Source organism: Candidatus Ponderosibacter sp. Uisw_141_02 (genome assembly GCF_048087665.1).
Classification (GTDB): Bacteria; Pseudomonadota; Alphaproteobacteria; order Puniceispirillales; family Puniceispirillaceae; genus UBA3439.
This window is the reverse complement of sequence record NZ_CP159807.1, coordinates 2,125,001-2,239,572: the sequence shown is the minus strand read 5'-3', so window position 1 is coordinate 2,239,572 and position 114,572 is coordinate 2,125,001. Positions and strand designations below refer to the sequence as shown.

Below are 114,572 nucleotides of genomic sequence, written 5' to 3'. Positions count from 1 at the left end.
CTGCAAACATTGGCCGAGCGGAATTTTCCGGCGGACACAATTCATGCGCTTGCCTCAACAAAATCAGTTGGCAAAGAAGTCTCTTATGGTGATGACCAGATTTTAAAAATCGAGGCGCTTGATAAATTCGATTTTTCAACCGCCGATATCGCGCTATTTTCGGCTGGCGGCGACACGGCCAAAGCCTTTGCGCCAAAAGCCGCTGCGGCTGGATGCGTGGTCATTGATAATTCATCAGCATTTCGCATGGATGACGATGTGCCGTTGATTGTGCCTGAGGTCAATCCAGAGACCATTGATGGCTGCCTGATCAAAAATAACGGCCGCAATATCATTGCCAATCCAAATTGTTCGACAGCCCAGCTTGTTGTCGCCCTCAAGCCGCTTCATGACGCGTTTTCGGTCAAGCGTGTTGTGGTTTCAACCTATCAGGCGGTGTCGGGTGCAGGGCGGCCAGCGATGGACGAGCTGTTTAATCAGACAAAAGGCATTTTTGTAAATGATTCGGTGCAGCCAGAAATCTTTACCAAGCAGATTGCCTTTAATGCGATCCCGCATATCGATGTGTTCCTTGATGATGGCTTTACCAAGGAAGAATGGAAGATGAGCGCCGAAACCAAGAAAATTCTTGATCCGGCAATCGAGCTTGTTGCGCATTGTGTGCGGATACCGGTTTTTGTTGGCCATAGCGAAGCGGTTTTCATCGAGACAAATAAGCCAATGACCGAAAAGGCTGTCCGGTCGTTGCTGGAAAATGCCCCTGGCGCGATTGTTGTCGATCACCGTGCCAATGAAGGCTATGTGACGCCGCATGAGGCGGCTGGCGAAGATGCGGTTTATATCAGCCGTATTCGCCAAGATCCAACGGTTCCAAATGGTATGGTGTTTTGGTGTGTGTCGGACAATTTGCGTAAAGGCGCGGCCTTGAATTCGGTTCAGATTGCCGAATTATTTGCCGAGCGCAAGCTTAGCGGCCGCTAGGCCAAGCCATCTAATTTCACGGTTGACGCGGTTTTGGTGATTGGCGTCAACCGGTGAAGATTTTCCAGAAGCGCAATTTCCAGATGGCCGGTGCTTTGATCGATAATGTCATGCGCCTGCCCACTGGCAGCGATAAAGCTGTTCTTGAACGACATGCCAGCGGCAAGCCAGCTTGTCAAAATGACGGTTAGCAAATCGCCGCCACCGGCAATGCCGGCTGCGCGTTTGGCATAGGCAAGATCGACAAGATCATACCGGCTGATCAGACGGTCATGAACGCGGCCTTGCGGCGTGCTGATTCCAGTTGCAACAACACCATTCAAATGCGGGTTTTGATCAAGCAGATGCAGCGCGGCGGTATCGGCACTGGCGATATCATGCACATCTAGCCCTGATAGTAATTGCAGCTCAAACTGGTTTGGTGTGACAAAGCTGGCAAGCGGCAATAGCTGGTCACGCATGGCGCTAACAAGGTCTTTATCAACATAGATTCGGCCGTTATCGCCAAGCACTGGGTCAAGCACATAATGCCCTTTTGGCCGTTCGGCCTGCCATGTGGTGATGAGCTTGGTGATCGGGTCAATCTGCGATGGTGCGCCAAGATAGCCAGTGATTACCGCGCCAATATGAGGCAGCGCGCCCAAAGACGGCAAGGCGTCTAAAATACTGCTGAAAATGTCATCGGGTATTTTGTCACCAGCCACCAACCCATAACCCGGATGGGCGGCAAGCGTGACGCTATCAACCAAAAGTGGGTGATGCCCAAGATGCGTGATGACCGGTCCGGCAACGCTGTTTCCGACAAAGCCAAGCGTTACCGCCGATTGAATTGATAAAATCTGTTCCATGAATTCTGTTTTGACCTGCTTTTCGGCAAAAGGCAATTGCAATCAAATCATATCAATGCGCTGAAAAATGCCAATTTGCATTGGCTCATAAAATGGGCGGGAAAGCTGATCAATTTGACCATCTGTTTTTTTGCTTACACATTGACTATTGCCAATCAATACCACATATAAATCATAGTCCACGCGCATTGTTGCGCCTGCTCTTTCGTTTTGACGACCCGTGTCGAGGATTCCAATGGCAAAGCCGCGTCCATTATCACCGCATTTGCAGGTTTATCGCCCGCAATTGACATCCATCATGTCGATCATGCATCGGGCAAGTGGCGCGGTATTGGCAACAGGAAGCCTGCTTGTGGCGCTATGGCTTGTGGCCCTGGCCGCCGGGGCGGCGGTTTTTAACCCGGTTGCCGATGCCATGCAGCATCCGCTTGGGCAGTTGGTTGTGTTTGGCTATTCGCTGGCGCTTGTCTATCACGGGCTGAATGGCATTCGCCATTTAATGTGGGATTTGCGCATCGGGCTTGAAATCAAACAGGTCTATCAAAGCGGCTATCTTGTGCTTGGCCTGACCTTTCTGGTCACGGCGGCGCTATGGCTGGCAGTGTAGCTAAGGGGCGTATTATGGCACAAATTTCGGCAAAACATCCCCGCGAACCCGGCTTTGGTCATTGGCGCTGGCAGCGTATCAGCGCGGTCGCGACGTTTGGTCTTATGCTGTATTTCACCTATCTTGTGGCGTCGATGGGGCCGCTTGATTATAGCGCGGCGATGGCCTTTGTTGCCGCACCGCAGCATGCGGTGGCATTGGCAATTCTGGTGATTGCCGGATTGTTTCATGCAGCGCTTGGCGTGCAGATGATTATTGAAGATTATATTCCGCTTGCCACTGGCCGTTTGGCGCTGGTGACAATTGCGCGTGGTGTGTTTGCCATTGCCGCAATGGCCAGCCTTGTGTCGGTTGGTATGATCGTGGGATTGATATAGGGGGCAGTGAAGTGTTCGGCATCGGACAAGCTTGCGAAACTGTCGCAAAGAAAAGGGTGTAGGTTATGAGTGCGTATGAAATCACTGACCATCAATATGACGTTGTCGTTGTTGGCGCTGGCGGCGCAGGTTTGCGCGCTACGCTAGGCATGGCTGCTGGCGGGTTGAAGACGGCCTGTATTACCAAGGTTTTCCCAACGCGCTCTCACACTGTTGCCGCGCAAGGCGGCATTGGCGCGGCGCTCAACAACATGGGCGAAGGCGATAATTGGCAATTTCATATGTATGATACGGTCAAAGGGTCAGACTGGCTTGGTGATCAAGATGCAATCGAATATATGTGCCGTAATGCCATTCCATCAGTGATTGAGCTGGAAAATTATGGCGTTCCGTTTTCGCGTACCGAAGACGGCAAAATCTATCAGCGCCCCTTTGGTGGCCATACGCTTGATCATGGTAAATCAATGGCACGGCGTGCATGTGCGGCGGCTGACCGGACCGGCCATGCCATCCTTCACACATTGTATCAGCAATGTCTGAAATATAAGGCGCATTTCCATATTGAATATTTCGTTCTTGATCTTTTGATGACGGATGATGGCGAATGCGCTGGGGTAATTGCGCTTTGCATGGAAGATGGCAGTCTTCACCGTTTCTGGGGACAGCAAACAGTGCTGGCAACCGGCGGCTATGGACGGGTCTATTTCTCTTGCACATCGGCGCATACCTGCACGGGTGATGGCAATGCGATGGCGCTTCGCGCTGGCTTGCCGCTGCAAGATATGGAATTTGTCCAGTTTCACCCAACCGGCGTTTATGGCGCTGGCGTGCTAATCACCGAAGGCGCACGCGGCGAAGGTGGCTATCTAACCAATTCCGAAGGCGAGCGTTTCATGGAACGGTTTGCGCCAACGGCCAAAGATTTGGCAAGCCGCGATGTGGTAAGCCGCGCCATGACCATTGAAATTAACGAAGGTCGCGGTGTTGGCCCGAACAAAGATCATATCATGCTTCATCTCGAACATATCGATCCAGATACGCTTCATACGCGGCTGCCGGGCATTACCGAAACCGCCAAGATTTTCTGCGGCGTTGACGTCACGCGTGAGCCGATTCCGGTTTTGCCAACTGTGCATTATAATATGGGCGGTATTCCGACCAATTATCATGGCGAGGTTTTGGCGCCAACCAAAGATGATCAGAACGCGGTTGTGCCGGGTCTGATGGCGATTGGCGAGGCGGCGTGTGTTTCGGTTCATGGTGCCAATCGTCTTGGCACAAATTCGCTTCTTGATATCGTTGTGTTTGGCCGTGCTGCGGCGCACCGGGCAAATGAAACCGTTAAACCGGGTGCCACATCAAAACGCGCACCACAATCGGCTACCGATAAGGCGCTTGCTCGATTTGACCGTATGCGGCATGCCGATGGTGACTTAAGTGCTGCATCAATCCGGTTGGAAATGCAGCATGCGATGCAACGTCATGCGGCGGTTTTCCGGTCCAGCGAATCACTCGAATCAGGTGTTGCGACGATGGATCAGATTGCTGCCAAGATGGGAAAAATCGGTGTCGCCGATAAATCGCTAATCTGGAATACTGATCTGATCGAGGCGCTTGAGCTAGAAAATCTGATGGGTCAGGCCTTGGTGAGCATCCGTTCAGCCGAGCAAAGACAGGAATCACGCGGCGCGCATGCACACGAAGATTGGCCCGAGCGCGATGATGAAAAATGGATGAAACATACAGTCATGTGGCTTGACGAACAAAACAAGTCAAAGCTGGATTACCGCAATGTTGTGATGACCACTTTGAGCAATGACGTTGCCCCAATCCCGCCAGCCCCACGCGTGTACTAGGTAAGGACGAGGAAAGAATCATGGCCGAGTTTCGATTGCCTAAAAATTCACAGATCACCGATGGTATCACCCATAAGGCATCGGCTGATGCCGCCAAGGTGAAAACCTTTAAAATCTATCGTTGGTCACCTGATGATGATTCGCAGCCGCGCATCGATTCCTTTGAAATTGATCTAGATGATTGCGGGCCAATGGTGCTTGATGCGTTGATCAAAATCAAAAATGAAAAAGACAGCAGCCTTACGTTTCGCCGGTCGTGCCGCGAGGGAATTTGTGGCTCTTGCTCGATGAATATTGATGGCACCAACACGCTTGCCTGTTTGAAAAGCATCAGCGATGTCAAAGGCGATGTGAAAATCTATCCATTGCCGCATATGCCAGTCGTCAAGGATTTGGTTCCCGATCTCAGTAATGCCTATCGGCAATTGACCTCGATTGAACCCTGGCTGAAAAACGATAGCAAAGTGGCTGATGGCGGCGAGCGTCGGCAATCACCTGCCGAGCGGGAAAAGCTGGATGGTTTGTGGGAATGTGTTTTGTGCTTTAGCTGTTCGACCGCTTGCCCAAGCTATTGGTGGAATAGTGATGAATATCTTGGTCCGGCGGTTTTGTTGCAGGCCTATCGCTGGATTTCGGATAGCCGTGATGAACAGAAACGCGAACGGCTTGACGCGCTTGATGACAGCTTTTCGTTGTATCGCTGCCATACGATCATGAATTGCGCGAAAACCTGTCCAAAGGGATTGAACCCAGGCAAGGCGATTGCTGGCATTAAAAGCGAGATGGCGCAACGGTAATTTCCGGCGTAGGGTTTGGTCAAAGTCACAAGCTGGTAAATCGTCATGACGAACGGCCAAAACGACCACCACCTTTACCCAAGCCAGAAACTGGCCGCAAAGATTGCTGCCAAAACCCTGCATGCCGATCCGGCACAGGCAGCCATTGCCCTACGTCTTGACCAGCTGATTGACCGATTGCAGACAGCCGCATTGCGGCGCCGTAAATGGCCAATGGTGATCCGCCAGATGTTGGACAAGATTTTGGGCAGCCTATTCGGCCGGATTTTGCTGCCTGCGCAAGCGCCAGTCAAAGGGCTTTATATCTATGGCGGGGTTGGCCGCGGCAAAACTATGCTGATGGATATGTTTTATGACTCGGTTGCTGAACAAGGGCTGGGTCGGCCAAATCTGCCTGCCATTTGGCGGCTTCATTTCCATGATTTTATGGTTCTGGCACAAGATGTGATTCACGAGGCGCGTAGCAAGGGTGCTGATGATCCGATTGAAATGGCCGCTGCTGATTTGGTGCGGCGCGGTGCGGTGATTTGTTTCGATGAAATGGAAGTGCGCGATATTGCCGATGCGATGATTTTGGCGCGGCTATTTTCGGGCATGATGAAACGCGGTGTCATTGTTGTTGCCACTTCAAACCGGCATGCCGATGATCTGTATAAAGACGGGCTTCACCGCGACCGGTTTTTGCCCTTCATTGATCTTTTGAAACAGCGCTGCGAGATGTGCCAACTTGATGATGGCACTGACTGGCGCGGTGCGGTTCTGGCTGATTTACCAGCATGGCATGTGCCGTCACAAACGGCGCGTCCGCAGTTGGAATCGGCTTTTGACAAGCTCGCTGGCGGCGCGGCAATCACCGCTGAAATGATTCGCGTTGCTGGGCGCGACATTACCATCGAGCGCGCGGCGGGTGATGTTGGTTTTGCCAGTTTTGCCAGCCTGTGTGATGTGCCGCTTGGCGCGCGTGACTATCTTGCCATTGCCGGGCGGTTTGCCGGTCTTGTGGTGAGCGATGTTCCGAAATTTACCAATGCCAATGAAAATGTCGCCCGCCGTTTTATGTGGCTGATTGATGCGCTCTATGATCGTGGCCGATTTTTAATTGCGTCGGGGGATGCCGAAATTGACGATCTTTATCAAGGCCATCAATGGCAATTTGAATTTGCCCGCACCGCATCACGGCTTGGTGAAATGGCAAAGCGTGGCAGGATGCAAGATAGCGGATAAAGACCGGTCATGAAGACCCGCGATTTATCTGCTCAAACGCCTGTTTTTGCGGGTTTGTTCTTGTATGTTATTTGATAGTTAGGTACACCAAAAATACGCGCTTCGCGGGGCGGTATAGCCTCAAAACATGGCGGGGTACGATTTCACCCTGCAATTTATGGAATTCATTGATATGGCACGAAATAAAATCTCTCTTATTGGCGCCGGTAATATCGGCGGTACTTTGGCACTTATGGCCGGGCTAAAAGAGCTTGGCGATGTGGTGCTTTTTGATATTGCCGAAGGTATCCCGCAAGGCAAGGCACTTGATATTGTACAGGCAAGTCCGATTGAGGGCTTTAACGCAAATGTGTCTGGCGCCAATGATTATGCCGCGCTGGCTGGAAGCGATGTGGTGATTGTAACCGCCGGTGTGGCACGCAAGCCAGGCATGAGCCGCGACGATTTGATTGGTATCAACACCAAGGTGATGCATCAGGTTGGCGCTGGCATCAAGGATCATTGTCCGGATGCTTTTGTGATTTGTATCACCAACCCGCTTGATGTGATGGTTGGTGTTTTGCAAAAGGCATCTGGCCTGCCGACCAACAAGGTTGTTGGCATGGCTGGTGTTCTTGATTCGGCACGTTTCCGCCTGTTCTTGGCCGAAGAATTTGATGTGTCAGTCGAAGATGTGACCGCTTTTGTTCTTGGTGGACATGGCGATACGATGGTGCCGCTTGTGCGTTATTCGGCGGTTGCTGGTATTCCGGTTCCTGATCTGATCAAGATGGGCTGGTCAACCGATGCAAAAATTGCCGAAATCGTTCAGCGTACCCGTGATGGTGGCGCTGAAATTGTCGGGCTATTAAAAACCGGGTCGGCCTTTTATGCCCCAGCATCATCGGCAATTGATATGGCGGATGCTTATTTAAAAGATAAAAAGCGGCTTTTGCCATGTGCGGCTTATGTTGATGGCGCTTATGGCCTGAACGGGCTTTATGTTGGTGTGCCGGTTATTCTTGGTGCCAATGGTGTCGAGCGGATTGTCGAAATTGCCCTTGATGCTGATGAGCAGACAATGTTTGATAATTCAGTTGCGGCAGTCAAAGCCCTGAATGAGGTTGTTGATAATCTCTAGGCATCGGGTCCTTGCCCGAGACGCTTTTCATAAACCAGAAGGCCGGCGAAATCCGGCCTTCTGTTTGAGGATTGACAACTGGTCTTGAGGGGCTGGCGGCGGCGGATTTTTGACCTGAAAACGCAGAATTGATTGCCATAAGGCAGGAAATCTTTATACGACTTGAATTACCGGAATTAACGAATAGACTAACCCTTGTGTTTGAGCCTTTATACGCTAGGAAATGTGAATTATTTCATGGATGATATTGCTTCTAATGTTGGTGATGTGGCAGCCGCCGCCGAGATTGATTTCAGCCTGCTTTCTGGCGCAAATGCCACATTCATAGCTGAAATGAATAAAGCGTGGCGTGATAACCCGTCATCGGTTGATCGGCATTGGGCTGCCTATTTCGAACAGCTTGGCAAGGCAGCTGATTTTGGCGCTGATACCGAATCTGGGCCAAGCTGGGGTCGGCCGCAAAGCCGCGTTGTTGGCGCGGTTGATGCTGACGCATCGATCAAGGCAGTGGCACAGGCGCATAAATCGGGAAGCAATATCAATGCTGGCGATATGCGCGCCGCAACATTGGACTCGCTTCGTGCCGTGATGCTGATCCGGGCCTATCGTATTCGCGGTCATCTTCTGGCAAATCTCGATCCGTTAGCGCTTGAAGAAAAGCCACTTCACCCTGAGCTTGATCCGGCAAGCTATGGCTTTGGTGAGGATGATTGGGATCGACCAATCTTCATTGATTATGTATTGGGGCTAGAAACCGCGACATTAACCGAAATCCTTGATCGACTTCGTCAGACCTATTGCGGCACGATTGGTGTTGAATTCATGCATGTTCAGGATCCGGCGCAAAAAGCCTGGATCCAAGAACGCATCGAGGCGATTGGTAATCAAACTGAATTTACGGTTAAAGGCAAGCAAGCTATTTTTCAACGGCTTGTTGATGCTGATGAGTTTGAGCGTTATCTCCATAAAAAATATACTGGCACAAAACGCTTTGGAATGGATGGTGGTGAGGCTGTAATTCCTGCACTTGAGCAAATCCTAAAACGAGGCAGCCAGCTTGGGCTGAATGAGGCCGTTATAGGTATGGCGCATCGTGGCAGATTAAATGTTCTTCACAATCTTTTGCAAAAACCGTTCCGCGCCATCGTCTCTGAATTTCTAGGAAACCCTGCTAACCCAGAGCAAGCTGGGGGTTCTGGAGATGTTAAGTATCACATGGGCTTCTCTGCTGACCGTGACTTTGACAAGTCTCCAGTTCATCTCTCTATGGCCCCAAATCCATCACACCTTGAAATCATAGACCCGATTGTGGTGGGTAGGGTTCGAGCTAAACAACAACAAAGACCTGGCTCTGACCGGAGGGAGGTCGTGGGTATTTTATTGCATGGAGATGCTGCTTTTGCCGGCCAAGGTGTGGTTGCTGAGACATTCGCATTTTCTGATTTGCGTGGCTACAAAACTGGTGGAACAATCCACATAATAGTCAACAATCAAATTGGCTTTACTACCAGCCCACACTATTCACGGTCATCGCCTTACCCAACCGATGTTTCTAAAATGGTAATGGCGCCAATCTTTCACGTAAATGGAGATGATCCAGAAGCGGTTGTACATGTTGCCAGAATTGCAACAGAATTTCGTCACGCTTTTGGTAGTGATGTAGTCATTGATATGTTTTGTTACAGGAGGTTTGGTCATAATGAGGGTGATGAACCTATGTTCACCCAGCCTCTAATGTATAAAAAAATAAGGGATCACAAATCAGTCAAACAAATCTACGCTGAACAACTTGTTCATGAGGGTGTTTTTACCTCTGAAGGCGCTCAAAAAGTTATAGATGATCGCATTGCCTATCTTGACGAAGAGTTTGATGCTGGAACCAGTTATATTTCAAACAAAGCTGACTGGCTTGAGGGAAAATGGGCTGGTATGGTTTCAGCGCATGGCGAAGATAGGCGTGGAGATACTGCGGTTAGCCTAGAGTTGCTTAGCCGTATAGGCAAAACCATGACAACTCCGCCTGAAAGTTTACAACTCAATTCAAAGCTATTACGAATATTAAAAGGCCGGGCCGAAAGCATTAGTTCTGGTCAAAACATTGATTGGGCAACGGCTGAGCACTTGGCTTTTGGCTCATTGTTGCTTGAAGGAAACCCTGTGCGTCTCTCTGGTCAAGATTCGGGACGCGGCACCTTTAGCCAGCGTCACTCCGTTTTTGTGGACCAGGTTACTGAAGAGCGTTACATCCCACTTGCTAACCTTGGCCCAGAACAGGCAATGTTTGAAGTTATTGACTCTCCTCTCTCTGAGGCGTCTGTCATGGGATTTGAATATGGCTTTTCCCAAGCCGAACCAAATGCCCTTGTGATGTGGGAAGCGCAATTTGGTGATTTTGCAAATGGCGCGCAGGTTGTAATCGATCAGTTTATTTCATCAGGCGAAGCCAAATGGCTTCGGATGAGTGGTTTGGTCTTGCTGCTGCCCCATGGTTACGAGGGGCAGGGCCCAGAACATTCATCGGCGCGTCTTGAGCGTTATCTGCAATTATGTGCAGAGGATAATATGCAGGTAGTCAACTGCACTACCCCAGCGAACCATTTTCATGTCTTGCGCCGTCAGCTTCGGAGAGACTTTAGAAAACCTCTTGTTGCGATGACACCAAAATCCTTACTGCGTCATCGCTCTGCTGTTTCAAGTTTACGAGAGCTAGGCCCAGGCACAACATTTCACCGGTTGCTTGACGAGCGTGACTGTAACGTAAAACATGGTGCAGCTAAACGCATTGTCATGTGTTCAGGCAAGATCTACTATGATTTGGCAGACGCTCGTGACGCTGCAGAAGCGTGGGATATTGAAATTTTGCGTGTTGAGCAATTATATCCATTTCCATCAAAAACTACTTTTGAGTTGTTATCTAAGACGCCTAATGCTGAAGTTATATGGTGCCAGGAAGAGCCCAAAAATATGGGTGGGTGGACATTTGTACGTGACTTTATTGAAGATGCGATGCAAGCGGCTAACTTGAAGCAAAGTCGGTTGAAATATGCTGGCCGCCCTGCCGCTGCGTCGCCAGCTACCGGCTCTTTTGCTCGTCATGTGAAAGAACAGAAGCAACTTGTTGCAGAGGCTCTTGGCCCAATGGTGGCTGCATCCCAAAAAGCTGGTCCGACATAAAAATAGACAAAGCCTGTTTTTTTACAAGCTTTTAGACAAGGTACCGTAGGAGGGTGCTTATAATGTCAATTGAAATTCATGTTCCAACACTTGGCGAATCAGTCAGCGATGCAACGATTGCCCGCTGGATAAAAAAGGCTGGCGACGCGGTCGCTGCAGATGAACCGATTGTTGAGCTGGAAACGGATAAGGTGACATTGGAAGTGCCGTCACCGGTTGCCGGCAAGCTTGGCGAAATCATCGCTGCTGAAGGTGAAACCGTTGAAGTTGGCGCGCTTTTGGCGCGAGTTGAAGAAGGCGCGGCAGGTGCTAAACCGGCTCCGAAACAACAGGCACCAAAACAAGAGGTACCAAAACAAGAGGTACCAAAATCAGCGCCAGCAAAAGCGGCTGATGACACTCCTGCCCCGGTTGTGGCGGCGGCATCTGCGTCAGCGGCAATTGACAATTCTGACCTGTCCCCCGCAGTGCGGCGGCTGGTTGATGAACATAAACTCAATCCGGCAAATATCGTGGCAACGGGTGTTGGCGGGCGATTGACCAAGGCTGATGTTTTGGCGGCGATAAACAAGCCTCAGGCTGCACTGGCACAAAGCGTCATGGCAACGGCAAATGCGCCAACACCAGCACGGGCAACACCGCGGGCGGTTGATGCGGCGCGTGAAGAGCGTGTTCGCATGTCGAAATTGCGGCAGGTCATTGCCGCACGGCTGAAAGCGGCGCAAAATAGCGCGGCGATGCTGACCACCTTTAACGAGGTGAACATGTCATCGCTGATGAAATTGCGGGCTGATTATAAAGATGCATTCGAAGCTGCGCATGAAGTCCGGCTTGGTTTTATGGGTGTGTTTGTGCAGGCGGCCATTCAGGCGCTTCGTGAATTTCCGGCGGTAAATGCCGAAATTGATGGCACTGATATTATCTATAAAAATTACTATAATATCGGAGTTGCTGTCGGCACGCCGCAAGGGCTTGTTGTACCGGTCATCAAAGATGCTGGTGAAATGAGTTTGGCCGATACCGAACGCGCAATTTCGGATTTTGGTCTTCGTGCGCGCGATGGCAAAATTGCGCCTGATGATATGGCTGGTGGCACCTTCACCATTTCGAATGGCGGTGTTTACGGGTCAATGATGTCAACGCCGATTTTGAACCCGCCGCAAAGCGGCATCCTTGGCATGCATAAAATCGAAAAGCGCGCTGTTGTGATTGATGACCAGATTGTGATTTGCCCGATGATGTATTTGGCCCTATCATATGACCATCGTATTATTGATGGTCGTGAGGCCGTATCATTTCTGGCACGGATTAAGGAAATGGCCGAAGACCCGCGCCGTTTGTTAATGGGCGTCTAACGGCACGCATTGCAAAATCGCTTTATAGAAATTGCCGGCAAAAAGGAAAGACAAATGCAGAATAACAGCTTTGATCTCATCATTGTTGGTGCTGGCCCGGGCGGTTATGTTGGGGCGATTCGCGCTTCCCAGCTTGGGATGAATGTTGCCTGCATCGAAAAACGGGCAACGCTTGGCGGCACTTGTTTGAATGTTGGCTGTATTCCGTCAAAGGCGCTTTTGAATGCGTCCGAGCATTTTGCAAATGCCTCGTCAGGCACGCTTGGCAAATTGGGCATATCGCTTGGATCGGTTGCGCTTGATCTCAAACAGATGATGCAATCGAAAAGTGATATTGTTGACACGCTGACCGGCGGCATTGATTTTCTGTTCAAGAAAAACAAAATCACTCGCCTTGAAGGAAGCGTAACTATCACGGGTGCGGGAAGCGTGACCATTGTCGATGGTAAGGATAAAGGCGATTATAAAGCTGGCAAAATCATGATTGCCACCGGCAGTCACCCTTCCAGCCTTCCGGGCATTACCATTGATGAAAAACATATTGTTAGCTCAACCGGCGCTTTGAGTCTTGAAACCTTGCCAAAGAAAATGGTGGTGATTGGCGCAGGCTATATCGGGCTTGAGCTTGGTACGGTTTGGGCGCGCCTTGGTGCCGAGGTTGAAGTCATCGAGTTTTTGCCGCGAATCTTACCTGGCATGGATGCTGAAATCGCCAAGAAATTTATGACCATTGCCAAAAAGCAGGGCTTGAAATTCCGTCTAAGCACTGCGGTAAAATCGGCCAAAGCCGGAAAAAATGGCGTTAGTCTGACAGTCACCCCGGCCAATGGCGGTGATGAAGAAACTATAAAGGCTGATATTGCGCTTGTTTCGGTTGGGCGGCATCCGGCAACAGACGGGCTTGGGCTTGAAAAGATTGGCGTTACCATGACACCACGTGGCCGCATTGCGGTTGATGCCCGCTTTGAGACCAGTATTGAAGACATCTATGCCATTGGTGATGTGATTGACGGGCCGATGCTGGCGCATAAGGCCGAAGAAGATGCGGTTGCCGCTGTTGAAATGTTGGCTGGCAAGCCGGGTCATGTTGATTATGATCTGGTACCGGGCATTGTTTATACCGCGCCAGAAATTGCCACTTTGGGAAAATCTGAGGAAGCATTGACCGAAGCTGGTATTGATTTTGCCAAGGGTGTGTTTCCGTTTTCAGCAAACAGTCGTGCGCGGGCGCAAGGCCATAGCGATGGGTTTGTGAAAATTCTGGCCTGTGCAAAAACCGATAAGGTTCTTGGCGTTCATATTATCGGCCATGAGGCCGGAACGGTGATTCATGAATGTGCCACTGCCATGGCCTTTGGTGCCTCAGCCGAAGATATTGCCCGCACCTGCCACGGTCATCCAACTTTAAACGAGGCCGTCAAAGAAGCCGCATTGGCGGTTGATGGCCGCGCCATTCATATCTAGCTCGCCGTCTCTGACTGCCGAGGGTGCAATTTGCGGGCTTGTGCGGTTAGCGTTGTGCGCGTGGATGTGTGTCGCGGTGAATCTGGATTAGATGGGTTTCGTCAACATGCGTATAGCGCTGGGTTGTTGACAGGCTGGCATGGCCAAGCAGTTCTTGGATGGCGCGAAGATCGCCACCATTGCCAAGAAGGTGCGTTGCAAAGGCATGGCGCAAACTATGCGGCGTAACATGCGATGGCAGATCAAGCTCGACACGCAATCCTTCAATCAAGCGTTGAACCGTGCGGGCGCCAAGTGGCTTACCACGGCTGCTGACAAATAATGGCGCCTGCGCCCCACCATCAAATGGGCAACCCCCAAGATAATCATCAACCGCTTCGCTGGCTGCCTTTAGCATCGGCACATCGCGCATTTTATCGCCCTTGCCGGTAATGGTTAGCCAGTCACCAAGTGGCGCATCTTTACGGCAAAGGCCAAGCGCCTCGGAAATGCGTAATCCGGCACCATAAAGCAGCATCAAAACGGCAAAATCGCGTTTTTTGACCCAATCGGTACCGCGCCGGTGGAAAATGGCCTGAAGCAGGGCATGGGCATCATCGACCGACATTGATTTTGGCACGGCGCGCGGTGGTTGCGGGGCGCGTAACCAGCCAAGGTCGGGAACATCAACAAGCTTGTTGCGGCCACAAAACCGGTAAAAGCTGCGCAGTGAGGATACCCGTCTTGCAATCGTTGTCCGCGCAAGCTGGCGTGATGCCATGTGCGCTAGCCAGCCCCGAAATATTTGGCGCGATAGCGGCGCATTGGCTGCGTTTGCACCAGCATTAAGATAGTTGGAAAAATCATCAAGATCGCGTTCATAAGCATCTAGCGTGTTGGCCCCATAACGTTTTTCACTGGCAAGCCAGCGAAGCCATGCTGCCCGATGTGCCGCCGCAATCATCGTGAATTCACCTGCAATTCCAGCCTTGCCGCCAAGGTGACACCAACCATTTCGGCAAGAAGAACAAGAAGGTCACTGCCAAGATCGGGATGAAAACTATTGGCGGTTTTACCGCCAAGCAATAACAGGCATTGCGAGACAGGATCGGGAAGCCGATCGGGAAGCCGGATAATGGCAAGGCTTTGTGCCGGTTTAATCAGCAGCGTCTGGGCGGCCTCATTTGGCAGCCCCAAAAACAGCCCGCGGCCTTCGGTCGCTTGGTCAATCTGGTCTGCCGGATGCACCATCAGCCCCAGATCAAGCGCATCCGGAATTGCCGCTTCGGATTCGCTAATCAATTGGCATTGGTTCAGGTCAAAAATCACCGGAAATTCGGTTGCAATCACCTGACACACGCCGGCAAGATCGGTGCTGGCAAGAAGCCCCAATGTGGCGTGATGAAGCCGTGTCCAGCTAAGCATATTTTCGGCAGCCACATGCAAAAGCGATTGATGTGTCTGGCTTAATTTGCGGGCATCTTGCCGCGCCTTGGCGGCAAGTGCCGGAACCAGATTCACCACCTTATCGTCAATTTTTTCATTGGCCTCGATCGAGGTGCCCGCCGCAGTGATACAGGCCGCAAGCAGCTCTGGCTGGGTTGCCAGCAATTTCGACATTTCGGCAGGATTGTTGGTCAAAAAGCTGGCAACATCTTTGGCGGTGATTGTTTTTTTGGATTTATCGTCTGCCATAATGCTGCCTTTGCTTGGCGTTTTCGATGCGGCGAAACCCGCTAGAATCGCGCTTATAAAATAGATTGGCCAGTTGCCTTCCAGTCTTTTAAAAACGCGTCCAAGCCACTATCGGTTAGCGGGTGATGATAAAGCGCGGTCAAAATCTTTGGCGGCAAAGTCACCACATCGGCGCCCATCAGGGCGGCGTCAACGACATGCTGGGTGCTTCGAACCGAAGCGACCAGAACCTCGGTATCATAATCATAATTTGCATAGATGCTGCAAATCTCTTCGATCAGCCCCATTCCGTCGCGGCCGATATCGTCAAGCCGTCCAACAAAGGGGGAAATGAATTTTGCGCCTGCCTTGGCCGCCAGCAAGGCCTGCCCAGCGGTAAAGCACAAAGTAACATTGACATCGGTGCCAGCATCGCTAAGCGCGCGGCAGGTCATCAGCCCGTCACGGGTCAATGGCACTTTTACCGTAACATTGGGGGCGATGGCGGCCAGCTTTTGGCCTTCGGTAAGCATTGTTTTGAAATCGGTTGCCGTGACTTCGGCGCTAACTGGCCCGTCAACAAGGCTGCAAATTTCAGCAATCGTTTCAAGAATGTTATATCCTGATTTGGCAATCAAAGATGGATTTGTCGTGATCCCATCAACGAATCCAGTATCGCAAAGCGCGGTGATCTCGCCAATATCGGCACTATCGAGGAAAATTTTCATGTTATTGACCCTGTTTTCACTGGATTGATGCTTGCGCTTTTTCTGCACGCCACGCAAGTTTACTTGAAGCAACAGCGCAAATCCACAATCTTAAAACAACCGCCATTCAGCTTGTTGTGATGGTGGATAATTTCACAGGATCCAATGTTTATAAAGATTTATCATGAGTGAATCTCTTGGCATGGTGCCGCAATCGGCGCTTGCCATTGCGGTGGCAGCGCCCGTTGGCGGGATTTATGATTATCTGGCAGGTCCGGCCGTTGGTGCGGTGCGTGGTTCTATTGTCATGGTTCCGTTTGGTGGGCGGCATTTACCGGGCATCGTGATGGGCGCGGCGATTGGTGATGTATCGGTGGCCAAGCTTCGGGCGGTTGAAAGTTTGGTGACTTTGCCGCCGCTGTCAGATGCACTTGTTCAATTTATCGAACGCGTTGCCGCTTGGACAATGGCGCCTTTGGGGGCGGTGGTGAAAATGGTGCTTAGCCAGCCAGCCGCCTTTGATCGTCCGCCCCAGCAAAAACGCTATTCGATTGGCGCGCCAGCAGGCGAAACACGGCTTACCACGGCGCGGCAACATGTTCTTGAATATCTGGCTAAAACCGAGGCATCTGCTGCGCCCAATCATCAGGCCGCGACGGGCGGCGTAACGGCGGCAATGATTACGGCTGCTTGCGGTGCCAGTCAGGCGGTCATTAATGGCATGGAAACGGCAGGCCTGTTGCAGGTCAAGCTTGTCTCGGCCGATCAACCGCCGCCTTTGCCGCGGCCTGACCTTAATCATGTCACGTTAACATCGGATCAACAGCAAGCCGCCGATCATTTACGCGGTGCGGTTGGCCATGGGTTTCAGGCCTGCCTTCTTGATGGGGTTACTGGATCGGGCAAGACCGAGGTTTATTTCGAGGCGGTTGAAGCGGCGATTGCCGCCGGCCAGCAGGTTTTGATTCTGCTTCCCGAAATTGCCCTATCGGCTGCATGGCGGGCGCGTTTTACCGCGCGTTTTGGTGTACCGCCAGTGGAATGGCATTCGGATATATCCGCCGCGCAAAAACGCAAATCATGGCGTTTTGTTTTGCAAACAAGAGCATCGGTTGTGGTTGGCGCGCGATCGGCGCTGTTTTTACCCTTTTCACGGCTTGGGCTGATTATTGTTGATGAAGAGCATGAACATGCTTTTAAACAGGAAGATCAGGTGATTTATCAAGCGCGTGATATGGCGGTTTTGCGGGGCCGATTGGATAATGTGCCGGTGGTGCTGGCAAGCGCGACCCCATCACTGGAAAGCTGGGTGAATGCTGGTAAAACCGGATCGTCGCCACGTTATGATTATCTGGCCTTGCCCAAACGCGTTCATGGCGCCCAGCTTCCTGATATTTCGGCAATTGATCTTCGCGCCACCCCACCTGAACGCGGACGATGGCTTGCCCCGCCGCTTGTTGAGGCAATCGAGTCACGGCTAAAAGCTGGTGAGCAAAGCCTGTTATTCTTGAACCGGCGCGGCTATGCGCCGCTTACCTTATGTGGGGCTTGCGGCACCAAGGTCACATGCCCCAATTGCGATTCATGGATGGTGGCGCATCGGCTGGCAGGCCGCCTGCGCTGTCACCATTGCGGTCATGAATCGCGACCAAGCAAGGATTGCAAGTCCTGCGGGGCAAAAGACCAGATGCAGGCTTGTGGCCCCGGGGTTGAACGGCTTGCCGAAGAAGTCTTGATAAGATTTCCCGAAGCGCGGTTTTCGCTGCTGTCGAGCGATACGGTTGGCACGCCAAAAGCGGCCGAGGCGTTCATCCAATCGGTAACTGATGGCGAGGTCGATATCATTATTGGCACGCAAATGGCCGCCAAGGGGCATCATTTCCCGCATTTGACGCTTGTTGGTGTTGTTGATGCTGATCTTGGGCTTGCTGGCGGTGATTTGCGCGCGGCCGAGCGTACCTTTCAAATGCTGAGTCAGGTTGCTGGGCGTGCCGGACGCGAATCGCGGCCGGGTACTGCAATGCTGCAAACTTTAGAGCCTGAGAATCCGGTTCTGGTAAGCCTGATTGCCGGTGATCGCGATGCGTTTCTGGCACAAGAGGCGGCCGCGCGGCAGGCCGCCAAAATGCCGCCCTTTGGCCAATTGGCGGCCATTATCATCGCGTCACCACATGAAGAGCGGCTTTTTGAGGCGATCCGCCAGTTCGCCGCAACGCGCCCGCATTTTGATTCGGTGCAAATCTATGGGCCGGCGATTGCCCCAATTGGGTTTTTAAAGGGGAAACACCGCGCCAGATTGCTGATTCGTGCCGATAAGAGTGTGAATATTCAGCATATTTTGCAAGGCTGGCTTGGCACAATCAAACTGCCGTCATCGGTACGGATGCAGATCGACATTGATCCCTATAGTTTTCTCTAGGCTTGGTGGTCTTGCTTGCCATAACGAAACATCGCAATTTCATCAAATTTTCATGGCCTGACTGCTTGCCTTTCGGCCATGGCTATGATAGCAACCACCGGTCACAACTGGTTAGGGCGCGCAAGCGTGCGACTGAGTGGGCACCCAAAAAATCGAATTTATTTCAGGATGAGGGATTAGTCGGTGAGTTCAGGCGCTACAGGTCTTGCAGGGCGGTATGCCGGCGCGCTTTATGCGTTGGCTGTCGACAGCAACAAAGTTGATTCCATCCATGATGAGCTTGGCAGCCTTGGCGCCATGCTTGGTGAAAGCCAAGATCTGAAAAAGCTTGTCGAATCACCCATTCTATCGCGCGGCGAACAGCAGGCAGCGATCACCGCAATCATGGAAAAATCTGGCGCTGATGCGCTGACCGTGAAATTTTTAGGCACTTTGGCGGCAAATGGCCGGTTAAGTGTGCTACCCCGCGTCATTCAGGCATTTCAGCAAGAACATGCCCGTCGTCGTGGTCAAGTCTCCGCCGAAGTCATCTCAGCCGTTGCGCTTGATGACAGCCGTAAGGCCGTTGTGGAAAAAACCGTCGCCCGGCTTGCCGGAAGCGACAAATTGTCACTTTCGATGCGTGTAGATCCGTCACTGATTGGCGGTCTCGTTGTGCGTATCGGCTCTCGTATGATTGACACGTCAATCAAAACCAAACTTAGCCGGCTGGAATCAGCCATGAAGGGTGTTGCGTGATGGATATTCGTGCGGCTGAAATTTCAGCGATCCTCAAGGAACAAATTGCCAATTTCGGTAGCGAGGCAGAAATTGCCGAGGTGGGCCGTGTGCTCTCAGTCGGTGACGGTATCGCCCGCGCCCACGGTCTTGACGAAGTTCAAGCTGGTGAGATGGTCGAATTTGAAAGCGGCGTCAAAGGCATGGCGCTGAACCTTGAATCCGACAATGTGGGTATCGTTATCTTTGGCGACGACCGCTCGATCCGCGAAGGCGATGTTGTGCGCCGGACAGCGTCGATTGTTGATGCGCCGATTGGCAAGGGGCTTCTTGGCCGCGTTGTTGATGCGCTTGGCAATCCGATTGACGGCAAAGGCCCGCTAAAAGACACCAAACGCAGCCGCGTTGAAGTCAAAGCCCCCGGCATTATGCCACGTCAGTCAGTGCATGAGCCAATGCAGACTGGCCTGAAAGCGATTGACAGCTTGATCCCGATTGGCCGTGGCCAGCGTGAATTGATCATTGGTGACCGTCAAACCGGTAAAACTGCAATTGCGATTGATACTTTCATCAACCAGAAGGCGGTTAATGACGCCTCTGGCAAGGATGACAGCAAGAAATTGTTTTGCATCTATGTTGCGGTTGGTCAAAAGCGGTCAACCGTTGCCCAGATTGTTCGCTCGCTTGAAGAACAAGGCGCGATGGAATATTCGATTGTGGTTGCCGCAACCGCATCGGATCCAGCACCAATGCAGTTCCTTGCCCCTTATACCGCTGCAGCGATGGGCGAATATTTCCGTGATAATGGCATGCATGCGCTTGTTGTTTTTGACGATTTGTCAAAGCAAGCTGTTGCCTATCGCCAGATGAGCCTTTTGCTTCGTCGCCCGCCAGGACGTGAAGCTTATCCTGGTGATGTTTTTTATCTTCACTCACGTCTTCTTGAGCGCGCCGCGAAAATGAATGCAGATAATGGTTCAGGTTCATTGACCGCATTGCCGGTGATTGAAACCCAAGGCGGTGACGTGTCTGCCTTTATTCCAACCAACGTGATTTCGATCACTGATGGTCAGATCTTCCTTGAAACTGAATTGTTCTACAAAGGTATCCGTCCTGCAGTGAACGTCGGTTTGTCAGTGAGCCGTGTTGGTTCAGCCGCGCAGATCAAGGCGATGAAACAGGTTGCCGGCAGTATCAAGCTGGAATTGGCACAATATCGTGAGATGGCCGCTTTTGCCCAGTTTGCATCAGATATGGACGCATCAACACGGGCATTGCTTGAGCGTGGTGCGCGTCTGACTGAATTGCTGAAGCAGGCACAATATAGCCCAATGCTCGTTGAAGAGCAGGTTGCGGTTATTTTCGCCGGTGTGAAAGGCTTTCTTGATCAGATCGCGGTGACTGATATTGGCCGTTTCGAAGCTGGTCTTCTTGATCATCTTCGCAGCAATAATCAGGACGTTCTTGACACAATCCGTGATGAAAAAGCGCTGTCAGATGCCACATCTGACAATTTGGCAAAAGCGATTGAGGCTTTTGGTAAAAGCTTTTCGTAAATGGTGAATGCGTTTGCGGGGCTGTCGCACCGCAAAATGGAGTTTGGTAAATGGCATCATTGAAGGATTTGAAGACGCGTATTAACAGTGTCAAGTCCACGCAGAAAATCACCGCTGCCATGAAAATGGTGGCAGCGGCGAAATTGCGGCGGGCGCAAGAAGCAGCCGAAGCTGGCCGGCCTTATGCCGATCGGATGCGCGGTGTGATTGCCAACCTTGCCGCCAAAGCTGATCCCAGCTCGGCACCTGCTCTGCTTGTCGGAAATGGCAAATCAGCAAATCATTTGCTGATTGTTATTTCGGCTGATCGCGGTCTTTGTGGCGGTTTTAACGGGTCAATTACCCGCCAAACCCGTACCGAAGTTGCGCGGCTTCAAGGCGAAGGCAGAACCGTCAAGCTGTTGATGGTTGGCCGGAAATCTGCCGATGCGCTTCGCCGTGAGTTTGGCGATAGCTACATTGCCAGCCTTGAGGGGATTCAAGGGACCTCGGTTGCGTTCGCCGATGCGGCTGATCTTGGCGAAACCGTTCGCAGCGGTTTTGAAAATGGTGATTTTGACGTCTGCACCATGATCTATAACAAGTTCGTTAATGCCATCACTCAAGAGGTCAAACTGACCCAGCTGATCCCAGCTGAAGTTGGTGATGCTGGCGGCGATGAAGCTGGTTCAAATTACGATTACGAACCAGAAGAAGATGAATTGCTGGCAAACCTGTTGCCACGCATCATTTCAACACAGATTTACAGTGCATTGCTCGAATCATCTGCGGCCGAACTTGCCGCGCGGATGACAGCAATGGATAACGCCACGCGGAATGCTGGTGATATGATTGACCGTCTGACATTGGTGTTCAACAGAACACGTCAAGCGGCGATTACGAATGAACTTATCGAAATTATTTCAGGTGCTGAAGCTCTTTAAATTTAGCAGCTGAGCAAAATAACGATCAGGGCAATGATGCCCACAATTAAAACGGTTCTAGCCCGGAGTAAGAAGACCATGGCAAATAAAGCAATTGGTAAAATCAGTCAGGTTATTGGCGCGGTTGTTGACGTTCAGTTTGACGGTGAACTCCCTGCCATTCTAAACGCCCTTGAGGTCAGCAATAATGGCCAGCGGCTTGTGCTTGAAGTTGCACAGCATCTTGGCGAATCCGCTGTTCGTACCATCGCGATGGACTCGACCGAAGGTCTGGTTCGCGGCGCCGAAGCTGTTGATACTGGCGCGCCAATCACGGTTCCTGTCGGGCCTGAAACCCTTGGCCGTATCTTGAATGTTATCGGTGAGCCTGTTGATGAGGGCCAGCCGGTCAAATCAAAGAAATATTATCCAATTCACCGCGCCGCCCCTGATTATGTTGACCAGTCAACCGAAGCCGAAATTCTGGTAACAGGCATTAAGGTTGTCGATCTTCTCGCGCCTTATGCCAAAGGTGGTAAGATTGGTCTGTTTGGTGGTGCTGGTGTTGGTAAAACCGTTTTGATCATGGAATTGATCAACAACGTTGCCAAGGCGCATGGTGGTTATTCAGTGTTTGCCGGTGTTGGTGAGCGTACGCGTGAAGGTAACGATCTCTATCACGAGATGGTTGAATCAGGCGTTATCAAAACTGACGGCCCGGGGTCAAAAGCCGCGCTTGTTTACGGACAGATGAATGAGCCTCCAGGTGCGCGTTCACGTGTTGCCTTGACCGGTTTGACCTTGGCTGAATATTTCCGTGACGAAGAAGGCCAGGATGTGCTGTTCTTCGTTGATAACATCTTCCGCTTTACACAGGCTGGTTCAGAAGTGTCTGCGCTTCTTGGCCGTATCCCGTCTGCGGTGGGTTATCAGCCAACATTGGCAACCGACATGGGCGCCCTGCAAGAGCGGATTACCACAACAAATAAAGGCTCAATCACGTCGGTTCAGGCGATTTATGTTCCTGCCGACGACTTGACTGACCCGGCACCGGCAGCATCATTTGCCCACCTTGATGCCACCACTGTTTTGTCACGTCAGATTGCCGAGCTTGGTATTTATCCTGCGGTTGACCCGCTTGATTCATCATCACGCATGCTTGATCCGCGGATTGTTGGTGAACATCACTATAATATCGCGCGTGAAGTTCAAGAAGTATTGCAGCAATATAAGTCACTTCAGGACATTATTGCCATTCTTGGTATGGATGAATTGTCAGAAGAAGATAAACTGACTGTGGCGCGCGCCCGGAAAATTCAGCGCTTCTTGTCACAGCCATTCCATGTTGCCGAAGTCTTTACCGGCGCACCTGGCAAGCTTGTTAGCCTCGAAGATACAATCGCTGGCTTTGAAGGCATCTTGAAGGGCGAATATGACCATCTTCCAGAAGCTGCCTTCTATCTTGTTGGCACGATTGAAGAGGCCATCGAAAAAGGCAAGAAACTCACTCAGGACGCTGCCTAACGGCATCACCCCTGTTCGATCCAGCATAAGGATGCGCTAGCATGGCTGAAACGACACAATTGGAACTGGTAACACCAGCTCGCATCATGGCTCAGAAATCTGTGCAGATGGTTGTTGCACCGGGCGTTGAGGGTCTGTTCGGTGTGTTGCCACGGCACGCACCATTGCTTGCCGATCTGACACGCGGCATTGTCGAAGTGCATGAAGATGGCAAAGTCACCGATCGCTTTATGATTGATGGTGGTCTTGCTGATGTATCGGGCGAATCAGTGACGATTCTGGCCGAGCGTGCCATTGATCTTGGCAGTGCTGATGCGGCGGCGTTAAAAGAAAAAGCGGCCAATGTAAATGAGGCAGAAGCTGCGTTTTTGAATGCGGTCATCGAAGCGCTCTAGCCATTGTTCATCAGATAAAAAAAGGGCTGCCAAATGTTTGGCGGCCCTTTTTTATGGTTTTGTGTATGGCATAGCGGCGGCTAGACGAAATCGGAAAAGGCCTTTAGCACATCATCATAGACATCGCGTTTGAACGGCACCGCCAGATTGACCAATTCATGTGGTTCTAGCCAGCGCCATTCGCAAAATTCGGGTTCGGCGGTGTTGATGTTTATGTCTTCATCCTTGCCGGTAAAGCGAAGGGCCATCCATTTTTGTTTCTGACCCTTATATTGGCCATGCCATAGCCGGTCGGCAAGCGGCAGCGGAATATTGTAATAAAGCCACGCATCATGCTCACACAGCAATTCAGCCGAAGATGTGCCAATTTCCTCACCCATTTCGCGCATACAGGCATCAATTGCTGTTTCGCCTGGGTCGATTCCGCCTTGCGGCATTTGCCATGCTTCGGCGCGGCCGTCGATGCGGCGACCCCCAAAAACCTGCTTGGCATCATTGATTAAAAAGATGCCAACGCAGGGCCGGTAAGGCCGTTCATCATAGGGAATGACACGCATGGTTAAGATCCAGATTTTACATCAGTAAAAATAGAGACGCCGCGGATCAAATCAAGCGCACGCGCAAGCTGATAATCAATCTTTGACTGGTCAGTGGCTGGCGTAACATCGGGCTTTTCGGCATTGGCCGGTTCGCCTTCTTTGCCATCTTTGGCATTATCAAGAGCGCCTTTCAAATCTTCTTCGCGCGTATCGCCACCATCCAAAGTTTCAATCCGTGCCAACGCCACCTCAATATCTGGGCTGATTCCTGTGGCCTGAATTGAAACGCCTGATGGGGTGTAATAACGCGCTGTGGTCAACCGCATGGCGCTATTGCCCGAAACCGGAATCACCGTTTGCACCGATCCTTTGCCAAATGAACGCGTGCCAAGAAGAACCGCACGGCGATGATCTTTTAACGCCCCTGCAACAATTTCAGATGCTGATGCCGATCCAGAATTAATCAGCACAACAAGGGGAAGGCCATTGGCAATATCCCCCGGCCGGGCATAGGCGCGACTGGCATTTTCGGCACGGCGGCCGCGTGTTGAGACAATTTCACCCTTTTCAAGAAACGCATCACTTACCGAAATGGCTTCATTCAGCAAACCGCCCGGATTGTTGCGCAAATCCAGAATAAAGCCTTTCAAATCTTGGCCATGCTCACGGAACATTTTATCGACTTCTTTGGTTAGGCCGGGTGTGGTCTGCTCAGAAAAAGTGGTGATTCGCAAATAGCCAATACCGTCAAACATTTTGGCGCGTACCGAACGAATTTTGATCGTGTCGCGTTTGAGGGTAACGTCAAATGGGTCTTTGGCACCGCGTTTGATCGTAACCGTAACGCTTGAGCCAACTTCGCCGCGTAACCGGTCAACCGCATCGCTTAGGGTCATGCCGCGGATTGGTTCATCATTAACGGCGATGATCAAATCTTCAGGTTGTAATCCGGCTTCGGCGGCGGGCGTGTCATCAATTGGCGACACGATCTTGATCACACCATCTTCCATGGTGATTTCAATCCCAAGCCCGCCAAATTTGCCTTTGGTCTGAACTTGCATATCGCTGAAATGATCATTGTTCAGAAATGACGAATGGGGATCGAGAGAGGTCAGCATGCCATTGATGGCCGCTTCGACAAGATCCTTATCATCAACCTCATCAACATAGCTTTCGCGAACGCGCTGAAAGATATCGCCAAAAAGCCCAAGCTGGCGATATACCGCATCATTCTTGCCTGATTGGGCAATTGTCAGGGTGGGGATGGCCAATCCGGCAATCACCGCGCCGCAAATAAATGGCAAGGCTGCATAACGCATACGGCGCCCCTGCGTTGAAAGAAAGCTGACGATTTGCATTTATGACTGCTCCTAATATCCCGTAAACATATTTAACCCGAAACCATATTCACCAAACCAGCGTAAATACCGCGGTGCTGTTTTCTTATATCACGGCTTGCATATCGTGCCAGTCAATGCCGTTGCATACAACCCCAACCAATATTGCCATTTCCAAAGATTGCGCAAGATCATGGCAGGATTGCGTTATGACCAAATGCGCTTATGGCTTTTCAGGTGATAAAAGACAGTTTCCGGTCATTAATGCAGGCTTGGCAATGCCCATCATGGCAAGCAAGCTTGGCGCAAGATCGGCAAGTCGGCCATCGGCAATTGTTGTGTTGGCATGACCATTGACCAAAATCAATGGCACAAGATTGGTGGTATGGGCGGTATGCGGTGATTCGGCCGCGCCATCCCACATTAATTCGCAATTGCCATGATCGGCGGTTAGCAGCATTTGCCCATCAGCATCCCCAAGCGCCGCAACCAATTGACCAACACAATGATCAACGGTTTCAACCGCGCGAATGGCAGCGTCAAGATCGCCTGTATGACCAACCATGTCAGGATTGGCAAAATTGATAATCAACAGATCATGAGCCTTGGCATGAAGGCTGGTCAGCGCGGTTTGTAGAACATCACGCGCGCTCATTTCGGGTTGCAGGTCATAGGTTGCAACCGATGGCGAGGCGACCATCTCGCGATCTTCGCCCGGTTGCAGTGCCTCTTCGCCACCATTAAAGAAAAAAGTCACATGCGGGTATTTTTCGGTTTCGGCAAGCCGAAGCTGCCGTTTGCCGGCACGCGCCACGATCTCGCCAAGCGTGTCATGCAATTCCATTGGCGGATAAAGCGTCACCATATGATCATCAAGCGATTTCGAATAGCTGGTCATGCCTGCCATGCCAACAAAAGTGACCGGCTGGGTGGTGCAGCCAGTGCTGGCCGGATCACAAAAACAATTCAACAGCTGGCGGGCGCGATCGGCGCGGAAATTCATCATCACGATGCCATCGCCATCGCGCATGCCCTGATAGCCGTCAATCACGGTTGGGGTGATGAATTCATCACCCTCATCACGCCCATAGCCCGCCTCAAGCGCCGTTAGCGCGTCAATGGCAAAGATCGGTGCGCGTGAGCCTGCAATGGCGTCATAGGCGGCCTGTGTGCGCTCCCAGCGGCGATCACGATCCATGGCGAAATAGCGGCCGATCAGGCTGGCGATGAAGGCACCTTTTGGCAAGGCAGCCACAAAATCGGGTAAATCCTGTTTTGCGGCTTGCGGTAATGTATCACGGCCATCGGTAAAGCCATGCACAGCCACCGGAACACCAGCTGCAACCAGCCCTGTTATGACAGCCAGAAAATGGTCTTGATGCGCATGCACGCCGCCTGGTGATAAAAGCCCCATGACATGCGCCGTGCCGCCCGATGCCCGCAGCTTTGCCGCAAGTGTGATTAGATCGGGATGCGCGGCCAGCGACCCATCTTTAACAGCGGCGTTCAGCCGCGGTAAATCCTGCATCACCACACGGCCTGCACCAATATTCATATGCCCAACTTCGGAATTGCCAACCTGTCCATCAGGCAAGCCAACATCAACGCCAGATGCGGCAAGAAAGCTATGTGGCTGACTTGCCATCAGCGCGTCAAACACTGGCGTTTTGGCAAGTGCAACGGCGTTATTTTCGGGCTCGGCACGATGACCCCAGCCATCCATGATGCACAGGACAACCGGGCCGTGCGAGGGGTGATAAGTGACCATGACGATCTTATAATCTCAGCATTGATTGATGTACAGTTAAACTGTGCTGCCCCCTAAACAGGGCGTTTTACCGTAAACCAAGCGTTTAAAGAGGGTTGCCAAAATAATCAGGGCTGGCGCGGTGTCACGATGCGATGGCGAGCTGGTTAATCGCCACGATGATAGGGATGACCTGCCAAAATCGCGCTTGCCCGATATAGCTGTTCGGCAAGCATGGCTCGAAACAACATATGTGGCCATGTGGCGCGGCCAAAGGAAATGCTGCGTTCGGCCTTTTGGCGCATCATATCAGCATGGCCATCAGCCCCACCAATGGCAAAACAGGCTGCCGCAAAACCGCCATCACGCCATGTGCTGATCAAGGCAGCCAGATCTTCAGATGAATGATCCTTGCCGCGTGGGTCAAGAACCGCCAGGGCAGCACCATCAGGCATGGCGCGCAACAGGCGGCTCGATTCATCATCGGTTCGTTTTTGGCCGGGGGGGAATTTGGATTCAACTTCAATCAGGCTGCCGCCCTGCGGCAAGTGCGACAGCCAGCCTTGCGTTAGCGTATTTTCAGGCGAAGCGCGACCCTTACCAACGGCGAGAATAAACAGCTGCATTGATCGGCTCCAATTCGCCTCTTGCCATTTGAGCGATGCGTTTAGGCGTCGCCGCCAACCTTGACAATTTCGGCCGACATATCATCGACCCACATCCGCTCAAGCCCGTAAAAGTCACGCACTTCAGGACGGAAGATATGAACGATCACATCATTGGCATCAAGCAGCACCCAATCGGCTTGTCGCAGACCTTCAAGGCCGAGAATATCGACCTTTTCCTGTTTTAGCTTGAATTCAAGATGTTCTGCCATGGCGGCAACCTGCCGAGATGATGCCCCTGACGCAACAACCATATAATCGGCCATTGCGGATTTGCCTTGTAACGGGATTGTCAGGATATTTTCGGCTTTGTCGTCGTCAAGAGAGGTTGTGATCAAACGAAGGATCTGGTCTGCGTTTAATGCAGTTTGCGCTTTAGAAATGGGTATCTCCTGTCAAAATGTTCAAGCCCCTTTGTTGCGGGCTCCGGTCGGATTTAGGCATTTGCGCTTTGCGCTTGCTGCCTTATCTCCGTGGCCGAAGCCGCGTGACGTTGTCCAGCTATAAAGCACCAGCTCGGCAGTTTCAAAGATCGCGTTGCAATGGCGTGGCGCATTTTTGCAACGCGATAACGCCGTCCTAGCAACCACCGACCAGCCACTATAGCTTTCATAGAATAGCTTGGACGGTCAATAACGGCAATGGGTAGTAGCCGAATCATATCTTGGTGCCGGTGCCAGCGCGAAAACTGATCCAGATTATCCGCGCCCATGACCCATATAAGACGCGCTAGCGGCATTGTTTTTTTCAAATAAGTCAATGTGTTGTAGGTATAGTTTTGGGGTAGCCCAGCCTCCGGACTCAAAACCCGCATAAACGGATAGGGCGCGGCAATTTTACGAGCATGTGCCAGCCTTATGGCAAGTGATTCCATGCCGGCGGTGCTTTTGAGTGGATTCTGCGGGCTGACAAGCCACCAGATTTGATCAAGATTCAAGGCACGACGCGCCTCAAGCGCAACATGAATATGGCCATCATGCGCCGGATTGAACGAGCCACCAACAAGACCAATTTTCAGGTTTGTCCGGCTGTGAAACAGCAACGGCATTTGATGATGGCTAGCTGCGTGTCTGGCCATTGCCACGAACAACATATTTAAAGCTGGTTAATTGCGCCGCGCCAACAGGCCCACGCGCATGTAATCGCCCAGTGGCAATGCCAATTTCGGCGCCCATGCCAAATTCGCCGCCATCGGCAAATTGTGTCGAGGCGTTATGCATAACAATCGCGCTGTCGACCTCGGCAAAAAACTGCGCTGCGGCAGCGGCTGATTCGGTGATAATCGCATCAGTATGCGCCGATCCATATTTGGCGATATGGGCAATGGCCGAATCAATATTATCGACAATGGCAACCGATAGAATTGCATCCAGATATTCGGTGTAAAAATCGGTTTCGGTGGCAGGGGACATCGCCGGCACAAGGTCACATGCCGCCGCATCACCGCGAAGCGTACAGCCAGCCGCCAAAAGATCATTGGCAATCGCGCCAAGAAGATCATCGGCAATGGCGGCATCAATAAGCAATGTTTCAGTCGCGCCACAAATGCCGGTTCGCCGCATTTTGGCATTTAACGCAATCTGCCGCGCCTTATCCGGGTCGGCATCAGCATGGATATAAAGATGGCAAATGCCTTCAAGATGAGCAAAAACCGGAACACGCGCTTCGGTTTGAACGCGTTCGACAAGCGAGCGTCCACCACGGGGAATCAGCACATCAATGCCGCCAACTGCGCCAAGCATGGCACCAACGGCCTGCCGGTCGGTTGTTGGCACCATCTGCACCGCATCGCGCGGCAGGCCAGCCGCAGCAAGCCCATCACCCATGATGGCGGCAAGCAGGCTGGCGGTAAGCTGGCTATCACTACCGCCGCGTAAAATGGCAGCATTGCCAGCGATAATACATAACCCAGCCGCATCAATTGTGACATTTGGCCGTGATTCGTAAATGATGCCAATCACGCCAAGCGGCGTTGACACCCGCGCAATATCAAGCCCGTTTGGCTGTTGCCATCGCGCCAATTCATAGCCAATTGGATCGGTCAGGCGAACCATCGCTTCAAGGCCGGTTGCCATCGCTTCAACGCGTTCGTCATTCAGCGTTAACCGGTCGATAAAGGCACCGCTAATGCCGCTTGCCTTGGCCGCGGCAACATCTTTGGCATTGACCTCAAGAATGGCGGCGGATTGGCTGCGAATCTGATCGGCTGCGGCTTGCAAGGCGGCGCATCTTGACGCAAAATCACTTTTGCCAAGAACGGATTGCGCGGCGCGTGACCGTGTGACCATCGCCCCGATCAGGGCGGTGGCATCACTGATTTTGTCTAATTGCTGCGCCATATCTTTCTCACTTTTTAGCCTGCTTTTCGGCCTTGTTTTTCAGCCCATATTTATCTAGCTTGTGTTTTGCCCTAGCTGTCACTCATGACCAGATTATCGGCATGGATCATTTCGTCACGTTCGCGATAGCCTAGCACGGATTCGATTTCATTGCTTTTGTGACCGCGAATCGCCATGGCGTCTTTATGACCATAGCTTGACAAGCCATGCCCGATGACCAGACCGGTGCGATCTTCGATCTCGATCAAATCGCCACGTTCAAATTGCCCATTAACAGCGATAACGCCTGCTGGCAAAAGTGATCGTCCGGCGCGAAGCGCGCGTGCCGCCCCATCATCAATGCGGATTGTCCCTTTGGGGGTTAGCGCGCCGGCAATCCATTGTTTTCGGGCGGTATGCGGGCTTAACGTTGCGGCAAAGATGGTGCATTTTGCCCCGGCTTCCAGCCGTGATAAAGGCGCTGGGCTTTGTCCATTGCAGATAATCATCTGACAACCGGCCGATGTGGCAATGCGCGCCGCCTCCAGCTTGGTTACCATACCGCCCGAAGCATAGGCGGCATTGGCCGGCCCTGCCATGGCCATGATGTCAGGGGTGATTTGCGCAATCTCGCCAATATGGGTTGCGCTATTGTCGCCATTCGGATTGGCCGTATAAAGCCCATCAACATCCGACAGAAGAACCAGCACATCAGCCCCAATCATCGCGGCGACACGCGCCGCCAATCGATCATTATCGCCAAAGCGAATTTCCGCCGTGGCAACCGTGTCATTCTCATTGACCACCGGAACGGCATTGAGCTGTAAAAGCGCCATCATCGTGGTGCGGGCATTAAGATGTTTGCGTCTTGTTTCGGTATCATCAGGCGACAGCAAAATTTGCGCTGTTTGCACCTGATGTGCACCAAGCGCGTCCATCCATGCATGCGCCAGCAAGACTTGCCCCGTTGCCGCAGCTGCCTGTTTTTCCTGCAATTTCAATTTATTGCGATTTATTTTCAGCAAACGCCGTCCAAGCGCGATGGCCCCGCTTGATACCACCACAACATCTTTTCCAGCCGCCTTTAGCAGCGCAATATCGGTGGCGATACCGCTTAGCCACGCTGAATTAATGGCGTTTTGGTCTTCGTCAACAAGAAGGGATGACCCAACCTTGATAACGATGATTTTAGCATCATCAAAAATATGGTTTTGAGACGCTGATGTTACGGTGACCATGGCACAGTCTCTTCGGGCTCCGCTTCTTTGGCCCGACTTGTTTCAATCACATTGATAAGCTGGCGAAGCATCGTTGTGACGCCGCTTCCGGTAACTGACGATAACGCCAGTACTTGTCCTGCGCCCGCTTCTTGCAAAGCAATGGCAAGATCGGCAGCGTAATCTTCTGGCGTTGCGTCCAATTTGGTCAGCCCGACAATTTCCGGCTTGTCATAAAGATCGCCGCCATAGGCTTTGAGCTCATTGCGAAGCATTTTCCATGCGGCAACAGGATCTTCGCCAGTGGCATCAATCAGATGCAGCAAAATCCGGCAGCGTTCGACATGCCCCAAAAACCGATGTCCAAGCCCCGCGCCTTCATGCGCCCCCTCGATCAGCCCTGGAATATCAGCCATGACAAATTCCTTGCCATCAATGCCAACAACGCCAAGATTGGGATGAAGCGTGGTAAAAGGATAATCGGCAATTTTGGGACGCGCTGCTGAAACCGCGCTTAGGAAGGTTGATTTTCCGGCGTTTGGCATGCCAAGAAGCCCGGCATCGGCAATCAGTTTCAGCCGCAGCCAGACCCACATTTCCTGACCGTCTTCGCCAGGTTGTGATTTCCGTGGCGCACGATTGGTCGCTGATTTGAAAAAGGCATTGCCCTTACCGCCGGTACCGCCCTTGGCAAGAATGATGGTCTGTCCCTCATAGGTCAGGTCGGCAAGTACGGTTTGCTGATCATCCGATAGGACTTGTGTTCCAATCGGCAGCCGCATGATCACATCTTTGCCAGACGCACCGCTGCGATCACGTCCGGCACCCGGACGACCCGATTCTGCTTTGAAATGCTGTTGATAGCGATAATCAATAAGCGTGTTCAAACCATTCACCGCCATTGCCACAATATCGCCGCCACGCCCGCCATCGCCGCCATCAGGCCCGCCCAAAGGCACATGCGCTTCGCGCCGAAAGCTGATTGCCCCCGGCCCGCCATGCCCTGAACGGGTGTAGATTTTCGCCTGATCAAGAAATTTCATTACAACGGTTCCGATTTATCATTCGGGGGTTTGATGCGGTAAGCTGATCAACGCCATTTGCTATGCCCATCATGGCGTTACCGTAGCAATATATGTCACCCGATAAATAAAAGGGGAATAACAATTGTCATCCCCCTTAAATCACTGCACGGCTGCCGGAATAACCCGCCCCCTATGCATCATTTTGATGCCAAAGGCGCTATTCAGCAGCCTCAGCCATCGGCTCGACAGCCACAAACATCTTGCCACCTGATTTTTCACGGAAAGCAACTTTGCCTTCGATCAGTGCAAATAATGTGTGATCTTTGCCCATGCCAACATTTTGTCCGGGATTCACTTTGGTTCCGCGCTGGCGAACAATAATATTGCCAGCAAGAACGCTCTCACCGCCAAATTTCTTTACACCAAGTCGGCGGCCAGCCGAGTCGCGACCGTTTCTGGAACTACCGCCTGCTTTTTTATGTGCCATTTTCTACCAACCTTCTATCTGTTCGTAACCGCGATTGCGGCATCGTCTTTATCTAATCTTTTTTTGCGGCTTTTTTTGCAGCTGGCTTTTTCGCAGCGGCGGCCTTAGGTGCGGCTTTTTTTGCAGCTGGCTTTTTCGCAGCGGCGGCCTTGGGTGCAGCTTTTTTCGCGGCGGCGGCTTTTGGTGCGGCGGCCTTCTCGGTAGGCGCGTCACTTGCAGCAGCTTTTTTTGGCGCAGCCTTGGCAGCAGGTTTTGCTATTTTCAGGCTTTTTGCATCTTCGGCAATATCATTGATCTTCAGCAGGGTTAAATCCTGACGATGACCTTGGGTACGCCGATGGTTTTTCCGGCGCTTGCGGCGGAAGATGATGATTTTTGGTCCGCGTGTCTGGCGAACAACCGTTGCGCTGACGCCAGCGCCATCAACAAGCGGTGCACCAATCATAACCTTGTCGCCATCGCCAAGCATGACGATGTCGTTCAAAATGATTTGCTCGCCTTCTTCAGCGGACAGACGTTCCACCAGAATGGTGTCATCCTTTGAAACGCGATATTGTTTGCCACCGGTCTTCACCAAAGCGTACATGGCGATCTTCCTTACCTAAACAGTTTGGTGGCGAAGGACCCTCGATAGCCGCAAAAGCCTTTAGTCACCAAAATCATCTCATCAGCTGTGGACGGGGTTTCCGGCCAGTCGCTTTTTCCCTACCAATTGGGCAGCGGCGCCCATACAAAAATGTTAAAGCGCAACAGCGGGCTGGAATATACGCTTTGCGGCCTCGCTGTCAAGTGTCCAGATGCTTTTGTTCCCCTTTTCTATCATGGTTTTACGCCGCGTCGTTGTCTTGGTTTCGAGCGGGCTGTGGCTGGTGATGCTTGCGATGGCGATTGGCAGCCGGTTTCACCACAACATCAACGGCCATATTGCCACCGCCAACTAGCCGCCGGCAAAGGGGCCGTCGCGCCCCGGATCAAAGGGATGCTGTGCCATTTCAAGATGTAGCCGTGAGCCGTCCCACGGGTTTTGGGCAACAACGTCCATATTTAATTCAATGCCAAGCCCGGGCGTCGTTGGCGGAATGATGTGACCATCTTCCCAGCAAAGCGGTTTGGTAAGCAACGAGGCGTGAAAACCGTCCATTTTCTGGATTGATTCGAGAATCAGGAAATTGGGAATTGAGGCGGCAAGCTGGATATTGGCAGCGGCAACAACCGGCCCGCAATAAAGATGCGGGGCAATCTGTGCATAGTAAGGCTCGGCAATGGCGGCAATCTTCTTGCTCTCTAAAATCCCGCCAGCACGCCCAAGATTCGGCTGCAAAATCGCGGCTGCCCCGCATTGCAGGACGCGCGAAAACTCATATTTGCTGCAAAGCCGTTCGCCAGTGGCGATTGGAATTGAGGTGGCGCTTGCCACTTTGGCCATCGCTTCGGGCATATCAGGCGGTGTTGGCTCTTCAAACCATAACGGGTCAAAGGCTTCGAGCCGCTTGGCAAGCCGGATCGCCCCAGCCGGGGTAAATTGGCCATGCGTGCCAAACAGCAGATCGGCGCGATCGCCAACCGTCGCCCGAATCTCGCGGCAGAAATCTTCCGACCGGCGAAGCGCGTCCAAATCTGGCTGGCGACCATCAAAAACACTGTAGGGGCCAGCCGGATCAAATTTGACAGCGGTAAAGCCATCACTGACATAACCTGCTGCAGCTTCGGCACTGGCGCTGGCATCATTATAAAAGCTGACTGCATCCTGATCGGCACGCGGGTAAAGATAGGTATAGGTTCGCAGCCGCTCATTCACCTTGCCCCCAAGAAGGTCATAGACAGGCCGGTCAAGCGCCTTGCCAACAATATCCCAGCAGGCCATTTCCAGCCCGCTGACAACGCCCTGCATGGAAGGGTCGGGTCGGTGCGAAAATCCCGATCCATGGGCGCGCCGCCAGAATCGTTCAATTTCAAATGGGTTTTGACCTTCAAGATACCGGCCAAACACATCTGCCGCCATCGTCGACACTGTTTCGGGGGCAAAGCTGGCAGCATAGATTTCGCCATATCCGCGAATGCCGCAGGCGGTTTGCAAAACCACAAAAATGAAATAACGACCGCCAAAGCCCGGTGGCGGCGTTTTTACAATATGTGTTTCAATCGTTTGAAGTTTCATAATGCGAACCGCCAAGCCTGTTGTTTTACGGTGCCGAAACGCACCGTTATAAAAGCATCTTATGGGTATGATTTGCAGGCAAGAAAAAACTTTTCTGATGCGCCGAAAATGGGACACGCCAACTTGACAGAAAATACCAATAGCCACCTTGATAGGGGCATGAATAAGGCTGGCTTGGCTGTCATGTTACGGATTGGTGTGAAATCGGCGCCATCGCCGGATAAAGCAAATATCAAAGGAGGCAAGGATGATGTTATGTCATCACGGCGGCATCGGAGCCGCTAGCTATGTTTAGCTGGATTTGTGCAAAGGCTGGGCGTGCCGCTATTTTCGGCTTGATGGCACAATTTCGCCCGGCCCTGATTACCGGCTGTATCTTGCGCCAGCAATTGATCTTGATGAATATGATGCGGTGGTAATCTGGTGTGAGGCGTTCAAACAATTCATCACCGCGGCGCGACTGGAAAATTAGGCTGTTTATCTCTATGCTCCGCCGATGATGGGATTTACCCATCGTCATAAATCAGGTGCAAAGAGGGTATCGCCGTGCTGGCTGAAATAAAGCAGGTCGAGATTAAGCATGTCAAGATTCCGGCTGCAGATGGGCTTGGCCTTGATGCGGTGATGGCAATCTACCAGGCTTTGCGGCCAATCATGCCAGTGGCGGGCAGGGATGGCGCATGCCAAACAGCGCTTCGGCTTATTGATATTTTGGATGAATTTGACGGGCTGGTGCTTGACGGCTATGGCGTCATCAATATTGGTGATGGCCCGATTGAGGGAATTAAAACATTGCTTGATGCGGCTGCCAGCAAAGCCAAGCCGGTGCTGGTTCTGACCAATGGCGGCAGTTTTCCAGCCGAACGCGCATTTGCGAAATATCAGGACTGGCAGCTTCCGATCAAGCGCGACGATGTTTTATCCAGCCGTGATGCGCTTGTTGCCCAGCTTGCCGGATCGCCCGAAGCGCCCTTGGCTACTGATGACGTTATTGGTTGTTTTGGGCGTGTGATTGAACCGCTTGTTGGCAAAAATATAATGATTTACGGCCGTGATGATGATTTTTGGACGCGGGCCGATGCTTTTGTGTTTTTGGGGGCGATCGAATGGGGTGAGTCGGATCAGGCAGCTTTTGAGGCGGCGATGATGGCGCGTCCACGTCCGGTTCATATCGCTAACCCCGATGTCACCGCGCCGCAGGCCAATGACCAATTTTCCGCTGAGCCGGGCTATTGGGCAGCCCGCATGATGCAACAGGCGACGATTCGCGCAATAGAGATTGATGTCAGATGGTATGGCAAACCCTATCAACCCGCCTTTGATTTGGCGCTGGCGCGGATGGCAAGATTGCTTGATCAGCCGCTAAATCGTAAACGCATTGCCATGGTTGGTGATAGCTTGCATACTGATATACTCGGGGGGAATGCCGCTGGCATGACAAGCGTTCTGGTCACTGGTCATGGATTGTTTCGGTCACGCGCAGCATTACCTTATTGTACGGCTTGCGAAATTCGTCCTGATTGGGTGGTCAATAGCCTTTGAGGCGATTTGGATATTTTGGAGTTGGGGCATGGACCGGCGGTTTGTTTTACACGGTTTGGAATGCCAAGCTTCGATTGGCATCTATGACGCCGAGCGTGCCAACACGCAACGGATCAAAATTGACGCTGAATTGCGGCTTTATCCGGCAACCGAGCCTGTTGATGACAAGGTTGATAGCACATTGAATTACGACCTTATTCGCGAAACGATTTTAAACATTGTTTCGGCGCGTCATTATGATCTTCAAGAAACCTTGGCGCGAACCTTGTTTGACGCGTTACGGGCATTGGATGATGTGCAATCGGTTCGGATTCGAACAGCCAAACCTGATGCCTATGATGATTGTGAAAGCATCGCCTATCAGCTGAGCAACCTGTAGCCGGATCTAGTCAAGCTGATCGAGCTTGGCCTTTAATTGGTCAAATTCATCGCGAATGAGCTGTAGATTATCCGTTGAGGCCACATTCTTGGCTGCTGCTGTGCCGTTGCCGTTGCTGCGGATGGCGTCAAAACTGGCTCCAAGCGCGTCTTCGGCTTGGCCTTGATGATCAAGAAATGCGTTCATCGACCGTTCGAGATAGCGCGATAAAATAGGCTCCATCTTGTCACCATAAAAGCGGATAAGCTGCTGCAAAACGCCAATGGGAAGCAGTTTGTGACCTTCCGATTCAATTTCAAGAATGATCTGAACAAGGGTGAACCGCGTTAGATCTTGGCCATTTTTCGCGGCAACAACCCGAAAATCAAGGCTGTTTTTCACCATCAATTTTAAATCATCGATGGTGACGTATCGTGATGCGTTGGTGTCATAGAGGCGGCGATTCGCATATTTGCGGATGACCACTTGATTTGCGGCTTGTTTTGGCGTCATAAACATCTCGGAAATGGCGTAAGGCGACATGGCTAGCAAATGTTTGCCAAAGACGCAATGTTGCAGTGCAAAATAATTTTTTGCACTATATGTCTTAATTCCTGACAAAACAAATGCAGTGCAGCAAAGGGAGTTAAGGCCGGATGTATGATGATATCGTCGAATTTAAACGGTTTTATCAAGCGCGGCTTGGGCAAATGGTTGCTGATCTCATTCGGCGTCAGCTTGACTTGTTCTGGCATGCCGGATCACCCTTGTCATCGGCCTTTTTAGGATATGCCCAGCCTTTTCTTGATCCGAAGCAGCCAATACCTCTTGGGCTTATGCCAGCGCGCCGAGGTGCGGCCTCTTGGCCAAAATCATCATCGGTTCGCAATTGTCTTGTCGATCCGCTAAATCTACCGCTTCCCGATGTCCATCTTGACCGTCTTTTGCTGGTTCATGCTTTGGAATTTGAGCATGATCCCGGGCAATGTCTTGATGAATGCTGGCGGGTTCTTGATGGTGCCGGACGATTACTGGTGATTGTGCCAAACCGAAGCGGGCTTTGGGCCAAGGCCGAACGCACGCCGTTTGGGCATGGCCGTCCCTATTCCGGCCGCCAGCTTCGCCAATTATTGCAGGGACATGGATTTATCCCGCGCCAAACCCGCCGAATTGCATTTATGCCGCCTTTGGCGGGTCCGCTTTTTCAGCGTTTTGCGCCAGCGATTGAGCGAATCGGCAGTCGCTGGTGGCCAGCAATGGGCGGCGTTCTTCTTGTCGAGGCTGATAAAATGCTCTATGCACCTTCGGGAAAGACAAGTAGACTGCACCGCGGTGAAACCGCCGCTGCGCCTGTCTTGGTGGGGCAATCTCGCGGGGCGTTGTCGTCAAAAATTTGAGTCGCGGCCGCGGCCATATCTGGCTGAAAACCGCACAGCATGGCCTTGATCGAAGGATATTGGTTTAGAAGGCTGGGAACATTGGGTATGAGTGAAGATTTGAACCAATTGCGAAGTGCCATCGATAATCTTGATAATGAGATTTTACAGGCCTTGGCCAAGCGCATGAAATTATCCGATCAGGTGATTGCCGCCAAAAACGGTGCCGTAGCGTTTCGCCCGGGGCGCGAGGCTGCCTTGGTGCGTCAGCTTGTGATCAACAGCAGGGCCAATGGCCATGATTTATCACCGTCGGTTATTCTAGGTGTGTGGCGACAGATAATGGCCGCCAGCCTAAGCCGGCAAAATGGCGCGCTGGCCTTTGCCGTCCATGACATGGTTATGCCGGCTGCCGCTTGGCATATGGGAAGCGCGCTTGTGGCAAAAAGCTTTGACCAAATGACGCGATTGTTGGATGCGGTCGCATCAGGGCAATGCCGTTATGGGTTGGTGCCTGCCAATCATGACATCAAGGCGCTTTTAGGCGCGCTGGATCAGCACCAGCATCTTTCGATCATTGCTCGCACCCCACTTTATGATATGCCATCCTTGCATCCCGCCTATATTATCGCCGATTACTTGCCAGACCCGTCAGGTGATGACATGAGCCTTTATGCTGTGCCAGCGGCAGATGGTTTTGCCCTGACAATGATTGATGGCCATCATGGCAATGACGCTGTGGTTGATGCGCCAGCCGATCTGCCGCGCGAAGCCCGCCTTGTTGGAATCTATGCACGTTAGACACTAGCAAAGCTTGATGGCTGAACAGCAAAGATATGGAATGAAAGCAGAAGAATGACAGTGATTTACGACAAGGTAGCGGTGATTGGCATGGGGCTGATTGGCGCGTCAATTGCGCTTGCGGCGCGGCGCGGCGGGCTTGCGACAACGATTATTGGCAGTGACCAATCGCCCGAAGTGGCGACAGCGGTTGCGCGCCTCCAGCTTGTCGATTCATTCGAGGCGGACGCGGTGCATGCGGTTGCTGATGCCGATCTCGTCATTTTGGCGGTGCCGGTTGGCGCGGTTGGTAAAATCGCTGAACAGATTGTGCCCCATATGAAATCGGGCGCGGTACTAACCGACACCGGATCAACCAAACGATCGGTTGTTCGCGATGTTGCCCCGCATTTGCGCGATGATATTATCTGGTTGCCGTCGCATCCGCTTGCCGGAACCGAACATTCAGGACCGGGTGCCGGATTTGAATCGCTTTTTGATGAACGTTATTGGATTATTCTGCCGCTTGACGCTGATGAAGCCGATATTGTGCGGTTTGAATCTTTCATCACTGGTCTTGGTTCAGTAACCGAGCGGATGAGCCCCGATTATCATGACAAGGTGTTGGCGCTCACCTCGCATCTGCCGCATTTGATTGCCTATACGATTGTTGGCACTGCTGTCGATTTGGAAACGCAGCTTAAAAATGATGTGATCCGTTTTTCAGCGTCAGGATTCCGCGATTTTACCCGCATTGCCGCGTCTGATCCGGTGATGTGGCGTGATGTGTTTTTGAATAATGACACAGCTGTTCTTGAGATGCTGCAGCGTTTTTCCGAGGATCTTAGCTATCTTCAACGCGCCATTCGCTGGCAAGAAGGAGACAAGCTGGAAGCATTATTTTCGCGCACCCGCGAAATCCGGCGATCAATCATTGATGCGGGTCAGGATTAGATTGGCTATTGGCTCGGTTAGATATTTTGCATATTCGCGGGCTAAAAGCCGGATGATTGGCGGGGTTTTCCACCAGACATCCAGATCAAGATCATTGGGGCTGACCGGCCAGTAAGACAGTGCAATATCGGGTAATGTTCGGGTGAAAATGGCTTTGGCGCGGGGCATATGATAATTCGCCGTTACCAATTGCAATGATGTGAACCCGTTTTCCTGCGCCCATTTGCCGGCGGCTACCGCATTTTCCCTTGTATCGCCTGCCTGAAATTCCAGCGTGACGCAGCATGTAAGAAGAGCTGTTTCACGCGGGTTTAATTTCAATTCATCGGCAAGAATGGTTTTGCTGACCCCTTGCCCGACACCCGATACTAAAAGCGCTTTGCCGGCACCGCTTTGTAACAGATTAAACCCATCGGCAAGCCGTTGTTGGCCGCCGGTGATCACAACAATGCCGTCAGTGGCGGTGGCGGTGGTACTGGCAGTGGTACTGGCAGTGGTGGGGGGCACTGGTTTGGGAAGGGTAAGCACAAAATGCTGAAGGCCAGCCATAAAAAAGGCGCATCCAAGAAGCAGGACGATCAATAGTGATTTTGCCGCCATGTTGGTCTGTGCCAATGAAACTGTTCTAAACCGCATCATAAGGCTATTGATAATATGAATTCGGCCAGAATGGCTAGCCAAATTCGCGATTGGGCTATTTGTGCAAAACCTTGCTTGCAGTAAAAACAAATTAGCAAACGCTAAACCAAGAGGCTGCCATGCTGCTGACCTGCCCGCAATGCGTACGATTTTCCGCGTTGATCGTCTTCGCGGCGCGCTTCGCAATGTTGGATCTTGGTCTGGGCATCCTGCGCCATTGCGAGTTCGGGTCACGCGTCCAGATGGGATGATTTTGAACGAAACCGCAATCAGGCTTGATGACTGGATCATTGCCGCCAATCAGCAAAGCCCGTTTTTCGTACAGCTTGATATTGATTCAAGTGCCAAGGCCGAAGTCAGCGTCACCCCAATTTCATGGCCTATTTTTGACTAGGGATCAGTTTTTTGCCGCTGCGGTAAAATCGGGAATTGATTCATCATTGATCATTTTGGCAATGGGTCTTGCGCCGCGCAATAGATGTGCTTTACCGTCAAGAACCATCACTTCGGCGGCGGGTGACCGGCTGTTATAGCTTGACGCCATGACCGCACCATACGCACCAGCCGACATTACCGCCAACGCATCGCCATTTGCCAGATTGGGCATATCGCGGTCAAGGCCAAGATAGTCACCGGTTTCGCAAACAGGCCCAACAATATCGGCCTTGCCGATTGATGGCTGTGGCGCGGTAATTGGCCAAATGGCGTGATGCGCTTCATACAAGGTTGGCCGCAACAGGTCATTCATCGCTGCATCGACAATGACAAACCGCTTATTATCGCCCTGTTTGACGTAAATAACCTTGGTCACCAGAACGCCATTATTGGCAATGATGGCGCGGCCTGGCTCGAAGCCAAGGGTAAAGCCCTGATCCTTGAAAAGACGTTCGACCAGCTTGCCATAGGCGGTGAAATCGGTGGGGCCAGCCATGTCATAATCAACCCCAATGCCGCCACCAAGATCAAGATTCGGCACCGGCATTTCGGCATTGCGCAATTCATTGGCAAGCGTCAAAAGCGCCGAATAAGCTGCTTCAAAAGGTGCGAGATTGCGAATTTGTGATCCGATATGAACGGCCAGACCGGCAGGCCGGATATGTGGGTCATCGCACAGAACCCGATAAAGGTCGCTTGCTTCGCGCTGATCAGTTGAGATGCCGAATTTGGTGTCGCGCTGACCGGTTGAAATTTTCGCGTGGGTTCCTGGATTGACATCAACATTCACCCGCAAGGCAACGGGTGCCACAACGCCCATATCGGCGGCAATCGCGCTAATCGCGGCAACTTCGGGAATCGATTCGGCATTGATCTGGCCAATGCCGCATGCCAATGCTTGGCGGATATCATCATCGCTTTTGCCAACGCCGGAAAACACCACAGATGCTGGATCAATTCTGGCGGCCTGCGCGCGCGCCAATTCACCCAAAGATACAATATCCATACCGCCGCCAAGCCGCCCGATAAGTGCCAAAACCCCAAGCGCTGAATTTGCCTTCATGGCGAAATGCACCTTGCCAGATACCGGTGCCACTGCGGCTTGAAACTGGGTAAAAGCCTCGGTGATGCCGGCGCCTGAATAGACATAAAGTGGCGATCCATGGGTTGCGGTAATTTCGGCAAGGGACAGCCCGTCAACGCATAGCTGTTGGCTGTCATCACGGTAAAAAGCGCACATAATGGCGATTGCTCCTAAAGCGCCAAATCTAGCTGGCTGGGGTTTCGGTCTGGCTTGCGGCCAGAATTTCAGATGGCCGATAAGGATCGCCGCGCTTGCCACAGGCGGCAAGGCCAAGCGTTAGCATCAGGCCGATCAGGCTGCCAAGAATGAGTTTGCGTTGCATAGCGACTCCTTTAACCGGATTGTTCTTGCTCTATTGAATGGCAAAACGTTGGCGGGCATCGGCAATTCTTGCGCGCACTTCATCAGGTGCGGTGCCGCCAAAGCTGGTTCTTGCTGCGGCTGCACTTGCTACCGATAGCAAGCCGATAATATCGGGTTTGATTCGTGGTTCGATGGCTTGCAATGCGTCAAGGCTCATTTCTTCAAGGTCAAGCCCTTTGGCCGCGGCTTCGGCAACAATGGCACCGCTGGCATGATGGGCTTCGCGGAATGGCATGCCAAGTTCGCGAACCATATAATCAGCCAGATCAGTGGCTGTCGGAAAACCGGTCGTCAATGCTGCCAGCATGGCATCTGGCTGCGGTGTCATATCGTGGATCATGCCGGTGGTTGCGGCAAGCGCAATGCCAAGCGCATCAGCCGCGTCAAACACCCCTTCTTTGTCTTCCTGCATATCTTTGCCATAGGCAAGTGGAAGCCCCTTTAACACGATCAGCAAACCGGTCAAGGCACCGATGATTCGCCCGGGCTTGGCGCGCACAAGTTCGGCCGCATCAGGATTGCGCTTTTGCGGCATGATTGATGAACCGGTAGTAAAGGCATCTGACAGGGCGATAAAGCCAAACCGGTCGGATGACCAGATCACCAACTCTTCGGCAAAGCGCGATAGATGAACCGAACAAATGGCGGCACTGGCCAGAAATTCAAGCGCGAAATCCCGATCCGAAACCGCATCCATGGCATTGGCAGCTGGCCGGTCAAAGCCAAGCGCGGTTGCGGTCATATGTCGGTCGGTTGGGAATGAGGTGCCAGCAAGTGCCGCCGCGCCAAGCGGTGATTCATTCAGCCGGCGTCTTGCATCGGCAAACCGTCCACGGTCACGCCCCAGCATTTCAACATAGGCCATAAGGTGAAACCCAAACGTAACCGGCTGGGCGGTTTGAAGATGGGTGAAGCCTGGCATCAATAAATCGGCATGTGCTTCGGCCTTATCAAGAAGCGCGCCCTGCATATCGGCAAGCGCATGATCAATCGAATCAAGCAGATCACGAACCCATAATTTGAAATCGGTTGCCACCTGATCATTGCGCGATCGTGCGGTGTGAAGCCGCCTTGCTGGTTCGCCAATGAGTTCGGCAAGCCGCGATTCGATATTCATATGGATGTCTTCAAGCGCTTCGGAAAACACAAAATCGCCAGCCTCGATTTCACTGGCAATCTGATCAAGCCCACTATGAATGGCGTGACAATCATCATTGGAGATAATTTTCACCGCGGCAAGCATGCTGGCATGCGCTTTCGAGCCGGCAATGTCCTGACGATATAGCCGCTTGTCATAGCTAATCGACGCATTGATATCTTGCATCAATTGCGATGGGCCGCTTGAGAAACGGCCGCCCCAGATGCTAGACTTTAACTCGTCTTGCGATGTTTTATCGTTTTTCGCCATGTTCACAACCAATAGAGTGGGAAAATCCATTGTCTTATACGCGGCTTTCGTCAAATTTTCAGCCAAAAACCGCATCTTTATTGCGACGTCAGCTTTTCACCGGCATAATCGGGCTTTCGGCATTCATGCTTTGGCCAGATCTGGCGGCGGCAATGACCCCGCCAGACGGCAAAGCCGCACCATCAATGTCGACGGTGATTCGTGATGAAAATGACAAGGATTTTCGCCTCGACTCGTTGCAAGGTCGACCGGTTTTGGTGAATTTCTGGGCAACATGGTGCCCGCCTTGTGTTGCTGAATTACCCGCCTTGGACAATGCTGCCAAACAGCTTGGTGATGATGTGACGCTGCTGCTGGTTTCGGTTGATCGTGGCGGCCGGCAAAAAGCCCTGCCTTTTTTGCAGGATCGTGGCATTACCCGCCCCTTAGTGGGGTTTGACCCCAAGGCAGCGCTTTCGCGCGAAATGGGGGTGCGGGGTTTGCCGACCAGCTTTTTGCTGAGTGCTGATCAACGCCAAAGCTGGGCCTATGTCGGGCCGCGTGAATGGGATTCGGCGCCGATAATTGCCGAAATTCGCAATCTGCTTCGCCTTGCCAATGTGTCGCCAGTGCCTTCACGCCAGATTAGCCAAGGTCATTTATTGGTGTGATTGCCAGCAAAAAGGCGGCATCGCAATGCCGCCTGATTGAATCTATGTCCTATTCAGCCTAAGTCTTGTTAGACCTGATCGGCCGTGCTGTTAGCCAAGCTCTTTCTCAAGTGCCGGAACGGCATCGAAAAGATCGGCCACCAGCCCATAATCGGCAACTTGGAATATTGGCGCTTCATCATCCTTGTTGATGGCGACAATGACCTTGCTGTCTTTCATGCCAGCAAGATGCTGAATGGCACCTGAAATGCCAACCGCGACATACAGATCAGGCGCAACAACCTTGCCGGTCTGGCCAACCTGATAATCATTGGGAACGAAACCGGCATCTACCGCGGCGCGTGATGCGCCAACGGCCGCACCAAGCTTGTCGGCGATTTTTTCAAGCATGGCAAAATTGGCGCCATCTTGCATGCCGCGTCCACCTGAAATCACAATCGGAGCCGATGTCAATTCAGGGCGTTCCGAACTGGACAGCTCTGATTTGACATAGGCTGATAAGCCGGCATCACTGGCACCGGCAACGGGCTCGATGGTGGCATTTCCGCCTTCGGCAGCCGCCGCTTCAAACGCCGTACCTCGAACGGTAATCACCTTAATGGCCTCGTTTGATGATACGGTTGACAGGGCATTGCCAGCATAAATTGGACGCTGGAATGTGTTGTCGTCGTCGATTTTGATAATGTCGGAAATCTGCATCACATCAAGCAGCGCAGCAAGGCGCGGCATGACATTTTTGCCGGCTGTTGTTGCTGCAGCCATCATATGTGAATAGCCGCCTGATAGACTTTGCATCAAAGGCGCAAGATTTTCGGCAAGTCCGTTTTCAAGGGATTTGTCATCAGCCACCAGAACTTTGGCAATGCCGGCAATTGAGGCGGCGGCCTTGGCAACATTGCCAGTTTGATCGCCTGCGACAAGAAGATGAATCTCGCCACCAATCTGGCTGGCGGCGCTGACTGCGTTTAATGTTACTGGACTTAGCTGGCCATTTTCATGGTCACATAGGATTAAAATGCTCATGGCTTAGATCACCTTTGCTTCGTTTTTCAATTTGCTTACCAATTCCTGCACATCGCCAACTTTGATACCGGCGGCGCGGGCGGCTGGCTCTTCAACCTTGACGATTGTTAGGCGCGGCGCAATATCAACACCAAGATCACCAGCGGTCAGGCTATCAAGCGGCTTTTTCTTGGCCTTCATGATATTTGGCAGTGACGCATAGCGAGGCTCATTCAACCGTAAATCAACCGTGACAATGGCTGGCATATTGATTTCGATATGTTCCAATCCGCCATCAACTTCGCGGATGACTTTGGCTTTATCGCCAGCGATTTCCAGCGCGGATGCAAATGTGCCTTGCGCCCAACCAAGCAAGGCAGCAAGCATCTGGCCAGTTTGATTGCAATCATCATCAATGGCCTGCTTGCCAACAAGGACAATGCCCGGATTTTCTTGCGCCACAACAGCTTTCAAAAGCTTGGCAACGGCCAGCGGCTCGATGTCATGTGGGGCTTCGATATGAATGCCGCGATCAGCGCCCATGGCAAGCGCGGTGCGGATGGTTTCCTGATTTTGTGCAGGCCCAATCGAGACAGCGATCACTTCGTCAGCCGTACCGGCTTCGCGAAGCCGCAAGGCCTGCTCAACCGCGATTTCATCAAAGGGGTTCATTGCCATTTTCACATTGGCAAGTTCAACACCTGATTGATCGGCTTTCACACGAACTTTGACATTATAGTCAATAACCCGTTTTACCGGAACCAGAACCTTCATTTCCATATCCTCCGCAATATTGTCAAAGCCACCCTAGGGGCGACGCCTATCAAAAACCTGTCTATTTCTGCCCTGAATTTTGCCCGGGACGCCATAATACGTCGGTCTTGCCATTTTCATTTAATCGGCGGGCAAGCACGAAAAGATGATCTGACAATCGGTTTACATAGCGCATCGCGTCATCATTGACGACTTCTTCGGCGGCAAGTTCGGTCATATGACGTTCGGCGCGGCGCATTACCGTGCGTGCCAGATGCAGCCAGGCCGAGGCTTGGCTACCGCCCGGAAGAATAAACGACCCAAGCGGATCAAGCTCGGCATTCATCATGTCAATTTCGGTTTCCAGTCGGGTCACCTGTTCGCTGGTGATGCGCAAGGCTGGCTTGTCGGTTTCCGGCGTTGCGATATCGGCACCAAGATCAAATAGATCATTTTGAATCCGTGCTAGCATCGCATCAGCATCAGCAATATCACCAGTGTGAAGCCGTGCTAGACCAATCACTGAATTGGCCTCGTCAACCTCGCCAAAGGCCGATGGTCGGCGCGCATGTTTTGAAACGCGCATGCCATTGACCAAACTGGTTTCACCAGCATCGCCAGTTCGCGTGTAGATCTTATTCAGCTTTACCATAATTACCTATCGATTCTATTTGCGTGGCATCACCGCAATCGCGGCCATGTGGGTGGGGTTAACCATTGCGGCTTCGATGCCACATCAAGCCCAAAATCAAGATTAATGCGATGGCCTGAAATATAATCCGGTATCGCATAATCCGGTTTGAATTTTTTACATTATAGGCACCACCGCGCGCCATTGTGATCACGCCCCAGAAAAGAATGCCAGCGACACAGAACAATGCCACGACAAGAATAATTTGGTCAAACTGCATGATGATCAGCATTCCTTGTTAAACGGGTCAATCCAGCGCGCCAGATCGGATTAAGTTTCTGCCTAAGCAAGCCGGCTTTCGCTATCTATTTTTACGCAATTGGTAGGGTTTATCAGATTTTTCCGATGGTGACGCCGTGACGCCGTGCCGCAGCAACAAGCGTGTTGCGTAACAGGCAGGCGATTGTCATTGGACCAACGCCGCCCGGTACCGGCGTGATGGCACCAGCCTTTTTTGCCGCTGCGTCAAAATCAACATCGCCGGTTAGCCGAAACTTACCCTCTCCGCGTTCAGGGGCTGGCACCCGATTAATGCCAACATCAATGACGGTTGCACCTTTTTTGACATGGACATCGGTAATCATTTCAGGTCGTCCGACAGCGGCAACAAGAATATCGGCTTGCTGGCAGAGTGACTCCACATCCTTGGTGCGCGAATGGGCGATTGTCACGGTACAGCTCTCACCAAGAAGCAATTGCGCCATCGGTTTGCCAACAATATTTGACCGGCCAACAACAACAGCGTGAAGCCCTGATAAATCGCCTAATTGATCGCGAAGCAGCAGCAGACAACCAAAAGGCGTGCAAGGCACAAGCGATTCCTGACCTGTTGCCAGCAGGCCAGCATTGACCACATGAAACCCGTCAACATCTTTATCTGGACGAATGGCATTGATCACCGCATCAGCGTTGATCTGATCGGGAAGCGGTAATTGCACCAAAATGCCGTCAACCATATCATCTTGGTTCAAGGTTTCGATCAGGGCTAGCAAGCTGGCCTCGTCAGTATCACAGTCAAGACGATGTTCAATTGACCGCATGCCAGCAGCGGTTGTGCGCTCGCTTTTGTTGCGAACATAAACCTGACTTGCCGGATTCTCGCCAACAAGAACAACAGCAAGGCCGGGCACTTGACCGGTGGCCTTGGCAAAGACTTCAACCTCGGCTGCCACTTGCGTGACCAGTTTTTCTGAAAATGCCTTGCCGTCAATTATTTTTGCATCTGTCATGCTCATATGCCTTTTTGGGTCGCGCTTATCATGCGGTCATTGTGACCCAGTTGGTAACGCCTATCCTGTTATACTGCTTTGCAAAAGATTACGCAGGAATTGCGCCAAAAGAAACAACACAATCGGGCTGACATCAAGCGCCCCAAAATCGGGCAAAATCCGGCGTACTGGCCTTAATAATGGTTCATGGATTCGGGCCAAAACATCAATGATCATCCGCACAATCGGCTGCCACGGGTTGATGATCTTAAAGGCGATCAACCAGCCTGCCGCAAGATAGGCAAGCAAAGTCCAGATATAAAGATTGATGATCTGGTCAATGAGGATGGCAAATGCATACATGAATATCGACTCGTCATGGTTTCAACGGTTTGGCTTGGCACTTATGCGCCGTCAGCACCGCACTATAATCAAAACCGATTGGCAAAGACAATCTTTCATTCACGACTGGCCTTCATTCGCGCCTGGCCTTCATTCGAGACCGGGCAAAGGCTTTGGTTTGGCTTTTTTTTCTGCCATCGCCAAAACAGCAGATTGTGTTAAAAAGCAAAGCCTTGAAAGCCCCTGCCTATTCGCCTACATCTAGGGCATGAAACAGGATCACACAACATCGCTCAAACCTGCCGGACCTAAACCCCACCAGACGGGTCGCCAGACGGGTCGCAAGATTGGTTGGGTGATCGCCGCGGCTTTGTTATTTCTTGGGCTTGCGGCTAGCGTGTTTTTGATTTCTGATCAATTCGCCCAAAAAAACACAATCGGCATTCCGCAGTTTCAAGATAATAACATCGAACTGATTGATCAAAACGGCATTGTGCGAAATCAAGATGATTTTGCCGATCGGCCGATCGCGCTGTTTTTTGGCTTTACCTATTGTCCAGATGTTTGCCCAACCACTTTGACAACACTTGCCACTGCACGCGATGATCTGGAATCGGCGGGTATTGATACGAAGGCGCTGCAGATTTTATTCATCACGGTCGACCCTGAGCGTGATACGCCAGAACAATTAAAGCAATATCTTGGCCTGTTTGATGCCAATGTTACCGGCCTAACCGGATCGCCGGATCAGGTGCGTTCGGTGTTGCAACAATTCGGCGTCTATGCGCAAAAGAATGATCAGGGCGATGGGAATTATCTTTATGATCACAGCGCGGCAGTATTTCTATATCGTGATGATGGCAGCTTTAAGGGTACGATCGTTCATAATGAGTCGATTGCCTTTGTCACTGAAAAGCTGAAATCGATTCTGTAAACAGCCGTTGGCTGTGACGATATTGACCGTTTGGATTAACCAAACGTAGCATTCACATAAAAATTGTAATTCATTTCTTTTTAACGATCTTGAAGTGATGATGCGGTGTGGCAAGTTTAAGACTGGCAGCCTTAAACCGAACGCATGCGGTTTGTCGGGCAATCGAACTTGGCATCAGCTAACGCCACACTGGATAACAGTTAGCCAGATTACATCAAGTTAGATTATGTCTAGCGAGACTCTGGGCAAAATCTGCAATGAACCGGCATGATTTAAGGCAGCCATAAATGAGGATAAGGCCATCCGATTAGATGGCCTTGCCCCGATTGGGTTGTCAAAACAGGTCTGGCCGTTGCTAGTCGCCGCGATTTTGCCGATTTGCGACAAGATCATCAACCACCGCCGGATCGGTCAAGGTTGATGTGTCACCTAGCTGATCATATTCATTGGCGGCAATTTTCCGTAAAATGCGTCGCATGATCTTGCCGGACCGCGTTTTCGGCAATTGTGGTGCCCATTGCAATAGGTCGGGTGTCGCGATGGGGCCAATTTCTTTGCGTGTCCATTGGCGCAATTCGGTGGCCAGCTGATCATCAGCAACCGCATCGGCAACCAAGGTGACATAGGCATAGATTCCTTGCCCTTTAATATCATGTGGATAGCCAACAACCGCGGCCTCGGCCACTTTTGGATGTGCCACCAAGGCCGATTCAACTTCGGCTGTTCCCATCCGGTGGCCGGATACATTCAACACATCATCAACACGGCCGGTGATCCAGAAATAGCCGTCCTGGTCACGGCGGGCACCGTCACCGGTGAAATAGCGACCCGGGAAGGTGGTGAAATAGGTTTCGATGAATCGCTGATGGTCGCCATAGACGGTTCGCATCTGGCCGGGCCATGAATGGCCAATACATAAATTGCCATCACTGGCACCATCAAGAATATTGTTATCACCATCAACAAGAACTGGCTGAATGCCGAAAAAAGGTTTGGTTGCCGAACCGGGTTTGGTGGCGGTTGCCCCAGGTAGAGGCGTAATCAGAATGCCGCCTGTTTCGGTTTGCCACCATGTATCGACAATCGGGCAGCGTTTTTCGCCAACCACATTATGATACCACATCCATGCTTCGGGATTGATCGGTTCGCCAACCGACCCAAGAAGCCGCAAAGATGATCGGTCACAAACCGTGACAGGCTTATCGCCTTCGCGCATCAAGGCGCGGATGGCGGTTGGCGCGGTGTAGAAAATATTGACCTTATGTTTTTCGACAACACGCCAGAATCTAGAACTGTCAGGATAGGTTGGCACACCTTCAAACATCAAGGTTATCGCGCCATTGGCCAATGGCCCATAGACGATATAGCTATGCCCCGTCACCCAGCCAACATCGGCGGTACACCAATAGATATCACCATCATGGTAATCAAAAACGTATTGATGCGTCATCGAGGCATAGACCATATAGCCGCCCGTGGTGTGAAGAACCCCCTTTGGTTTGCCGGTTGATCCTGATGTATAGAGAATGAATATCGGGTCTTCGGCGTTCATTTCTTCGGTGGGGCAATCGGCCGAGGCGCTCGCCATGGCCTCGTGATACCAGACATCGCGTCCGTCAACCCAGTCAATCTTGCCGCCGGTTCGCTTGACCACAATCGCGGTTTTGCAATCGGGGCAATTGGCCAAGGCTTCATCGGTATTGGCTTTTAATGGAATTGGCCGTCCACCACGAACCCCTTCATCGGCGGTGATCACCATTGTTGACTCGCAATCTTGAATCCGGCCAGCAAGCGCATCTGGCGAAAAGCCGCCAAAAACAACCGAATGCACAGCGCCAATCCGCGCACAAGCCAGCATCGCCACGGTGGCTTCGGGAATCATTGGCATATAGATGGTGATCCGGTCGCCTTTTTTGGCGCCATTTGCCTTTAACACATTGGCAAATTTACACACTTCTTCATGCAATTCGCGATAAGTGATATGGCGGTGCTGATCGGGCTCATCGCCTTCCCAGATGATGGCTGTCTGATCGCCGCGGGTGGCAAGATGGCGGTCAAGGCAGTTAGCCGCCGCATTTAACGTGCCGTCAGCATACCATTTGATATGTAAATCTTTGGCGTCATAAGATACGTCGCTGATCTGGTTATAGGGCTTGATCCAGTCAATGCGCTTGCCATGCTCGGCCCAGAATTGATCGGGATTGGCAATCGAATCTTGGTAAAGGGCGGCATAGCCATTCGCGTCAATAAGTGCCGATTTTGCCAAATCTGCGCTTGGCTCAAAGATCATGTCCTGTTCCATCGAAAGACTCCTTCAACAATGCTTTACGGGCCTTATATCTCGGCCTTATTTTTGGTTTTGGCCTGCTTGATGCTGCTTGCCAGCCGGTTTTTACGTAATCTCATTCAAAATTATTATCGCAGCCGGTGAGAATCGGCAAGGCTTGCGACAATGACGGATGGTTAAGCTGTTGGGTCTTCGCCATGTTCAAGCTGGTCAATCAGCATTTCGCCAGCGGTTGAATCGGCAAGATCAAAAACTTTGCGGCTAATTGCCATGGCAAATCCGGCGCGCGCCATGGCACCAAGCTGGCGTTGCCGACGTTGCATAATGGCATCGCGGTCATCATCATCATTTCGCCGATGATCAAAAGGGCCAATTCGGCGGCGGCGGGCAAAGCGGCAGGCGGCAAGCAACTCACCATTTGCAGCATGTTCATCAGCCACGTCCAGTGCCGCATCAATCACATCATCATCAAGCCGATGCTGGCGAAGCCGTTGACGGATGCCAAGCTGCGAGCGACCTTGCCGGCGGTGGCTTCGCGCCTGTGATTGGGCAAAGGCGTCATCATTGACATAGCCAAGCGTCTGGCAGCGTGTCACGGTTGCATCAATCGCGGCGGCAATGTCATCGGGATCATGCTGATCAAGCTTGCGCGTTGCAAACCGGCCAAGCACGTCGCGCAGCCGGTGTTGCGAGCTGGCATAGCGGCCGAGATAATCAACCGCCTTATTCATCAATCTTGTTTCGATAGGTGCTTTTGCCATGAATATGAAATGATGCTTTTCGGTTGCTGGGGCTGCGCCCAAAATCAGTCAGATTGGCCATATGCCGCCGACAAGGGTAGGCGGTTTTCGGATGAAAGGCAAAAGCTGCCCTTTGCCCCATTGCGCCAAATCAGATTGCGGCCTATTTTGACCGCATGACCGATCTCGATTCAAAAACAAATACATCATCATCTGCCAAAGCAGCCTCGGCAGCCCCCCTGTTATCATCGGTGCATGAATTGCGCCGTCCGGTTTATATTGGATCGGTGAATTGGGTTGGTCTTGGCATGCTATATCAACGCGAAGTGCAGCGGTTTTTGAAAATCGCCACACAAACGCTGGCGGCACCAGTCATCACCTCGATTTTGTTTTTGATGGTTTTTTCAGTGGCGATTGGTGAGCGCGCCAGCTTTGCTGGTGACATTGATTTTGTGACATTTCTCGTGCCGGGCTTGGTGATGATGAATGTTCTTCAAAATGCTTTTGCCAATACATCATCTTCACTTGTTGTCTCAAAAGTGCAGGGTAATATTGTTGATTTACTAATGCCGCCTTTGGGGCCGGGTGAATTGCTGTTTGGGCTGGCCGCGGCGGGCATGACGCGCGGTCTTTTTGTTGGCATCGTAACGGCGTTTGCCTTGGTCATTCTTGGTGGTGGCACGTTGCCACCGCATCCAATGATCGCCATTGGGTTTTTAATTCTAGGTGCATTTGCCCTGTCTTTTGCTGGTATTCTAGCCGGAATCTGGGCCAATAAATTTGACGAATTGGCGGCCATTACGAATTTTGTTATCCAGCCGCTGACCTTTTTATCGGGAACCTTTTATTCGGTTGACCGCCTTCCTGCGCCATTTGATGTGATTGCCAGCCTGAATCCGATATTTTATGCCATTGACGGGTTTCGCTACGGCATGATCGGGATTGCCGACCGGCCACTTATGACCGGCTTTTACTGCCTTGTTGCGGTAAATGTCGTTTTGGCCATTTTATGTTATAAGGCCTTGCGTTCGGGCTATCGCTTGAAAAGCTAGCATTGCATACTGACCATTAGCAAAGACGATTAGGATAGGAATCACCATGCCAGCCGAAGAGTTTGAAAACGGCATTTTGCCCGTACAGCATCTTGAACAGGCGATCCATGACGGTGTTATTGCCGCCGATCGCCCGGTTGAGGAAGGCCAGCTTCAACCTGCCAGTCTTGACCTGCGGCTTGGCCGTGAGGCATGGCGGGTGCAAGCCAGCTTTTTGCCGGGCCAGCATATGACCGTTGCCGACAAGCTGGCGCAATTTGGCATGCATAAAATCGACCTCAGTGATGGCGCGGTGCTGGAACGCGGTTGTGTGTATATTGTGAAATTGCAAGAGCGGCTTCGCCTTCCGGTGGGCATTTCCGCCATGGCAAATCCAAAAAGCTCAACTGGTAGGCTTGATATTTTTACCCGCCTGATTACCGATGGTGCGCGTGAATTTGAATCGGTTGCCGACGGCTATGAAGGCCCGCTTTATGCCGAAATTTCGCCGCGCACCTTTTCGGTTTTGGTGCGGGCCGGGTCGCGCTTGTCGCAATTGCGGCTTCGGCGTGGCATCAGCGCCCCGTCTGATCTGTTAATGGAGTCACTGCAATCAACCGTCGGTTTGGTTCATGGTGCCGACCGAACTGATATTCGTGATGGTGTTGCCCTTAGCGTCAATCTTGAACCAGATGTCAAAAGCGGCATGATTGGCTGGCGCGCGCGCAAACATGCTGGTCTGATTGATATTGATGCGCCAGCAAGCCAGCCGGTTGACGCTTTTTGGGAACGCGTCACCCCATCTGACCTTACGGTTGGCGGGCTGGTTTTGAATCCTGATGAATTCTATATTTTGGCAAGCCGTGAATTTGTGACTGTGCCAAAAGATCATGCTGCCGAGATGCGCGCCTATGATACAAGAGTTGGTGAATTTCGCGCGCATTATGCCGGATTTTTCGATCCTGGCTTTGGCATGGCCGAACTTGGTGCCGAGGGAACGCGCGCCGTTCTCGAGGTGCGGTCGCATGATGTGCCATTCCTGATTGAACAGGGTCAAACGGTTTGTCGGCTGGTTTATGAACCCATGGTATCAGTGCCGGCAACGCTGTATGGCACTGGGGGATCAAACTATCAATCACAAGGGCTGCGATTGGCCAAACATTTTATTCAGGACTAACCAATTGGCGGTTGGCCATTTATTGGCTGATATCTTGACAATTGTTCCGAAAATCGCGAGAGTTGCGGCCTGAATCGAGTGCCAATGGGCGCTTGCAGGGGCCACCAACGGAGATATTGCGTTGGTGGTTTGATTTTTGGGTATGAATTTGGGCGTTTGTCAGTTTGACATAGCTGGCATAACAAAGGACAAGCCAGGTGGTTTTGACATGAACCAAAAAGCCGTGGATTACGCAGCTGACTCAGCTGTGATGCAAACCTATGGACGCGCCGAAATTGGTTTTTTGCGCGGCGAAGGCTGCTGGCTTGAATCCGACTCAGGTGAAAAATATCTCGATTGTGCAAGCGGGATTGCGGTTAACACGCTTGGCCATAGCCACCCGCATCTGGTCGCTGCGCTGACCGAGCAGGCTGGCAAATTATGGCACACGTCCAATCTATACCGGATTCCCGGTCAAGAGATTGTTGCCAAAATGCTGGCCTCGCTTTCGGGTCTTGATCAGGTGTTTTTCTGTAATTCTGGTGCTGAAGCGACCGAAGCTGCGGTCAAGATTGCCCGCCGTGCCGCCTATGAAAAGGGCGAGCCTGAGCGGATGACCATTCTGTGCGCGACAGGCGCTTTTCATGGCCGGACATTAGGCATGCTTGCGGCGACCGACAGGCCGGTATTCCGAACTGGGTTTGGCCCGATGCCAGCTGGATTTGACCATGTTTCTTTTGGCAATTTGAATGCGCTTCGTGCCGCGCTTGGGCCGCTTGTGGCAGCGGTGATGGTCGAATCGGTTCAGGGCGAAGGCGGTGCCAAGCAGGTTCCCGATGGCTACCTTGCCGGTGTACGTGAAGCGGCTGATGAATTTGGCGCGCTGGTGATTGCTGATGAGGTGCAGGCAGGCATTGGCCGAACTGGACGGCTGTTTTCCTATGAGGATACCGGAATCAAGCCTGATATTGTTGCGCTTGCCAAAGGGCTTGCTGGCGGCTTTCCGATTGGGGCTGTTATTGCCAGCAAGGCGGTCGGTGCGGCGATGACACCCGGGACGCATGGATCAACCTTTGGCGGCAATCCGCTGGCCATGGCGGCGGCAAAGGCGGTTCTTGAAATTCTTGGCGAAGATGGGTTTTTGGCTGATGTTCGTGAACGTGCTGCCTATCTTGATACGGCGCTGCATCAACTCCAGACACAATTTCCAGCAATGATTGAGGCGCTTAGTGGGCGCGGCTTTTTGCGTGGTATTCGGCTTCATGACTCGGTTGATTTGCCCGCGCTTGTGAACCGGCTTCGTGATGACCATCTGCTGACAGTACCGGCGGCTGATAATACGCTTCGGCTGTTGCCACCATTGACCATTCATCGTGATGAAATTGATCTGGCGATTACCAAGCTTGTGACGGCATTAACCGCAATGGCGCCGCGTGACGATCAATAGAGCGCAATAACTTTTGCCAAATATGACTGAAGGACGGGATAACGCCGATGCGGCATTTTCTAGATTTGAAAGATTTTTCGACTGACGCTCTGCAATCAATGCTTGATGACGGCTTGCGTATGAAGGCAGCGCAAAAATCAGGCGAAAGCCATGCGATGCCATTGGCAGGCAAAACCGTTGCGATGATTTTTGAAAAGCCGTCAACGCGAACCCGCGTGTCATTTGAGGTTGGGGTTGTCCAGCTTGGCGGTACACCATTGATCTTATCGGCAAATGACTTGCAGCTTGGTCGTGGTGAATCGGTTGAAGATACGGCGCGGGTGCTGTCGCGCTATGTCGATGTGATTATGATTCGCTGTTTTCAGCATGAAACGCTTCTCACCGTTGCCCAACATGCAACCGTGCCGGTGATTAATGCATTGACCCAGCGCTCGCACCCTTGCCAGCTGATGGCCGATCTGATGACGATGATCGAATATCATGGCCCGCTTGCTGGACAAAGCGTTGCATGGTTTGGTGATGGTAATAATGTTGCGGTAAGCTGGATCGAGGCGGCGGTTCGCTTTGGCTTTCAATTGCGGATTGCTGGCCCGCAAAATTACGCGCCACCTGCCGATTTATTGGCATGGGCGCGGTCAAATGGCGGCGATATTATCCTTACCGACGAGGTTGGTCTGGCGATTGACAAGGTACAGTCGGTGGTGACCGATGTCTGGGTTTCAATGGGCAATGATGAGGGCAGTCGCCGCGCTGATTTTGCGCCATTTCAGGTGAATGCCGAATTGATGAAGGCTGCCGCTGGCGACGCTATTTTCATGCATTGCCTGCCAGCATGGCGCGGCATGGAAGTGACTTCCGAAGTTATTGACGGGCCGCAATCAGCAGTCTTTGACGAAGCCGAAAACCGGCTTCATGCCCAAAAAGCCATTCTGGCATGGTGCGTTTCGGGGAATTAGACGCAAAGCCCCAAGCGGCCGCGACGGCTGATGTGGGTTGCGGTTTTAGGATTTAATGATGTTGAATGATAATTTACCGGCCGATGCGCAGATTCTGCCTTTTTATCTCGCTGATGGTTCAGATGATGTTGCGTTAATTCGTGGCCGTATGGCGTCGGTTGGCCGCCCTGCTAATAGCATTCTTGAGCGCCATGACTACCCGCCGCTTGTGGCAACGCTTCAAGCCGAAGCTTTGGCATTGGCTGCCTGTCTAACAAGCACTTTGAAATTTGATGGTGTATTCACGCTTCAGGCCAAAGGTGATGGTTTGGTTCGCACGCTATTTGCCGATATTACCGAGGCTGGCCATCTTCGCGGCTATACTGCGATGGAGGATAATCCAACCGGTTTTCAAGCGGCGGCTTTGGCACATGATCCATCGGGTTCGGTTTGTCTTGGGCCATTGATGGGTAGCGGCTATATCGCCTTTACCGTTGATGACGGCACCAGCAATGGTCGTTATCAGGGGATTGTCGAACTGGATGAACGGCATCTAAGCGACGCGGCGATGAAATGGTATGAAAATTCAGAACAGCTCGATACGATTATTATTTGCGCTGCCGAACATGGGGCAGATGGCTGGCAGGCGGTGGCCTTGATGTTGCAGCGGATTGCGGCTGATGGTGGCAAGAGTGATGGTGGCAATAGTGATGGTGCCAGCACGCCAAAAACCAATGAACAGGCTCGTGCTGCCAGTGATGATGCGTGGCATACGGCGAAAACCCTGCTTGGCTCGATCACCCGCGGTGAATTGCTTGATCCAGCCTTATCGCCAGAAGATGTTATTTTCCGCCTGTTTAACAGCATGGCACCGCATAGTGCACCTGCGCGCCCAGTGCTTGATCAATGCCGCTGTAATGTCGAAAAGATCGAATCAATGCTTCAACAATTAGCACCAGATGACATTGATGACATGGCTGATCATGATGGGAATCTGACGGTCACTTGTGAATTTTGCAAAACGCATCGTGCCTACCATAAGGATGCGATTCCGCGCCTTTAATTTTGCGCCAATGCTGGCAAGACATTGATAGCGTCGTTCCAAAAATTACGGCATAATTGCTAAATTGCAACTTGATCAAAACGCATTTCAAAAACCTCATAGATGCGTGATAAGCTATGATCAAGGTGCCAGTTCAATCGTGATAGAAAAAGGGCTTTGACGATGTTTCGTTCAAAAATGATGACAGTCTTGGCGTTGGTTCTGGCCGGTGGGCTTCTTGCCGCCTGCAAAACAGGAACAGCAACGCCGCCGCCGCAGATTTTTGCGGCTGATGCTTATCAGCCGCTAAACCTCAATGCCCGCCGTCTTGAAATCATTGATAATTGGCAGATGCCGGTTGCCGATCCTTATATCGGGCATCGGGTAAGCCCGTTGCCAAGCACCATTCTGGCCGATTGGGCATCACATGTGCTTCGTCCTGCTGGTGGCAGTGGCGAGATTATTTTCGACATAAAACAAGCTGCTGTGACGCTGACTGATTTACCTGCCAAGGTCGGGATTGACGGTTTGCTCACGGATCAGCAAAGCCGCAAAGTCACCGCTGAAATCAAAGCCAAAATCATGTGGCTTCAGCCCGTTGGCGGCACACAAGCATTGGCCGATCTAAGCGCTGCACATTCAATTACAATTCGTGAATCAGCCACAGCAAATGAAGTTAGCAAGGTGGTTAATGAAGCGGTGAAGGGCGCGCTTGTCCGGTTGGACAGCCAAACCCGAAAGGAATTGGCAACCATTGACCGGATTATTCTGCCCTAAGGGTTCTGGCGCGATATCTAGCGCTGCCAAAAGGCCGGATTGAGCATAACCAGAACGGTAAAGATTTCAAGGCGTCCCAAGAGCATGGCAAAGGACATGATCCATTTTGCGCTATCGGGAAGTGTCGAAAAATTGCCATCAGCGCCAATCACTTCGCCAAGACCCGGGCCAACATTACTGATCGAAGTTGCGGCACCTGATAGCGCCGTGACAAAATCAAGACCGGCCATGCCAAGCATGATGGCGATCAGCACAAAGCCAAGAATAAAGAGATAGAAAAACCCCATCACCGAATCCATGACCTCGACCGAAACGGGCCGTTTATTGTAATAGGCAAGCACTACCGCATGCGGGCGCAGCAAGCGGCTGATCTGCACCTTGGCGGTACTGGCAAGAACCTGAAGGCGGAACACTTTGATTCCGCAAGTGGTTGACCCGCCACAGCCGCCAATGAACATAACGATTAGCAGGATTGTTGTTGCAAACCCCCCCCATGCCGAAAAATTGGCGCTCACATATCCTGTGCCGGTCATGATCGAAACGCCGTTAAAGCTGGCTTGGCGGACCGCCTCGCCAAATCCCAAACCCGTTTGCATCAAATGCCAGATCAATAGCAGAACAAGCCCAACCGCAAGGATTAAGAACCAGCGCACTTGCGGATCATTCAGTAAGCTTCGCCACCCGCCGCGTACCATCGCCAGATAATGCGCAAACGGCAGGCTGCCAACAATCATGCCCGTGATGATAATCCATTCGACAGCAACCGAATCAAACGCCCCAATCGACGCGGTGCGGGTTGAGTAGCCGCCAGTGGCAAGGGTTGTCATTGAATGCGCAACAGCATCAAACATATCCATACCCGCCAGCCCCAGCATCACCGCCCAAAGCGCGGTTAGTCCGGTATAGACAAGGCCGATACCGCCAGCAAGCTGGGTTGCCCGCGGCACAACATTTTCAGCCCGCTCATAGGACTCGGTGCGAAAAAGCTGCATGCCACCAACCGAAAGCATTGGCAAAACGGCCATTGCCATAACAACAATACCAACCCCGCCAAGCCATTGAAGCAAGGCACGCCAGATCAAAATTCCGGGTGATGCCTGTTCGATTTCAACAAGGATGGTTGATCCGGTTGTTGTGATCCCTGAAACCGATTCAAAAACTGAATCGGTAAAGCTAAGATCAAGCTCGCTGAACACAAAGGGCAAAGCACCAAAAATGCCAATCATCACCCATGAGCCGTTGGTTAGCAAAAACGCCTGCCGAAGCCCAAGACCATGCGCGTCACGCTGGTTCGTTGCAAGCCATACCGACACGCCAACAAAGCCGGTCAATAGTGCTGATAGTGCAAATACCTGCCAATCATCAGATCCGGCATAAAGATCAACACCCATCGGAATCAGCATGGCCGCTGCCAAGATGGTTGCCAGAACTCCTAAAATATTTAGCACGGGTGAAAACTGCATGATGATCCGGTTGCGGTTACAATTGGCGGCTTATGCGTTGGTGCCTTATCACTAGCCTAGTTTTGTTTGATCAAGAAAGCGCCGGCTAAGGGCTTCATCCTGTTTAAACACACCGGTAAATCTTGTGGTGATCATCGACACATCGGGTTTGCGAACGCCGCGTGTTGTCATGCATTGATGCTGCGCGTCGATCAGCACGGCAACGCCTTTTGGCTGCAAAACTTTCTGGATGCAATCGGCCACCTGTGCGGTCAGGGTTTCTTGTGTTTGCAGGCGATGGGCAAAACCATCAAGAACCCGCGCTAATTTGGAAATGCCAACAACGCGCCGGTCGGGCATATAAGCAATATGGGCAACACCCAAAATAGGCACCAAATGATGTTCGCAATGGCTTTCCAGCCGGATATTGCGAAGCATCACCATATCGTCATAGCCTTCGACTTCTTCAAAGGTGCGTGCCAGCATCTTTGCCGGATCTTCATCATAGCCGCTGCAGAATTCTGACCAGGCGCGAACAACCCGTCCCGGTGTTCCAGCAAGCCCTTCACGGGCGGGGTTTTCGCCAATCCAGCGCAATAAAACGTCAACTGCCGCTTCGGCTTCCTGTCGGCTTGGTTTTTCAATTACTGACTGGTCGGTTGAGGCATCATTTATCTCAGATGCGTCTTTGGTCTCGCCGGTGTCATAAGGAGTCATCATGTGTCTTGCCAAACCATTGTGAAACTGCCGCTGCCAATCGATTAGGCCGCCGCCTGAGTATATGACGAAAACAGTCCCAAAATGCAACTTTAATTGGCAGAAACCGCCAGAAACAATCAACTGGCAAATCACGCGTTACGAGCGTAACCCAAATTATTGATCTAAGGTCTGAACGCGCCCCGTTAATCGAAAATTCACCTAATTACGATAGATTATGCCTACCCAAATGGATGTGAAGTGGCTGATGCGCCGAATATGTACCAAATTTGCGGAGTACATGACGCCTGTAAAACATATTTGTAGCATCCAAGGCCGGCAGGAAAACACAGAACCCGTCGTCGAGTTGGCTGCGGGTAAGGCGCTTTGCCAAAACGGCAAGCGCTGCTTTTGGACTTGCTATCAGCCATCGCAAACTCTTATTGTGCAGTTCTAAAGCGGGTGTAGCTCAGTTGGTAGAGCACGAGCTTCCCAAGCTCGGGGTCGCGGGTTCGAACCCCGTTGCCCGCTCCATTCATTCTACGGCTTTTTCGACTGATTTGGCGTTTTTTAGCGGCAGGTGCCGTGGCAAAGGCAGTTTTTCATAACCCCAACAAAAGGACTATCTCCATGACCGATCCGGTTATTTTTCAAAAGTCACCAATGCCAATCGAAGTTGAAGAAGGCAAAACCTATTTCTGGTGTGCCTGTGGCAAAAGTGCCAAACAGCCTTTTTGCGATGGCAGCCACAAAGATACAGGCATTGCGCCGGTAAAAATTACCGCTGAAGCAACCAAAAAGATGTTTTTCTGCGGGTGTAAAGCATCGGCAAAAGCCCCGCTTTGCGATGGCAGCCATAGCAAGCTTTAAACCATTGCCGCCCATCTTATGTGGTTGGCACGGGCCTTGGCTTATGCCAGCCTGCCAATGAGCCAAATTAATCAACAGCCCCGCTTTGCCAAGCGGGGCTGTTTTGGTTTGAAGGGCTTTCAAATTTTTTCTGGCCAGATTTTTTGGGGAAGATTTTCCCTCCTCGATTTCTAGCCATCCGCCTTTTGTGGCTGCCTACCGCAGGTGCGCCGTCAAGAACGTATGCGTTCTCGCCCATGCAAGCGCGGCATCATCCTCGTCATAGCGGCCGCCAGTGGGATTGGCAAAGGCATGACCTGCAGTATACCAATGCGTTGTCATCAAATCGCTTTTGCCAGCTTGGGCAAGGTTTTTTTGAAAAGCGCCAACCATCTCTGGATTGATGGATTTATCCAAAGTGCCAAAATGACCAAGAAGCGGTGCGTTCAGTTTTTGCAGACTGTCGGCATTGGCGGTAACGCGCCCATAATAGATTACCGCGGCATCAAGCTTGGAGTTTAATGCGGCTGACAGGCTCCACCCACCGCCGAAACACCAGCCAAGCGTGGCAACTTTGCCATTGCCATTGGCCTTGGCCCAATCAACCCATGCGGCAATCGTTGCATTGGCTTCGCTGGCCTTAACAGCCTTGGTTTGGGTTTTGGCTTCGTCACGATTGCTGGCAACCGAACCGTTAAACAGATCAATGGCAATCGCATGAAATCCCTTAGCACGGATATCTTCGGCCATGGTTTTGATATTGTCATTCAAGCCCCACCATTCATGGATCAAAATCACCACTGGCGCGTCCTTTTTATCAGCCTCGGCAAAATAGGCGCTGACCGTGCGGCCATCTGCGGTTGTTTGTTTGATGGAAACACCCTTTGCGGCTTGCGCTTCGGCAAGGTCAACATTGGCAAGAATCGTGGCAAGCGGTAGCGCCAGCGCGCCGGCAAGAAACAACCGCCGGTCAGTGGGTGATACCGATGGTCGCGACAGATCATTCGGATCACAATTTTCCAGATCACACATCTTATCTATCTCCATTGAAAAAACATTGTGAAAAACATCAAACCGGTCTTTTGCAAAACACGCTAGATGATGATTTGATGCCTAATTCTAGGCCTTTTGAACGGTGCTGCAAATGCGCAAGTATCCAAATAATAGAAAAACTTTGCGCATGATTTGGGTTTTGTGAACCGCTTTGAGCAAACCGATGGCGAGTAAAGCTTGAACAAATTGGCAAAGCCATGTATACGCTGGCGCAATCCTAATTTTTACGCGGCAAGCGCTACCGGCGGACCGGTTGGTGCTAGCCAGCGTAACCTTCCTCGCAAACGTCAATGCGAAAGACCCTAATTCAATTTTTAAGGAGTATTCTTATGAATCTATCCAATTTTTCAGGAAAAACAATCGCCATTATGGTGGCAAGCGGTTTTGATGAGACTGGATTTATCGCCATCCAACGCGCCATGATGAATGCTGGCGCGAAATTAAGAATTGTTTCTCGGGAAGCTGGATTAACAAGCGCATGGAATGGCACAGGCTGGGGCATGTCCTATCCGGCCGATGCCACCTTATCGACAGCGCTTGCGATTGATTATGATGCGCTGATCGTACCGGCTGGCAACCGCCATGTTGAAAGCTTGAAAAATGAAGTTCACGCCAAACGTGTTTTGCGTGCGTTCCTGCGCGAAGATATGCCGGTTCTGCTTCAAGGCGATGCGGTTGCGCTATTGTCATTAATTGATGAAGCTGCCGAGCGGACAAAAGCTGGAAGTGATGATTCTACCCCTGTTATTGACCGTAATCTTGTGACAGTATCGGCAACATCGGGACAGCTTGATGAGCTATCAGCCCTGAATGGCGTGATGGCGATCGGCGAAGCCGAAAGCCGCGCCGCCTGAAACCAATAGGGTAACGACCGATATGGCCTCCTCTGACAAACCTGCTGCAACCAAACTGCCATCGCCCTGTGTGTCGATCTGCCAGATGGATCCACAGGACGGGGTTTGTCTTGGCTGTTATCGGACGCGCGCCGAAATTGCCGCATGGCGAAGCATGGATCAAAATGATCAGCTGGTTTTGCTGGATATTCTTCGCGATCGGCGGGCAAAGGCAACAGGCGTTGCACGGCGTCCTTCACGGCGCAATTTCAAACGTCTTAGCGTCTAGCCTGTCAAAGATGATGTGATGGCGGGGTTGTAGTGGCCGGATAATAGCCGCCGCACCGAGTGGCAAGGAACCCAAAAGCAATGAGTAATATTTTATCCGATCTGATTGACCAACAAGGCTGGTGTGTTGCCGATGGTGCCACCGGAACCAACCTGTTCGGGCGCGGCCTCGAAACTGGATATCCCCCTGAATTATGGTCGGTTGAACGGCCGGATGATATTTTATGGCTTCATGGCATTTTTCTTGAGGCTGGATCAGATTTGATCCTGACCAACAGCTTTGGCGGTACCGGATTCAGGCTAAAACTGCATGAATCACAAGATCGTGTTCGCGAGCTGAATATTGCCGCGGCGCAATTGGCCCGTAAAGCGGTCGAGAGTCATTTTGCCAATAGCGGAAAACGCGCCATCGTTGCCGGATCAATGGGGCCAACTGGGGAGCTGTTTGAGCCGCTTGGCAAATTAACGCACAGCGCCGCTGTTGCCGGTTTTGCCGAACAGGCCGAAGCGCTTGCCGAGGGCGGAGTTGACGTTTTATGGATTGAAACCATGTCGTCAAATGAAGAAGTGGCCGCCGCGATCGAAGCGGCAAAACACACTGGCCTGCCAATTTGCGCAACCATGACATTTGATACGGCCAGCCGGTCAATGATGGGGGTGATGCCAGCCGATTTTGCCGATTTTGCCACTGCCGCAGGTGCCAGCTTCATTGGTGCCAATTGCGGGATTGGGCCGGCTGAATTGCTGCATTCGGTAAGCGGTATTTTGGCGCAATCGGGTGATGTGCCCGTGGTGGCCAAGGGTAATTGCGGCATCCCTGCCTATGTTGAGGGTGCAATCCATTATCATGGAACCCCTGAATTAATGGCTGATTATGCGCTGTTTGCGCGCGATATGGGTGCGAAAATCATTGGCGGCTGTTGCGGCACGAGCCCAGCGCATGTTGCCGCCATGACCGCCGCGCTGGCAGCGAACCCAAAACGGCCATTTGACGAAGCGGCCATGACCGCCGCGCTTGGCACGGCATGGGCTGATGTGAATATCAATAATGCCGGTGTTGATGACCGGCGCGGTCGGCGTGGGCGTCGCCGTTCGTCATAAAACGGACAAATGACCCTGAATAAAGGGAATCTGAACCGAAAGCTGGTTGCGTCAATGCCGCAATCTTTGCATACTCGCTGCGTTTTTGATGGCCGTTTTCATAGCGGTGATTGATTCGATTGTCGCAGTTTATTGGCCATTCGCTGGTCATTCTTAACGGAGCCTTAGATCATGCATGCCTACCGATCCCATAATTGCGTCGAATTGACCGAAGCCAATGTTGGCCAGCAGGTAAAATTATCTGGCTGGATTAACCGCAAACGCGATCATGGCCAGCTTGTCTTTGTTGATCTTCGTGACCATTACGGTCTGACCCAATGTGTTGCCGATTCGTCCGATGCCAGCTTTGCGCTTGTCGAGGCCACGCGGCTTGAGTCCGTGGTTACCGTTACCGGCACCGTTCTAAAGCGTAGTGACGAGACGACCAACGCATCATTGCCAACCGGCCAGATTGAAGTTCGCATCGAAGCATTTGAAGTGCAATCGGCGGCCGACACATTGCCATTACAGGTCAATTCAGACGAAGATTCAGGCGAGGAAACACGGCTTCGCTATCGCTATCTTGATCTTCGGCGCGCGCGCCCACATGCCAATATCATGTTGCGTGCCAAAATCATTCAATCGATCCGTGCCCGCATGGTGGCGCAGGATTTCACCGAATTCCAAACACCAATTCTGACCGCTTCATCGCCTGAAGGTGCGCGCGATTTTCTGGTGCCCGCCCGCCTTCACCCGGGCAAATTCTATGCTTTGCCGCAGGCACCGCAGCAATTTAAACAGCTGATCATGGTTAGCGGCTTTGACCGTTATTTCCAGATTGCCCCTTGTTTTCGGGATGAAGATAGCCGCGCTGATCGCAGCCCAGGCGAATTCTATCAGCTTGATCTTGAGATGAGCTTTGTTGAGCAGCAGGATGTGTTCGCCGCTGTTGAGCCGGTGATCAAAGGCGTTTTTGAAGAATTTTCCGACAAAATTGTCGATACTGATTTTGTGCATATTCCATTTGCGGATTCGATGCTGAAATATGGCAATGACAAGCCGGATCTGCGGATTCCGTTTGAAATTAGCGATGTTACCGATGTTTTCCGCGGATCAGATTTTTCAATCTTTGCCAAGAACATTGAAAAAGGCGCGGTTGTGCGAGCAGTTCCGGGACCAAAATGTGGAAGCCGTGCGATTGCCGACCGGATGAATAGCTGGGCGCAAGGCGAAGGCGCGCCGGGAATGGGCTATATTATCTATGGTGAAGGCGAGGCGCGCGGCCCCGTCGCCAAAGCGCTTGGTGCTGAAAAGGCTGAAGCGATCCGTATTGCAACGGGTGTTGGCGATGGTGACGCGGTTTTTTTCGCTTGTGCGCCTGCGGATGAAGCGGCCAGCCTTGCCGGACGCGCCCGCGTAAAAATTGGCCAAGATCAGGATTTGATCGATAAAAACCTGTTCCGCTTTGCATGGATTGTCGATTTTCCAATGTTCGAAGCCGATCCGGTTACCGGCAAGATTGATTTCTCGCATAATCCCTTTTCAATGCCACAAGGCGGCAAGAAAGCACTTGAAGAACAAGACCCACTAACCATCAAAGCTTGGCAATATGATCTTGTTTGTAATGGCGTGGAACTGTCATCAGGTGCGATCCGGAACCATCTTCCCGAAGTGATGTATAAAGCCTTCGAAATCGCTGGCTATCCAAACAGCACGGTTGATGAAAAATTTCCAGCGATGATCAACGCATTCCGCTTTGGCGCGCCGCCGCATGGCGGTATTGCGCCCGGTATTGACCGGATGGTGATGCTGATTGCCGATGAGCCGAATATCCGTGAGGTTATTCTGTTCCCGATGAATGGCAAGGCCGAAGATTTGATGATGGCAGCCCCGTCCGAAGTTGACGAAACGGCGCTTGCCGAACTGCATATCCGGCGCGTGCCACAGATCAAGAAAAAGGACTAGCTTTGCGCGGTTAGATGGGTTGCCGATGATGTGATTCGCCATGCAACAGCGCGAGTAAACAGCCAAGAAGCACCACGGCACCCGCTTGATGCATGCCGCCAAGCGCGACCGGCACGCCATGAAGAAGCGTGACAATGCCAAGGATGAATTGCGCCACAATCGCGCCAAGCACCAGATTGCCCCGCAGATGCAAGCCATGCCGGCGCGCTTTTAGCGCCAACACAACCACCGCGCCAAAGGTCGCAGCGGCGATCCAGCGGTGATGGAATTGTGCCGAGGCTGGGTTTTCAAATGGATCAAGCCACCCCGCCTCGCCATATTCGACTGGTACAAGCCCATTGCCCATTAGCGGATAGTGATTATAAAGCAATCCGGCATCCATGCCCGCAACAAGCGCACCGGCAAGAATGGTGATGCCAACCAAGGCCAGACTTGCCATGCCATGACCTTTTGGCGATTTAGCGCGGCCATCACGAAGATCAAAACCCGTCCAGATCAGAAGGCTAAAAATCACCAGCGCAACAGCAAGATGCGAGGCCAGCCGATATTGCGAAACGCTAGCCTGTTCGGTCAGGCCGGATTTGACCATCCACCAGCCAACAACGCCCTGAAATCCGCCAAGACACAACAATAAAGTAAGCCGCAATCCAAACCCTTGCGGCACGCGCCCGCTGATCACAAAAATCAAAAATGGCAGGCCAAAAGCAAGGCCGAGCAAGCGACCCCAAAGCCGGTGAAAATATTCCCAAAAGAAAATATTCTTAAATGCGGCAAGCGACATGCCGAAATTCAGTTGCTGATATTCGGGCGATGCCTGATACAGCTGATAGACCCGATCCCATTCAGCGACACTTAATGGCGGCAAGGTTCCGATCAAGGGGCGCCATTCCACCATTGAAAGACCCGATCCGGTCAGCCGCGTCACGCCGCCAATCACCACCATAATGGCCACAAGTAAGGCCATACCAAAAAGCCATTTGGTGACCAGCTGGTCGCTGTGGGGGCTGGCATTGCGCGAGATCCAGTGGGGTGATGCGTGGGTCATGAAACCAACCTGAGAATACAAAAAGGACAACTCATATGGGCGTTTCTATATCAAGCCACAAGGGGGCTGCAAATTGGCGCATTGCCGCAGGGGGGCGCTGGCAACCAATGGTCAAACCCAAAGCGCGATGCGATCAGCTTTTGCCAGAAATGCTGTGAAAAGAAATAAATTGCAGCAAGTAAACCATATGGAAATTAAATTTTTTTTCAGCTCGAATATGCTTTGAAATTAAAAAATTATACCTAATTTTAGGATTGTGATCGGGTTTTGACGCATTTGTTTTGACCAATGGTGCTCCTCACATGCCTTTCAGATGAGCCTTGCAAAGGATTGATGATGTTATCGCAATTTCCAATTTTTCTGGATCTGCACCAAACTCCGCCATTGGTGATTGGTGACGATTCTGGATTGGCAGCAGGCGCGCCGCTTTATTCAAATCCATTTTCAGACCATGCCTGATAGCCACCATAGCCGCCTTGATCAATGATCTCACGAGTCATAATTTGAACCCGTGATGGCACCCGTTCTGCGGCTTTGGGTCTTCGTCGTAACCTGTCTGGTTTTTCTGATTATTTTCCTGCCCGTCCCTTGACAAATCAGCGCCAATATCCCAATTACCTTTAGTGACAATTTGGCACTCTCATTCGGTGAGTGCTAATCGACAGGTAACAGACTTTTTTGAAGGAGAAATTGGGCATGAAATTCAGGCCTCTTCACGACCGCGTTGTTGTACAGCGCACGGAATCAGAGCAGAAAACCGCTGGTGGAATCATCATTCCTGACACCGCAAAAGAAAAGCCAATGGAAGGTAAAGTAATTGCCGCTGGCGCTGGAGCACGTGACGAAACTGGCAAGGTCCAGCCGCTTGACGTCAAGGCTGGTGATCTTGTTCTGTTTGGCAAATGGTCAGGCACTGAAGTCAAGATTGATGGTCAGGAATATTTGATCATGAAGGAATCTGACATCATGGGTGTGATTCAGTAAACCGCTAAAGGTTTCCCACAATTTAAATAAAGGAAGATTGAAAAATGGCTGCTAAAGAAGTCAAATTCGGCTCAGATGCCAGAACACGGATGCTTGAAGGCGTCGATATTCTGGCGAATGCTGTTAAGGTAACGCTTGGCCCAAAGGGTCGTAACGTTGTTCTCGAAAAATCATTTGGCGCACCACGCATTACCAAAGATGGTGTGACTGTTGCTAAAGATATCGAACTGAAAGACAAGTTTCAAAACATGGGCGCCCAGATGGTGCGTGAAGTTGCTTCAAAAGCAAATGACGTTGCGGGTGATGGCACCACAACAGCAACTGTTCTTGCACAATGTATTGCGCAGGAAGGTGCAAAAGCTGTTGCCTCTGGCATGAACCCAATGGACCTGAAACGCGGCATCGACATGGCTGTCGATGCTGTTGTTGCGTCACTGGTATCACGTTCAAAGAAAATTTCGACATCTGATGAAGTTTCGCAGGTTGGCACCATCTCAGCAAATGGCGAAGAAGAAATCGGCAAGATGATTGCCGAGGCTATGGAGCGTGTTGGCAATGAAGGCGTTATCACGGTTGAAGAAGCCAAAAGCCTCGCCACTGAACTTGAAGTTGTTGAGGGCATGCAGTTTGACCGTGGTTATTTGTCACCTTATTTCGTGACTGATGCCGAAAAGATGCGCGCAACTTTGGAAGAGCCATATATCCTTCTTCACGAAAAGAAGCTGTCAAATCTTCAGGATATGCTGCCAATTCTGGAAAAGGTAGTTCAGTCAGGCCGTCCATTGTTGATCATCGCCGAAGATATTGAAGGCGAAGCCTTGGCAACTTTGGTTGTAAACCGCCTTCGTGGTGGCCTGAAAGTGGCTGCTGTTAAGGCTCCTGGTTTCGGCGATCGCCGAAAAGCTATGCTCGAAGATATTGCCATCTTGACTAACGGCACTGTTGTATCTGAAGAAGTTGGCATTTCGCTTGATAGCCTGACCCTTGAAATGCTTGGTTCTGCCAAGCGTGTGGAGATCACCAAGGATGAAACAACCATCGTTGATGGCGCTGGTGCAAAGACTGAAATCGAAGCTCGTTGCAACCAGATTCGCGCACAGGCTGAAGAGTCAACATCAGATTATGATCGTGAAAAACTCCAAGAGCGTCTCGCCAAATTGGCTGGCGGTGTTGCTGTTATCAAGGTCGGCGGTGCCACTGAAGTTGAAGTGAAAGAGCGTAAAGATCGTGTTGACGATGCGATGCACGCGACGCGTGCGGCTGTCGAAGAAGGCATTGTCCCTGGCGGTGGTGTCGCGCTTGTTCGCTCAACAAGCACCCTCGAGAGCCTAAAGCCGGCAAACAGAGATCAAGAGGTTGGTGTTGAAATCGTTCGTCGCGCACTGCTTGCACCTGCTCGCTACATTGCCCAGAACGCCGGTGCCGAAGGTGCCGTGATCGTCGGCAAATTGCTCGAAGGTAAAGACGACAATAATGGTTATGACGCCAAGAACAATGAGTTCACCGACATGATCAAAGCTGGCGTTATCGACCCGACAAAGGTGGTACGTTCGGCATTGCAGAACGCAGCATCTGTTGCGGGTCTTTTGATCACAACCGAAGCTATGGTTGCTGAAAAAGTTGAGCCGAAAGAAGCAGCACCAGCAGCCCCAGATATGGGCGGCATGGGCGGCATGGGTGGCATGGGTGGCATGGGCGGTATGGGCTTCTAAGGCTAACCACCATTCATCAAAAAGGCATCAAACCGGAGGGTGGCAACATCCTCCGGTTTTTTCATGGCTTATGTTTAATTATGATTGGCCCATCAGTCTGGGCCGCTTTTCGCTAGAAATTCTTGTGTTTGGGAAATCGCTTTGGCAAGCCCAATTCGCTGAATTTCGACATCTGGCGGAAAGGCACTTGTCATGCGGGTTGGCAGACGGCTATCAAGCATCACAAACACACCGCGATCATTACTTCTTCGGATCAACCGTCCAAAGGCTTGGCGTAGTTTCAGCCGTGTTTGGCGTTCAGTCCAGGCTTCGCGCCCCTGCCATTCGGCGCGGGCCGAAAATAGAATATCGCTTCGCGGCCATGGCATCCGGTCAAATACAATGAGCCGAAGCGCCGCGCCGGGAACATCAATTCCATCGCGCACCGCGTCAGTGCCAAGAAGGCAGCTTTCCGGATCTTCGCGAAACATGGCAAGCAGGGTTTGTAAATTCATCTGGTCAATATGTTGGGCATAAAGCGGTATTTGGGCGGCTTCTAATCGGCTTGCCAAGGCAGGATAAACGGCGCGCAATCGGCGAATGGCGGTAAATAGCCCAAGCCCGCCACCGCCCGCTGCGATCATTAAAGCTGCCATTGCGCTTGCGGTGGCTTCGGGGCGTTCACGATCAAGGTCATTCACCACCAAAATACGGGTTTGATTGGCATAATCGAAAGGTGATGAAAAACTGACCCGCATGGCCGCATGATCCATATGCGCCGCACCAGTTAGCGCAATCGCTGATTGCCAGCCATCATGCGGTGGTTTGCCACTCATGCTGCTGGTTTTTGCATCAGTGCCGGATTCAGCATTGCTTGCCAGATCGACTGTTTGACGCGGGGCGGCATAATCTTGCAAAGTTGCCGATGTGATGGTGACGCCATGCGCCGTATCCAGAACGCTATGGGCAAAGGGAATCGTGGGATCAAGCCAGTGCCGCGCCAGCCCGACATCACGATCTTGACCATCCATCCGGTTGATCTGCATCCAGTCAACAAAGCCGTCACGCGCCCCGCCATCAACATCGGCAAGCATTGTCTGCCAAGCACCAAGCGGTCCACCAGCGCGCAATTCCAAGCCGCGAATTGCACCTTCAATCCGCGCCCGCTGGCTGCTGTCCAATTGATCGGCATTATCATCAAGATATTTGACAAGCCAATTGATTAACCGCGTCAAGGGCATGGCAAGTGTTGCCAGCGCATTGCCAAAATCACGCGCCGCAGTGACCACATTATCAGGGGCGGGATACAGTTCGCATTGAAGATCATAAAGGCTATCCGGATCGCCAACCCGAAGATAAAGCGCAGCGCGAAGATGCATGAAAAAAGTTTCACCACTGCCAAGCGGTTGCGATGATGACAGGCGGTTTTCCCATCCCTGTCCGGGAAGGGCGCGTGCCGCTTCAAGCGCCGCTTCAATATCGGCAAGCGCGTTATCATCGCCTGCAACAATATCTTCAAGCCGCCGTTTCAACCCGCGGGCACGGCCACGCCGCCCATCTTCGGCACCGCGAACCCAATGCCGCAGCTCGGCCGCTTCACGCCCGCTTAGATAGGCCGAAAATGCACTATCAGCCGCGTCAAAAACATGATGTCCCTCGTCAAACACATAACGTGTTGGGGTGCGCCGATCATCTTTACCGCCATAGGCCGCCTGCACCATCACCAGCGCATGATTCGTGACAACAATATCGGCGCGTTTTGCCCCGCGGATCGATTTTTCGACAAAGCAGCGATTATAATGCGTACAGGCAGCATGGATACATTCGCCGCGCCGGTCAGCCAGTCCGACAGTCTGTCCACGGCCAAGCAGATCAAGTAGCCATGCCGGAAAGCTAGAACCGGTAAGATCGCCATCACGCGTCGCGCTGGCCCATCGTGCCATTAGCCCAAGCGCGCTGGCATGACGTGGCCGCCCGGGCACTTGCGCCAAGGCTTCTTCAAGATTTAAAAGGCAAAGGTAATTTTCGCGCCCCTTGCGGATCACCACCTTGCTGGCGCGGGTATTGGCATCGGGATAGAGGCGCGTCAATTCATCAGCGATTTGATGCTGAAGTGTTCGCGTATAGGTTGACACCCAGACCGTGCCGCCATTTTTTTCTGCCCATAAGGTCGCTGGTGCCAGATAGCCAAGGGTTTTGCCAGTGCCGGTACCCGCCTCAGCAAGCACCATTGCCGGACTTGGTCCCGCATCTGGCCGGTCAAAGCTGGCGGTAACCGCAGCGGCATAATCGGCCTGCGGCAGGCGCAATTCGGCATTGCCACCAAGCATTTCAGCAAGCCGCTGGCGTGCATCATCAGGCAAAATTGGTTGGGTGCCAGCTTCGGTTTGCGGGGTGTAATCAGTGTAATCGGCAAGCCGGTTCCAGATTACCGCAAGTTGGCTATCAGGCGGGCCTGCGGCAGGTTGTGGCAGGCCAAGATGAAGCAGAATATACGGCCCCCAGTTCCAGCCGCCAGACGTCATCATCGTGGCGATCTGTCCGGCTTCTTGGCGGGCTGCATCAGGCGCATTTGCCAATTCGTCAAGAAGCGTAAAGGCAATTTGCGGCAATAGGGTTGCCATGTCTTCGCCATTTTGTGGCCGCGCAAGGCCAAGCTGCTGGGCAAGGCCAGCGGGTGTTGGCAGGGCAAACCGCGCTGGCCTGACAAAGGCGAATAATTCCATCACATCAAGATAATGATCAATCTCGACACCGGCACGAGCGCTGCTCCAGCGGCGATGGCATAGCAGCACAACGCCCAAGGCCAGCTCGGCGGCGATGGTCGCACGATTTGGGTGGGTAATCTCGCCATTCTGGCTGATCCAGATCAGTTGGGTGCCATGCGGATAGAAGATCGGCACGCCATGAAGATCGGGAAGCGATATGGAAGTTGAATTCTGCATCAGGGCAGTTATAGCTTGCCGCAGGCGGCCATGCCAGCTTTGCGCATCTGTTTTGTGAAACTAAATGCAGGCAGGAGGCAAAACCTAGACTGTCGGGCGGCCTGCTTTCGGGCTTGCTTGCTACTTGACCTTGATCGCGGCTCGCCCTAGCTTGTCCGCATTGGTGCGGAGCCATCTGCCCGCGAAATTAAAGAGCATAATGATGAGTGATCTGACCGCAAATCTGCAAGAGATTGCAAGCAACGCCAAGGCATGGCCATTTGCCGAGGCCCGCGCGCTGGCTAGCCGCCTTGATAAAATGGGTGACGCCAAGGATGAAGTTTTGTTCGAGACCGGTTATGGCCCATCAGGCCTGCCGCATATTGGTACTTTTGGTGAGGTTGTTCGCACCACGATGGTTCGTCATGCCTTTGAAAGCCTGACCGGCCGGAAAACGCGGCTGATCTGTTTTTCTGATGATATGGACGGCTTTCGCAAGATTCCGGATAATGTGCCAAATCATGAAATGCTGACGGCGTATCTTCATAAGCCATTAACCAAGGTCAAAGACCCATTCGGCACCGCGCCGTCTTTCGGTGAACATAATAATTTGCGCTTGCAGGCGTTTCTTGACTCCTTTGGGTTTCAATATGAATTTATGAGCTCAACCGATTGCTATCTTGGCGGTAAATTTGACTCGGCATTGCTTCGTGTTCTTGAACATTATGATGCCATCATGAATATCATGCTGCCAACTTTGGGGCCGGAACGTCAGGCAACTTACAGCCCGTTTTTTCCAATCTGCCCTGATAGTGGCAAGGTGCTTCAGGCCAAGGTCATTCATTGTAACACCAGCGCTGGCACGATTACCTATATTGATCCTGATAGCGGGGCTGAACGCGAGGTTTCGGTCACTGGCGGACAATGTAAATTGCAATGGAAATGTGACTGGGCGATGCGGTGGTACGCGCTTGGTGTTGATTATGAAATGAGTGGTAAGGATTTGATTGATTCGGTAACCCAATCGAGTAAGATCACCCGCGCACTTGGCGGTACGCCACCAGCGGGCATTTCTTATGAATTATTCCTTGATGCGAATGGCGAAAAAATTTCCAAATCAAAAGGCAATGGTTTGTCGGTTGAAGATTGGTTGCGTTATGGCAGTCCAGAGTCATTATCGCTATTCATGTATGGTCAGCCAAAGCGCGCCAAAAGACTGCATTTTGATGTGATTCCAAAGACCGTTGATGAATATTACCAGCATCTTGGCAAATTATCGTCACAAGATAATGTTGAACAGCTGGAAAATCCGCTTTGGCATATTCACAGTGGCTTGCCCAATCAGGCAGGTTTGCCGGTGAGCTTTACTTTACTACTGAATCTGGCGGCTGTCTGTCATGCCGAAGATCCGCAAATCGTCTGGGCCTATGTCAGTGACTATGCTGGTGATATCGACCCGAAAACCCATGCCGAGCTTGACCGGATGATTGGCTATGCGGTCAATTATTATCAGGATATGGTTCGTCCTTATAAAACCTACCGGCTTGCCGAGGCTGCTGAGGCTGTTCACCTCGAAGCGTTGAAATCACAGCTTGTGGCGCTTGCCGATGATAGCGGTGCCGAGGATATCCAATCGGTTGTCTATGCCACGGGCAAAGCGGCTGAATATGAAAATCTGCGCGATTGGTTCAAATGTCTTTATGAGGTGCTTCTTGGCCAGTCTGAAGGGCCGCGCATGGGGTCATTCTTTGCGCTTTATGGCCGCGAAAAAAGCATTCAATTGATTGATGATGCGCTTGCCGGCAAGCTTGTCCAAACGGCGGATCATGGTTGATGTGGAGCATGCTGACAAATTTGGCGCGATGCCTGCCAGCCGAGGCAGCGCACCGTGTCGCGGTGGCGACGCTTCATCATAATCTGGGGCCGCGTCCAGCAGCGCTGGCAACAAAGGCCAATTTAGGCGTAACGCTTGTAGGTTTGGAGTTTGCCAATCCGCTTGGGCTGGCGGCTGGTTTTGACAAGAATGCAGCTTGCTTTAATGGCGCGATGCAGCTTGGCTTTGGCCATGTCGAAGTTGGCACCATCACGCCGCTGCCGCAGCCAGGCAACCCAAAACCGCGCGTTTTTCGCCTGCCAAAACATCATGCGGTGATCAACCGTTACGGCTTTAACAGTCTTGGCATGGATGCGGCGGCGCGAAATCTGCAAAAAATGGTGGCGGCACGACCCGGTATTTTGGGGGTTAATGTCGGTGCCAATAAAACCAGCCAAGCGCCAATTGATGATTATCGCCGCGCAGTGGCGCATCTAGCGCGCTATGCAGATTATATCACGCTCAATATCTCGTCACCAAACACCCCCGGTTTACGCAATTTGCAAACCAAGAAGCATCTTGCCGATTTGCTGGCGGCAGGCCGCGCCGGACTTAATGAAGCGGCCGGTGATGGCGATGTATCAGCAAAGCCAATCTTTTTGAAAATTGCCCCCGATCTGCATCATGATGATCTGGTGGCGATTGTTGAATCTTGTGTTGAGGCAGGGGTCAGCGGCATTATAGCAACCAATACCACCTTGGCACGTCCTGATCATCTTGATGGGGTTCATGCTGGAGAATCGGGCGGGCTATCGGGTGCGCCACTTTTCGAAGCTGCCACGGCAATTCTTGCCGATGTGGCGCGTTTGAGTGATCGGCGGCTTGGCTTGATTGGCGCTGGCGGCGTTGTGAATGGCTGGCAAGCCTATGCCAAAATTCTGGTTGGTGCTGATCTGGTGCAGCTTTATAGCGGCTTGGCGCTTGAAGGCCCGCATCTGCCAGGCCTTATTTTGCATCAGCTAGCGGCGATGATGGATGCTGATGGTATAAGCGCGCCGCATCAGATCAAGGGACAAATCCCTGATCCTGTCAAAGCGATTAAATATGCTAAAGGCCTTTGCGAAAAGATTTTAGAACAATAGGCAAAAGCGAGATTGGCGGCAATTCTGGATCGGGGGGCATTTGACTGGTTCAAAGACGGCGTTGCACCGCTAACTTGCTGCTGCTCATGCGCCAATGTCCGATAATAGATCACCACAACCACCCGAATCGCCGATGTTAGGTTAAACCTGCGTCGGCGCTTATCGACCATCTGGCAAAATCCGTTCAAATCCAAATTTTAGCGAAGCAGAATTTCACCAACAGCATCCCACATCGCGGTTTCCAGAACAACTGATGTTCGGACATCTACTAATTGTATACTGCGCTTTGCTTTCAAAACCATGTTCCTTTGATCAAAATCATTCAAATGCACAATCGGCCGCTATGGCATATCTCCGAGAATGAAACCGCAAAGCGCACAAATTCAAGCCGTCAGTCTGGAGCCACAAACATCGCCGCTTAGTCTATTTGGATTAACTAAAAGTATGATCAGGATAATTACATAGCTTGAAATTGGTCTGGCTTAACATTGCTTGGCCTTGGATAGATTACATTGGCTTTGATCCCTTCGCTTGTTTGGATTCTTGCAGTGGCAAAGCCGGTTTTCCGGCTTGACCTTGGCCGCAGACTGGCCTATACCCAGCCTTGAATTTCTAACGCAGCACATCTGTGTCTGCTGATTATGGAGCCGTAGTTATGGCAAAACGCTGTCAAATTTCTGGTAAAACTGTGATGTCTGGCAATAATGTCAGCCATGCGAATAACCGCACACGCCGCCGCTTTCTGCCAAATCTTCAATCAACCCGCATGCATAGCGAAATCCTAGGCCGCGCGATCAGCCTTCGCGTTTCGACAAGTGCCATGCGTACTGTTGAAAAACATGGTGGTCTTGACGCTTATTTGCTGCAGGCACGCAACGCCGAATTGGCGGCTGAAGCGCGCGAATTAAAGCGCGAAATAACGGCCGCGCAAACAACCGCATAATCGCATATCAAATGCATAAAAAACCTCGCAAATAATGCGGAGTTTTTTTGTCTTTGGTTTGGAATTGAATGTGAAGGCTGATGCCGGATATTAGCCAGCGCGGCGCAAACGCTTATTTGCGTCCTCGTCAAACAGGTCGGTCAATTGCCCGACAACAGCGCCGCCAAGCTGGTCAACATCGGTGATGGTAACGGCGCGCCGGTAATAGCGTGTCACATCATGGCCAATACCAATCGCAAGCAATTCAACCGGTGACCGCCCTTCGATATAGCCAATAACCTCGCGAAGATGCTTTTCAAGATAGCTGCCGCTATTTACCGATAGGGTTGAATCATCAACTGGCGCACCATCAGAAATGACAAGCATGATTCGGCGATCTTCATGCCGTGCCAAAAGCCGGTCATGCGCCCATAACAGCGCCTCGCCATCAATATTTTCTTTCAAAATCCCTTCGCGCAGCATTAGCCCAAGCGATTTACGCGCGCGGCGCCATGGCACATCGGCTGGCTTATAGATGATATGGCGAAGATCATTCAAGCGCCCTGGCATGGCTGGCTTTCCGGCCTGTTGCCATAATTCGCGCGATTGCCCACCTTTCCATGCACGGGTGGTAAAGCCAAGAATTTCGACTTTGACGCCGCAACGTTCAAGCGTACGTGCCAGAATATCGGCGGTGACGGCGGCAATCGTAATGGGCCGCCCGCGCATCGACCCCGAATTATCCAGCAAAAGCGTCACAACCGTGTCGCGGAATTTTGTATCTTGTTCCTGCTTGTAGGAAAGCGGGCTTAATGGCTGGGTGACAACGCGGTGCAATTTGGCCGCGTCAAGCATGCCTTCTTCAAGATCAAAATCCCAAGACCGATTTTGATGCGCCATCAATTTACGTTGCAGGCGATTGGCAAGTTTGCCAACGATTGAGGTGACATTTTCCATATGCCGGTCAAGCATCACCCGAAGCCGGTCAAGCTCTTGCGGGTCGCAAAGATCGGCAGCGGCGATCACTTCGTCAAATTTGGTATCGAAAATACGATAGCCTTCGGTTGAAGCGCCGCTTTTGCTATTATCCCCATTCATATCCGAATTGGGTGACTCGCCATCGCTGCTGCCGTCATCCGTGCCTTCGGAATCCATCATTTCGCCATCTTCAGACGCGCTAGCATCACCAGCATCATCCATTGATTGGCTGTCATCGCCTTCGCTTTGATCTTCGCCAACGGCAGATTGTTCGCCATCCTGTTCGGACTGGCTGTCGCCGCCTTCATCCTGATCATCTTCATTGTCTGAATCTTGATCTTCATCGGATGATGCCTCACCAAGATCGGATTCAAGCGCGCCAATCAGCCGGCGTGATAATTCGGCAAAGGCCGATTGATCGTCAAGCGACTCACCAAGCTCATTAATCAGATCGCCTGCCCGGCTTTTCACCCATGGCCGCCATAAATCCATGACCATTGACAGGTTTTTAGGCGGCGGCGATCCAGTTAATTCTTCGCGAAGCAATAACCGCACAACCTCGGCAATACCGGCATCATCGGCGCTTCCTGGGGCATCAATCTGCCGGTTTTCATAACGCTGATTCAAGGCGGCATCCAGATTATCGCCAACGCCTTTCATATGACGCGTGCCAATGGCCTCGACACGGGCGCGTTCAGCCGATTCAAAAATCGCCTTGGCACCATCAGGGGCAGGGCAATGTTTCTTATGGGTCATCGGGTTATGATGAGCAAGCCATAGCGCGGCACCGTCGGCGGCACCGCGAAGGCTGGCTTTTTGCGCTGCGGTTGCCGTTGGGGGGAGAGCCGGCAGCCGCACATCATCCTTGCCAACATGCGTATCGATGCCGGCATAGGTCACTTGATGCTCTTTGCCACCAGCAAGCGCCCGCATCGCTGCGGCGTTGGATTTCAGAAATTGTGCATCCTTGTCAAATGAAGACATGCTGGTTTCCTGCGATTGTTCCGGTGGCTTATGATTTAGGCTGGCATGCTGCTGCGGGCGCTTGGCGCTTAGCTGGCAGTGGCCTGCCGGATCGGTGCTTCGGGAAGGTCAATGCCAAAACAACGCTGATAATATTCAGCCACGGTCGGACGCTCGATCTCGTCACATTTATTCAAAAAGCTTAACCGGAATGCCAAAGTCATATCGCCAAAAATACTGGTATTTTCAGCCCATGTGATGACCGTACGTGGTGACATGACCGTTGATAGATCACCTGACATGAATCCTTTGCGCGTCAGATCAGCCATGCGAACCATTGCGGCAACCTGCTCAGTGCCTTTTTTATCAGCATATTGTGGCAGCTTTGCCTTAACGATATTCACCTCATCAGCATGCGGCAGATAATTCAATGTCGACACAATTGACCAGCGGTCCATTTGCCCCTGATTGATTTGCTGCGTTCCATGATAAAGGCCGGTTGTATCACCAAGGCCAACTGTGTTGGCGGTTGCAAAAAGCCGGAAATGCGGATTTGGGTGAATCACCTTGTTGCTATCAAGAAGGGTCAACTTACCATCGACTTCGAGAACACGCTGAATCACAAACATCACATCGGCACGGCCAGCGTCATATTCATCAAATACCAGCGCAACCGGATTTTGCAACGCCCATGGCAGAATCCCTTCGCGGAATTCGGTAATCTGTTTGCCATCACGAAGCACGATGGCATCTTTGCCGATCAGGTCAATGCGGCTGATATGGCTATCCAGATTGACCCGGATACAGGGCCAGTTTAACCGTGCGGCAATCTGTTCAATATGGGTTGATTTACCGGTGCCATGATAGCCTTGAATCATCACCCGCCGGTTATGGCCAAACCCCGCCAGAATGGCGATTGTGGTGTCCGTGTCGAATTGATAGTTCGGATCGAGCGCGGGTACATAATCAGATCCCTCGCTAAAGGCAGGGACGATCATGTCGACATCAATTCCAAAGACGTCTCTGGCATTGACCGTAATGTCGGGCGCCGACATAGAATGGGCAGGGGTCGGCGCAAATTTCGCGTTATCAGACATAACAGTTAGAACTCCACATTAAGCAAATGTTAGGTTTGGCTGGTGGCAGGCTGGTCACCATTGGCTAGGGTTTTCCGAATCAGTGAATAGGCAAGGTTAATATCTTTTAACCGTTCTTCGGCATGGGCGTCACCCCCATTTTTATCGGGGTGATTCTCCTTGACCAGACGCTTGTATTGTTTTTTGACAATATCAAAATCATCAACCGGTGCCAAGTTTAAGGTTTTCCAGGCGGCGCGTTCTTCTGGGGTGAGTTTGCGGCTCGATTTTGCCTCATCACGATTTTCAAAATCAAACAGCCCAAGCGGATCTTCAAAATTATTTTCGCTTGGCTGTCCGGTGGCAAATTTCCAGCTTGGGCGCTCCCATGTTGTGGCGCGGCGAATCTCGGCTTCAAGCGCGGCGCCTTGCAGCCCGTCATAATAATTCCATGATTTGTTATAGGCGCGGATATGATCAAGGCAGAACCAGATATAATCGCGCAACGCATCGCGTGATTTGGGCGCTGGATAAACGCCTTCATCACGGCAGCCGATGGCCGCACAACACCGGGGCCGGGTATCGTTCTGGCTCTGGTCGATCTTAAACTCTGGTACGGTGGCGCGTCTCATTCTATGATCCACTCATAATCAATGCCCTCGCAGGCAAACATAGCCCCCTTCATGGAGATAACATATGGCAACGGCAGATACTATAGCGCAAAAACTAAACGCCGAGTTAAATCCGCGTCAAATTGACGTTCAGGATGTCAGCCATAAACATGCAGGTCATGCCGGATGGCGCGAAGGCGGCGGCACGCATTTTGAGGTCACGATCAAGGCCGATGCATTTGCTGGCAAATCCCGCCTACAACGTCACCGCATGGTGAATGATATTTTGGCAGAAGATCTTGCCAATAGCATTCACGCGCTGGAGTTGCATCTAAGCGATTGAGTTTGGCGCTATCGTGCGAATCCTAATCTCGATCATCAGCATAGCCAACACAGCTATTGGCTAGATGGCTTCGTTCGCTTTGCTTGTCAGCATCAGTGAAATTTGAGCTGATCCGGCGTTCGCGCGCATCTTGGCCATACATTGTCTGATAGGCGATGGTGGCAACTGGGCCAAGCAATTCGGTGATATGTGTACAGCCATGCCGCCCGCCAATCGCTGCTTGCACCTGACGCCGCCAACCGGGGGCAATTTTTAGCCCGACAAGTTCGTCAAACACCTCATTGGCTTTTGGACAAATCGCATATGGGCCGGTCACGGTAATGGCTTCGGCGGCGGTGATCACCCGTTCTTTGGTAATGGTGATTCGCAAAATCATGTGATGCACTGGCAGATCAGGCGTAACCTCGCCGCGAAAATCGCTTGGAAAAGGGTATGTCTTATGGTCGGTTAGCTCCGCCTCGATATCGAACAACCCATCATTGCGGACATAGCCATTAAGCGTAATTCGGCGTTGATGAACCAATTCGCGCTCGACTTTTGGCGTGCTTAATGCGGTTGGATGATCTTTGCCATAAGGTGTATGGATCGCCCTGCTAGCTTGGGGGCTAGCTTGGGTGTCGGCTTTGGAGTTAGCGCTGCTCATATCTTGGTCTTTCTGTTTTTCAGCTTGCCCAAAGGCGCAAGCTGGTCAGGCGGTTGCCTTCGCGTTTGACAATGCGAAACCGGATGTCATGGAAGCGAAATTCTTGACCAGGGCTTGGAATTGTGCGGCTTTCAAAAAGTACAAGCCCCGCCAGCGTTGATGCGTCCTCATCGGGAAGGTGCCAGCCAAGCGCGCGATTCAGGTCGCGGATCGTAACATTGCCATCGACAAGCCATGACCCATCTGCCTGTGCGCTAAGACCCGCCAAGCCGATATCATGCTCGTCATCAATATCACCAACAATTTCTTCCAAAATATCTTCCAAGGTCACAATCCCCCTGAAATCACCATATTCATCAACAACAACGGCAAAATGTTCGCGCCGTGTCCGAAACGCCTGCAACTGGTCAAACAGCAAGGTGGTTTCGGGAATGAAATAGGCGTCACTGGCAATATTCTGTACCAATTGCGGCAAAAGCGGTTTTTTGCCTGAAGATTCGGCCTCGCCAAGCGCCCGAAGCAAATCTTTGACATGGAGAACGCCAATAATATTGTCAGGCTTGCCCGAAAAAACCGGATGGCGCGTGTGCGGTGATCCAAGGATAAAGCGCAAGATATCCTCGATATTATCATCGGCATTGACCATGCTTACCGTGCCGCGATGCGTCATGATCTGTTCGACGGATAATTCGTTCAGATCCAGAATTGATGACAGCATGGCTTTGCGCTCACGATCATCGGCATTGCCATTATCGCCCTGCAATTCAATCAGGCCACGCAATTCTTCTTCGCGGTCTTGATCGCCATTCGGGTTTGGCCGGATCATCTGGCTTGCCAAAAACCGGATACCAAGCGACAGCGGGCTAAGCAAACGCACCACCCATAACAGGGTTGGGGCAATGCGCAACGCATATTGATCAGCATAGGTAAAGGCATAGGTTTTCGGCATCACTTCGGCAAAAACGACCAAAAGCACGGTCATGGCAACTGTTGCCCACACAAGACCGCCCTCGCCAAACAGCGAGATGGCAATGCTTGTTGCCAAGGCCGAGCCAAGAACATTGACCGCATTATTGCCAATCAGGATCGACCCGATCAGCCCTTCACGATCGGCACGCAATGCCTCGACGGTGCGGGCGCGTTCATTGCCTTTGCTTGCCAATTGGCGCATCCGCGCATCCGACGCTGCGGTCAATGCGGTTTCGGCACTCGAAAAAAAGGCCGAAGCGATAATCAGCAGCACAATGATTAATGCTAAAAGCCACAGGCTAGACAGCATTTGCACCTCGTTGAAGTAGGGTTTTGACAGCGTCTGGCGGCACATCGCCGCTGACAAAGGCGTCACCAATGGCGTTGACAAGAATGAAATACATTCGGCCGTCGCGCATTTTCTTATCATGTTTCATATGGGCAATAAGCTTGCTTGGCATAGCGTTACCAGCGGCAAGATCGGCTTGTCCGGCAGGAAGACCAACCGCGCGAAGATGCGCTTTGCATTTTGCCGCATCATTGGGCGCACAAAAACCTAAATCAACCGACAGGTCAAAAGCTAGCCCCATGCCAGCAGCAACCGCTTCGCCATGAAGCAGGCTTCCGTTATATCCGGCTTCAGCTTCAAAAGCATGCGCAAAGGTATGGCCAAGATTTAACAAGGCGCGTTTTCCAGATTCACGTTCATCGGCTTCGACAATACCCGCTTTGGCACTGCATGATTTATGGATGGCATACATGATTGCGGCGGGTTCCAACGCCAGAACAGCGCTGCTATTGACGTCAAGCCAGTCAAAAAATGCGGCGTCACCCAAAAGTCCATATTTGACCATTTCAGCATAGCCAGCGCGCAATTCCCGATCGGGCAAGCTTGCCAAAAGGCTGGTATCGGCAAGCACGGCCTTTGGCTGGTAAAAGGCACCAATCAGATTTTTCCCCGAAGCGGCGTTCACGCCGGTTTTACCGCCAACCGAACTATCGACCTGCGCCAAAAGACTTGTTGGGATTTGAACAAAATCAACGCCGCGCAACAGGCTGGCGGCGGCAAAGCCAGCCAGATCACCAACAACCCCGCCACCAAAAGCAATCAGCAATACCGACCGGTCGACGCCAACAGCTAGAATATCGTCAAGTAGCTTTGCCAGAACGGTCATTGATTTGCTGGCTTCACCAGCGGCAACGGCAAAATGGTCAATCGCGCGCGCTGTGCTTTTCAATCCTGCCGTTAGACGATCAAGATGAAGCGTGGCAACGGTTTTGTCGCTGACGATGATAATATGACGATTGGCCGCGATCGGGCCAAGGATTGATCCGGCCCGATCAATCAGATCAGGGCCAATGACAATGTCATAGGCGCGCTGACCAAGACTGACGGTTAATGTTTCTTGTTGCATGTTTAAAGTCAACTACTGCCTTGGCAGATGCGTGTCAAGCGCGTGAAGTAGCGCCATCATCGCTTTATATGTTGATAATCCATCAGTATCGAGATGGATATGGGCTTTTTGATAGAAGGGTGCGCGCTGTTCATCGAGGCGTGTGAGTGTTGCCAGCGGGTCACCATTATGCAGCAATGGCCGCGTTTTTGTATTGCCAATGCGTGACAGCAATGTCGCGGGCGATGCCTTTAGCCAAATGGTTAATGTATGGTGCAAAAGCAGTTCGGCGGTGGCGTCCTGACAAAATGCCCCTCCGCCAGTGGCAATGATTTGCGGTGATGCCAGGGCCAGATTGCCAAGCGTCTTTCGTTCCATTTCACGAAACTTCACTTCACCGGCAAGCTCAAAAATTTCGGCAATGCTGATACCGGCTGTCTTGACGATCAATTGGTCACTGTCTTTGAACCCAATCCCAAGCTGTTTTGCGGTGCGCCTCCCAACGGCTGATTTACCGCTTCCCATAAGGCCGACAAGCACCACCGGGCGGTCAAGCCGTGCAGCGATAGAGCCAGCAGTTTCTGCGGCTGGGTTTGGTTTGCGGGGCGCTGGTTTCGGCGAAGCTCTCATGCGGGCTAGCATAGCGATGCAAATGGTCAAGGGGAATAGAAGAAGCAGCCTTGCCGCCTGACAATTTCGCAAAAAGGCCGCAAAAATATGACGCGTCTTGTTACTTTGCCTAATTGCCGACATAATATCGTCATAAATACCTTGTTTCTGAAACCAGAGGTCTTGTCTGGCGTAAACAGCCTATGGTTGTTTCTAAGCCTTTCATCCTTTGAGGGGAAATCGTTCCGATTAAAATCGACGAAGATGGCATGGGTTATAAAAAGCGCGGTCGAAAATTTAGGCCAGAAGTGCCGACCCAAAATGGCTTCGAAAATGGCCTGAAATGACTACGGGGATATGGAAAAGACATGACACGAATTTCGATTATATTTTTAATGCTGGCGGGGCTTTCTGCTGTTGGTCTTGTTGTATTGTCAAATTGGCAGATTCCTGCCCCAACCGTTGCCATTAACAAGGTTATTTCCAATGAAACGCTGCCAAAATAAGCCTGATATTTTGCGCCGATCAAATTCGGGTCTCTCATATTCGTGTTTGGCACTGTTAAATCGTCCGCGTTTGGCGTTTTCGGTTTTGATGGCATCGGTGTGGCTCGGCGCTGGTCTATTGCCAGCCGCCGCCAGCAAGGCGAACCGGTCAATCTGCTGTCAATCGCGCCAACGCCAGATGATGGCGGCCAAATTGCGGTCAATAGCCCGCTTGATATTGACCAAGCGATTGATAAGGCCTTGGCTGTCGAAGATGGCGAACAACCCAAAACAAACCCGATCATCATTGCCGAACCTGCCGATCAGGCGCTAGATACGCTAACCGAACCGCAGGCAACTGAATCACTGGCAACTGAACCACTGGCAACCGAACCAGCTGAAACCGACCTGCCAGCAGCGGCAAATGCCAGCCAGACAGCGCCAAATGTTGGTCTGGGAACAAATGATGTTTACGCCAGTGCCAAAATTGGCCGCCGGAATATTTCGGATGTCGGACTCGCGGCGATTGGTGTTGGCGATACGGGCAACAGCCAGCTTGACAGCCTGATCTGGCGTGGAACTTCGGCTCGTGATGCGGTGTTCCTGCTGCAGAAATCAGCAACTGCCAGCCAGTCAAAGGCGGTTACCGAACTGGCTTATGAAGTCGTGGCGCGGCAATCAGTGCCGCCAAGCGGGGCAAATAATGTCGCTGCCGACCTTGTCGAGGCGCGCTTGGCCTTTCTGGCAAATGGTGGCAGATCAAGTGACCTTGCCTTGCTTGCAGCACAGCTTCCCGAGGCCGAAAAATGGGCTGATTGGCGACGCTGGCTAACCGAACATTATTTGATGATCCGTGATGATGTTGCGGCATGCAGCATTGTCAGCCGTCAGATCACCCAGACAATGGATCCGTTTTGGCATAAATCAAATGTGATCTGTCAGGCGGTTCAGGGCAAAACGGGCGGGGCGCGATTTGCGGCTGATATTCTGGCGGCAAATGGTGTTGATGATCCGATCTTTTTCAGCCTTGTTGATGAGGTTTTGAACAATAATCTGGCGACGCCAGCTGATCTTGCCAAGCTTGATCCGGCCAAGCTTGATTCGGCGCATATCGTGCTGATGGATGTGGCGAACCGGCCAATCCCGCTTGAAGGGCTTGCCGTTCTGCCAAAACAAATGGCCGAAACCGTTATCAAATTGAAATTTCTGGGGTCGGATGCCCGCATGGTTTCGACCTTTGATGGGTTGAATCGCGGGCTGATCACGCATCGTCAGGCTGGCAAATTATGGCGCAGTGCCGGACAGGAAAATAATGATCCGCAATTGGCATTGGCGCAACTTGACGGCAAGGGTGATGCGCTTACCACCGCGCTTGCCTGGCGGGCACTTGATGCTGATACGAAAACCGATCGGTTGGCGCGGGTGGCAAAGGGGATCAAGGCCGAAATTAATGGCGGCAATGGCGCGATGATGTTGCCGCTTTACGCCGAATTGGTGCGTAATGCGCTTGCCGATGAGGCCGTGGCGGCCAATATGCGGTTTGATGATCTGGATGTGGCGCCGAAAATGGCGTTTCTGCTGGCGATAAACCAGCCGAACGACACCACAACGCTTGCCGCTTTTGCGGGCAATGGCGAGGCGCTTATGGCCGCTGAATTGCTGCGTGGGCTGTCGGGCGATGCGGTTGATGCAAATGTGATCAGCGCGTTGAATATGTGGCATATTCTGCCTGTTCTTGAGGCTGCCGGTGTGGCGGTGGATGAACAGGATTGGCTTGGTCTTGTGAAAAATGCACCTGTATCGGGTCAGGGCTTTGCCGGCTTGCCGCCGCTATTGCTAAAGGCGGTCACGGCCGCGGCAGAGGCGCGTCATGTTGCCGAAACCGTGCTGCTTGCCAATTGGCTGTTGCATGATGTGGCGCTTGAAAAAACCAATCCGGCAGATCTGGCTGCGGTGATCCGCGCGCTTGATATGATCGGACAGGGTGACGTTGCCAAAGCTTTTGCCCACGAGATCATCGCGGCGCATTTAATGCAGCGTTTGGCTGCAATGATACCCGATGGCACGCAAAGCTAGCATCGGTAAAACCGCCAATCGGCATGACCCGCTTATTGACGGGTTTCTTCAGGCCATTTCGGCCATGCGGGCAGCGTCACCAAACACGCTTGCCGCCTATCGGCGCGATCTTTTTGATTGCCAGATGGGTCTTGCCAAAAATGGCCAGACGCTTGCTGCATGCAATGCGGATGAATTGCGTGCAGTTATTGCATGGTGGCATCAACGCCAATTATCCCCGCGTTCGGTTGCAAGGCGGCTCAGCGCGTTACGTCAATTTATGGGCTGGGCTGTCGAAGATGGGCTTCGGTCGGATAACCCAACCCGCTGGATCGACAATCCGTCTTTGCCGGCCTCACTTCCCAAAAGCCTGAGCGAAGCCGAGATCATCCGCCTGCTTGAAGCCGCCGCAGCCATGACGCCTGAATTGGCGGCATTGCGTGCCTTGGCGATGCTGGAAATTTTATATGCAACAGGGCTTCGCGTTTCGGAATTGGTTGGTCTTCTGGTTTCCCATTTCAGGCGCAATCCTGAAGTGATTTTGGTCACTGGAAAAGGTGGGCGCGAACGCGTTGTCCCGCTTGGTGATACGGCGCGGGCAGCAGCGGCTCGCTGGATCGAATGCCGTGATGGCAACGCGGGTTTTGTTTTGTCTGATGTCATGTTTCCGACGGATGATGGGTCGGCGATGACCCGCCATCAATTTGCGCAGATGCTGAAAAAGCTGGCCATTGCGGCAGATATTGATGCGGCGCGGGTTAGCCCGCATAAATTGCGTCATTCCTTTGCGACACATATGCTGAATCGCGGTGCCGATCTTCGCAGTCTGCAAAGCCTTCTTGGCCATGCCGATATCTCAACAACACAAATCTATACTGCAAGCCGCCCCGATCGGCTTGCCGGATTGGTGGCATCAGCGCATCCGCTTGCCAGTCGCCGTCAAGATAGATAAACTGCTCCCCCAAAGTTACAATTCGCGATAGTTTGAAATGCGCGTTGACCTGACGCAGAATGGAATGACCCCTAAATGAGACATTTTCTTGATTTTGAAAAACCGATTGCTAATCTTGAAGGAAAGGTCGAAGAGCTTCGCCATATGAGTACCGATGGCAGCATCAATATCGCTGACGAAATCGGCAAATTGCAAACCCGGATCGAACGCGAATTAAAACAGACTTATGAAAAGCTTGGTGCCTGGGAAAAAGTGCAGGTTGCCCGCCATCCTGACAGGCCGAAAATCCGCGCCATTTTCGACCGGCTTTTTGATGATTTCACCCCGCTTGCCGGGGATCGTAATTTTGCCGAAGATCATGCGATCATTGGCGGCATGGCGCGGTTCCGCGGCCAGTCGGTGATGGTGATGGGAACCGAAAAAGGAAGCAATACCGAAGAGCGCATCAAGCGCAATTTTGGCATGGCGCGCCCTGAAGGCTATCGCAAGGCTGCGCGGCTGATGGATTTGGCGGGTCGCTATGGTCTTCCTGTTCTCAGTTTTGTTGACACAGCTGGTGCTTATCCCGGACGCGGTGCTGAAGAACGGGGTCAGGCCGAAGCCATCGCCAGTGCCATTCGCGCTTGTTTGAAATTACCGACACCGATGGTTGCGTCGATTATCGGTGAAGGCGGATCAGGCGGTGCAATTGCGCTGGCAACGGGTAACCGCGTGGTGATGTATGAACATGCGATCTATTGCGTCATTTCACCTGAAGGCTGTGCATCGATTCTGTGGCGCAGTGCTGATCATGCGCGTGACGCTGCCGAAGCTATGCGTATCACGTCGGACTGGATGCATCGGCTTGGAGTTGTCGATTCGGTGGTAAGCGAGCCGCTTGGTGGGGCGCATCGTGATCCGGTTGCGGCCATTGATGCGCTTGGCGATGCCTTTGCCACCCAGCTTGACTCGATGGCCGGAATGGATGCCGCTGCGCTGATTGCCGATCGAAATGACAAATATATGCGGATTGGTGATAACGGCCTCGATTGATCCGGTTGCGGTCATTTCGGTTGCCGCATTAGGTAATGAAACGCGTTGGTTCAATCTCCGGGTTGGTTGTTAATGACGGGATGGCCTGACGCGCTTTGGCAACCGCGGCCAAATCCAGATCGGCCGATATCACGGCATCACCCTCGCCAGCATCGGCAATGATCTCGCCCCAAGGGCTGATGATCAGCGAATGGCCATAGGTTTGCCGCCCATCAGCATGCGTTCCAGATTGTGCCGGTGCCACGACAAAACAGCCCGTTTCAATGGCGCGTGCCCGAAGCAATATATGCCAATGCGCCTTGCCGCTAATCGCGGTAAAGGCAGCCGGAACTAGCAACAGTTTGGCACCGCCTAGCGCCAATTGGCGATAAAGATGTGGAAACCGTACATCATAGCAGATGCTTAGCCCAACTGGCACATCGCCAATCATGGCAAAGACCGGCGTTGAACCTGCGGTAAAGCAGGCCGACTCGCGATAGCTTTTGTCATCGCCAACATCAGCGTCAAACATATGGATTTTGTCATAGCTTGCGACAAGGCTGCCATCAGGGCCAAAAAGCAGACTTCGATTGACTAATTTTTGGTCGTCGCGGCGACGTATCATCAGTGATCCGGCAAGAAGCCAGATTCCCAATTGTCGTGCCTGATCGGCAAGCCAGTTTTGGCTGTAGCTGTCATCTTCCCATTCAGCATGGGTGGCCAGCTGTTCACGGCTGGCGGCAAGATAGCTGGCGCATTCGGGAAGGGTTACAAGCGTTGCACGCGATGCGGCCGCGGCTATCAAAGGCTGGATATTCGTCAACGTGTCTTTGGCATTGTCACCAGCGCAATATTGGATAGCAGCAACGCGAAACATGGCCAATTAGGACGCCATTGATAACAGCTTGTCGAGATGTCCTGCCTGATCAAGCGCAAACAGATCATCACAGCCACCAATATGATTATCATTGATAAATATCTGTGGCACCGATGTTCGGCCATTGGCACGGCTTCGCATGGTTCGGCGTTTTGCCGCGCTTAAGGTCACATCAATTTCCTCAAAAGCAATCTTTTTGGCGGTTAGTAATTTCACCGCGCGCGTGCAAAACGGACAGGTCATTACGGTGTAGATTTCAATTGTTGCCATTTCTGCCTCATTTGACGCGGCCAGCATGGGTGCCAAGCCGCATTGCCGATAATCTTGAAAAAACTTGCGATATTATACTGCAAAACCCGCGCTCTGTCATAGGGGTCAATCGAAAAATCAGCATTGCATAAAGGGGCTGCAGCCCATGGCGTAAAACCCGCGCCAAAACCAGCCCGCGAACCGGGCCACTTCTCACCTTTTGAAGGGTTCTTGCCGCCTCATAAAGGGTGGCACCCTCTGTCATCACATCATCAATCAACAGCACGGGCCGATTGGTGATGCGGTGACGCTGGTCTTGAGGAACGGCAAACGCGCCTGCCAGATTACGTTGTCGCTGGCTTCGGCTCAATCAGGCCTGCGTTGGCCCAGCCTTTGGCCGCGTCAATGCTTTGGGGGCAAAGATGCCAGTTTCATTTTGTTGGCAAAATAGGCGCGCCAGCTCGGCCGATTGGTTGAACCGCCGGTGAAGATATCGTTTGGCATCAAACGGGATCGGCACAATCAAATGGTCTGGCTCTGCCAAGGTACTAAAAGGTGCTAGTAAAAGCGGGCAAATAGAGGGGTGAGATGAAGCGCGTCACCATGTTTGAATTTCAAAATCAATTGCCGTGACCGTTCACTATATAAAAAGCAGCTTCGGATTTCGGCCAAGGGTGGTATTTTGGCGAAACAAGACCCGCAAAGATGATCGCCAATAGCATAGGCAAGCGGCCGCCCACAGCATTGGCAAAAAGGTGGGGTGATAAAAACCAGCCCCTGCCAGCAATCGGCACAAAGGCCATGATCAAAACAAAACTGCCGACATAATGGGCATTGCTTGGGCAAAAGCAGATCAAGCAATGCGGTATAATACTGTCGGACTCGGGTGGCGGGTTTGGTTTGCATTGCCAGTCTCTTAACGCAGCCTTGGGATTAGTCATTCTAGCCGAACGCCGGTAAAAAAATTGTAAAGCATGCTGCCGGTGCTAATCTGGGCATGGCGATATTTAGCGCTTGCGGTTTTACCAGCAGACCCTACAAGATGCCTGTCATGACCGAAATGATACCACAGCTATTTGACCCGCTTGCCCAGCGCCGGAATCGGCAACGGGCTGCCGCGACCTATGCAAATTTTGCGTTTCTAAAGGATGAAGCGGCTTTGCGCCTTGCCGATCGGGTTGATCTGATGCAGCGTGATTTTGACCTATGTCTTGATCTTGGCGCGCATGATGGCCGCCTCTTGACGCATCTCGCACCGCTTGGCAAAATTGGCACAGTGCTGCATAGCGATCCGGCAGCGGCTTTTGCCAAACATGCTGACAAACCCTTTATTGTTCATGATTTTGCGGCTCTGCCTTTTGCCGATGCCAGCTTTGATGCGGTTTTTTCCTGTCTAAATCTCCATTGGGTTGATGATCTGCCGGGGCTGATGCTGCAAATTCGAAAATTGCTTCGCCCGGATGGTCTGTGTCTGATCAATCTTCTTGGCGGCAACAGCCTATTTGAATTACGCGCGGCCTTAATTGCGGCCGAACAGGATGTAACTGGCGGGTTTAGCCCGCGTTGTGCGCCGATGGCTGACATTAAAGATGTTGGCGGGCTTCTTGGCCGTGCTGGTCTTGCGCTTCCGGTGGCCGATAGCGACCGTTTGACCGTGACCTATCCAAATATGTTTCGCTTGATGGCCGACCTTCGCGGCATGGGTGAACAAAACGCCATGCTTGGCCGATTGCGCCAGCCGACAAGACGCGCTGTTTTCATGCGGGCAGCCGAAATCTATCAAACCAAATTTGGGTGTGATGACGGAACGATTCCGGCGAGTTTCGAGATCATCACCCTGACCGGCTGGGCACCACATGAAAGCCAGCAAAAGCCGCTTCGCCCCGGATCGGGAAAAACGTATCTTGCCACGGTGATTGGCGGCGATGATCGGGACGATCCAAAACAGGGCTGATGCGAATAACATAACCAAAAGCGGCATAACCAAAAGCGGCATGGCCAAAAATGACTTACCGGCAAGGCGGCGCGTTCAAAACATCATTATTGTCGTCAGGTATTGATGGTCGAAAACAAAGCCCGTTTCAGAAAAAAGCCCGCCCTAAAGAAGATCTTGTAGCGCCGAAATCAAGGGAATATCAGCCGCAGGCATCGGATAGTCGCGCAATTGTTGTGGGCGTACCCATTTCACCATGCCGCCTTCAACCGCTTGCGGCCGGCCTTGCCAGCGGCGGCAAACAAACAGCATCATTAGAAGATGAAACGCATCGCTATCATCACTGGCAGCATAATGATGGCTGGCAAAGCTAAGCGGGGCAAGGCAGGATTCGGCGGTATCAATGCCAAGCTCTTCGCGCAATTCGCGGATCAGCGCTGCTTCTGGCGTTTCGCCAGCTTCGATTTTACCGCCTGGAAATTCCCATAATCCGGCCATTGATTTGCCTTCGGGGCGTTGCGCTAGCAAGACCCGCCCATCAATATCGACCAGCGCCACCGCGCTTACCAGCAACATCGCCTAGCTAGCTCCGGTAATCGGCATTGATCGAGATATAGCCATGCGTCAAATCGCATGTCCAAACCCGCGCCGTGCCATCGCCGGTGCCAATCGTCACCGCAAGATCAATCATCTGACCCGTCATATGGGCGGCAATCGGGGTTTCGTCATAATCGGCAATACGCATGCCCTCACGCGCCACCGCATAGCCGCCGATATCAATGCTGATCGCATCAGATGGAATGCCAATGCCCGATTTGCCAATCGCCATGACAATCCGACCCCAATTGGCATCTTCGCCAGCGATGGCGGTTTTGACCAAAGGCGAATTTGCAATGGCAAGGCCGATTTGACGGGCAATCGCGTTGGTCTTGGCACCCGCAATATCAATGGTGACAAGCTTGGTTGCGCCTTCGCCATCGCGCACAATCTGGATGGCAAGATCGCGCATGACCGCGGCCAAGGCAGCGCGGAAATCGGCCAATGCCGGATCATTGGCATCGGCAATCAGCCGGTTGCCAGCCATGCCGCTTGCCATCAGGAAAACACTATCATTGGTCGAGGTGTCGCTATCAACGGTAATGGCATTGAAGCTGTCATCATTGGCAGCGCGAAGACAATCCGCCAGAACGTCTGCTGGCACGGCCGCATCAGTGCCGATATAGCCAAGCATGGTTGCCATATTTGGCGCAATCATGCCTGACCCTTTGGCAATGCCGCATATATCAACCGACACTCCGTCAATCATACATTTTGCATGGGCGCCTTTGGCGAATGTATCGGTTGTTAGAATGGCATTGGCGGCATTTTGCCAACTGGCATTGCTTTGAGTAACCAATCTATCGAAATAAGGCACCAGCTTGGCCGCATCCAATGGCTCGCCAATCACTCCGGTCGAGGCCACCATGATCGCGCCAGCATCACAATCAAGATGGCTGGCAAGATGATTGACCATTTTATGAACAGCATCATCGCCGCGACTGCCGGTAAAGGCATTGGCATTGCCAGCATTGGTGATGATCGCGGCGGCGGTACCGGTTTCGGCAATTTTCCGGCTCCAGTCAACGGGTGCTGCGGCTGTATCAGATAGCGTAAACACACCAGCAACGCTGCTTTCAGGTGCCAAGCTGATCAACAGCAAATCATCACGCCCTTGATAGCGCATGCCGCTGGCGGCGGTACCAAGCTTGATACCTGCAATCGGTGGCAGGTCGGGGAAGCTGTCAGGTGCCAGAGGAGAAAGAGTCATGGCAGTGGCTGTTACTGGCTGTTGCCAGCGGCCATTGCATCTTTGCGAATTTCGGCAAAACTGCGGAGTTTGATATCCTGTTTTGCGCGCAATTCCTCAAGAACACGGCCCAAGGCTTGCGTTGATAGATTTTGCACAAGCTGGTCACGCATGGCGTCAAGCGTTGGGGCTGGTGCAATTGCCTTTTTATCAACCTTGATAACATGCCAGCCAAACTGGGTTTGGACTGGGGTTTTGCTAAAGCTGCCATCGTCGAGCGCAAAAGCGGCATTTTCAAAGGCTGGCACCATCTGGCCACGGCCAAAAGTGCCAAGTGATCCGCCATTTGGCCCGCTTGGTCCGGTTGATTTGGTTTTTGCCAATTCGGCAAAATCTTCGCCTTTTTCAAGTGCGGCAATCACCGCCTTGGCGTCATCTTCAGTTTCAACGAGGATATGTGATGCCGTCACCTGTTCGCGTGATGCGCTGTCGGCGACAAATTTCTGATAGGCATTTTCAATCGCAGCATCATTCACTTCGCCAGCAACCGTCTCGCCAAGCCATGATTCGGCAAGAACGCGGTCAGCGGCAACTTTCATCGCCGCGGCAACATCGTCTTTTTGGTCATGTTTTGCCGTGCGGGCGGCATCGGCGGCAATGCGCGCATCAACCATATCAGTGACCAGCTGGTCGAAATAATTTGCCAAAGGCGTTTGCCGGAATTCATCAGGAAGTCGCTCGGCCTGCCGCATGACATCGTCAAGCCACAAGGTTTCGCCATTGACCGTGCCAACCGGAATCCGGTCGTCATTGGCATGTGCCATCATGCCCATGCTGGCAAAAAGCGCGACGCCTGTTACAAGGCCGATAAACCGATGGGCGAAAATACCATTACGCATTCGTAAATCCTCTTAAAATAAACAGGTCTTGCCGCAATCATCGGCGCGCCGTTGGGTCGTCAGGAAGAATTCAAATCAAACAAGCCGGTCTTTGACCACCAGCCTATGGTGTAAGTGTTAGCGAAGCTAACTTCGAAGAGCAAGCCCGCGCTTGAAAAAGGCGCAATATTCTGCGGCAGGCCGGAAGGGGGTTATCTACCTTTGGGCGATTTTGCACATCACAGGTAAATCGGGAAAAACATACTCAAACAATTGACAAAATTCGCGTCTATACCTATGTCCAGTCAGGTGCTTTTTGCACCAGCTTTATATTTGCCGTCCGGTAGCGCATCTGCCACATGGCTGGGGAGTTACAATGTTTGCGTCTTTTGCAAAAAACCTGTTTGGCAGCTCGAATGACCGTATCGTCAAATCGATGCAGCCATTGGTTCAGCAGATTAATGACCGCGAAGCCAATTTTGCCAGCCTCGATGATGATGCCATTCGGGCAATGGTTACGGATATCCGCCAGAAAATAACTGATGGCGCGTCAAAAGACGATTTTTTAGTTGATGTGTTTGCGCTGGTTCGCGAAGCCGCCAAACGCACCCTTGGCCAGCGTCATTTTGATGTCCAATTGATGGGTGGTATTGCGCTTCATCGTGGCCAGATCGCCGAAATGAAAACCGGCGAAGGCAAAACGCTTGTTGCGACTTTGGCGGTAGTGCTGAATTCGCTTGATGGGCGCGGTGTTCATGTAGTCACGGTCAATGATTATCTGGCATCACGTGATGCGGCATGGATGAGCAAGGTCTATGAATTTCTGGGGCTAAGCGTTGGCTGCATCACGGGCGGGCTTGATGATGATCAGCGCCGTGCCGCCTATGGTTGTGATGTCACTTACGGCACGAATAATGAATTTGGCTTTGACTATCTTCGCGATAATCTGAAATTCAGTCTTGAAGATATGGTGCAGCGCGATTTCAGCTTTGCGATTGTCGATGAGGTTGATTCAATCCTTATTGATGAAGCGCGCACCCCGCTGATCATTTCCGGCCCTGCCGAAACCAATGCCGAACATTATCATGTTGCTGATCAGATCATCCCGTTATTGGTGGATGAAGATTTTGACCTTGATGAAAAGGGCAATAGTGTCTCGCTGAGTGAAATTGGTATTGAACATGCCGAAACCCTGCTTCGCGAGCGTGGTGCCATTGGCGATGCAACCCTTTATGACATTGAAAATGTCGGGCTGTTGCATCACGTCAATCAGGCGCTTCGTGCGCATCGGCTTTTTGCGCGTGACACGCATTATATGCTAAAGGCGGGCGAGGTTGTCATCATTGATGAATTTACCGGCCGCGCCATGGAAGGCCGCCGCTTTTCTGATGGTCTGCATCAGGCAATTGAGGCAAAAGAAGGTGTTGAAATTCAGGCGGAAAACCAGACGCTGGCTTCAGTCACCTTCCAGAATTATTTCCGCATGTATGACAAGCTTGCAGGCATGACTGGAACAGCCATGACCGAGGCTGGTGAATTTTCTGAAATCTACGCATTGGAAGTTATGGCTATCCCGACCAATCGTGATGTTGCCCGTATTGATTATGATGATGAGGTTTACCGCACCAGCGCCGAACGTGACGAAGCCGTTATCGCACTGATCCTTGAATGCCGGTCACGCCAGCAGCCGGTTCTTGTTGGCACGATCAGTATCAATAAATCCGAACGCCTATCAACCGAATTGGAAAAGCGCAAAATTGAGCATCGGGTTCTGAACGCCCGTTTCCATGAAGAAGAAGCCAAAATCATTGCCGATGCTGGCGTGCCTGGCGCGGTTACGATTGCCACCAATATGGCCGGACGCGGAACCGATATTCAGCTTGGTGGTAATTTGGAAATGCGGCTTGCCAGCCTTGAGGCCGAGGGCAAACCAGTTACCGAAGCGGTTACGGCCAAAATTGCTGCTGAAATTGAAGCGGCCAAAGCCACCGCGCTTGCCGCTGGCGGGCTGTATGTTATTTGTACCGAACGCCATGAATCTCGCCGGATTGATAATCAGCTTCGTGGCCGGACAGGGCGTCAGGGTGATCCTGGCGCGTCAAAATTCTTCTTGTCACTCCAAGATGATCTGATGCGTATTTTCGGCTCAGAAAAGCTGGAAAGCATGCTGTTAAAGCTTGGTCTTGAAGAAGGCGAGGCCATTATGCACCCATGGATTAACAAGGCTGTTGAAAAAGCCCAATCCAAGGTCGAGGCACGCAATTTCGAGATTCGCAAGCAATTGCTTAAATATGATGACGTGATGAATGACCAGCGCCGGGTGATTTTTGACCAGCGCAAAGAAATCATGCGCGCCGATGATGTTCATGACACGGTTGTCGATATGCGCCATGAAGCTGCCGCCTTGATTGTTGAACGGTCAATTCCCGCTGGCACTTATCATGATGCATGGGATTCAGAAACGCTTGATGCCGATGCGCGCCGCGTTTTGGGGGTCGAGGCGCCGATTGCCGAATGGTTTGCCGAAGACGGCATTGCCGAACCGGAAATTGAAGCTCGATTGATTGACGCTGCCGATCGCCATATGGCCGAAAAAGCCGTGCGGCTTGGGCCTGATATCATGCGGATGGCAGAAAAGAATTTGCTTTTGCAGGTACTTGATCAGCAATGGAAAGAACATTTATTAACCCTTGATCAATTGCGTCAGGGAATTACCCTTCGGGCCTATGGGCAAAAAGACCCTTTGAATGAGTATAAGCGCGAAGCCTTTTTGATGTTTGAAACGATGCTTGCCAATATGCGTGAAACCACAAGCATGGTTCTCTCGCATGTCGAGATCCGCCAGCCCGATGACGACGGCGCGCCGCCGGCTGCACCAGCAGAGGCATCTGCCAATGCGAAAGTGTCGCGAAATGCCCCTTGCCCATGCGGATCAGGCAAGAAATTCAAACATTGCCATGGCGCGCTTTAACGCTGCCATATTGCTGGTTTCGGGATCGCTGGTTTCGGGGCTTGTCGTCCCGCTCGATGCCCCTTATCTAAAAGGCAGATAGATTTCGGTGAGGCGGAACAGATGATCAAATATCAATTGATTTGCGATTTGACACATGAATTTGAAGGCTGGTTCCAAACTGGCGCTGCTTTTGATACGCAGAATCAAGCGGGGCTTGTCACCTGTCCGGTTTGTGACAGCGTCAAGGTGCGCCGCGCGCTAATGACGCCCAATCTGGTCAGCCCAAAACGTCGCCGTGATGATGTGTGTCGCTTGCCAATGGCTGAAACTGGCCATCAGGCTAATCATCAGTCTGGCACCATAGCGCCATCTTCTCAAACCGCATCCGGCCAAACCGCATCGGCGCATGTTGCTGCATCCAAGCCCGCCTCATTGCAGGCCCTCCCATCACAGGCCGCGCTTGGCGAGGCGATTGCGCAGCTTCGCCAATTGCAGCGCAAGGTAAAGTCTGAATGTCGGGATGTCGGGACCGATTTTGCAACCGAAGTTCGCAAAATGCATTATGGCGACAGCGAACCTGAGAATGTTTATGGTCAGACAAGCGCTGAAGAACGCGAGTCACTCGCCGATGAAGGCATTGATATCGTGACTTTGCCGTGCTTGCCGCCTGAACATTAAACCGGGTGATTTGCGCGCCTTGGCCTTTGCCCTATCGAAAGCCGCCACTCGCCGCATAATTGATCGCCAGTGACCCGATTGGCATAAAGCCGCCGCCCGGACAGGGCGCAAAACCGGTCATATCATCAAGGACAATACCCGCTGCCGCAAATTCGGCACGTAATTCGGCTGGCCGCACGAATTTGCGCGGATCATGTGTGCCGGCAGGCACAAGCCGAACAATATATTCAAGCGCGAATTTGGCAAAAACCAGCGCTGGCAAGCTGCGGTTAATGGTGGTGATCACGACAACGCCATTTGGTGCCAGCATCGTGGCAATCGCCTTGATAAAAAGCGGGCGATCGGCAACATGTTCGATCACTTCAGAGGCATAGATTACATCGAATTTGGCACCGCTTGCGGCTAGATCTTCGGCTGTGATCACCTGATAATCAATCGCAAGCTGCATCGATTCAGCATGTATTTTGGCCGCGCTGATCGCCGGTGCGGTAACGTCAATGCCGGTTACCTCTGCGCCAAGCCGCGCCATTGGTTCGGCAAGCAAGCCACCGCCACAGCCAATATCGAGTATTTTTAATCCGGCCAATGATGGTTTTACGACTGTTTTTATTGGGAAAAATCGGCCGGTCGCTTGCAGAATGTAGTCAATCCGGACGGGGGTAAAAGCATGCAAAGGTGCCATTGGCCCTTTTTGATCCCACCATTGGTCGGATACGGCGGCAAAATTATCGATCTCTGTTTGATCGGCTGTTGTCATCATAGGCTTGCCCCGGTGGCTGGTAATCGTTATAGCTGCGTGAAATTAGATTTACTGGAAAACAGCATACAGCAAATGGCACGGATTGTTCAAAAATTTGGCGGCACCTCGGTGGCCGATCTTGATCGCATACGCAATGTGGCGCAGCGGGTAAAAACTGAAATTGACGCTGGCCATGAGGTTGCGGTTGTTGTCTCGGCAATGTCGGGGACAACAAACCAGCTTGTCTCATGGGCATCTGAGATCGGCCCGCTCCATGATGCGCGTGAATATGATACGATTGTTGCGACTGGCGAACAGGTGACGGTTGGCTTGCTGGCGATTGCTTTGCAGAACATCGGCATCGATGCACGGTCATGGCTTGGCTGGCAGATTCCCATCCGGTCAGATAATGTTCATGGCGCGGCGCGGATTGACTCGATTGACGGGTCGGCCATTCGCGAGCGCATGAAAGCCGGACAGGTTGCTGTCATTGCCGGCTTTCAAGGCATTGGCCCCGATGGCCGGATCAGCACACTTGGCCGAGGTGGCTCGGATACATCGGCCGTTGCGATTGCCGCCGCGCTCCAAGCTGACCGTTGCGATATCTATACTGATGTCGATGGGGTTTATACTACCGATCCGCGAATCGCACCAAAAGCGACGAAATTGTCGCGAATCACCTTTGAAGAAATGCTGGAAATGGCATCATCAGGTGCCAAGGTATTGCAAACAAGATCAGTCGCCATGGCGATGCGCCATAATGTTAGTCTGCAGGTGCGCTCAAGTTTCAATGATGCACCAGGCACTTTAGTCGTGAATGAGGATTCAGTCGTGGAACAAGAAACCATTAGCGGGATTGCCTATAGCCCTGATGAGGCCAAAATCACCATCGTTGGCCTTCCTGACCAGCCGGGTGTTGCTGCCGGTGTTTTTGGTGCATTGGCAGATAATCATGTCAATGTGGATATGATTGTCCAAAGCGCATCAAGCGCCGTGAAGAAAACCGATATCAGCTTTTCGGTTAGCCGTAGTGACCTTGATAAAGCTGTTGATATCATAAATAAAATTAAAGATCAGCTGGGATTTGAGTCGGTTGACGCCGCGCCAAATGTTGCCAAAATTTCAGTTGTGGGAATGGCGATGCGAACCCAGCCTGGTGTTGCCAAGACGATGTTTGAGACATTGGCGGCAAAGGGCGTAAATTTGCATGTGATTTCAACATCCGAAATCAAGATTTCGGTTCTGATTGATGCTGAATATACCGAATTAGCGGTTCGCAGCCTACATACCGCCTATGGATTAGATGACGAGACTTAATATCGCAACGATAGCTATTGATCCTTGCTAAACAAGGCAAGATCTGCGTCGTAAATGAATAACAGCCAATGTTATCAGCTATATGCTCGTTGGTTATTATTGTAAAAACTTAAATTTTATTTGCAATTTATAACGATTTCGGTACTAGTGTGTCATCTGGCATTAAATGGAGACTTTTTTGGCGGGCGATCAAGATAAAGATATCCAACCTGGGGTTGCCGACGACAGTTTCGAACAAATTGGTTCGACGCTGAGACAGGCGCGTCGGGCTCAGGGTTTGAAAATCAGCGACGTATCCCAGCACCTCCGCATCTCAGTTGACTATCTGTCAAATTTGGAGATGGGCGCATTTGATCAATTGCCAGCGCCGGCCTATGTCACAGGGTTTTTACGAAGCTATGGCCAGTTTGTTGCGGTCGATCCAACAACACTTGTGGCGCGCTATAATGATTTGACGACCAAAGCGGCAACCATGCCAACCTATAAAATTCCGGTGGGGGCTCGACCTCCCCAGCGATCGGCACCAGCCATCGCTTCAATGTTGGTTGTTTGTGCTGGTATTGCCTATGGTGGTTGGTACTGGATAAATGGCGGTGATGGAACTGATCGGATGGCGATGGTGCTAGGCGAGGTTGTGAAACCCCTGCCATTGCCTGCTGCGATGCAAGACACGCTTATTGATCAGGATACTGTATCGCCTGTGCCGGTTGACGGTCAGGCGCAAAGCCAAGATCTGACAGCGCCAGCAAAGCCCGAAAAGGTAACGGCCGCCGCGGCTGTGATCCCAATTCCAAGCGTGGCAACAGATGATTGGGCGGTCATGACCGAAACCATCACTCCCGAAACCGGCCCCACCGAAACTGGCACGGCCAAAACGATCACGGCTGAGGCACCAGCCGGTGCCGCACCAGCAAAACCCGTCGAAACGGCAGTGGCGATTGACGCGCCAAGTGGGCCAGCTGTCCCGTTAGCCGATGCGAATGGCCCTCTTCTGTCAGGCGATTTAGCTGAAATACAGGTCATTACTCCTGCATCGCAAGACGGCGAAACGCGTGTGGCTGGAAATAGCGCTACTGCCAATCTTCGCGATCCGGCGCAGGAAATCACCATCCGTGCGGTTGCCGCAAGCTGGGTTGAGATTGTGCGTGATAATGGCGAAGAAGTGATGGCGAAATTGATGCGGGTCGGGGACAGCTATGTTGTCGAAGGCAATACGCGGCTGTATCTCAGCACTGGCAATGCTGGCGGGCTAGAGATTGTCATCGGAAGCGATGACCCGCGTCCAATCGGTGGAACGGGTCAGATTGTTCGCGATTTGCCGCTGGTTATTGATAAATTACGACAGGCGCTCTAGCCCTTATCCCAGTCCGGTTTTCCCTGTTTTGCTTTTTCCTGTCTTTATAAGATTGTTTCCAAATATTTTGGGGCGTGATCCCGATTTTAAGTTTTCTCTGTGATGTTGACTTTTTTTATCGGGGCTTTGCCTGTTTGCGCGGCGATGGCGGGGCAAATTTTATGGCCTGCCAGCCATCTTGGAAATTGATCGCAACACCCCATCTGAACAATGTGACGCATTGATCTGGCGCTTGCCCGCCGAACAGGGTATAGAATGGGGCAGACTCAACAGGGGTGCGCTGCGCCATTATTTGGAGTGCAAAAGTGTCAAACGCTTATCGGGCTTATAGAACCATTGAGCGCCGTCGCTGTCGTCAGGTGATGGTCGGATCAGTTCCGGTTGGCGGCGATGCGCCAATTTCGGTGCAAACCATGACCAACAGCCTGACAAGTGATATTGACAGCACCTTGGCGCAAATCAATGCGGCGGCGGCGGCGGGTGCTGATATTGTGCGGGTGTCCTGCCCTGATGAAGACAGCACCGCGGCGCTGAAAACCATCTGCGCGCAAAGCCCGGTTCCGATTGTTGCTGATATCCATTTCCATTATCGCCGCGCCATCGAGGCAGCCAAGGCCGGTGCCGCCTGTTTGCGGATCAATCCTGGCAATATAGGCAATGCGGCGCGCGTGCGCGAGGTGGTGCAGGCGGCGCGCGATCATGGCTGTTCGATGCGGATTGGCGTTAATGCCGGATCGCTGGAAAAGCATCTTCTTCAAAAATATGCCGAGCCTTGCCCTGAAGCACTTGTTGAATCTGCCTTGGAACATGCCAAGATTTTGCAGGATAATGATTTTCACGAATTCAAAATTTCAGTCAAAGCATCCGATGTGTTTCTGGCGGTTGCGGCTTATCAACAGCTTGCTGATGTGATTGATTGCCCGCTGCATATTGGCATCACCGAGGCCGGTGGGCTGCGGGCAGGCACAATCAAATCGGCCATTGGGCTTGGCAATCTGCTGTGGGCCGGCATTGGCGATACGGTGAGAGTGTCGTTATCGGCAGACCCGACCGAAGAGGTGAAAGCCGGTTATGAAATGCTGAAATCACTTGGGCTTCGCCGCCGCGGTGTGACAGTTATTTCCTGCCCATCTTGTGCGCGCCAGCAATTTGACGTTATCAAAACCGTGCAAATCATCGAAGACCGGCTGGAACATATTGATATGCCAATCACCGTTTCGATCATTGGCTGTATTGTGAACGGGCCGGGTGAGGCGCGTGAAACTGATATTGGGCTTACTGGTGGTGGCAAAGGAACACATCAGATTTACCTGTCAGGTATGGCTGATCATCGCTTGTCAAATGGCGATATTGTTGAACATGTGGTCGATCTTGTTGAAACCCGCGTCGCCGAATTAAAAGCCGCCGAAGCGGCATCAACACAAACTTAAAAAGCAGATTAAAGCCCATGTCACGACTTCAACCTGCCCGCGGTACCGCTGATCTTCTTCCCGATAGCATGGCCAAACATCGTTTGGTGATTGACGCTGCGCGCACGGCATCGGCGCGCTATGGATTTCAGGAAATGGCAACGCCGATTTTTGAATTTTCCGAAGTGTTTTCACGCCCACTTGGCGAAAGCAGCGATATTGTCACCAAAGAAAATTACAGCTTTGCTGATCGTGGTGGTGAAATCTTGACCTTGCGGCCGGAAAATACTGCTGGTGTTGTGCGAGCAATGATTTCGGGCGGGCTGACGCAAAGCCTGCCGTTGAAATATTTCTATGCAGGGCCGATGTTTCGCTATGAGCGTCCGCAAAAAGGCCGGATGCGCCAGTTTCATCAGGTAGGCATTGAATATCTTGGTCCAGATGATGCGCTTGCCGATGCTGAAATCATTGCTTGTGGGGCGCGGTTTCTGGCGTCGCTTGGTGTTCTTGATGATTGTGAACTTCATCTCAATTCGCTTGGTGATGGTGACAGTCGGGCGGCTTACCGGGCGGCCTTGATTGCCTATTTGGAAACATTTGCCGATCAATTATCGGATGACAGCAAAACCCGCCTTGCGGTGAATCCGCTTCGCATTCTGGATTCAAAAGATGCTGGCGACCGCGCGATCTTGCAAGATGCCCCTCGATTACACGATTATCTGAATGATGTGTCAAAGGCGCATTTTACCGATTTGACAGCCGCGCTTGATGGCGCTGGCGTGGCGTGGGTTTTTGATCCGCTATTGGTTCGCGGGCTTGATTATTATTGTCATACGGCTTTTGAATTTGTCACCACATCGCTTGGCGCACAAGGAACGGTTCTTGGCGGCGGGCGTTATGACGGGCTTGCCGAAATGCTTGGCGGGCCAAAAGTGGCCGGTGTTGGCTGGGCGGCTGGTGTTGAACGGCTTGCCATGCTTGTTGAAACCGCGTCGGTAAATAATCCCAAAGTGGCGATCTTGACGGCTGATGATGGCGCGCGCCAAGCAGCGTTTTGCCTTGCCGAACAGCTTCGCGATGCGGGGATTGATATTGATCTGCCAACAAGCGGCGCGATGGGTAAAAAATTGAAAAAGGCCGATAAGGCCGGGATCCGGACTGCGGTGATTATGGGAAGTGATGAGCTTGCCAAAAACACCGTCCAGCTGCGCAATCTAGGCGATGGAAGCCAGCAGGAATTGCCACTTGATCCGGATGATTGCAGCGGCCTTGCGGCGGCGATTGCCGAAAGCCTTCTCGCCCCATAGCGAACGGCCTTTTGCGTGTGGCAGCCGCGCCGTTTGATTTGCCAAATTCAGAGTGATTGAAACAAGACCAAAAAGGGAGTTTTGGCATGAGCCACGACTCATCAATGGATAAAGTACTTGAACGCCGGCGCGAAGTCGAAAACCGGCTGTCGGATTCGGCGAATATGAGCAATAGTGATCTTGTGCAATTTTCCCGTGAACTGTCCGACCTTCGTCCGGTTTGCGAACAGATTGAGCTAGTTCGCCGGATCGAAACTGAGCTTGCTGATGCGCTTGTCATGGTTGCCGAAGCGGGTGATGATCCGGATATGCTGGAAATGGCGCAGGCCGAGGCCGATTTGCTTAGAGAACAGCTTCCCGATGCCCAAGCCGCCTTGCAGCTTTTACTATTGCCAAAAGACAAGGATGATTCGCGAAACGCCATTCTTGAGGTGCGCGCCGGAACGGGTGGTGACGAGGCGGCGCTTTTTGCCGCAAATCTATTTTCGATGTATCAGCGCTTTGCCGCAAAACATGGCTGGAAATTTGAAGTGATGGAAGTATCGGAAACCGGCATTGGTGGCTATAAGGAAGCCACGGCCACCATTTCAGGCCAGGATGTTTTTGCGCGGTTAAAATTTGAATCGGGTGTGCATCGGGTGCAGCGTGTTCCCGAAACCGAGGCTGGTGGGCGTATTCACACATCCGCGGCAACCGTTGCCGTGCTTCCCGAAGCCGAAGATGTTGATATCCAGATTGATGAATCCGATCTTCGGATCGACCTGTTTCGCGCATCGGGGCCAGGTGGCCAATCGGTCAATACAACTGACTCGGCGGTTCGCATCACGCATTTGCCAACCGGCATTGTTGTTAGCCAGCAAGATGAAAAATCACAACATAAGAACCGTGCCAAAGCGATGAAGATCTTGCGTGCGCGGATTTATGATGCTGAACGGGCGCGGGTCGAGGCTGAACGCGCTGCTGAACGCAAAGGACAGGTTGGGTCGGGTGATCGGTCTGAACGAATCCGCACCTATAATTTTCCGCAAGGCCGCGTTACCGATCACCGAATCAATTTCACCCTTTACAAGCTCGACCGAGTCATTGCTGGGGAGGCGCTTGACGAGGTGGTTGACGCGCTGGTGTCAGAGGATCAGGCACGGCGGCTTGCCGAAGGGGTGTGATGGTGACGCCGGTTGATCACGAAAAAACCGATCCGACGGCCCAACAAGAAGCCAGCATCATTCTTTATGGTCTCGAGCAGACCCTTGCCGCGGCCGGAATTGCCAGTGCCAAGACCGATGCGCGTTGTCTTCTTGGCATGGCCTTGGGACGTGATGACGCTGTTTTGCCACATGAAGATATCGCGCCAATGGATCAGGTTTGTGCTGACCGGCTAGCGGCGATGGTGGCACGCCGGCTTGAGGGCGAGCCAATCAGCCGCATTCGTGGTTGGCGTGAATTTTGGTCGCTTCGCTTTGCCGTATCGCCAGCCACGCTTGATCCGCGCCCCGATTCAGAGACATTGATTGAAGCGGCTGTAAGATGGGCATTACGCAATGCGGGCAAGGATCGCCCTTTGCGCTTGCTTGATCTTGGCACGGGCAGCGGTTGTTTGCTTCTGGCGTTACTATCTGAATTGCCGAAGGCGCAAGGTATCGGCATTGATATTAATCCCGATGCAGTGGCCACGGCTAGGCGCAATGCGGCTAGCCTCGGTCTTGGTGATCGCGCCGCGTTTGCCGAACATAGCTTTACCGATGATTTAGGCTCACTTGGCGGGTTTGACGTGATCTTGTCAAACCCGCCCTATATCCCGACTGGCGAAATTGACGGGCTTGCGGTGGATGTGAGATCTTTTGATCCGGCCTTAGCGCTTGATGGCGGAGCTGATGGCATGGCGTGCTGGGCGCAGCTTTTGCCGCGACTTGCGGCGGTGCTTGCGGTGGATGGTATGGCGTTTGTTGAAATCGGGCGTGGGCAGGAAAATGCCGTCACCGCCGCGGCGGAAAAAGTGAATTTACAGCTTCGCGACAGCCATTGTGATCTTGCTGGCATTACGCGCTGTCTCACATTTTCAATTAAAATGTGAAATGGATGATATTTTCCTTGATATTAATATGAAGCCAACGCTATGGTATCGCCAATCGCGGCGGGGTGATTTTGTTCACCAGTACGCCAGCGCCTTTCCTAACGAAATGGGATCGCTTGCACCGGCTTTATGTCGAGCTGTCGTTAATAGACTAACCGCAACCGAAATGACTTTGACTAAATTTATCGATAACCGTTTTTAATAACGAATGTGGTATCAAACCCAATGAGACAACCTCAAAACGCCAAACGCGGCCGTGGTCGTGGCCGCCGTGGAAATACGAGTGGCAATCATAATCATGTGCCAAACCGCAACACATCCTATGAGTCGAATGGCCCTGACGTGAAATTGCGGGGCAATGCCCAACAGCTTCATGAAAAATATATGGCGCTTGCGCATGACGCGGCGACATCGGGTGAACGGATTTCGGCTGAAGCCTATACGCAGTTTGCCGATCATTATTTCCGGCTTCATCAAGCGGCTGTTGGTGTTGCTGAAACCAAACGCCAGCAAGAACAAGCCAATGCCGCCGTTGACGACGCCGTTTCAGGCGAATCTCGGCGTGATCACGAACCCGTTGCCGAAAATGATGAGGCTGGTTTGCCAGTTGATGACAAACCCAATCAGGCATCTGCACAGCCTAATGGCGGTGATGGCGTTGCTGACTCAGGCGATGCTGCCCCGAAAAAACGGCTTAGCCCCCGCAATGGTGCTGCCAAAAATGGGGCGGCCAATAATGGTGCAGACGATCGCACAAACCTATCTCCGGCACAGCTTGCCGAGGCGGTTCAGGGTGATCAAGATAGCGATCAACCATCCTAACAAAGATATCTTCGCTGGGTTTTCAACGCCATAAATGTTGTTAAAAACTTGCAATCCTCATGGAAATCGAGTGGCATTCGGCATGATTTAGGCTGGCTGTAACCTGTCACCAACCCGAATGATGCCGCCATTGATCACCTCGGCAAAAATGCCAAGATTGCTATGGCCGAAATGGGCTTTCATAAAGCGCACATAATCGTCTGGATTACGTTTGGCCGTTGCCGGGTCAACATTGATTGCGGCGCAGCGGCCAACGGGCTCTTTGACCAATAGCAGCGCATCACCACAGCGTAATGTTTTGCCAATCAAGCCCTCTTCGGCAAAGGGCGCCCCGCCATCAATAATGATATTGATCCGAAACCGGCGGCTGTCGGGCTTTGTGTTGGTCGCTTCGGCAAAAGCGTCGAGCGACGCATTGCTGGCAATGCTAATCAGCGCTGTTGATTGGTCACTATAGGCCTGATGTTTCATCGTCATCAAACGCGGCTTTCCGCGAAGCTTGCTGCCAAGCAAGGTGAAAAAGAAATTTCCAAAACGCTGGCAATCGGCTGGCTCTGCCGGATCAATGCTTAGACACAGGGTGCCATGATGCAGCAATTCTAATCTGGGATTGGCGGCATCATCATAGCGGCAGCTATATTCGGCCAATGATTCATGTGACATTAATTGCAGGAAATGTGCTTTGCGAAACCATGTTCCATCGCTGGCAGTGGCGGTTTTTTCGTCTCCAATCGAAATCGCAAATTGCCGGTCATTAGGAAAATAGCTACCTTGCTGCAGTTTGGCCAAAGGCATTTGGTTGCCGCCAAACCCCTTGACCGGATATTGCCAAAGCTGATGAATTTGCATGGATATTTTCCCCTGAGTCATGTTTATGGCCGCAATATGGCGTTGACGCTAATAAAAGGTAATAGCCGAAGGCAAGCACAAACACCGGCAATATCGCTGGCTTGATGGGAATTAATCGTCACAGATGCGTGGTTATTGTGTGTTTTTGATTGTTACGTCACCGGCAAAGCGGAGGGTGCCGTAAGAAAAAACTTCTTGATCAATGGTGGCGACGGTTTTTCGAAAGGCTGGCAAATGCTGATCATCGATCCGCTCGCCGGTTGGCAAGCGAACGGTCATGGGGTTTACCTGCCGGTTATTGACCATCACTTCATAATGAAGATGCGCGCCGGTTGATCTGCCGGTTGATCCGACATATCCGATGATTTCACCTTGTTTCACCCGCGATCCCGGGCGGATATTTGGCGCAATGCGTGACATATGTGCATAGGCTGTATCATAAGTGGCATTATGCCTGATACGGATATAGCGGCCAAAACTGCCTTTCCAGCCGGCTTCGCGAATCACACCTGAACCAGCGGCAATGATTGGCGTGCCGTGCGGTGCTGCGAAATCAACACCTTTATGCATGGCATTAAAGCCGCTAACCGGATGTTTGCGATGGCCGAAAGATGACGAGAGCCGCGCCCCGGAAATTGGGGTGCGGATAAGGGTTCGCGCAGCTGAATTGCCATTTTCATCATACCAGCCAATGGCATCCTTATCGCCGTCATAGCGGAAAAACCCCAATTGCTCGTCAGACAGGACAAGCCCAGCATAATGCAGCTTGCCACCAACGATTTTGCCGTCAATGCTGTCACGCTCGGTTTCATACAGAAGTTCGAATCGGTCTCCGGCTCGAATCTCGCGCTGGAAGTCGACAGAAAAGCCCATGACACGGGTATAGTCATTAAAGGCGCTTTCGCTGATTCCAGCGGCCATCGCGGCCCGATAGATAGAATCGTCAATCGTGCCTTGGAAAAAATTTATATAGCGATCGGTCGGACGAAGCGCGGTGAGCGCCAGCCAGCCACTTGTCGGATGCTGAATCACATAAATGTCGCGTCCGGGCTTGGTCGAAAAGCGAAATCCTTGCGATGCGACCTGGAATTTAGTGCCAATTTGCAGGCGGCGAAGGTCAACTTTGACCGAAACAGCGTCGATTGCTTTGGCGATTGACGCTAAATCATATCCGGCGCGGCGCAAAAGCGCGCCAATACCTTCACCATTGCGAAGCTTTAATTCGGTTTCAGGGCCGCTTTCTAATCCGGTTTGTGACCGAATCATCTCGCTAATCACCTTGGTTGATTTTGGAAGAACATCAATAAGTGCCGGTTTTGACACTGGCGGGATGATCGAAACAGGAATTGCCGGATAGGCAAGTGCCGGATCGGGCCGACTTGTTGGCAAGGCTGGTGCAGTTTGAAAAACAGGTTCCATCGGCGCAAAAGCGACATGAGAGGGTTTGACTGATTCGCGCGCCGCGCCTGTTTCCGCCTGCGCGTTGACCGAACTGCCAACGAAAAGGCAGGTTAAGGCAATTGACATCACAGCCCGATAGAACGGTCTTTGAGATGCCCGTTTGTATATGCAGTTTACCCGCATCTTCACGTCCCCATTTGGCTCGCAAGCCAGTTAAATGCAGCCTTTACATGCCGCAACTTTCAAAAGAAGTCAATCATTTCAATAAAAATCATATAGTTAATTTACTTATGAATCAGTTGATTAGGAAATTTTTATCATCTGGTTTTGTCGCTTTGCCCGGGTGTTAAATTCATCATCTGCAAAAGCCGCTGACGCGGGTCTGATAACGGCTTAAATCGGTACATTATTACCAGGGCGGCGTTGGTGGCCTGTGAAGAAAAGCAGTAAAAATCGGTATTTATCCTTTTGGCGTGCATCTTTTGCCTATTCATCTTGGAACAGAACTGCTATATTGAGGTGTGACTTGGGAATATTGTTGTAACCCTCTCAGGACGGTCGTTCCGCGCTGGTTATTTCTTATATTTAGCGTGCTACAATTCGGTTTTCTGAAAAAAGATCGCAAATACCGATTTTAGGGCTAGACAGCCTGCTTTTGCAGGCTTATAACCCGCTCCCGTTGCCCAGGAATGGGAAACGGAATTGGCCCCAAGGTTTGTTGCTGGAAGGGCTGAAAAATAAAGTCACTAAAAAGAGATTTTAGGGCTAGACAGTCTGCTTCTGCAGGCCTATAACCCGGCTCCGTTGCCTCGAATGAGGAGCGGGAGCTGAACCGAGGGCTTGGCCCGAGCGTTCAGGCGCTGTTTGAAAAAGTTGGAAGCATTTTGGAAGAAGTTCGCGGGCAGCGGTGCGTGATAACGTGTCGTTCTTTGTGATTTAAAAAGTCAGCCTGTTGAATTTCAAAACGCTAATTTTGAACAAAAGTTAACGAACATGGATTGAATAGGATGACATGTTTGACGGATTTATCCGTTCAAACCAGTCTAACCTAAGAGTTTGATCCTGGCTCAGAACGAACGCTGGCGGCATGCCTAACACATGCAAGTCGAACGCTATTTATAGAGTGGCGCACGGGTGAGTAACGCGTGGGAACCTGCCTTTTTCTGCGGGATAACGGTTGGAAACGACCGCTAATACCGCATACGCCCTACGGGGGAAAGGTCCGCCGGAAAAAGAGGGGCCCGCGTCTGATTAGCTTGTTGGTGGGGTAATGGCCTACCAAGGCGACGATCAGTAGCTGGTCTGAGAGGATGATCAGCCACACTGGGACTGAGACACGGCCCAGACTCCTACGGGAGGCAGCAGTGGGGAATATTGGACAATGGGGGCAACCCTGATCCAGCAATGCCGCGTGTGTGATGAAGGCCTTAGGGTTGTAAAGCACTTTCACTGGTGAAGATGATGACGGTAACCAGAGAAGAAGCCCCGGCTAACTTCGTGCCAGCAGCCGCGGTAATACGAAGGGGGCGAGCGTTGTTCGGAATTACTGGGCGTAAAGGGCGCGTAGGCGGTCTTTTAAGTTAGGCGTGAAAGCCCCGGGCTCAACCCGGGAACTGCGCTTAAGACTGGAAGACTAGAAAACGGAAGAGGGTAGTGGAATTCCCAGTGTAGAGGTGAAATTCGTAGATATTGGGAAGAACACCAGTGGCGAAAGCGGCTACCTGGTCCGATTTTGACGCTGAGGCGCGAAAGCGTGGGGAGCAAACAGGATTAGATACCCTGGTAGTCCACGCCGTAAACGATGTCTGCTAGATGTCGGGGGGTTGCCCCTCGGTGTCGCCGCTAACGCATTAAGCAGACCGCCTGGGAAGTACGGTCGCAAGATTAAAACTCAAAGGAATTGACGGGGGCCCGCACAAGCGGTGGAGCATGTGGTTTAATTCGAAGCAACGCGCAGAACCTTACCAGTCCTTGACATGGGGAGTTTGGTTTCCGGAGACGGATTCCTTCAGTTCGGCTGGCTCCCACACAGGTGCTGCATGGCTGTCGTCAGCTCGTGTCGTGAGATGTTGGGTTAAGTCCCGCAACGAGCGCAACCCTCATCTTTAGTTGCCATCAGTTAGGCTGGGCACTCTAGAGAAACTGCCTGCGATGAGCAGGAGGAAGGCGGGGATGACGTCAAGTCCTCATGGCCCTTATGGACTGGGCTACACACGTGCTACAATGGCGGTGACAGTGGGAAGCGATAGGGCGACCTGGAGCAAATCCCCAAAAGCCGTCCCAGTTCGGATTGTACTCTGCAACTCGAGTGCATGAAGTTGGAATCGCTAGTAATCGTGGATCAGCATGCCACGGTGAATACGTTCCCGGGCCTTGTACACACCGCCCGTCACACCATGGGAATTGGTTCTACCCGAATGCGGTGAGCTAACCTGCTTGCAGGAGGCAGCCGACCACGGTAGGGTCAGTGACTGGGGTGAAGTCGTAACAAGGTAGCCGTAGGGGAACCTGCGGCTGGATCACCTCCTTTCTAAGGAAAAACAAAGAGTGGGCACCTATTGCCTGCCGCTGCCCAGCGAATTTCTTCCATATAAACTTAAATGGTATACGACAGCTACAGGCGCGTAGCTCAGTTGGTTAGAGCGCACGACTGATAATCGTGAGGTCGGCAGTTCAAATCTGCCCGTGCCTACCATCTGTTCGGCCGCCTTTGGCTGGCAATCATTTTAGTTTGGAAAAGAAATGCTTATATATTTCGTTCGTACGGAAATTTTCTGTCAACGAGATACGCTGTTTGACAAAGTTAGTGAAGACATCCAAGACCGCGGGATTTAGCTGTGGTGATTTCTGGTTTACCAGTAAATCATGCAACTAATCCTGCAAGAATAGCTTGCAGATCGCATGTGAGGGCTTTTGCCTTTACGTACGGTCTGATCAAGCGTCTCTAAGGGCATTTGGTGGATGCCTTGGCGTTGAGAGGCGATGAAGGACGTGACACGCTGCGATAAGCCATGGGGAGCTGCGAGTAAGCTTTGATCCGTGGATTTCCGAATGGGGAAACCCGGCCATTTAGGTCATCCCGCAAGGGAAGCAAACCTGGGGAACTGAAATATCTAAGTACCCAGAGGAAAGGACATCAACCGAGACTCCGTTAGTAGTGACGAGCGAACGCGGACCAGGCCAGTGGCTTGATAGAAGACAACCAGAAGCGTCTGGAAAGGCGCGCCATAGTGGGTGATAGCCCCGTATGGGTAATGCTTTCTTCAAGTCCTTGAGTAGGGCGGGACACGTGAAATCCTGTCTGAACATGGGGGGACCACCCTCCAAGCCTAAGTACTCCTCAACGACCGATAGCGAACCAGTACCGTGAGGGAAAGGTGAAAAGCACCCCGATGAGGGGAGTGAAATAGACCTGAAACCGAATGCCTACAATCAGTCGGAGCCACATTAAGTGGTGACGGCGTACCTTTTGTATAATGGGTCAGCGAGTTACTTTGACGAGCAAGCCTAAGCCGTTAGGCGTAAGCGAAGCGAAAGCGAGTCTGAATAGGGCGTTTAGTTCGTTTGAGTAGACCCGAAACCGGGTGATCTAGCCATGGGCAGGTTGAAGGTACGGTAACACGTACTGGAGGACCGAACCCACGCATGTTGAAAAATGCGGGGATGACCTGTGGCTAGGGGTGAAAGGCCAATCAAACCCGGAGATAGCTGGTTCTCTGCGAAAACTATTTAGGTAGTGCGTCGTGTATTACCGTCGGGGGTAGAGCACTGGATGGGCTAGGGGGGCGCGAGCCTTACCAAACCTAACCAAACTCCGAATACCGGCGAGTACAGCACGGCAGACAGACTATGGGTGCTAAGGTCCATAGTCGAGAGGGAAACAGCCCAGACCTCCAGCTAAGGTCCCTAAATTGTGGCTAAGTGGGAAAGGATGTGGGAAGGCCAAGACAGCCAGGAGGTTGGCTTAGAAGCAGCCATCCTTTAAAGAAAGCGTAACAGCTCACTGGTCTAGACAAGCCGGCCTGCGCCG

General features: G+C 52.0%; 111 protein-coding genes, 2 tRNA genes and 2 rRNA genes (2 of these 115 running past the window's edge). 61 read left to right on the top strand and 54 right to left on the bottom strand.

What is annotated here, in order from left to right:
• A protein-coding gene (locus tag ABXT40_RS11040) for an aspartate-semialdehyde dehydrogenase (protein WP_443645650.1) crosses the window boundary here: on the top strand, positions 1-981 show its 3' portion. The gene continues 54 nt to the left of window position 1, outside the view; the window shows 981 of its 1,035 coding nt (coding positions 55-1,035); the start codon falls outside the window, past its left edge; it ends in the stop codon at positions 979-981.
• On the opposite strand, the gene ABXT40_RS11035 is transcribed toward ABXT40_RS11040, so the two are convergent.
• Positions 978-1,871 (bottom strand): pyridoxal kinase, encoded by an 894-nt coding sequence (locus ABXT40_RS11035; protein ID WP_443645649.1) that lies wholly within the window; start codon positions 1,869-1,871, stop codon positions 978-980. The two genes, ABXT40_RS11040 and ABXT40_RS11035, sit on opposite strands and share 4 nt — an antisense overlap.
• The gene (locus ABXT40_RS11030; RefSeq protein ID WP_443645648.1) at positions 1,872-2,012 is read right to left on the bottom strand and encodes a hypothetical protein; all 141 of its coding nucleotides are present in this window, start codon (positions 2,010-2,012) and stop codon (positions 1,872-1,874) included.
• A 52-nt stretch (positions 2,013-2,064) separates the two neighbouring features.
• Between ABXT40_RS11030 and sdhC the strand changes: the two genes are divergently transcribed.
• The 9 genes from sdhC to lpdA all read left to right on the top strand — a co-directional run bounded on the left by sdhC (position 2,065) and on the right by lpdA (position 13,803).
• On the top strand, positions 2,065-2,436 hold the full coding sequence (gene sdhC / locus ABXT40_RS11025) for a succinate dehydrogenase, cytochrome b556 subunit (RefSeq protein ID WP_443645647.1): 372 nt from the start codon (positions 2,065-2,067) through the stop codon (positions 2,434-2,436).
• Positions 2,437-2,450: 14 nt separating this feature from the next.
• Entirely contained in the window at positions 2,451-2,813 is a 363-nt protein-coding gene (sdhD, locus tag ABXT40_RS11020) for a succinate dehydrogenase, hydrophobic membrane anchor protein (RefSeq protein WP_443645646.1), read from the top strand.
• A 65-nt stretch (positions 2,814-2,878) separates the two neighbouring features.
• On the top strand, positions 2,879-4,669 hold the full coding sequence (gene sdhA / locus ABXT40_RS11015; protein ID WP_443645645.1) for a succinate dehydrogenase flavoprotein subunit: 1,791 nt from the start codon (positions 2,879-2,881) through the stop codon (positions 4,667-4,669).
• Between the two features lie 20 nt (positions 4,670-4,689).
• Entirely contained in the window at positions 4,690-5,466 is a 777-nt protein-coding gene (locus ABXT40_RS11010) for a succinate dehydrogenase iron-sulfur subunit (protein WP_443645644.1), read from the top strand.
• Positions 5,467-5,511: 45 nt separating this feature from the next.
• Positions 5,512-6,690: a cell division protein ZapE gene (zapE, locus tag ABXT40_RS11005; RefSeq protein ID WP_443645643.1), complete on the top strand. Its 1,179-nt coding sequence runs from the start codon at positions 5,512-5,514 to the stop codon at positions 6,688-6,690.
• 172 nt (positions 6,691-6,862) lie between these two features.
• Positions 6,863-7,810 carry a malate dehydrogenase gene (gene mdh / locus ABXT40_RS11000; RefSeq protein WP_443645642.1) on the top strand — a complete coding sequence of 316 codons (948 nt, stop codon included), beginning with the start codon at positions 6,863-6,865 and terminating at the stop codon, positions 7,808-7,810.
• Positions 7,811-8,047: 237 nt separating this feature from the next.
• On the top strand, positions 8,048-10,984 hold the full coding sequence (locus tag ABXT40_RS10995; RefSeq protein ID WP_443645641.1) for a 2-oxoglutarate dehydrogenase E1 component: 2,937 nt from the start codon (positions 8,048-8,050) through the stop codon (positions 10,982-10,984).
• A gap of 62 nt (positions 10,985-11,046) precedes the next feature.
• Positions 11,047-12,339 (top strand): 2-oxoglutarate dehydrogenase complex dihydrolipoyllysine-residue succinyltransferase, encoded by a 1,293-nt coding sequence (gene odhB / locus ABXT40_RS10990; protein WP_443645640.1) that lies wholly within the window; start codon positions 11,047-11,049, stop codon positions 12,337-12,339.
• Positions 12,340-12,393: 54 nt separating this feature from the next.
• Positions 12,394-13,803, top strand: coding sequence for a dihydrolipoyl dehydrogenase (gene lpdA, locus ABXT40_RS10985; RefSeq protein WP_443645639.1), 1,410 nt, complete (start codon positions 12,394-12,396; stop codon positions 13,801-13,803).
• 46 nt (positions 13,804-13,849) lie between these two features.
• Here lpdA and ABXT40_RS10980 read toward each other — a convergent pair whose 3' ends face one another.
• Genes ABXT40_RS10980 through fsa form a run of 3 tightly spaced genes read right to left on the bottom strand, consistent with a single transcriptional unit; the run spans position 13,850 to position 16,184 of the window.
• Positions 13,850-14,746, bottom strand: coding sequence for a tyrosine recombinase XerC (locus ABXT40_RS10980; protein ID WP_443645638.1), 897 nt, complete (start codon positions 14,744-14,746; stop codon positions 13,850-13,852).
• Positions 14,743-15,477 (bottom strand): DUF484 family protein, encoded by a 735-nt coding sequence (locus ABXT40_RS10975; RefSeq protein ID WP_443645637.1) that lies wholly within the window; start codon positions 15,475-15,477, stop codon positions 14,743-14,745. The genes ABXT40_RS10980 and ABXT40_RS10975 overlap by 4 nt, the downstream gene beginning before the upstream one ends.
• A 53-nt stretch (positions 15,478-15,530) precedes the next feature.
• On the bottom strand, positions 15,531-16,184 hold the full coding sequence (gene fsa / locus ABXT40_RS10970) for a fructose-6-phosphate aldolase (RefSeq protein ID WP_443645636.1): 654 nt from the start codon (positions 16,182-16,184) through the stop codon (positions 15,531-15,533).
• Between the two features lie 163 nt (positions 16,185-16,347).
• On the opposite strand from fsa, the gene ABXT40_RS10965 reads away from it, so the two are divergent.
• The 6 genes from ABXT40_RS10965 to atpC all read left to right on the top strand — a co-directional run bounded on the left by ABXT40_RS10965 (position 16,348) and on the right by atpC (position 23,676).
• Positions 16,348-18,582 carry a primosomal protein N' gene (locus ABXT40_RS10965; RefSeq protein WP_443645635.1) on the top strand — a complete coding sequence of 745 codons (2,235 nt, stop codon included), beginning with the start codon at positions 16,348-16,350 and terminating at the stop codon, positions 18,580-18,582.
• Between the two features lie 183 nt (positions 18,583-18,765).
• Positions 18,766-19,320: a F0F1 ATP synthase subunit delta gene (locus tag ABXT40_RS10960; protein ID WP_443645634.1), complete on the top strand. Its 555-nt coding sequence runs from the start codon at positions 18,766-18,768 to the stop codon at positions 19,318-19,320.
• A complete protein-coding gene (gene atpA, locus ABXT40_RS10955) occupies positions 19,320-20,855 on the top strand; it encodes a F0F1 ATP synthase subunit alpha (RefSeq protein WP_443645633.1) in 1,536 nt (511 codons plus the stop codon). The genes ABXT40_RS10960 and atpA overlap by 1 nt, the downstream gene beginning before the upstream one ends.
• Positions 20,856-20,905: 50 nt before the next feature.
• Positions 20,906-21,778 carry a F0F1 ATP synthase subunit gamma gene (locus ABXT40_RS10950; protein ID WP_443645632.1) on the top strand — a complete coding sequence of 291 codons (873 nt, stop codon included), beginning with the start codon at positions 20,906-20,908 and terminating at the stop codon, positions 21,776-21,778.
• Positions 21,779-21,814: 36 nt separating this feature from the next.
• Entirely contained in the window at positions 21,815-23,281 is a 1,467-nt protein-coding gene (gene atpD, locus ABXT40_RS10945; protein ID WP_443647015.1) for a F0F1 ATP synthase subunit beta, read from the top strand.
• A gap of 41 nt (positions 23,282-23,322) precedes the next feature.
• Entirely contained in the window at positions 23,323-23,676 is a 354-nt protein-coding gene (gene atpC, locus ABXT40_RS10940) for an ATP synthase F1 subunit epsilon (RefSeq protein ID WP_443645631.1), read from the top strand.
• An 80-nt stretch (positions 23,677-23,756) separates the two neighbouring features.
• On the opposite strand, the gene ABXT40_RS10935 is transcribed toward atpC, so the two are convergent.
• The 12 genes from ABXT40_RS10935 to ABXT40_RS10880 form a co-directional block, all read right to left on the bottom strand.
• Positions 23,757-24,233 (bottom strand): RNA pyrophosphohydrolase, encoded by a 477-nt coding sequence (locus ABXT40_RS10935; protein ID WP_443645630.1) that lies wholly within the window; start codon positions 24,231-24,233, stop codon positions 23,757-23,759.
• Positions 24,234-24,235: 2 nt separating this feature from the next.
• Complete coding sequence (locus ABXT40_RS10930) at positions 24,236-25,573, bottom strand: S41 family peptidase (protein WP_443645629.1); 1,338 nt, start codon at positions 25,571-25,573, stop codon at positions 24,236-24,238.
• 202 nt (positions 25,574-25,775) lie between these two features.
• The gene (gpmI, locus tag ABXT40_RS10925) at positions 25,776-27,320 is read right to left on the bottom strand and encodes a 2,3-bisphosphoglycerate-independent phosphoglycerate mutase (RefSeq protein WP_443645628.1); all 1,545 of its coding nucleotides are present in this window, start codon (positions 27,318-27,320) and stop codon (positions 25,776-25,778) included.
• A 146-nt stretch (positions 27,321-27,466) separates the two neighbouring features.
• Positions 27,467-27,925: a 23S rRNA (pseudouridine(1915)-N(3))-methyltransferase RlmH gene (locus ABXT40_RS10920; protein ID WP_443645627.1), complete on the bottom strand. Its 459-nt coding sequence runs from the start codon at positions 27,923-27,925 to the stop codon at positions 27,467-27,469.
• Between the two features lie 41 nt (positions 27,926-27,966).
• Positions 27,967-28,299 (bottom strand): ribosome silencing factor, encoded by a 333-nt coding sequence (gene rsfS / locus ABXT40_RS10915; protein WP_443647014.1) that lies wholly within the window; start codon positions 28,297-28,299, stop codon positions 27,967-27,969.
• A gap of 101 nt (positions 28,300-28,400) precedes the next feature.
• A complete protein-coding gene (nadD, locus tag ABXT40_RS10910) occupies positions 28,401-29,042 on the bottom strand; it encodes a nicotinate (nicotinamide) nucleotide adenylyltransferase (protein WP_443645626.1) in 642 nt (213 codons plus the stop codon).
• Positions 29,023-30,303 carry a glutamate-5-semialdehyde dehydrogenase gene (locus tag ABXT40_RS10905; protein WP_443645625.1) on the bottom strand — a complete coding sequence of 427 codons (1,281 nt, stop codon included), beginning with the start codon at positions 30,301-30,303 and terminating at the stop codon, positions 29,023-29,025. The genes nadD and ABXT40_RS10905 overlap by 20 nt, the downstream gene beginning before the upstream one ends.
• Before the next feature lie 71 nt (positions 30,304-30,374).
• Positions 30,375-31,520 (bottom strand): glutamate 5-kinase, encoded by a 1,146-nt coding sequence (gene proB / locus ABXT40_RS10900; protein ID WP_443645624.1) that lies wholly within the window; start codon positions 31,518-31,520, stop codon positions 30,375-30,377.
• Positions 31,508-32,542 (bottom strand): GTPase ObgE, encoded by a 1,035-nt coding sequence (gene obgE / locus ABXT40_RS10895; RefSeq protein WP_443645623.1) that lies wholly within the window; start codon positions 32,540-32,542, stop codon positions 31,508-31,510. The genes proB and obgE overlap by 13 nt, the downstream gene beginning before the upstream one ends.
• Positions 32,543-32,741: 199 nt before the next feature.
• Entirely contained in the window at positions 32,742-33,011 is a 270-nt protein-coding gene (gene rpmA / locus ABXT40_RS10890) for a 50S ribosomal protein L27 (protein ID WP_443645622.1), read from the bottom strand.
• 52 nt (positions 33,012-33,063) lie between these two features.
• Positions 33,064-33,597, bottom strand: coding sequence for a 50S ribosomal protein L21 (gene rplU / locus ABXT40_RS10885; RefSeq protein ID WP_443645621.1), 534 nt, complete (start codon positions 33,595-33,597; stop codon positions 33,064-33,066).
• 351 nt (positions 33,598-33,948) lie between these two features.
• A complete protein-coding gene (locus tag ABXT40_RS10880; protein ID WP_443645620.1) occupies positions 33,949-35,169 on the bottom strand; it encodes a mandelate racemase/muconate lactonizing enzyme family protein in 1,221 nt (406 codons plus the stop codon).
• Here ABXT40_RS10880 and ABXT40_RS10875 point away from each other — a divergent pair.
• From ABXT40_RS10875 to ABXT40_RS10860, 4 genes are all read left to right on the top strand, one after another.
• Positions 35,143-35,454, top strand: coding sequence for a hypothetical protein (locus ABXT40_RS10875; RefSeq protein WP_443645619.1), 312 nt, complete (start codon positions 35,143-35,145; stop codon positions 35,452-35,454). The two genes, ABXT40_RS10880 and ABXT40_RS10875, sit on opposite strands and share 27 nt — an antisense overlap.
• A gap of 16 nt (positions 35,455-35,470) precedes the next feature.
• Complete coding sequence (locus tag ABXT40_RS10870; protein WP_443645618.1) at positions 35,471-35,641, top strand: DM13 domain-containing protein; 171 nt, start codon at positions 35,471-35,473, stop codon at positions 35,639-35,641.
• 74 nt (positions 35,642-35,715) lie between these two features.
• Positions 35,716-36,711: an HAD-IIA family hydrolase gene (locus ABXT40_RS10865; RefSeq protein ID WP_443645617.1), complete on the top strand. Its 996-nt coding sequence runs from the start codon at positions 35,716-35,718 to the stop codon at positions 36,709-36,711.
• A gap of 28 nt (positions 36,712-36,739) precedes the next feature.
• Entirely contained in the window at positions 36,740-37,090 is a 351-nt protein-coding gene (locus ABXT40_RS10860) for a dihydroneopterin aldolase (protein ID WP_443645616.1), read from the top strand.
• Between the two features lie 6 nt (positions 37,091-37,096).
• Here the strand turns inward: ABXT40_RS10860 and phaR are convergent, their stop codons facing one another.
• Positions 37,097-37,612, bottom strand: coding sequence for a polyhydroxyalkanoate synthesis repressor PhaR (gene phaR, locus ABXT40_RS10855; protein WP_443645615.1), 516 nt, complete (start codon positions 37,610-37,612; stop codon positions 37,097-37,099).
• Between the two features lie 113 nt (positions 37,613-37,725).
• On the opposite strand from phaR, the gene ABXT40_RS10850 reads away from it, so the two are divergent.
• The 3 genes from ABXT40_RS10850 (at position 37,726) to ABXT40_RS10840 (ending at position 40,179) form a co-directional block, all read left to right on the top strand.
• Positions 37,726-38,466, top strand: coding sequence for a class I SAM-dependent methyltransferase (locus tag ABXT40_RS10850; protein ID WP_443645614.1), 741 nt, complete (start codon positions 37,726-37,728; stop codon positions 38,464-38,466).
• A gap of 87 nt (positions 38,467-38,553) precedes the next feature.
• Positions 38,554-39,246 carry a chorismate mutase gene (locus ABXT40_RS10845; RefSeq protein WP_443645613.1) on the top strand — a complete coding sequence of 231 codons (693 nt, stop codon included), beginning with the start codon at positions 38,554-38,556 and terminating at the stop codon, positions 39,244-39,246.
• 54 nt (positions 39,247-39,300) lie between these two features.
• Positions 39,301-40,179, top strand: a complete 879-nt coding sequence (locus ABXT40_RS10840) for a prephenate/arogenate dehydrogenase family protein (RefSeq protein WP_443645612.1) — start codon at positions 39,301-39,303, stop codon at positions 40,177-40,179.
• On the opposite strand, the gene ABXT40_RS10835 is transcribed toward ABXT40_RS10840, so the two are convergent.
• Entirely contained in the window at positions 40,153-40,794 is a 642-nt protein-coding gene (locus ABXT40_RS10835; RefSeq protein ID WP_443645611.1) for a YdcF family protein, read from the bottom strand. The two genes, ABXT40_RS10840 and ABXT40_RS10835, sit on opposite strands and share 27 nt — an antisense overlap.
• A gap of 163 nt (positions 40,795-40,957) precedes the next feature.
• On the opposite strand from ABXT40_RS10835, the gene ABXT40_RS10830 reads away from it, so the two are divergent.
• The gene (locus ABXT40_RS10830) at positions 40,958-41,212 is read left to right on the top strand and encodes a hypothetical protein (protein ID WP_443645610.1); all 255 of its coding nucleotides are present in this window, start codon (positions 40,958-40,960) and stop codon (positions 41,210-41,212) included.
• Between the two features lie 3 nt (positions 41,213-41,215).
• Here ABXT40_RS10830 and lysA read toward each other — a convergent pair whose 3' ends face one another.
• From lysA to argH, 3 genes are read right to left on the bottom strand one after another with little or no spacing between them, the layout of a single operon-like run.
• Entirely contained in the window at positions 41,216-42,493 is a 1,278-nt protein-coding gene (gene lysA, locus ABXT40_RS10825) for a diaminopimelate decarboxylase (protein ID WP_443645609.1), read from the bottom strand.
• 28 nt (positions 42,494-42,521) lie between these two features.
• On the bottom strand, positions 42,522-42,659 hold the full coding sequence (gene lptM / locus ABXT40_RS10820; protein WP_443645608.1) for an LPS translocon maturation chaperone LptM: 138 nt from the start codon (positions 42,657-42,659) through the stop codon (positions 42,522-42,524).
• A 30-nt stretch (positions 42,660-42,689) separates the two neighbouring features.
• Positions 42,690-44,108 carry an argininosuccinate lyase gene (argH, locus tag ABXT40_RS10815; RefSeq protein ID WP_443645607.1) on the bottom strand — a complete coding sequence of 473 codons (1,419 nt, stop codon included), beginning with the start codon at positions 44,106-44,108 and terminating at the stop codon, positions 42,690-42,692.
• Positions 44,109-44,233: 125 nt separating this feature from the next.
• Here argH and ABXT40_RS10810 point away from each other — a divergent pair, with 125 nt between their 5' ends.
• A complete protein-coding gene (locus ABXT40_RS10810) occupies positions 44,234-44,758 on the top strand; it encodes a TlpA family protein disulfide reductase (protein WP_443645606.1) in 525 nt (174 codons plus the stop codon).
• 90 nt (positions 44,759-44,848) lie between these two features.
• Here the strand turns inward: ABXT40_RS10810 and ABXT40_RS10805 are convergent, their stop codons facing one another.
• The 6 genes from ABXT40_RS10805 to ABXT40_RS10780 form a co-directional block, all read right to left on the bottom strand.
• A complete protein-coding gene (locus tag ABXT40_RS10805) occupies positions 44,849-45,781 on the bottom strand; it encodes an electron transfer flavoprotein subunit alpha/FixB family protein (protein ID WP_443645605.1) in 933 nt (310 codons plus the stop codon).
• Positions 45,782-45,784: 3 nt separating this feature from the next.
• Positions 45,785-46,534 (bottom strand): electron transfer flavoprotein subunit beta/FixA family protein, encoded by a 750-nt coding sequence (locus tag ABXT40_RS10800; protein WP_443645604.1) that lies wholly within the window; start codon positions 46,532-46,534, stop codon positions 45,785-45,787.
• A 61-nt stretch (positions 46,535-46,595) separates the two neighbouring features.
• Positions 46,596-47,165, bottom strand: coding sequence for a cob(I)yrinic acid a,c-diamide adenosyltransferase (locus ABXT40_RS10795; RefSeq protein WP_443645603.1), 570 nt, complete (start codon positions 47,163-47,165; stop codon positions 46,596-46,598).
• A 58-nt stretch (positions 47,166-47,223) separates the two neighbouring features.
• The gene (locus tag ABXT40_RS10790) at positions 47,224-47,424 is read right to left on the bottom strand and encodes a twin transmembrane helix small protein (protein WP_443645602.1); all 201 of its coding nucleotides are present in this window, start codon (positions 47,422-47,424) and stop codon (positions 47,224-47,226) included.
• A 112-nt stretch (positions 47,425-47,536) separates the two neighbouring features.
• Positions 47,537-48,433 carry a bifunctional methylenetetrahydrofolate dehydrogenase/methenyltetrahydrofolate cyclohydrolase FolD gene (folD, locus tag ABXT40_RS10785; protein ID WP_443645601.1) on the bottom strand — a complete coding sequence of 299 codons (897 nt, stop codon included), beginning with the start codon at positions 48,431-48,433 and terminating at the stop codon, positions 47,537-47,539.
• Positions 48,434-48,493: 60 nt separating this feature from the next.
• Positions 48,494-48,775 carry a YggT family protein gene (locus ABXT40_RS10780; protein ID WP_443645600.1) on the bottom strand — a complete coding sequence of 94 codons (282 nt, stop codon included), beginning with the start codon at positions 48,773-48,775 and terminating at the stop codon, positions 48,494-48,496.
• 247 nt (positions 48,776-49,022) lie between these two features.
• On the opposite strand from ABXT40_RS10780, the gene ABXT40_RS10775 reads away from it, so the two are divergent.
• Complete coding sequence (locus ABXT40_RS10775; protein ID WP_443645599.1) at positions 49,023-49,688, top strand: SCO family protein; 666 nt, start codon at positions 49,023-49,025, stop codon at positions 49,686-49,688.
• A gap of 355 nt (positions 49,689-50,043) precedes the next feature.
• Here the strand turns inward: ABXT40_RS10775 and acs are convergent, their stop codons facing one another.
• Both acs and ABXT40_RS10765 read right to left on the bottom strand, forming a co-directional pair.
• The gene (gene acs, locus ABXT40_RS10770) at positions 50,044-51,990 is read right to left on the bottom strand and encodes an acetate--CoA ligase (RefSeq protein ID WP_443645598.1); all 1,947 of its coding nucleotides are present in this window, start codon (positions 51,988-51,990) and stop codon (positions 50,044-50,046) included.
• Positions 51,991-52,151: 161 nt separating this feature from the next.
• Positions 52,152-52,736, bottom strand: a complete 585-nt coding sequence (locus tag ABXT40_RS10765) for a regulatory protein RecX (RefSeq protein WP_443645597.1) — start codon at positions 52,734-52,736, stop codon at positions 52,152-52,154.
• Positions 52,737-52,891: 155 nt separating this feature from the next.
• On the opposite strand from ABXT40_RS10765, the gene ABXT40_RS10760 reads away from it, so the two are divergent.
• From ABXT40_RS10760 to ABXT40_RS10735, 6 genes are all read left to right on the top strand, one after another.
• The gene (locus tag ABXT40_RS10760) at positions 52,892-53,767 is read left to right on the top strand and encodes an ABC transporter permease (RefSeq protein ID WP_443645596.1); all 876 of its coding nucleotides are present in this window, start codon (positions 52,892-52,894) and stop codon (positions 53,765-53,767) included.
• 46 nt (positions 53,768-53,813) lie between these two features.
• Entirely contained in the window at positions 53,814-54,923 is a 1,110-nt protein-coding gene (locus ABXT40_RS10755; RefSeq protein WP_443645595.1) for a 2'-deoxycytidine 5'-triphosphate deaminase, read from the top strand.
• Between the two features lie 208 nt (positions 54,924-55,131).
• Positions 55,132-56,349 (top strand): aspartate aminotransferase family protein, encoded by a 1,218-nt coding sequence (locus ABXT40_RS10750; protein ID WP_443645594.1) that lies wholly within the window; start codon positions 55,132-55,134, stop codon positions 56,347-56,349.
• Between the two features lie 47 nt (positions 56,350-56,396).
• Positions 56,397-57,305, top strand: a complete 909-nt coding sequence (gene argF, locus ABXT40_RS10745; protein WP_443645593.1) for an ornithine carbamoyltransferase — start codon at positions 56,397-56,399, stop codon at positions 57,303-57,305.
• 58 nt (positions 57,306-57,363) lie between these two features.
• A complete protein-coding gene (hslO, locus tag ABXT40_RS10740; RefSeq protein WP_443645592.1) occupies positions 57,364-58,347 on the top strand; it encodes an Hsp33 family molecular chaperone HslO in 984 nt (327 codons plus the stop codon).
• Between the two features lie 162 nt (positions 58,348-58,509).
• A complete protein-coding gene (locus tag ABXT40_RS10735; protein WP_443645591.1) occupies positions 58,510-59,103 on the top strand; it encodes a hypothetical protein in 594 nt (197 codons plus the stop codon).
• Between the two features lie 17 nt (positions 59,104-59,120).
• On the opposite strand, the gene ABXT40_RS10730 is transcribed toward ABXT40_RS10735, so the two are convergent.
• Together ABXT40_RS10730 and folE are read right to left on the bottom strand one after the other, a co-directional pair.
• A complete protein-coding gene (locus ABXT40_RS10730) occupies positions 59,121-60,566 on the bottom strand; it encodes a TrkH family potassium uptake protein (protein WP_443645590.1) in 1,446 nt (481 codons plus the stop codon).
• 51 nt (positions 60,567-60,617) lie between these two features.
• On the bottom strand, positions 60,618-61,265 hold the full coding sequence (folE, locus tag ABXT40_RS10725) for a GTP cyclohydrolase I FolE (protein ID WP_443645589.1): 648 nt from the start codon (positions 61,263-61,265) through the stop codon (positions 60,618-60,620).
• A 434-nt stretch (positions 61,266-61,699) separates the two neighbouring features.
• On the opposite strand from folE, the gene ABXT40_RS10720 reads away from it, so the two are divergent.
• Both ABXT40_RS10720 and ABXT40_RS10715 read left to right on the top strand, forming a co-directional pair.
• Positions 61,700-61,775: transfer RNA gene (locus tag ABXT40_RS10720), tRNA-Gly, on the top strand.
• Between the two features lie 96 nt (positions 61,776-61,871).
• Complete coding sequence (locus ABXT40_RS10715) at positions 61,872-62,111, top strand: CDGSH iron-sulfur domain-containing protein (protein WP_443645588.1); 240 nt, start codon at positions 61,872-61,874, stop codon at positions 62,109-62,111.
• Positions 62,112-62,306: 195 nt separating this feature from the next.
• Here ABXT40_RS10715 and ABXT40_RS10710 read toward each other — a convergent pair whose 3' ends face one another.
• A complete protein-coding gene (locus ABXT40_RS10710; protein WP_443645587.1) occupies positions 62,307-63,122 on the bottom strand; it encodes a dienelactone hydrolase family protein in 816 nt (271 codons plus the stop codon).
• A gap of 350 nt (positions 63,123-63,472) precedes the next feature.
• On the opposite strand from ABXT40_RS10710, the gene ABXT40_RS10705 reads away from it, so the two are divergent.
• From ABXT40_RS10705 to aspS, 4 genes are all read left to right on the top strand, one after another.
• On the top strand, positions 63,473-63,997 hold the full coding sequence (locus tag ABXT40_RS10705) for a DJ-1/PfpI family protein (RefSeq protein ID WP_443645586.1): 525 nt from the start codon (positions 63,473-63,475) through the stop codon (positions 63,995-63,997).
• A gap of 22 nt (positions 63,998-64,019) precedes the next feature.
• Positions 64,020-64,265, top strand: coding sequence for a DUF1289 domain-containing protein (locus tag ABXT40_RS10700; RefSeq protein WP_443645585.1), 246 nt, complete (start codon positions 64,020-64,022; stop codon positions 64,263-64,265).
• Between the two features lie 80 nt (positions 64,266-64,345).
• Entirely contained in the window at positions 64,346-65,365 is a 1,020-nt protein-coding gene (bmt, locus tag ABXT40_RS10695) for a betaine--homocysteine S-methyltransferase (RefSeq protein WP_443645584.1), read from the top strand.
• Between the two features lie 171 nt (positions 65,366-65,536).
• On the top strand, positions 65,537-67,309 hold the full coding sequence (gene aspS / locus ABXT40_RS10690; RefSeq protein ID WP_443645583.1) for an aspartate--tRNA ligase: 1,773 nt from the start codon (positions 65,537-65,539) through the stop codon (positions 67,307-67,309).
• A gap of 10 nt (positions 67,310-67,319) precedes the next feature.
• On the opposite strand, the gene ABXT40_RS10685 is transcribed toward aspS, so the two are convergent.
• Entirely contained in the window at positions 67,320-68,354 is a 1,035-nt protein-coding gene (locus ABXT40_RS10685) for a COX15/CtaA family protein (RefSeq protein WP_443645582.1), read from the bottom strand.
• 696 nt (positions 68,355-69,050) lie between these two features.
• Here ABXT40_RS10685 and groES point away from each other — a divergent pair.
• Entirely contained in the window at positions 69,051-69,338 is a 288-nt protein-coding gene (gene groES / locus ABXT40_RS10680; protein WP_443645581.1) for a co-chaperone GroES, read from the top strand.
• A 44-nt stretch (positions 69,339-69,382) separates the two neighbouring features.
• Complete coding sequence (gene groL, locus ABXT40_RS10675; RefSeq protein ID WP_443645580.1) at positions 69,383-71,050, top strand: chaperonin GroEL; 1,668 nt, start codon at positions 69,383-69,385, stop codon at positions 71,048-71,050.
• A 92-nt stretch (positions 71,051-71,142) separates the two neighbouring features.
• On the opposite strand, the gene ABXT40_RS10670 is transcribed toward groL, so the two are convergent.
• On the bottom strand, positions 71,143-73,974 hold the full coding sequence (locus tag ABXT40_RS10670) for an ATP-dependent DNA helicase (protein WP_443645579.1): 2,832 nt from the start codon (positions 73,972-73,974) through the stop codon (positions 71,143-71,145).
• Between the two features lie 199 nt (positions 73,975-74,173).
• On the opposite strand from ABXT40_RS10670, the gene ABXT40_RS10665 reads away from it, so the two are divergent.
• Together ABXT40_RS10665 and ABXT40_RS10660 are read left to right on the top strand one after the other, a co-directional pair.
• The gene (locus tag ABXT40_RS10665; RefSeq protein WP_443645578.1) at positions 74,174-75,787 is read left to right on the top strand and encodes a lysine--tRNA ligase; all 1,614 of its coding nucleotides are present in this window, start codon (positions 74,174-74,176) and stop codon (positions 75,785-75,787) included.
• An 8-nt stretch (positions 75,788-75,795) separates the two neighbouring features.
• Positions 75,796-76,908, top strand: a complete 1,113-nt coding sequence (locus tag ABXT40_RS10660; RefSeq protein ID WP_443645577.1) for a quinone-dependent dihydroorotate dehydrogenase — start codon at positions 75,796-75,798, stop codon at positions 76,906-76,908.
• A gap of 197 nt (positions 76,909-77,105) precedes the next feature.
• On the opposite strand, the gene ABXT40_RS10655 is transcribed toward ABXT40_RS10660, so the two are convergent.
• On the bottom strand, positions 77,106-77,204 hold the full coding sequence (locus ABXT40_RS10655) for a ribbon-helix-helix domain-containing protein (RefSeq protein ID WP_443645576.1): 99 nt from the start codon (positions 77,202-77,204) through the stop codon (positions 77,106-77,108).
• Between the two features lie 359 nt (positions 77,205-77,563).
• Here ABXT40_RS10655 and rpmB point away from each other — a divergent pair, with 359 nt between their 5' ends.
• Positions 77,564-77,851, top strand: coding sequence for a 50S ribosomal protein L28 (gene rpmB / locus ABXT40_RS10650; RefSeq protein ID WP_443645575.1), 288 nt, complete (start codon positions 77,564-77,566; stop codon positions 77,849-77,851).
• A 90-nt stretch (positions 77,852-77,941) separates the two neighbouring features.
• On the opposite strand, the gene cobT is transcribed toward rpmB, so the two are convergent.
• The 3 genes from cobT to ABXT40_RS10635 all read right to left on the bottom strand — a co-directional run bounded on the left by cobT (position 77,942) and on the right by ABXT40_RS10635 (position 81,479).
• Positions 77,942-79,792, bottom strand: a complete 1,851-nt coding sequence (gene cobT / locus ABXT40_RS10645) for a cobaltochelatase subunit CobT (protein WP_443645574.1) — start codon at positions 79,790-79,792, stop codon at positions 77,942-77,944.
• 68 nt (positions 79,793-79,860) lie between these two features.
• Complete coding sequence (gene cobS, locus ABXT40_RS10640; RefSeq protein WP_443645573.1) at positions 79,861-80,868, bottom strand: cobaltochelatase subunit CobS; 1,008 nt, start codon at positions 80,866-80,868, stop codon at positions 79,861-79,863.
• Between the two features lie 29 nt (positions 80,869-80,897).
• Positions 80,898-81,479 carry a J domain-containing protein gene (locus tag ABXT40_RS10635; RefSeq protein WP_443645572.1) on the bottom strand — a complete coding sequence of 194 codons (582 nt, stop codon included), beginning with the start codon at positions 81,477-81,479 and terminating at the stop codon, positions 80,898-80,900.
• Between the two features lie 64 nt (positions 81,480-81,543).
• Between ABXT40_RS10635 and ABXT40_RS10630 the strand changes: the two genes are divergently transcribed.
• Positions 81,544-81,801, top strand: a complete 258-nt coding sequence (locus ABXT40_RS10630; protein WP_443645571.1) for a BolA family protein — start codon at positions 81,544-81,546, stop codon at positions 81,799-81,801.
• 22 nt (positions 81,802-81,823) lie between these two features.
• Here ABXT40_RS10630 and ABXT40_RS10625 read toward each other — a convergent pair whose 3' ends face one another.
• Genes ABXT40_RS10625 through ABXT40_RS10610 form a run of 4 tightly spaced genes read right to left on the bottom strand, consistent with a single transcriptional unit; the run spans position 81,824 to position 85,437 of the window.
• A complete protein-coding gene (locus ABXT40_RS10625) occupies positions 81,824-82,444 on the bottom strand; it encodes a DUF2889 domain-containing protein (RefSeq protein ID WP_443645570.1) in 621 nt (206 codons plus the stop codon).
• A 19-nt stretch (positions 82,445-82,463) separates the two neighbouring features.
• A complete protein-coding gene (locus ABXT40_RS10620) occupies positions 82,464-83,723 on the bottom strand; it encodes an HlyC/CorC family transporter (protein WP_443645569.1) in 1,260 nt (419 codons plus the stop codon).
• Complete coding sequence (aroB, locus tag ABXT40_RS10615) at positions 83,713-84,828, bottom strand: 3-dehydroquinate synthase (protein WP_443645568.1); 1,116 nt, start codon at positions 84,826-84,828, stop codon at positions 83,713-83,715. Before aroB ends, ABXT40_RS10620 begins: the two co-directional genes overlap by 11 nt.
• A 12-nt stretch (positions 84,829-84,840) precedes the next feature.
• Positions 84,841-85,437 (bottom strand): shikimate kinase, encoded by a 597-nt coding sequence (locus tag ABXT40_RS10610; protein WP_443645567.1) that lies wholly within the window; start codon positions 85,435-85,437, stop codon positions 84,841-84,843.
• A gap of 347 nt (positions 85,438-85,784) precedes the next feature.
• On the opposite strand from ABXT40_RS10610, the gene ABXT40_RS10605 reads away from it, so the two are divergent.
• The 4 genes from ABXT40_RS10605 (at position 85,785) to ABXT40_RS10590 (ending at position 89,940) form a co-directional block, all read left to right on the top strand.
• Complete coding sequence (locus tag ABXT40_RS10605; protein WP_443645566.1) at positions 85,785-85,922, top strand: hypothetical protein; 138 nt, start codon at positions 85,785-85,787, stop codon at positions 85,920-85,922.
• A 99-nt stretch (positions 85,923-86,021) separates the two neighbouring features.
• Positions 86,022-87,977 carry a hypothetical protein gene (locus tag ABXT40_RS10600; protein ID WP_443645565.1) on the top strand — a complete coding sequence of 652 codons (1,956 nt, stop codon included), beginning with the start codon at positions 86,022-86,024 and terminating at the stop codon, positions 87,975-87,977.
• Positions 87,961-88,908, top strand: a complete 948-nt coding sequence (locus ABXT40_RS10595) for a tyrosine recombinase (RefSeq protein WP_443645564.1) — start codon at positions 87,961-87,963, stop codon at positions 88,906-88,908. The genes ABXT40_RS10600 and ABXT40_RS10595 overlap by 17 nt, the downstream gene beginning before the upstream one ends.
• Before the next feature lie 75 nt (positions 88,909-88,983).
• The gene (locus ABXT40_RS10590; RefSeq protein WP_443645563.1) at positions 88,984-89,940 is read left to right on the top strand and encodes an acetyl-CoA carboxylase carboxyltransferase subunit alpha; all 957 of its coding nucleotides are present in this window, start codon (positions 88,984-88,986) and stop codon (positions 89,938-89,940) included.
• A gap of 28 nt (positions 89,941-89,968) precedes the next feature.
• Here the strand turns inward: ABXT40_RS10590 and ABXT40_RS10585 are convergent, their stop codons facing one another.
• The 5 genes from ABXT40_RS10585 to ABXT40_RS10565 are packed head-to-tail and all read right to left on the bottom strand — an operon-like array spanning position 89,969 to position 91,951.
• The gene (locus ABXT40_RS10585) at positions 89,969-90,796 is read right to left on the bottom strand and encodes a carbon-nitrogen hydrolase family protein (protein WP_443645562.1); all 828 of its coding nucleotides are present in this window, start codon (positions 90,794-90,796) and stop codon (positions 89,969-89,971) included.
• A gap of 6 nt (positions 90,797-90,802) precedes the next feature.
• Positions 90,803-91,066 (bottom strand): glutaredoxin 3, encoded by a 264-nt coding sequence (gene grxC / locus ABXT40_RS10580; protein ID WP_443645561.1) that lies wholly within the window; start codon positions 91,064-91,066, stop codon positions 90,803-90,805.
• Between the two features lie 7 nt (positions 91,067-91,073).
• Positions 91,074-91,415: a ComF family protein gene (locus tag ABXT40_RS10575; protein WP_443645560.1), complete on the bottom strand. Its 342-nt coding sequence runs from the start codon at positions 91,413-91,415 to the stop codon at positions 91,074-91,076.
• On the bottom strand, positions 91,416-91,589 hold the full coding sequence (locus ABXT40_RS10570; RefSeq protein ID WP_443645559.1) for a hypothetical protein: 174 nt from the start codon (positions 91,587-91,589) through the stop codon (positions 91,416-91,418).
• Between the two features lie 14 nt (positions 91,590-91,603).
• Positions 91,604-91,951 (bottom strand): double zinc ribbon domain-containing protein, encoded by a 348-nt coding sequence (locus ABXT40_RS10565; RefSeq protein ID WP_443645558.1) that lies wholly within the window; start codon positions 91,949-91,951, stop codon positions 91,604-91,606.
• A gap of 145 nt (positions 91,952-92,096) precedes the next feature.
• Here ABXT40_RS10565 and ABXT40_RS10560 point away from each other — a divergent pair, with 145 nt between their 5' ends.
• Positions 92,097-92,999, top strand: coding sequence for a methyltransferase domain-containing protein (locus ABXT40_RS10560; protein ID WP_443645557.1), 903 nt, complete (start codon positions 92,097-92,099; stop codon positions 92,997-92,999).
• A gap of 144 nt (positions 93,000-93,143) precedes the next feature.
• Here ABXT40_RS10560 and ABXT40_RS10555 read toward each other — a convergent pair whose 3' ends face one another.
• Genes ABXT40_RS10555 through ABXT40_RS10545 form a run of 3 tightly spaced genes read right to left on the bottom strand, consistent with a single transcriptional unit; the run spans position 93,144 to position 95,663 of the window.
• Positions 93,144-93,554 carry a (deoxy)nucleoside triphosphate pyrophosphohydrolase gene (locus ABXT40_RS10555; RefSeq protein ID WP_443645556.1) on the bottom strand — a complete coding sequence of 137 codons (411 nt, stop codon included), beginning with the start codon at positions 93,552-93,554 and terminating at the stop codon, positions 93,144-93,146.
• Between the two features lie 7 nt (positions 93,555-93,561).
• A complete protein-coding gene (argJ, locus tag ABXT40_RS10550; RefSeq protein WP_443645555.1) occupies positions 93,562-94,785 on the bottom strand; it encodes a bifunctional glutamate N-acetyltransferase/amino-acid acetyltransferase ArgJ in 1,224 nt (407 codons plus the stop codon).
• Between the two features lie 11 nt (positions 94,786-94,796).
• Positions 94,797-95,663, bottom strand: coding sequence for a peptidylprolyl isomerase (locus ABXT40_RS10545; RefSeq protein ID WP_443645554.1), 867 nt, complete (start codon positions 95,661-95,663; stop codon positions 94,797-94,799).
• Positions 95,664-96,018: 355 nt separating this feature from the next.
• Between ABXT40_RS10545 and secA the strand changes: the two genes are divergently transcribed.
• Together secA and ABXT40_RS10535 are read left to right on the top strand one after the other, a co-directional pair.
• Entirely contained in the window at positions 96,019-98,613 is a 2,595-nt protein-coding gene (gene secA / locus ABXT40_RS10540; RefSeq protein ID WP_443645553.1) for a preprotein translocase subunit SecA, read from the top strand.
• A gap of 102 nt (positions 98,614-98,715) precedes the next feature.
• Positions 98,716-99,273, top strand: coding sequence for a DUF1178 family protein (locus ABXT40_RS10535; protein WP_443645552.1), 558 nt, complete (start codon positions 98,716-98,718; stop codon positions 99,271-99,273).
• A 31-nt stretch (positions 99,274-99,304) separates the two neighbouring features.
• Here ABXT40_RS10535 and ubiG read toward each other — a convergent pair whose 3' ends face one another.
• The gene (gene ubiG / locus ABXT40_RS10530) at positions 99,305-100,033 is read right to left on the bottom strand and encodes a bifunctional 2-polyprenyl-6-hydroxyphenol methylase/3-demethylubiquinol 3-O-methyltransferase UbiG (protein WP_443645551.1); all 729 of its coding nucleotides are present in this window, start codon (positions 100,031-100,033) and stop codon (positions 99,305-99,307) included.
• A gap of 72 nt (positions 100,034-100,105) precedes the next feature.
• Here ubiG and ABXT40_RS10525 point away from each other — a divergent pair, with 72 nt between their 5' ends.
• From ABXT40_RS10525 to ABXT40_RS10495, 7 genes are all read left to right on the top strand, one after another.
• Entirely contained in the window at positions 100,106-101,329 is a 1,224-nt protein-coding gene (locus ABXT40_RS10525; RefSeq protein WP_443647013.1) for an aspartate kinase, read from the top strand.
• Positions 101,330-101,495: 166 nt separating this feature from the next.
• A complete protein-coding gene (locus ABXT40_RS10520) occupies positions 101,496-102,683 on the top strand; it encodes a helix-turn-helix domain-containing protein (RefSeq protein WP_443645550.1) in 1,188 nt (395 codons plus the stop codon).
• 305 nt (positions 102,684-102,988) lie between these two features.
• A complete protein-coding gene (gene ispG / locus ABXT40_RS10515; protein WP_443645549.1) occupies positions 102,989-104,113 on the top strand; it encodes a flavodoxin-dependent (E)-4-hydroxy-3-methylbut-2-enyl-diphosphate synthase in 1,125 nt (374 codons plus the stop codon).
• A 17-nt stretch (positions 104,114-104,130) separates the two neighbouring features.
• The gene (gene hisS, locus ABXT40_RS10510) at positions 104,131-105,399 is read left to right on the top strand and encodes a histidine--tRNA ligase (RefSeq protein ID WP_443645548.1); all 1,269 of its coding nucleotides are present in this window, start codon (positions 104,131-104,133) and stop codon (positions 105,397-105,399) included.
• 86 nt (positions 105,400-105,485) lie between these two features.
• A complete protein-coding gene (gene prfA, locus ABXT40_RS10505) occupies positions 105,486-106,562 on the top strand; it encodes a peptide chain release factor 1 (protein ID WP_443645547.1) in 1,077 nt (358 codons plus the stop codon).
• Positions 106,562-107,470, top strand: coding sequence for a peptide chain release factor N(5)-glutamine methyltransferase (prmC, locus tag ABXT40_RS10500; RefSeq protein ID WP_443645546.1), 909 nt, complete (start codon positions 106,562-106,564; stop codon positions 107,468-107,470). The genes prfA and prmC overlap by 1 nt, the downstream gene beginning before the upstream one ends.
• A gap of 225 nt (positions 107,471-107,695) precedes the next feature.
• Positions 107,696-108,292 carry a DUF4167 domain-containing protein gene (locus ABXT40_RS10495; RefSeq protein ID WP_443645545.1) on the top strand — a complete coding sequence of 199 codons (597 nt, stop codon included), beginning with the start codon at positions 107,696-107,698 and terminating at the stop codon, positions 108,290-108,292.
• 87 nt (positions 108,293-108,379) lie between these two features.
• Here ABXT40_RS10495 and ABXT40_RS10490 read toward each other — a convergent pair whose 3' ends face one another.
• Together ABXT40_RS10490 and ABXT40_RS10485 are read right to left on the bottom strand one after the other, a co-directional pair.
• Complete coding sequence (locus ABXT40_RS10490) at positions 108,380-109,141, bottom strand: MOSC domain-containing protein (protein WP_443645544.1); 762 nt, start codon at positions 109,139-109,141, stop codon at positions 108,380-108,382.
• A gap of 132 nt (positions 109,142-109,273) precedes the next feature.
• Complete coding sequence (locus ABXT40_RS10485; RefSeq protein ID WP_443645543.1) at positions 109,274-110,668, bottom strand: peptidoglycan DD-metalloendopeptidase family protein; 1,395 nt, start codon at positions 110,666-110,668, stop codon at positions 109,274-109,276.
• Between the two features lie 918 nt (positions 110,669-111,586).
• On the opposite strand from ABXT40_RS10485, the gene ABXT40_RS10480 reads away from it, so the two are divergent.
• The 3 genes from ABXT40_RS10480 to ABXT40_RS10470 all read left to right on the top strand — a co-directional run.
• Positions 111,587-113,072, top strand: a 16S ribosomal RNA gene (locus tag ABXT40_RS10480).
• An 88-nt stretch (positions 113,073-113,160) separates the two neighbouring features.
• Positions 113,161-113,237, top strand: a tRNA-Ile gene (locus tag ABXT40_RS10475).
• Between the two features lie 237 nt (positions 113,238-113,474).
• Positions 113,475-114,572: ribosomal RNA gene (locus tag ABXT40_RS10470) — 23S ribosomal RNA — on the top strand; it runs 1,630 nt beyond the window's last position.
• The 16S and 23S rRNA genes sit together here with 1 tRNA gene alongside, the layout of an rRNA operon.

Excerpts from the sequence above, each read along its gene's own strand:
- sdhC (WP_443645647.1), top strand. The coding sequence starts at position 2,065 with ATGGCAAAGCCGCGTCCATTATCACCGCATTTGCAGGTTTATCGCCCG.
- sdhD (WP_443645646.1), top strand. The coding sequence starts at position 2,451 with ATGGCACAAATTTCGGCAAAACATCCCCGCGAACCCGGCTTTGGTCAT.
- sdhA (WP_443645645.1), top strand. The coding sequence starts at position 2,879 with ATGAGTGCGTATGAAATCACTGACCATCAATATGACGTTGTCGTTGTT.
- ABXT40_RS11010 (WP_443645644.1), top strand. The coding sequence starts at position 4,690 with ATGGCCGAGTTTCGATTGCCTAAAAATTCACAGATCACCGATGGTATC.
- zapE (WP_443645643.1), top strand. The coding sequence starts at position 5,512 with ATGACGAACGGCCAAAACGACCACCACCTTTACCCAAGCCAGAAACTG.
- mdh (WP_443645642.1), top strand. The coding sequence starts at position 6,863 with ATGGCACGAAATAAAATCTCTCTTATTGGCGCCGGTAATATCGGCGGT.
- ABXT40_RS10995 (WP_443645641.1), top strand. The coding sequence starts at position 8,048 with ATGGATGATATTGCTTCTAATGTTGGTGATGTGGCAGCCGCCGCCGAG.
- odhB (WP_443645640.1), top strand. The coding sequence starts at position 11,047 with ATGTCAATTGAAATTCATGTTCCAACACTTGGCGAATCAGTCAGCGAT.
- lpdA (WP_443645639.1), top strand. The coding sequence starts at position 12,394 with ATGCAGAATAACAGCTTTGATCTCATCATTGTTGGTGCTGGCCCGGGC.
- ABXT40_RS10980 (WP_443645638.1), bottom strand. The coding sequence starts at position 14,746 with ATGATTGCGGCGGCACATCGGGCAGCATGGCTTCGCTGGCTTGCCAGT.
- ABXT40_RS10975 (WP_443645637.1), bottom strand. The coding sequence starts at position 15,477 with ATGGCAGACGATAAATCCAAAAAAACAATCACCGCCAAAGATGTTGCC.
- fsa (WP_443645636.1), bottom strand. The coding sequence starts at position 16,184 with ATGAAAATTTTCCTCGATAGTGCCGATATTGGCGAGATCACCGCGCTT.
- ABXT40_RS10965 (WP_443645635.1), top strand. The coding sequence starts at position 16,348 with ATGAGTGAATCTCTTGGCATGGTGCCGCAATCGGCGCTTGCCATTGCG.
- atpA (WP_443645633.1), top strand. The coding sequence starts at position 19,320 with ATGGATATTCGTGCGGCTGAAATTTCAGCGATCCTCAAGGAACAAATT.
- ABXT40_RS10950 (WP_443645632.1), top strand. The coding sequence starts at position 20,906 with ATGGCATCATTGAAGGATTTGAAGACGCGTATTAACAGTGTCAAGTCC.
- atpD (WP_443647015.1), top strand. The coding sequence starts at position 21,815 with ATGCCCACAATTAAAACGGTTCTAGCCCGGAGTAAGAAGACCATGGCA.
- atpC (WP_443645631.1), top strand. The coding sequence starts at position 23,323 with ATGGCTGAAACGACACAATTGGAACTGGTAACACCAGCTCGCATCATG.
- ABXT40_RS10935 (WP_443645630.1), bottom strand. The coding sequence starts at position 24,233 with ATGCGTGTCATTCCCTATGATGAACGGCCTTACCGGCCCTGCGTTGGC.
- ABXT40_RS10930 (WP_443645629.1), bottom strand. The coding sequence starts at position 25,573 with ATGCAAATCGTCAGCTTTCTTTCAACGCAGGGGCGCCGTATGCGTTAT.
- gpmI (WP_443645628.1), bottom strand. The coding sequence starts at position 27,320 with ATGGTCACTTATCACCCCTCGCACGGCCCGGTTGTCCTGTGCATCATG.
- ABXT40_RS10920 (WP_443645627.1), bottom strand. The coding sequence starts at position 27,925 with ATGCAGCTGTTTATTCTCGCCGTTGGTAAGGGTCGCGCTTCGCCTGAA.
- nadD (WP_443645626.1), bottom strand. The coding sequence starts at position 29,042 with ATGGCCAGACACGCAGCTAGCCATCATCAAATGCCGTTGCTGTTTCAC.
- ABXT40_RS10905 (WP_443645625.1), bottom strand. The coding sequence starts at position 30,303 with ATGGCGCAGCAATTAGACAAAATCAGTGATGCCACCGCCCTGATCGGG.
- proB (WP_443645624.1), bottom strand. The coding sequence starts at position 31,520 with ATGGTCACCGTAACATCAGCGTCTCAAAACCATATTTTTGATGATGCT.
- obgE (WP_443645623.1), bottom strand. The coding sequence starts at position 32,542 with ATGAAATTTCTTGATCAGGCGAAAATCTACACCCGTTCAGGGCATGGC.
- rpmA (WP_443645622.1), bottom strand. The coding sequence starts at position 33,011 with ATGGCACATAAAAAAGCAGGCGGTAGTTCCAGAAACGGTCGCGACTCG.
- rplU (WP_443645621.1), bottom strand. The coding sequence starts at position 33,597 with ATGTACGCTTTGGTGAAGACCGGTGGCAAACAATATCGCGTTTCAAAG.
- ABXT40_RS10875 (WP_443645619.1), top strand. The coding sequence starts at position 35,143 with ATGTGTTTCAATCGTTTGAAGTTTCATAATGCGAACCGCCAAGCCTGT.
- ABXT40_RS10880 (WP_443645620.1), bottom strand. The coding sequence starts at position 35,169 with ATGAAACTTCAAACGATTGAAACACATATTGTAAAAACGCCGCCACCG.
- ABXT40_RS10860 (WP_443645616.1), top strand. The coding sequence starts at position 36,740 with ATGGACCGGCGGTTTGTTTTACACGGTTTGGAATGCCAAGCTTCGATT.
- phaR (WP_443645615.1), bottom strand. The coding sequence starts at position 37,612 with ATGTCGCCTTACGCCATTTCCGAGATGTTTATGACGCCAAAACAAGCC.
- ABXT40_RS10850 (WP_443645614.1), top strand. The coding sequence starts at position 37,726 with ATGTATGATGATATCGTCGAATTTAAACGGTTTTATCAAGCGCGGCTT.
- ABXT40_RS10845 (WP_443645613.1), top strand. The coding sequence starts at position 38,554 with ATGAGTGAAGATTTGAACCAATTGCGAAGTGCCATCGATAATCTTGAT.
- ABXT40_RS10840 (WP_443645612.1), top strand. The coding sequence starts at position 39,301 with ATGACAGTGATTTACGACAAGGTAGCGGTGATTGGCATGGGGCTGATT.
- ABXT40_RS10830 (WP_443645610.1), top strand. The coding sequence starts at position 40,958 with ATGCGTACGATTTTCCGCGTTGATCGTCTTCGCGGCGCGCTTCGCAAT.
- lysA (WP_443645609.1), bottom strand. The coding sequence starts at position 42,493 with ATGTGCGCTTTTTACCGTGATGACAGCCAACAGCTATGCGTTGACGGG.
- lptM (WP_443645608.1), bottom strand. The coding sequence starts at position 42,659 with ATGCAACGCAAACTCATTCTTGGCAGCCTGATCGGCCTGATGCTAACG.
- argH (WP_443645607.1), bottom strand. The coding sequence starts at position 44,108 with ATGGCGAAAAACGATAAAACATCGCAAGACGAGTTAAAGTCTAGCATC.
- ABXT40_RS10810 (WP_443645606.1), top strand. The coding sequence starts at position 44,234 with ATGCTTTGGCCAGATCTGGCGGCGGCAATGACCCCGCCAGACGGCAAA.
- ABXT40_RS10805 (WP_443645605.1), bottom strand. The coding sequence starts at position 45,781 with ATGAGCATTTTAATCCTATGTGACCATGAAAATGGCCAGCTAAGTCCA.
- ABXT40_RS10800 (WP_443645604.1), bottom strand. The coding sequence starts at position 46,534 with ATGAAGGTTCTGGTTCCGGTAAAACGGGTTATTGACTATAATGTCAAA.
- ABXT40_RS10795 (WP_443645603.1), bottom strand. The coding sequence starts at position 47,165 with ATGGTAAAGCTGAATAAGATCTACACGCGAACTGGCGATGCTGGTGAA.
- ABXT40_RS10790 (WP_443645602.1), bottom strand. The coding sequence starts at position 47,424 with ATGCAGTTTGACCAAATTATTCTTGTCGTGGCATTGTTCTGTGTCGCT.
- folD (WP_443645601.1), bottom strand. The coding sequence starts at position 48,433 with ATGACAGATGCAAAAATAATTGACGGCAAGGCATTTTCAGAAAAACTG.
- ABXT40_RS10780 (WP_443645600.1), bottom strand. The coding sequence starts at position 48,775 with ATGTATGCATTTGCCATCCTCATTGACCAGATCATCAATCTTTATATC.
- ABXT40_RS10775 (WP_443645599.1), top strand. The coding sequence starts at position 49,023 with ATGAAACAGGATCACACAACATCGCTCAAACCTGCCGGACCTAAACCC.
- acs (WP_443645598.1), bottom strand. The coding sequence starts at position 51,990 with ATGGAACAGGACATGATCTTTGAGCCAAGCGCAGATTTGGCAAAATCG.
- ABXT40_RS10765 (WP_443645597.1), bottom strand. The coding sequence starts at position 52,736 with ATGGCAAAAGCACCTATCGAAACAAGATTGATGAATAAGGCGGTTGAT.
- ABXT40_RS10760 (WP_443645596.1), top strand. The coding sequence starts at position 52,892 with ATGACCGATCTCGATTCAAAAACAAATACATCATCATCTGCCAAAGCA.
- ABXT40_RS10755 (WP_443645595.1), top strand. The coding sequence starts at position 53,814 with ATGCCAGCCGAAGAGTTTGAAAACGGCATTTTGCCCGTACAGCATCTT.
- ABXT40_RS10750 (WP_443645594.1), top strand. The coding sequence starts at position 55,132 with ATGAACCAAAAAGCCGTGGATTACGCAGCTGACTCAGCTGTGATGCAA.
- argF (WP_443645593.1), top strand. The coding sequence starts at position 56,397 with ATGCGGCATTTTCTAGATTTGAAAGATTTTTCGACTGACGCTCTGCAA.
- hslO (WP_443645592.1), top strand. The coding sequence starts at position 57,364 with ATGTTGAATGATAATTTACCGGCCGATGCGCAGATTCTGCCTTTTTAT.
- ABXT40_RS10735 (WP_443645591.1), top strand. The coding sequence starts at position 58,510 with ATGTTTCGTTCAAAAATGATGACAGTCTTGGCGTTGGTTCTGGCCGGT.
- ABXT40_RS10730 (WP_443645590.1), bottom strand. The coding sequence starts at position 60,566 with ATGCAGTTTTCACCCGTGCTAAATATTTTAGGAGTTCTGGCAACCATC.
- folE (WP_443645589.1), bottom strand. The coding sequence starts at position 61,265 with ATGATGACTCCTTATGACACCGGCGAGACCAAAGACGCATCTGAGATA.
- ABXT40_RS10715 (WP_443645588.1), top strand. The coding sequence starts at position 61,872 with ATGACCGATCCGGTTATTTTTCAAAAGTCACCAATGCCAATCGAAGTT.
- ABXT40_RS10710 (WP_443645587.1), bottom strand. The coding sequence starts at position 63,122 with ATGTGTGATCTGGAAAATTGTGATCCGAATGATCTGTCGCGACCATCG.
- ABXT40_RS10705 (WP_443645586.1), top strand. The coding sequence starts at position 63,473 with ATGAATCTATCCAATTTTTCAGGAAAAACAATCGCCATTATGGTGGCA.
- ABXT40_RS10700 (WP_443645585.1), top strand. The coding sequence starts at position 64,020 with ATGGCCTCCTCTGACAAACCTGCTGCAACCAAACTGCCATCGCCCTGT.
- bmt (WP_443645584.1), top strand. The coding sequence starts at position 64,346 with ATGAGTAATATTTTATCCGATCTGATTGACCAACAAGGCTGGTGTGTT.
- aspS (WP_443645583.1), top strand. The coding sequence starts at position 65,537 with ATGCATGCCTACCGATCCCATAATTGCGTCGAATTGACCGAAGCCAAT.
- ABXT40_RS10685 (WP_443645582.1), bottom strand. The coding sequence starts at position 68,354 with ATGACCCACGCATCACCCCACTGGATCTCGCGCAATGCCAGCCCCCAC.
- groES (WP_443645581.1), top strand. The coding sequence starts at position 69,051 with ATGAAATTCAGGCCTCTTCACGACCGCGTTGTTGTACAGCGCACGGAA.
- groL (WP_443645580.1), top strand. The coding sequence starts at position 69,383 with ATGGCTGCTAAAGAAGTCAAATTCGGCTCAGATGCCAGAACACGGATG.
- ABXT40_RS10670 (WP_443645579.1), bottom strand. The coding sequence starts at position 73,974 with ATGCAGAATTCAACTTCCATATCGCTTCCCGATCTTCATGGCGTGCCG.
- ABXT40_RS10665 (WP_443645578.1), top strand. The coding sequence starts at position 74,174 with ATGATGAGTGATCTGACCGCAAATCTGCAAGAGATTGCAAGCAACGCC.
- ABXT40_RS10660 (WP_443645577.1), top strand. The coding sequence starts at position 75,796 with ATGCTGACAAATTTGGCGCGATGCCTGCCAGCCGAGGCAGCGCACCGT.
- rpmB (WP_443645575.1), top strand. The coding sequence starts at position 77,564 with ATGGCAAAACGCTGTCAAATTTCTGGTAAAACTGTGATGTCTGGCAAT.
- cobT (WP_443645574.1), bottom strand. The coding sequence starts at position 79,792 with ATGTCTTCATTTGACAAGGATGCACAATTTCTGAAATCCAACGCCGCA.
- cobS (WP_443645573.1), bottom strand. The coding sequence starts at position 80,868 with ATGTCTGATAACGCGAAATTTGCGCCGACCCCTGCCCATTCTATGTCG.
- ABXT40_RS10635 (WP_443645572.1), bottom strand. The coding sequence starts at position 81,479 with ATGAGACGCGCCACCGTACCAGAGTTTAAGATCGACCAGAGCCAGAAC.
- ABXT40_RS10630 (WP_443645571.1), top strand. The coding sequence starts at position 81,544 with ATGGCAACGGCAGATACTATAGCGCAAAAACTAAACGCCGAGTTAAAT.
- ABXT40_RS10625 (WP_443645570.1), bottom strand. The coding sequence starts at position 82,444 with ATGAGCAGCGCTAACTCCAAAGCCGACACCCAAGCTAGCCCCCAAGCT.
- ABXT40_RS10620 (WP_443645569.1), bottom strand. The coding sequence starts at position 83,723 with ATGCTGTCTAGCCTGTGGCTTTTAGCATTAATCATTGTGCTGCTGATT.
- aroB (WP_443645568.1), bottom strand. The coding sequence starts at position 84,828 with ATGCAACAAGAAACATTAACCGTCAGTCTTGGTCAGCGCGCCTATGAC.
- ABXT40_RS10610 (WP_443645567.1), bottom strand. The coding sequence starts at position 85,437 with ATGAGAGCTTCGCCGAAACCAGCGCCCCGCAAACCAAACCCAGCCGCA.
- ABXT40_RS10605 (WP_443645566.1), top strand. The coding sequence starts at position 85,785 with ATGACACGAATTTCGATTATATTTTTAATGCTGGCGGGGCTTTCTGCT.
- ABXT40_RS10595 (WP_443645564.1), top strand. The coding sequence starts at position 87,961 with ATGGCACGCAAAGCTAGCATCGGTAAAACCGCCAATCGGCATGACCCG.
- ABXT40_RS10590 (WP_443645563.1), top strand. The coding sequence starts at position 88,984 with ATGAGACATTTTCTTGATTTTGAAAAACCGATTGCTAATCTTGAAGGA.
- ABXT40_RS10585 (WP_443645562.1), bottom strand. The coding sequence starts at position 90,796 with ATGTTTCGCGTTGCTGCTATCCAATATTGCGCTGGTGACAATGCCAAA.
- grxC (WP_443645561.1), bottom strand. The coding sequence starts at position 91,066 with ATGGCAACAATTGAAATCTACACCGTAATGACCTGTCCGTTTTGCACG.
- ABXT40_RS10565 (WP_443645558.1), bottom strand. The coding sequence starts at position 91,951 with ATGCAAACCAAACCCGCCACCCGAGTCCGACAGTATTATACCGCATTG.
- ABXT40_RS10560 (WP_443645557.1), top strand. The coding sequence starts at position 92,097 with ATGACCGAAATGATACCACAGCTATTTGACCCGCTTGCCCAGCGCCGG.
- ABXT40_RS10555 (WP_443645556.1), bottom strand. The coding sequence starts at position 93,554 with ATGTTGCTGGTAAGCGCGGTGGCGCTGGTCGATATTGATGGGCGGGTC.
- argJ (WP_443645555.1), bottom strand. The coding sequence starts at position 94,785 with ATGACTCTTTCTCCTCTGGCACCTGACAGCTTCCCCGACCTGCCACCG.
- ABXT40_RS10545 (WP_443645554.1), bottom strand. The coding sequence starts at position 95,663 with ATGCGTAATGGTATTTTCGCCCATCGGTTTATCGGCCTTGTAACAGGC.
- secA (WP_443645553.1), top strand. The coding sequence starts at position 96,019 with ATGTTTGCGTCTTTTGCAAAAAACCTGTTTGGCAGCTCGAATGACCGT.
- ABXT40_RS10535 (WP_443645552.1), top strand. The coding sequence starts at position 98,716 with ATGATCAAATATCAATTGATTTGCGATTTGACACATGAATTTGAAGGC.
- ubiG (WP_443645551.1), bottom strand. The coding sequence starts at position 100,033 with ATGATGACAACAGCCGATCAAACAGAGATCGATAATTTTGCCGCCGTA.
- ABXT40_RS10525 (WP_443647013.1), top strand. The coding sequence starts at position 100,106 with ATGGCACGGATTGTTCAAAAATTTGGCGGCACCTCGGTGGCCGATCTT.
- ABXT40_RS10520 (WP_443645550.1), top strand. The coding sequence starts at position 101,496 with ATGGAGACTTTTTTGGCGGGCGATCAAGATAAAGATATCCAACCTGGG.
- hisS (WP_443645548.1), top strand. The coding sequence starts at position 104,131 with ATGTCACGACTTCAACCTGCCCGCGGTACCGCTGATCTTCTTCCCGAT.
- prfA (WP_443645547.1), top strand. The coding sequence starts at position 105,486 with ATGAGCCACGACTCATCAATGGATAAAGTACTTGAACGCCGGCGCGAA.
- prmC (WP_443645546.1), top strand. The coding sequence starts at position 106,562 with ATGGTGACGCCGGTTGATCACGAAAAAACCGATCCGACGGCCCAACAA.
- ABXT40_RS10495 (WP_443645545.1), top strand. The coding sequence starts at position 107,696 with ATGAGACAACCTCAAAACGCCAAACGCGGCCGTGGTCGTGGCCGCCGT.
- ABXT40_RS10490 (WP_443645544.1), bottom strand. The coding sequence starts at position 109,141 with ATGCAAATTCATCAGCTTTGGCAATATCCGGTCAAGGGGTTTGGCGGC.
- ABXT40_RS10485 (WP_443645543.1), bottom strand. The coding sequence starts at position 110,668 with ATGTCAATTGCCTTAACCTGCCTTTTCGTTGGCAGTTCGGTCAACGCG.